This window comes from Marixanthomonas ophiurae (genome assembly GCF_003413745.1).
Classification (GTDB): domain Bacteria; phylum Bacteroidota; class Bacteroidia; order Flavobacteriales; family Flavobacteriaceae; genus Marixanthomonas; species Marixanthomonas ophiurae.
On record NZ_QVID01000002.1, the window covers coordinates 692,058 to 807,400 of the forward strand.

The 115,343-nt window shown below is 35.0% G+C and carries 110 protein-coding genes, 3 tRNA genes and 1 other RNA gene (1 of these 114 only partly in view); 53 read left to right on the forward strand and 61 right to left on the reverse strand.

What is annotated here, in order from left to right; translation table 11 throughout:
• Positions 1-1,941 carry the 5' portion of an aconitate hydratase gene (locus tag DZ858_RS13390; protein ID WP_117160168.1) on the reverse strand. Its footprint begins 24 nt before the window's first position, so 1,941 of the gene's 1,965 nt are visible here — the first part of the coding sequence; it begins with the start codon at positions 1,939-1,941; its stop codon lies beyond the left edge, outside the window.
• 181 nt (positions 1,942-2,122) lie between these two features.
• Here DZ858_RS13390 and DZ858_RS13395 point away from each other — a divergent pair, with 181 nt between their 5' ends.
• The 3 genes from DZ858_RS13395 to DZ858_RS13405 all read left to right on the forward strand — a co-directional run bounded on the left by DZ858_RS13395 (position 2,123) and on the right by DZ858_RS13405 (position 3,918).
• A complete protein-coding gene (locus DZ858_RS13395) occupies positions 2,123-3,079 on the forward strand; it encodes a TerC family protein (RefSeq protein WP_117160169.1) in 957 nt (318 codons plus the stop codon).
• A 75-nt stretch (positions 3,080-3,154) separates the two neighbouring features.
• Positions 3,155-3,457 (forward strand): ribosome hibernation-promoting factor, HPF/YfiA family, encoded by a 303-nt coding sequence (hpf, locus tag DZ858_RS13400; protein ID WP_117160170.1) that lies wholly within the window; start codon positions 3,155-3,157, stop codon positions 3,455-3,457.
• Positions 3,458-3,459: 2 nt separating this feature from the next.
• Complete coding sequence (locus DZ858_RS13405) at positions 3,460-3,918, forward strand: arsenate reductase family protein (protein WP_117160171.1); 459 nt, start codon at positions 3,460-3,462, stop codon at positions 3,916-3,918.
• Positions 3,919-3,992: 74 nt separating this feature from the next.
• On the opposite strand, the gene DZ858_RS13410 is transcribed toward DZ858_RS13405, so the two are convergent.
• Positions 3,993-4,355, reverse strand: coding sequence for a hypothetical protein (locus DZ858_RS13410; protein WP_117160172.1), 363 nt, complete (start codon positions 4,353-4,355; stop codon positions 3,993-3,995).
• A 150-nt stretch (positions 4,356-4,505) separates the two neighbouring features.
• On the opposite strand from DZ858_RS13410, the gene DZ858_RS13415 reads away from it, so the two are divergent.
• Positions 4,506-5,090 (forward strand): pseudouridine synthase, encoded by a 585-nt coding sequence (locus DZ858_RS13415; RefSeq protein ID WP_117160173.1) that lies wholly within the window; start codon positions 4,506-4,508, stop codon positions 5,088-5,090.
• Positions 5,091-5,142: 52 nt separating this feature from the next.
• Here DZ858_RS13415 and DZ858_RS13420 read toward each other — a convergent pair whose 3' ends face one another.
• On the reverse strand, positions 5,143-7,044 hold the full coding sequence (locus tag DZ858_RS13420; RefSeq protein WP_117160174.1) for a CocE/NonD family hydrolase: 1,902 nt from the start codon (positions 7,042-7,044) through the stop codon (positions 5,143-5,145).
• 219 nt (positions 7,045-7,263) lie between these two features.
• Here DZ858_RS13420 and DZ858_RS13425 point away from each other — a divergent pair, with 219 nt between their 5' ends.
• Positions 7,264-7,569, forward strand: coding sequence for a hypothetical protein (locus DZ858_RS13425; protein WP_117160175.1), 306 nt, complete (start codon positions 7,264-7,266; stop codon positions 7,567-7,569).
• Positions 7,570-7,695: 126 nt separating this feature from the next.
• Here DZ858_RS13425 and DZ858_RS13430 read toward each other — a convergent pair whose 3' ends face one another.
• From DZ858_RS13430 to DZ858_RS13450, 5 genes are read right to left on the reverse strand one after another with little or no spacing between them, the layout of a single operon-like run.
• Positions 7,696-8,487: a (Fe-S)-binding protein gene (locus tag DZ858_RS13430; RefSeq protein WP_117160176.1), complete on the reverse strand. Its 792-nt coding sequence runs from the start codon at positions 8,485-8,487 to the stop codon at positions 7,696-7,698.
• 13 nt (positions 8,488-8,500) lie between these two features.
• A complete protein-coding gene (locus tag DZ858_RS13435; RefSeq protein ID WP_117160177.1) occupies positions 8,501-8,935 on the reverse strand; it encodes an LNS2 domain-containing protein in 435 nt (144 codons plus the stop codon).
• 9 nt (positions 8,936-8,944) lie between these two features.
• Positions 8,945-10,273, reverse strand: coding sequence for a (Fe-S)-binding protein (locus tag DZ858_RS13440; RefSeq protein ID WP_117160444.1), 1,329 nt, complete (start codon positions 10,271-10,273; stop codon positions 8,945-8,947).
• A gap of 2 nt (positions 10,274-10,275) precedes the next feature.
• Positions 10,276-11,226, reverse strand: coding sequence for an MlaD family protein (locus tag DZ858_RS13445; RefSeq protein WP_117160178.1), 951 nt, complete (start codon positions 11,224-11,226; stop codon positions 10,276-10,278).
• A gap of 54 nt (positions 11,227-11,280) precedes the next feature.
• Entirely contained in the window at positions 11,281-12,402 is a 1,122-nt protein-coding gene (locus DZ858_RS13450) for an N-acetylmuramoyl-L-alanine amidase family protein (RefSeq protein ID WP_117160445.1), read from the reverse strand.
• 187 nt (positions 12,403-12,589) lie between these two features.
• On the opposite strand from DZ858_RS13450, the gene DZ858_RS13455 reads away from it, so the two are divergent.
• A complete protein-coding gene (locus DZ858_RS13455; RefSeq protein WP_239990788.1) occupies positions 12,590-15,238 on the forward strand; it encodes a putative LPS assembly protein LptD in 2,649 nt (882 codons plus the stop codon).
• Between the two features lie 12 nt (positions 15,239-15,250).
• Positions 15,251-15,631, forward strand: a complete 381-nt coding sequence (locus tag DZ858_RS13460; RefSeq protein WP_117160180.1) for a Rid family detoxifying hydrolase — start codon at positions 15,251-15,253, stop codon at positions 15,629-15,631.
• Positions 15,632-15,647: 16 nt separating this feature from the next.
• Here DZ858_RS13460 and DZ858_RS13465 read toward each other — a convergent pair whose 3' ends face one another.
• Positions 15,648-20,030, reverse strand: coding sequence for a translocation/assembly module TamB domain-containing protein (locus DZ858_RS13465; RefSeq protein ID WP_239990800.1), 4,383 nt, complete (start codon positions 20,028-20,030; stop codon positions 15,648-15,650).
• 92 nt (positions 20,031-20,122) lie between these two features.
• Here DZ858_RS13465 and tsaD point away from each other — a divergent pair, with 92 nt between their 5' ends.
• From tsaD to DZ858_RS13485, 4 genes are read left to right on the forward strand one after another with little or no spacing between them, the layout of a single operon-like run.
• Positions 20,123-21,154, forward strand: coding sequence for a tRNA (adenosine(37)-N6)-threonylcarbamoyltransferase complex transferase subunit TsaD (gene tsaD / locus DZ858_RS13470; protein ID WP_394340450.1), 1,032 nt, complete (start codon positions 20,123-20,125; stop codon positions 21,152-21,154).
• A gap of 3 nt (positions 21,155-21,157) precedes the next feature.
• The gene (locus tag DZ858_RS13475; RefSeq protein WP_117160182.1) at positions 21,158-21,865 is read left to right on the forward strand and encodes a 16S rRNA (uracil(1498)-N(3))-methyltransferase; all 708 of its coding nucleotides are present in this window, start codon (positions 21,158-21,160) and stop codon (positions 21,863-21,865) included.
• Positions 21,866-21,898: 33 nt separating this feature from the next.
• Complete coding sequence (locus tag DZ858_RS13480) at positions 21,899-22,147, forward strand: PLD nuclease N-terminal domain-containing protein (RefSeq protein ID WP_117160183.1); 249 nt, start codon at positions 21,899-21,901, stop codon at positions 22,145-22,147.
• Positions 22,140-22,631, forward strand: coding sequence for a hypothetical protein (locus tag DZ858_RS13485; RefSeq protein ID WP_117160184.1), 492 nt, complete (start codon positions 22,140-22,142; stop codon positions 22,629-22,631). Before DZ858_RS13480 ends, DZ858_RS13485 begins: the two co-directional genes overlap by 8 nt.
• A 9-nt stretch (positions 22,632-22,640) precedes the next feature.
• Here DZ858_RS13485 and DZ858_RS13490 read toward each other — a convergent pair whose 3' ends face one another.
• Complete coding sequence (locus tag DZ858_RS13490; RefSeq protein ID WP_117160185.1) at positions 22,641-23,414, reverse strand: DUF1223 domain-containing protein; 774 nt, start codon at positions 23,412-23,414, stop codon at positions 22,641-22,643.
• Positions 23,415-23,495: 81 nt separating this feature from the next.
• Between DZ858_RS13490 and DZ858_RS13495 the strand changes: the two genes are divergently transcribed.
• From DZ858_RS13495 to DZ858_RS13525, 7 genes are all read left to right on the forward strand, one after another.
• Positions 23,496-24,140 (forward strand): DUF4159 domain-containing protein, encoded by a 645-nt coding sequence (locus tag DZ858_RS13495; RefSeq protein WP_117160186.1) that lies wholly within the window; start codon positions 23,496-23,498, stop codon positions 24,138-24,140.
• Positions 24,140-24,646 carry a TrmH family RNA methyltransferase gene (locus tag DZ858_RS13500; RefSeq protein WP_117160187.1) on the forward strand — a complete coding sequence of 169 codons (507 nt, stop codon included), beginning with the start codon at positions 24,140-24,142 and terminating at the stop codon, positions 24,644-24,646. Before DZ858_RS13495 ends, DZ858_RS13500 begins: the two co-directional genes overlap by 1 nt.
• A gap of 31 nt (positions 24,647-24,677) precedes the next feature.
• Positions 24,678-25,772 carry an AI-2E family transporter gene (locus DZ858_RS13505; protein WP_117160188.1) on the forward strand — a complete coding sequence of 365 codons (1,095 nt, stop codon included), beginning with the start codon at positions 24,678-24,680 and terminating at the stop codon, positions 25,770-25,772.
• A gap of 277 nt (positions 25,773-26,049) precedes the next feature.
• A complete protein-coding gene (locus DZ858_RS13510) occupies positions 26,050-26,955 on the forward strand; it encodes a THUMP-like domain-containing protein (protein ID WP_317124723.1) in 906 nt (301 codons plus the stop codon).
• Positions 26,956-27,086: 131 nt separating this feature from the next.
• Positions 27,087-27,173, forward strand: a tRNA-Ser gene (locus DZ858_RS13515).
• Between the two features lie 86 nt (positions 27,174-27,259).
• Positions 27,260-27,334 (forward strand) — tRNA-Pro (locus DZ858_RS13520).
• 59 nt (positions 27,335-27,393) lie between these two features.
• Positions 27,394-27,467: transfer RNA gene (locus tag DZ858_RS13525), tRNA-Arg, on the forward strand.
• A 68-nt stretch (positions 27,468-27,535) separates the two neighbouring features.
• Here the strand turns inward: DZ858_RS13525 and DZ858_RS13530 are convergent.
• A complete protein-coding gene (locus DZ858_RS13530) occupies positions 27,536-29,581 on the reverse strand; it encodes an HD family phosphohydrolase (RefSeq protein WP_117160190.1) in 2,046 nt (681 codons plus the stop codon).
• Between the two features lie 163 nt (positions 29,582-29,744).
• On the opposite strand from DZ858_RS13530, the gene DZ858_RS13535 reads away from it, so the two are divergent.
• Positions 29,745-30,923, forward strand: coding sequence for an acetyl-CoA C-acyltransferase (locus DZ858_RS13535; protein ID WP_117160191.1), 1,179 nt, complete (start codon positions 29,745-29,747; stop codon positions 30,921-30,923).
• Positions 30,924-30,957: 34 nt separating this feature from the next.
• Positions 30,958-31,707 carry a C40 family peptidase gene (locus DZ858_RS13540; protein WP_117160192.1) on the forward strand — a complete coding sequence of 250 codons (750 nt, stop codon included), beginning with the start codon at positions 30,958-30,960 and terminating at the stop codon, positions 31,705-31,707.
• Positions 31,708-31,755: 48 nt separating this feature from the next.
• Here the strand turns inward: DZ858_RS13540 and DZ858_RS13545 are convergent, their stop codons facing one another.
• Entirely contained in the window at positions 31,756-33,021 is a 1,266-nt protein-coding gene (locus tag DZ858_RS13545) for a tetratricopeptide repeat protein (protein WP_117160193.1), read from the reverse strand.
• A 12-nt stretch (positions 33,022-33,033) separates the two neighbouring features.
• On the reverse strand, positions 33,034-35,580 hold the full coding sequence (gyrA, locus tag DZ858_RS13550) for a DNA gyrase subunit A (protein ID WP_117160194.1): 2,547 nt from the start codon (positions 35,578-35,580) through the stop codon (positions 33,034-33,036).
• A 259-nt stretch (positions 35,581-35,839) separates the two neighbouring features.
• Between gyrA and DZ858_RS13555 the strand changes: the two genes are divergently transcribed.
• Positions 35,840-38,392 carry an ATP-dependent Clp protease ATP-binding subunit gene (locus DZ858_RS13555; protein ID WP_117160195.1) on the forward strand — a complete coding sequence of 851 codons (2,553 nt, stop codon included), beginning with the start codon at positions 35,840-35,842 and terminating at the stop codon, positions 38,390-38,392.
• A gap of 82 nt (positions 38,393-38,474) precedes the next feature.
• Entirely contained in the window at positions 38,475-38,852 is a 378-nt protein-coding gene (locus DZ858_RS13560) for a hypothetical protein (protein WP_117160196.1), read from the forward strand.
• A 1-nt stretch (position 38,853) separates the two neighbouring features.
• Here DZ858_RS13560 and hutH read toward each other — a convergent pair whose 3' ends face one another.
• Both hutH and DZ858_RS13570 read right to left on the reverse strand, forming a co-directional pair.
• Positions 38,854-40,365 (reverse strand): histidine ammonia-lyase, encoded by a 1,512-nt coding sequence (hutH, locus tag DZ858_RS13565; RefSeq protein ID WP_117160197.1) that lies wholly within the window; start codon positions 40,363-40,365, stop codon positions 38,854-38,856.
• Between the two features lie 34 nt (positions 40,366-40,399).
• Entirely contained in the window at positions 40,400-41,950 is a 1,551-nt protein-coding gene (locus DZ858_RS13570) for an NAD(P)H-hydrate dehydratase (protein ID WP_117160198.1), read from the reverse strand.
• 165 nt (positions 41,951-42,115) lie between these two features.
• Between DZ858_RS13570 and gcvT the strand changes: the two genes are divergently transcribed.
• From gcvT to DZ858_RS13595, 5 genes are all read left to right on the forward strand, one after another.
• Positions 42,116-43,198 carry a glycine cleavage system aminomethyltransferase GcvT gene (gcvT, locus tag DZ858_RS13575; protein ID WP_117160199.1) on the forward strand — a complete coding sequence of 361 codons (1,083 nt, stop codon included), beginning with the start codon at positions 42,116-42,118 and terminating at the stop codon, positions 43,196-43,198.
• 1 nt (position 43,199) lies between these two features.
• Positions 43,200-44,114, forward strand: a complete 915-nt coding sequence (locus tag DZ858_RS13580; RefSeq protein WP_117160200.1) for a glutaminase — start codon at positions 43,200-43,202, stop codon at positions 44,112-44,114.
• 12 nt (positions 44,115-44,126) lie between these two features.
• Positions 44,127-44,987, forward strand: a complete 861-nt coding sequence (locus tag DZ858_RS13585) for a Rossmann-fold NAD(P)-binding domain-containing protein (RefSeq protein ID WP_117160201.1) — start codon at positions 44,127-44,129, stop codon at positions 44,985-44,987.
• 5 nt (positions 44,988-44,992) lie between these two features.
• Entirely contained in the window at positions 44,993-45,274 is a 282-nt protein-coding gene (locus DZ858_RS13590; RefSeq protein ID WP_117160202.1) for a 4a-hydroxytetrahydrobiopterin dehydratase, read from the forward strand.
• Positions 45,275-45,356: 82 nt separating this feature from the next.
• The gene (locus DZ858_RS13595; RefSeq protein WP_117160203.1) at positions 45,357-46,082 is read left to right on the forward strand and encodes a YebC/PmpR family DNA-binding transcriptional regulator; all 726 of its coding nucleotides are present in this window, start codon (positions 45,357-45,359) and stop codon (positions 46,080-46,082) included.
• A gap of 71 nt (positions 46,083-46,153) precedes the next feature.
• Here the strand turns inward: DZ858_RS13595 and DZ858_RS13600 are convergent, their stop codons facing one another.
• The 5 genes from DZ858_RS13600 to DZ858_RS13620 form a co-directional block, all read right to left on the reverse strand.
• Positions 46,154-47,182 carry a hypothetical protein gene (locus DZ858_RS13600; protein ID WP_117160204.1) on the reverse strand — a complete coding sequence of 343 codons (1,029 nt, stop codon included), beginning with the start codon at positions 47,180-47,182 and terminating at the stop codon, positions 46,154-46,156.
• Between the two features lie 188 nt (positions 47,183-47,370).
• Positions 47,371-47,907 (reverse strand): 1-acyl-sn-glycerol-3-phosphate acyltransferase, encoded by a 537-nt coding sequence (locus DZ858_RS13605; RefSeq protein ID WP_117160205.1) that lies wholly within the window; start codon positions 47,905-47,907, stop codon positions 47,371-47,373.
• Positions 47,908-47,914: 7 nt separating this feature from the next.
• Positions 47,915-49,729 (reverse strand): 3-deoxy-manno-octulosonate cytidylyltransferase, encoded by a 1,815-nt coding sequence (kdsB, locus tag DZ858_RS15400; protein WP_117160206.1) that lies wholly within the window; start codon positions 49,727-49,729, stop codon positions 47,915-47,917.
• A 51-nt stretch (positions 49,730-49,780) separates the two neighbouring features.
• Positions 49,781-50,359: a DUF4126 domain-containing protein gene (locus DZ858_RS13615; RefSeq protein WP_117160207.1), complete on the reverse strand. Its 579-nt coding sequence runs from the start codon at positions 50,357-50,359 to the stop codon at positions 49,781-49,783.
• 55 nt (positions 50,360-50,414) lie between these two features.
• A complete protein-coding gene (locus DZ858_RS13620) occupies positions 50,415-51,839 on the reverse strand; it encodes an ATP-dependent DNA helicase (protein ID WP_117160208.1) in 1,425 nt (474 codons plus the stop codon).
• Positions 51,840-51,970: 131 nt separating this feature from the next.
• On the opposite strand from DZ858_RS13620, the gene DZ858_RS13625 reads away from it, so the two are divergent.
• From DZ858_RS13625 to DZ858_RS13640, 4 genes are read left to right on the forward strand one after another with little or no spacing between them, the layout of a single operon-like run.
• Positions 51,971-52,630 carry a hypothetical protein gene (locus tag DZ858_RS13625; protein ID WP_117160209.1) on the forward strand — a complete coding sequence of 220 codons (660 nt, stop codon included), beginning with the start codon at positions 51,971-51,973 and terminating at the stop codon, positions 52,628-52,630.
• The gene (locus DZ858_RS13630; protein ID WP_158548376.1) at positions 52,608-53,432 is read left to right on the forward strand and encodes a DUF3822 family protein; all 825 of its coding nucleotides are present in this window, start codon (positions 52,608-52,610) and stop codon (positions 53,430-53,432) included. Before DZ858_RS13625 ends, DZ858_RS13630 begins: the two co-directional genes overlap by 23 nt.
• Positions 53,432-53,968 carry an RsmD family RNA methyltransferase gene (locus DZ858_RS13635; RefSeq protein ID WP_117160211.1) on the forward strand — a complete coding sequence of 179 codons (537 nt, stop codon included), beginning with the start codon at positions 53,432-53,434 and terminating at the stop codon, positions 53,966-53,968. Before DZ858_RS13630 ends, DZ858_RS13635 begins: the two co-directional genes overlap by 1 nt.
• Positions 53,969-53,973: 5 nt before the next feature.
• Positions 53,974-54,363 carry a hypothetical protein gene (locus DZ858_RS13640; protein WP_117160212.1) on the forward strand — a complete coding sequence of 130 codons (390 nt, stop codon included), beginning with the start codon at positions 53,974-53,976 and terminating at the stop codon, positions 54,361-54,363.
• A 506-nt stretch (positions 54,364-54,869) separates the two neighbouring features.
• Here DZ858_RS13640 and rnpB read toward each other — a convergent pair.
• An RNA gene (rnpB, locus tag DZ858_RS13645) (RNase P RNA component class A) lies at positions 54,870-55,183 on the reverse strand.
• 91 nt (positions 55,184-55,274) lie between these two features.
• On the opposite strand from rnpB, the gene DZ858_RS13650 reads away from it, so the two are divergent.
• The 4 genes from DZ858_RS13650 to DZ858_RS13665 all read left to right on the forward strand — a co-directional run bounded on the left by DZ858_RS13650 (position 55,275) and on the right by DZ858_RS13665 (position 59,344).
• Positions 55,275-57,149: a DNA polymerase III subunit gamma/tau gene (locus DZ858_RS13650; RefSeq protein ID WP_117160213.1), complete on the forward strand. Its 1,875-nt coding sequence runs from the start codon at positions 55,275-55,277 to the stop codon at positions 57,147-57,149.
• A 22-nt stretch (positions 57,150-57,171) separates the two neighbouring features.
• The gene (locus tag DZ858_RS13655; RefSeq protein WP_117160214.1) at positions 57,172-57,690 is read left to right on the forward strand and encodes a hypothetical protein; all 519 of its coding nucleotides are present in this window, start codon (positions 57,172-57,174) and stop codon (positions 57,688-57,690) included.
• A gap of 179 nt (positions 57,691-57,869) precedes the next feature.
• Positions 57,870-58,451 carry a tRNA-(ms[2]io[6]A)-hydroxylase gene (gene miaE, locus DZ858_RS13660; protein ID WP_117160215.1) on the forward strand — a complete coding sequence of 194 codons (582 nt, stop codon included), beginning with the start codon at positions 57,870-57,872 and terminating at the stop codon, positions 58,449-58,451.
• Positions 58,452-58,579: 128 nt separating this feature from the next.
• On the forward strand, positions 58,580-59,344 hold the full coding sequence (locus DZ858_RS13665; RefSeq protein WP_117160216.1) for an RluA family pseudouridine synthase: 765 nt from the start codon (positions 58,580-58,582) through the stop codon (positions 59,342-59,344).
• On the opposite strand, the gene DZ858_RS13670 is transcribed toward DZ858_RS13665, so the two are convergent.
• From DZ858_RS13670 to pyrR, 8 genes are all read right to left on the reverse strand, one after another.
• On the reverse strand, positions 59,341-60,255 hold the full coding sequence (locus DZ858_RS13670) for a Ppx/GppA phosphatase family protein (RefSeq protein WP_117160217.1): 915 nt from the start codon (positions 60,253-60,255) through the stop codon (positions 59,341-59,343). The genes DZ858_RS13665 and DZ858_RS13670 overlap by 4 nt on opposite strands.
• 1 nt (position 60,256) lies before the next feature.
• Entirely contained in the window at positions 60,257-62,350 is a 2,094-nt protein-coding gene (ppk1, locus tag DZ858_RS13675; RefSeq protein WP_117160218.1) for a polyphosphate kinase 1, read from the reverse strand.
• Positions 62,350-62,835, reverse strand: coding sequence for a SixA phosphatase family protein (locus tag DZ858_RS13680; RefSeq protein WP_117160219.1), 486 nt, complete (start codon positions 62,833-62,835; stop codon positions 62,350-62,352). Before DZ858_RS13680 ends, ppk1 begins: the two co-directional genes overlap by 1 nt.
• A gap of 27 nt (positions 62,836-62,862) precedes the next feature.
• Complete coding sequence (gene pdxH, locus DZ858_RS13685) at positions 62,863-63,507, reverse strand: pyridoxamine 5'-phosphate oxidase (protein WP_117160447.1); 645 nt, start codon at positions 63,505-63,507, stop codon at positions 62,863-62,865.
• An 88-nt stretch (positions 63,508-63,595) separates the two neighbouring features.
• Positions 63,596-64,501, reverse strand: coding sequence for a ribonuclease Z (locus DZ858_RS13690; protein WP_117160220.1), 906 nt, complete (start codon positions 64,499-64,501; stop codon positions 63,596-63,598).
• A 38-nt stretch (positions 64,502-64,539) separates the two neighbouring features.
• On the reverse strand, positions 64,540-64,875 hold the full coding sequence (locus DZ858_RS13695) for a ribonuclease Z (protein ID WP_117160221.1): 336 nt from the start codon (positions 64,873-64,875) through the stop codon (positions 64,540-64,542).
• 108 nt (positions 64,876-64,983) lie between these two features.
• Entirely contained in the window at positions 64,984-65,910 is a 927-nt protein-coding gene (locus tag DZ858_RS13700; RefSeq protein ID WP_117160222.1) for an aspartate carbamoyltransferase catalytic subunit, read from the reverse strand.
• Between the two features lie 15 nt (positions 65,911-65,925).
• The gene (gene pyrR / locus DZ858_RS13705; RefSeq protein WP_117160223.1) at positions 65,926-66,465 is read right to left on the reverse strand and encodes a bifunctional pyr operon transcriptional regulator/uracil phosphoribosyltransferase PyrR; all 540 of its coding nucleotides are present in this window, start codon (positions 66,463-66,465) and stop codon (positions 65,926-65,928) included.
• 178 nt (positions 66,466-66,643) lie between these two features.
• Between pyrR and DZ858_RS13710 the strand changes: the two genes are divergently transcribed.
• The gene (locus DZ858_RS13710) at positions 66,644-67,075 is read left to right on the forward strand and encodes a hypothetical protein (protein WP_117160224.1); all 432 of its coding nucleotides are present in this window, start codon (positions 66,644-66,646) and stop codon (positions 67,073-67,075) included.
• A gap of 1 nt (position 67,076) precedes the next feature.
• On the opposite strand, the gene corA is transcribed toward DZ858_RS13710, so the two are convergent.
• A complete protein-coding gene (corA, locus tag DZ858_RS13715) occupies positions 67,077-68,165 on the reverse strand; it encodes a magnesium/cobalt transporter CorA (protein ID WP_117160225.1) in 1,089 nt (362 codons plus the stop codon).
• 86 nt (positions 68,166-68,251) lie between these two features.
• On the opposite strand from corA, the gene DZ858_RS13720 reads away from it, so the two are divergent.
• Both DZ858_RS13720 and DZ858_RS13725 read left to right on the forward strand, forming a co-directional pair.
• Positions 68,252-69,037, forward strand: coding sequence for a LytTR family DNA-binding domain-containing protein (locus DZ858_RS13720; protein WP_117160226.1), 786 nt, complete (start codon positions 68,252-68,254; stop codon positions 69,035-69,037).
• A gap of 179 nt (positions 69,038-69,216) precedes the next feature.
• Positions 69,217-70,167 (forward strand): DUF5694 domain-containing protein, encoded by a 951-nt coding sequence (locus DZ858_RS13725; protein ID WP_117160227.1) that lies wholly within the window; start codon positions 69,217-69,219, stop codon positions 70,165-70,167.
• Between the two features lie 85 nt (positions 70,168-70,252).
• Here DZ858_RS13725 and hisIE read toward each other — a convergent pair whose 3' ends face one another.
• From hisIE to hisG, 8 genes are read right to left on the reverse strand one after another with little or no spacing between them, the layout of a single operon-like run.
• Positions 70,253-70,855, reverse strand: a complete 603-nt coding sequence (gene hisIE, locus DZ858_RS13730) for a bifunctional phosphoribosyl-AMP cyclohydrolase/phosphoribosyl-ATP diphosphatase HisIE (protein WP_117160228.1) — start codon at positions 70,853-70,855, stop codon at positions 70,253-70,255.
• Positions 70,856-70,859: 4 nt separating this feature from the next.
• Positions 70,860-71,615: an imidazole glycerol phosphate synthase subunit HisF gene (gene hisF, locus DZ858_RS13735; RefSeq protein ID WP_117160229.1), complete on the reverse strand. Its 756-nt coding sequence runs from the start codon at positions 71,613-71,615 to the stop codon at positions 70,860-70,862.
• A complete protein-coding gene (gene hisA / locus DZ858_RS13740; protein ID WP_117160230.1) occupies positions 71,605-72,333 on the reverse strand; it encodes a 1-(5-phosphoribosyl)-5-[(5-phosphoribosylamino)methylideneamino]imidazole-4-carboxamide isomerase in 729 nt (242 codons plus the stop codon). The genes hisF and hisA overlap by 11 nt, the downstream gene beginning before the upstream one ends.
• A 2-nt stretch (positions 72,334-72,335) precedes the next feature.
• Positions 72,336-72,917 carry an imidazole glycerol phosphate synthase subunit HisH gene (hisH, locus tag DZ858_RS13745; RefSeq protein WP_117160231.1) on the reverse strand — a complete coding sequence of 194 codons (582 nt, stop codon included), beginning with the start codon at positions 72,915-72,917 and terminating at the stop codon, positions 72,336-72,338.
• Positions 72,917-74,053, reverse strand: a complete 1,137-nt coding sequence (hisB, locus tag DZ858_RS13750) for a bifunctional histidinol-phosphatase/imidazoleglycerol-phosphate dehydratase HisB (protein ID WP_117160232.1) — start codon at positions 74,051-74,053, stop codon at positions 72,917-72,919. Before hisB ends, hisH begins: the two co-directional genes overlap by 1 nt.
• Positions 74,050-75,102, reverse strand: a complete 1,053-nt coding sequence (gene hisC, locus DZ858_RS13755) for a histidinol-phosphate transaminase (RefSeq protein WP_117160233.1) — start codon at positions 75,100-75,102, stop codon at positions 74,050-74,052. Before hisC ends, hisB begins: the two co-directional genes overlap by 4 nt.
• Before the next feature lie 4 nt (positions 75,103-75,106).
• A complete protein-coding gene (hisD, locus tag DZ858_RS13760) occupies positions 75,107-76,390 on the reverse strand; it encodes a histidinol dehydrogenase (protein ID WP_117160234.1) in 1,284 nt (427 codons plus the stop codon).
• The gene (gene hisG / locus DZ858_RS13765; RefSeq protein ID WP_117160235.1) at positions 76,390-77,247 is read right to left on the reverse strand and encodes an ATP phosphoribosyltransferase; all 858 of its coding nucleotides are present in this window, start codon (positions 77,245-77,247) and stop codon (positions 76,390-76,392) included. Before hisG ends, hisD begins: the two co-directional genes overlap by 1 nt.
• A 300-nt stretch (positions 77,248-77,547) precedes the next feature.
• On the opposite strand from hisG, the gene DZ858_RS13770 reads away from it, so the two are divergent.
• The 3 genes from DZ858_RS13770 to DZ858_RS13780 are packed head-to-tail and all read left to right on the forward strand — an operon-like array spanning position 77,548 to position 80,804.
• Complete coding sequence (locus tag DZ858_RS13770) at positions 77,548-78,510, forward strand: OmpA family protein (RefSeq protein ID WP_117160236.1); 963 nt, start codon at positions 77,548-77,550, stop codon at positions 78,508-78,510.
• The gene (locus DZ858_RS13775; protein ID WP_117160237.1) at positions 78,503-79,066 is read left to right on the forward strand and encodes a hypothetical protein; all 564 of its coding nucleotides are present in this window, start codon (positions 78,503-78,505) and stop codon (positions 79,064-79,066) included. The genes DZ858_RS13770 and DZ858_RS13775 overlap by 8 nt, the downstream gene beginning before the upstream one ends.
• Before the next feature lie 10 nt (positions 79,067-79,076).
• Positions 79,077-80,804: a sodium:solute symporter family protein gene (locus DZ858_RS13780; protein WP_117160238.1), complete on the forward strand. Its 1,728-nt coding sequence runs from the start codon at positions 79,077-79,079 to the stop codon at positions 80,802-80,804.
• Between the two features lie 84 nt (positions 80,805-80,888).
• Here the strand turns inward: DZ858_RS13780 and DZ858_RS13785 are convergent, their stop codons facing one another.
• The 11 genes from DZ858_RS13785 to DZ858_RS13835 all read right to left on the reverse strand — a co-directional run bounded on the left by DZ858_RS13785 (position 80,889) and on the right by DZ858_RS13835 (position 92,265).
• Entirely contained in the window at positions 80,889-81,704 is an 816-nt protein-coding gene (locus DZ858_RS13785) for a prohibitin family protein (protein WP_117160239.1), read from the reverse strand.
• A 21-nt stretch (positions 81,705-81,725) separates the two neighbouring features.
• The gene (locus DZ858_RS13790; RefSeq protein WP_117160240.1) at positions 81,726-83,759 is read right to left on the reverse strand and encodes a VWA domain-containing protein; all 2,034 of its coding nucleotides are present in this window, start codon (positions 83,757-83,759) and stop codon (positions 81,726-81,728) included.
• 38 nt (positions 83,760-83,797) lie between these two features.
• A complete protein-coding gene (gene fabG, locus DZ858_RS13795; RefSeq protein ID WP_117160241.1) occupies positions 83,798-84,544 on the reverse strand; it encodes a 3-oxoacyl-[acyl-carrier-protein] reductase in 747 nt (248 codons plus the stop codon).
• Positions 84,545-84,678: 134 nt separating this feature from the next.
• Complete coding sequence (gene sucD / locus DZ858_RS13800; protein WP_117160242.1) at positions 84,679-85,551, reverse strand: succinate--CoA ligase subunit alpha; 873 nt, start codon at positions 85,549-85,551, stop codon at positions 84,679-84,681.
• A gap of 108 nt (positions 85,552-85,659) precedes the next feature.
• Positions 85,660-86,073 carry a nuclear transport factor 2 family protein gene (locus DZ858_RS13805; RefSeq protein ID WP_117160243.1) on the reverse strand — a complete coding sequence of 138 codons (414 nt, stop codon included), beginning with the start codon at positions 86,071-86,073 and terminating at the stop codon, positions 85,660-85,662.
• Positions 86,070-87,008 (reverse strand): UDP-3-O-(3-hydroxymyristoyl)glucosamine N-acyltransferase, encoded by a 939-nt coding sequence (locus DZ858_RS13810; RefSeq protein WP_117160244.1) that lies wholly within the window; start codon positions 87,006-87,008, stop codon positions 86,070-86,072. The genes DZ858_RS13805 and DZ858_RS13810 overlap by 4 nt, the downstream gene beginning before the upstream one ends.
• Positions 87,009-87,089: 81 nt before the next feature.
• A complete protein-coding gene (gene efp, locus DZ858_RS13815) occupies positions 87,090-87,656 on the reverse strand; it encodes an elongation factor P (protein WP_117160245.1) in 567 nt (188 codons plus the stop codon).
• Positions 87,657-87,718: 62 nt separating this feature from the next.
• Positions 87,719-88,504: an acyl-ACP--UDP-N-acetylglucosamine O-acyltransferase gene (lpxA, locus tag DZ858_RS13820; protein ID WP_117160246.1), complete on the reverse strand. Its 786-nt coding sequence runs from the start codon at positions 88,502-88,504 to the stop codon at positions 87,719-87,721.
• Positions 88,505-89,914 (reverse strand): bifunctional UDP-3-O-[3-hydroxymyristoyl] N-acetylglucosamine deacetylase/3-hydroxyacyl-ACP dehydratase, encoded by a 1,410-nt coding sequence (locus DZ858_RS13825; RefSeq protein WP_117160247.1) that lies wholly within the window; start codon positions 89,912-89,914, stop codon positions 88,505-88,507.
• Positions 89,907-90,932: a UDP-3-O-(3-hydroxymyristoyl)glucosamine N-acyltransferase gene (gene lpxD, locus DZ858_RS13830; RefSeq protein ID WP_117160248.1), complete on the reverse strand. Its 1,026-nt coding sequence runs from the start codon at positions 90,930-90,932 to the stop codon at positions 89,907-89,909. The genes DZ858_RS13825 and lpxD overlap by 8 nt, the downstream gene beginning before the upstream one ends.
• A gap of 103 nt (positions 90,933-91,035) precedes the next feature.
• Positions 91,036-92,265 (reverse strand): HD domain-containing protein, encoded by a 1,230-nt coding sequence (locus DZ858_RS13835; protein WP_117160249.1) that lies wholly within the window; start codon positions 92,263-92,265, stop codon positions 91,036-91,038.
• Between the two features lie 118 nt (positions 92,266-92,383).
• On the opposite strand from DZ858_RS13835, the gene porX reads away from it, so the two are divergent.
• From porX to DZ858_RS13860, 5 genes are all read left to right on the forward strand, one after another.
• The gene (porX, locus tag DZ858_RS13840; RefSeq protein WP_117160250.1) at positions 92,384-93,934 is read left to right on the forward strand and encodes a T9SS response regulator signal transducer PorX; all 1,551 of its coding nucleotides are present in this window, start codon (positions 92,384-92,386) and stop codon (positions 93,932-93,934) included.
• Between the two features lie 97 nt (positions 93,935-94,031).
• Positions 94,032-94,445, forward strand: coding sequence for a tRNA (adenosine(37)-N6)-threonylcarbamoyltransferase complex ATPase subunit type 1 TsaE (tsaE, locus tag DZ858_RS13845; RefSeq protein WP_117160251.1), 414 nt, complete (start codon positions 94,032-94,034; stop codon positions 94,443-94,445).
• 259 nt (positions 94,446-94,704) lie between these two features.
• Positions 94,705-95,238, forward strand: a complete 534-nt coding sequence (locus tag DZ858_RS13850) for a hypothetical protein (protein WP_239990789.1) — start codon at positions 94,705-94,707, stop codon at positions 95,236-95,238.
• A 66-nt stretch (positions 95,239-95,304) separates the two neighbouring features.
• Positions 95,305-96,504 carry an alanine dehydrogenase gene (locus DZ858_RS13855; RefSeq protein WP_117160252.1) on the forward strand — a complete coding sequence of 400 codons (1,200 nt, stop codon included), beginning with the start codon at positions 95,305-95,307 and terminating at the stop codon, positions 96,502-96,504.
• A 29-nt stretch (positions 96,505-96,533) separates the two neighbouring features.
• Positions 96,534-96,911, forward strand: a complete 378-nt coding sequence (locus DZ858_RS13860; RefSeq protein ID WP_117160253.1) for a DUF4258 domain-containing protein — start codon at positions 96,534-96,536, stop codon at positions 96,909-96,911.
• Positions 96,912-96,958: 47 nt separating this feature from the next.
• Here DZ858_RS13860 and DZ858_RS13865 read toward each other — a convergent pair whose 3' ends face one another.
• Positions 96,959-97,837 (reverse strand): bile acid:sodium symporter family protein, encoded by an 879-nt coding sequence (locus DZ858_RS13865; protein ID WP_117160254.1) that lies wholly within the window; start codon positions 97,835-97,837, stop codon positions 96,959-96,961.
• Positions 97,838-98,056: 219 nt separating this feature from the next.
• A complete protein-coding gene (locus tag DZ858_RS13870; RefSeq protein ID WP_117160255.1) occupies positions 98,057-99,232 on the reverse strand; it encodes a proline dehydrogenase family protein in 1,176 nt (391 codons plus the stop codon).
• A 161-nt stretch (positions 99,233-99,393) separates the two neighbouring features.
• Between DZ858_RS13870 and aroB the strand changes: the two genes are divergently transcribed.
• Entirely contained in the window at positions 99,394-100,476 is a 1,083-nt protein-coding gene (gene aroB, locus DZ858_RS13875; RefSeq protein WP_117160256.1) for a 3-dehydroquinate synthase, read from the forward strand.
• 74 nt (positions 100,477-100,550) lie between these two features.
• Positions 100,551-100,847, forward strand: a complete 297-nt coding sequence (locus DZ858_RS13880; RefSeq protein WP_117160257.1) for a hypothetical protein — start codon at positions 100,551-100,553, stop codon at positions 100,845-100,847.
• 57 nt (positions 100,848-100,904) lie between these two features.
• Here DZ858_RS13880 and DZ858_RS13885 read toward each other — a convergent pair whose 3' ends face one another.
• The 5 genes from DZ858_RS13885 to DZ858_RS13905 form a co-directional block, all read right to left on the reverse strand.
• The gene (locus DZ858_RS13885; protein ID WP_117160258.1) at positions 100,905-101,453 is read right to left on the reverse strand and encodes a type 1 glutamine amidotransferase domain-containing protein; all 549 of its coding nucleotides are present in this window, start codon (positions 101,451-101,453) and stop codon (positions 100,905-100,907) included.
• 106 nt (positions 101,454-101,559) lie between these two features.
• Positions 101,560-102,516, reverse strand: coding sequence for a YihY/virulence factor BrkB family protein (locus DZ858_RS13890; protein WP_168926325.1), 957 nt, complete (start codon positions 102,514-102,516; stop codon positions 101,560-101,562).
• On the reverse strand, positions 102,516-103,028 hold the full coding sequence (locus tag DZ858_RS13895) for a DinB family protein (RefSeq protein ID WP_117160260.1): 513 nt from the start codon (positions 103,026-103,028) through the stop codon (positions 102,516-102,518). Before DZ858_RS13895 ends, DZ858_RS13890 begins: the two co-directional genes overlap by 1 nt.
• An 85-nt stretch (positions 103,029-103,113) precedes the next feature.
• Complete coding sequence (locus DZ858_RS13900; protein ID WP_117160261.1) at positions 103,114-103,596, reverse strand: Lrp/AsnC family transcriptional regulator; 483 nt, start codon at positions 103,594-103,596, stop codon at positions 103,114-103,116.
• A gap of 58 nt (positions 103,597-103,654) precedes the next feature.
• On the reverse strand, positions 103,655-104,797 hold the full coding sequence (locus tag DZ858_RS13905) for a M14 family metallopeptidase (RefSeq protein WP_117160262.1): 1,143 nt from the start codon (positions 104,795-104,797) through the stop codon (positions 103,655-103,657).
• A gap of 291 nt (positions 104,798-105,088) precedes the next feature.
• Here DZ858_RS13905 and DZ858_RS13910 point away from each other — a divergent pair, with 291 nt between their 5' ends.
• Positions 105,089-105,475: a helix-turn-helix domain-containing protein gene (locus DZ858_RS13910; protein WP_117160263.1), complete on the forward strand. Its 387-nt coding sequence runs from the start codon at positions 105,089-105,091 to the stop codon at positions 105,473-105,475.
• Between the two features lie 97 nt (positions 105,476-105,572).
• On the forward strand, positions 105,573-105,956 hold the full coding sequence (locus tag DZ858_RS13915) for a DNA topoisomerase IV (protein WP_117160264.1): 384 nt from the start codon (positions 105,573-105,575) through the stop codon (positions 105,954-105,956).
• A gap of 75 nt (positions 105,957-106,031) precedes the next feature.
• On the opposite strand, the gene mscL is transcribed toward DZ858_RS13915, so the two are convergent.
• Genes mscL through DZ858_RS13935 form a run of 4 tightly spaced genes read right to left on the reverse strand, consistent with a single transcriptional unit; the run spans position 106,032 to position 111,471 of the window.
• Complete coding sequence (mscL, locus tag DZ858_RS13920) at positions 106,032-106,460, reverse strand: large-conductance mechanosensitive channel protein MscL (RefSeq protein ID WP_117160265.1); 429 nt, start codon at positions 106,458-106,460, stop codon at positions 106,032-106,034.
• 17 nt (positions 106,461-106,477) lie between these two features.
• Positions 106,478-109,120 (reverse strand): DNA gyrase/topoisomerase IV subunit A, encoded by a 2,643-nt coding sequence (locus tag DZ858_RS13925; RefSeq protein ID WP_117160266.1) that lies wholly within the window; start codon positions 109,118-109,120, stop codon positions 106,478-106,480.
• 40 nt (positions 109,121-109,160) lie between these two features.
• A complete protein-coding gene (locus DZ858_RS13930; protein WP_117160267.1) occupies positions 109,161-109,601 on the reverse strand; it encodes a hypothetical protein in 441 nt (146 codons plus the stop codon).
• A 13-nt stretch (positions 109,602-109,614) separates the two neighbouring features.
• Positions 109,615-111,471, reverse strand: a complete 1,857-nt coding sequence (locus DZ858_RS13935) for a DNA topoisomerase IV subunit B (protein WP_117160268.1) — start codon at positions 111,469-111,471, stop codon at positions 109,615-109,617.
• A 237-nt stretch (positions 111,472-111,708) separates the two neighbouring features.
• Here DZ858_RS13935 and DZ858_RS13940 point away from each other — a divergent pair, with 237 nt between their 5' ends.
• Complete coding sequence (locus tag DZ858_RS13940) at positions 111,709-112,623, forward strand: DnaJ C-terminal domain-containing protein (protein WP_117160269.1); 915 nt, start codon at positions 111,709-111,711, stop codon at positions 112,621-112,623.
• Between the two features lie 2 nt (positions 112,624-112,625).
• Positions 112,626-112,916, forward strand: a complete 291-nt coding sequence (locus DZ858_RS13945) for a chaperone modulator CbpM (RefSeq protein WP_117160270.1) — start codon at positions 112,626-112,628, stop codon at positions 112,914-112,916.
• 4 nt (positions 112,917-112,920) lie between these two features.
• On the opposite strand, the gene DZ858_RS13950 is transcribed toward DZ858_RS13945, so the two are convergent.
• On the reverse strand, positions 112,921-114,354 hold the full coding sequence (locus DZ858_RS13950) for a hypothetical protein (protein ID WP_117160271.1): 1,434 nt from the start codon (positions 114,352-114,354) through the stop codon (positions 112,921-112,923).
• 146 nt (positions 114,355-114,500) lie between these two features.
• Here DZ858_RS13950 and DZ858_RS13955 point away from each other — a divergent pair, with 146 nt between their 5' ends.
• Positions 114,501-115,322, forward strand: coding sequence for a phosphatase PAP2 family protein (locus tag DZ858_RS13955; RefSeq protein ID WP_239990790.1), 822 nt, complete (start codon positions 114,501-114,503; stop codon positions 115,320-115,322).
• Positions 115,323-115,343 lie beyond the last annotated feature (21 nt).

The following is a 115,343-nucleotide window of genomic DNA, read 5'->3' on the forward strand; positions in this document are numbered from 1 at the left end:
GTCATTAATAATACCACCTTTTAGCAATACCCGTATTTGTCTATCACTCATACTATGTTTTGTAGGGATTTCTATATTACCGCTTTCTTTTTTAATAGTAACAGTTATGGTATTTCGGTTTTCCACATCTTCCCGTAGGTTTTTAAACTGAATCATATCCCCTTGTTCAATTTTTTCGTAATCATCATTGTTTTCAAATTCCAATGGTAAGATTCCAAAGTTCACTAGGTTTTGCCAAGCAATACGAGCGTAACTTTTGGCGAGTACAGCTACTTGCCCTAAGTATTTAGGGGCTAAAGCAGCGTGCTCTCGGCTACTTCCCTGCGCATAATTACCACCAGCAACTACTATATGACCGCCATATTGATCTTTACTTTTCATTGCGCGGTCGTAAAAAGTGGGATCAATCACCGTGTAACTGTACTTACTTATTTCGGGTAAATTACTTCTAAACGGAAGCACTTCGGCTCCTGCCTTTAATATTTCATCAGTCGAAACATTATCACCCATTTTTAATTGCACAGGTACGCTATAGCTATCTTGAAGGTCTTGAATATGTGGTATTGAAGCAATATTCGGTCCTTTTTTCAATTCAATTTTTGAGGTGTCTTCTGGTGGAGCTACCAACATATCGGTATTTATTATATGCAGTTCTCTTGGAGTCCACTTAGGATATTTCATATCGTATAATTTCTCTAAATCTCGTGGGTCGGTTATTTTTCCGGTTAACGCCGAAGCTGCTGCCGTTTCTGGGCTACATAAGTGTACTTGATCGTCTTTGGTTCCACTTCTATCTGGGAAGTTTCGCGGCATGGTTCGTAAACTTATCGTGCCACTCGCGGGTGCTTGTCCCATTCCTATACAGCCCATACAACCACTTTGGTGAAACCGGGCACCAGCGGTAATTAAATTTCCGAAGGTTTTATTGTCTATCATATTCTGGATAATCTGGCGACTTGTTGGGTTGATATCAAAAGAGACATCTTCATCTGTAGCTTTCCCTTTTACAATGGCTCCTGCAATCCAAAAGTCACGCAATCCAGGGTTTGCCGAAGATCCAATAACCACCTGACTTATTTTTTTACCAGCCACTTCGCTCACGGGAACTACATTTCCTGGGCTAGTAGGTAAAGCAATTAAAGGAACTAGCTCATCTAACACAATTTCTTCATGTAAATCGTATTCGCAATCGTCATCGGCTATGATTTCTCGCCAATCATCTTCTCTTTCTTGGCTTTTTAAAAATCGTTTAGTTTCTATATCACTGGGAAAAACAGTAGTGGTTGCTCCCAATTCTGCTCCCATATTAGCAATCACGTGGCGGTCCATAGCACTTAAATGTTTGAGCCCTTCGCCATAATATTCAATTATTTTTCCTACTCCTCCTTTTACATCGTGACGGCGGAGCATTTCTAGAATAACATCTTTAGCGCTCACCCAATCTGGTAGCTTACCCGTTACTTTTACACCCATTATTTTAGGCATTTTAACAAAATAAGGTTGTCCAGCAATGGCTGCTGCAACATCCAATCCTCCAGTACCAATGGCCAACATGCCTAGCGAACCTGCAGCACAAGAGTGACTGTCACTACCCACTAAAGTTTTTCCAGGTTTTCCAAAACGTTCCATATGTACAGGGTGGCTCACTCCATTTCCTGGCCGACTAAACCATAATCCAAACCTTTGTGCAGCACTGTGTAGAAATACGTGGTCATCGGCATTCTTAAAGTCAGTTTGCAGTAAGTTATGGTCCACATATTGTACAGCTACTTCAGTTTTGGCTCGGTCTAGCTTCATAGCTTCCAATTCTAGTTGTACTAAGGTACCGGTTGCATCTTGTAAAAGGGCTTGGTCTATTTTTAGACCAATTTCTTTTCCAGGGGTCATCTCCCCTTCAATTAAATGTTCTTTTATCAGTTTTTGTGTTACGTTTAATCCCATTGTTCAAAGTTTTCCATTAAGTTATTAATAATCTATCTTTCTAGAATCGGTTTAACAATAAATTATATTTTCTGCTTAATTAATTCGGCTTTCTTTAATACAAGAAGCGACAAATTCTAACGATATTTGATGGATTTTAAATTTTAAAGTATTTGAAAACAACTAACAAGCCAACACTTATATGACCGTTTGGATTATTTTTATTGCCGTCATTATTATCTTTTTAGCTCTTGATCTAGGAGTATTTAATCGAAAAGCACACATTATAAAAACCAAAGAAGCTTCTATCTGGACATCCGTCTGGGTGAGTTTAGCTTTAGCTTTTTCGGGTGTTATTTATTGGCTTTTTAGTAACGGAATGGTTGAAAACCCTACCGGGCTTACCCCAAATACTGCTGTTATAAAATACATAACGGGATATTTAATCGAATTATCATTAAGTATTGATAATGTGTTTGTGATTGCCGTTATATTTTCTTCGTTTAAAATTCCTGAAAAATACCAGCACCGTGTATTGTTTTGGGGAATTTTAGGCGCAATTGTTTTTAGAGCTTTAATGATCTTTTTTGGGGTGGCTTTAATAAACAAGGTAGACTGGATTGTTTATGTGTTTGGTGGCTTTTTACTATACACTGCTTTTAAGATGCTAACTTCTAGTGAAGAAAATTTTAACCCCAAGCAATCACCGATGTATCGGTTTCTTAGAAAGTTGTTTCCAATTACCCATAAAATAGAAGGGGAACAGTTTTTTATAAAACGTATGGGGATTCGAGCCGCTACTCCTCTATTTATAGCATTAATGGTTATAGAATTAACCGACGTTCTCTTTGCACTAGATAGTATACCAGCAATTTTAGCGATTACTGCAGATCCTTTTATTGTCTTTAGTTCGAATATTTTGGCTATTCTTGGATTACGATCTATGTATTTTTTAATTTCAAGAATGCTTCAAAAGTTTCGGTATATTAATTATAGTTTAGTTGTTATACTCGCTTTTGTAGGTGTAAAAATGATTCTTTCTCACCACGTTGAAATACCAGAATGGGTATCGCTGGGTATTATTGTATTGGCCTTGGCAGCAGGAATTATCGCATCGATTTATATACCTTCAGAAAAAGAACCTATTCAAGAGAAATAATTCACAAAGTATTATTAAATTTTTGGGCTCTCTACCGTTGAATTGTATATTTAAACAACTTAAAACAGAAGAGCTATGAACATTAATTTTGAATATGACAACGTAACTGCAAGTGAACGATTAGAAGCCCTTGCTACAGATAAAATAAATAAATTAGTAAATAAGTATGACTTCATTGTACGAGCAGATGTTTTTTTTGAAGCAGAAAACACTTCAGATGCTGAAACGGGAAGAAAAACAAAAATTCAATTAAGCGCTCCTGGGCCAAGATTATTCGCTGAAGAAAGCAAGGAAAAGTTTGAGATTTCGTTAGCCGAAGTTATTAATCAATTAGACAGACAGCTTCAGAAGCGAAAAGCAAAAATGAAAACACATTAAACATGAAAGAAATGGGAGGAATCGCAAGAGACGATAGACAACTTACATTAATTTATAGCAGTAATACCCGTGTGGGTAAGCACACTCTAAGCTATTTACAAGGAATAGACGAAAAAATAGAGGCAGTAGATATTTCAAAAGTTAAGGTGACTGGTACCCAATGGGTGGAATTAGCTAAGGCGATGGGAAAAGAAGTTGGCGATCTCGTCGATAAACGAAAAATGGAAGACAAAGATACCAACACCTCTGAATTTGATACGGACGATTGGATAAAAATACTTCAAAACAACAATGAAGTACTTACACAACCTATAGCTATTAATGGAAAAAAAACCGAGCAAATTGAAAACCCACCAGACGTGATGAACTTCTTTGGGGTAGAATCTGCTGGGATTGAAAAAACAATGCATACCGATAAGCCCAATATAGAACCTAAAACCGAAGATGAAAACTTTAAATAATAGGTTTTACACAGCATAAAAAAACGCGGAATTATATAATTCCGCGTTTTTATTTTTAAATGTGTTTATGAAAATTAATTATCTACTTTTCCGAGTGGTTGAATTCTTTCTTTTAACTTGACATACAAATCAAATTGAGGTTTCGTTAGAATATTTCTCATTTCAGCAGATTCTTCCTCTCCTAAACTTAGTATTCTATTTAACTTTTCTCTTCCTTCGTGACTTTTACGTATATCATCATAGCGAGGCAAAAACTCTTCAATTTTCTTTTTAAAAAGCAATTCCTGTTTTGATGTTAATGCTAATTCAGCATTATATGTTTCAGTTAAGGCATCTGCTCTTATTTCGTAATTATCATAATCTTTCTGTAAGAAAGGATCTTGGGAAAAGGCTGTAAAGCCAATAAACAATGTAATAAGGACTAAAAACTTCTTCATCTTGTTAATTTTAATAATAAGGTATATAAAAAAAGACTCCTGCTAAAGAAAACAAACGGCTTTAACTATTTCATTAACAGTGCTTAACATTATTTTACATGAATTTGGTTGGTTTCTTGCTCTAAAGAGTAAAATCAGTAGTTTTGAAGGATGCACGAATTGGAAGACAAACACTATCTTTTATACAAACCGTATGGCTATTTAAGTCAGTTTGTAAATAACGGTCCTAAAAAAAATACCAAAAGATTATTAGGTGAATTATATGATTTTGCTGAAGGAACTATGGCGGTTGGGCGCTTAGATGAAGACTCTGAAGGATTATTATTATTAACAACAGACGGAAAAGTAAGTTATGAAATTTGTAGCGGAGCTATTGAAAAAGAATACTACGCTCAAGTAGATGGGATAGTTACTTTAGCAGCTATTGAAAAGCTACAACAGGGTGTTGAAATAGGAAATAGTGGAAGAAAATATAAAACCAAACCTTGTCATGCTTTTCGTTTAACAGAAGATCCTAATCTACCAAAACGAGCTAAAAAGATTCGTGATAGTCGCCACGGTCCTACTTCTTGGGTTTCGATAACCCTTACAGAAGGAAAATTTAGACAAGTTAAGAAAATGACGGCGGCAGTTGGGTTTCCAACACTTCGTTTAGCGAGGGTTCGAATAGGTAATTTAAAAATAGAGAATATGCAAGCCGGCGAGGTAATTCCTTCGGAAACTTTAATGGTATAAAAAAGGCCAAACGAATTTTCATTTGGCCTTTATCAATTAAGTTTGTATTAATTTATTCAGAAACAATAGGTAGCTTAATCATAGAAGGATACTCCTTAGAGTGATGGATTTTATTATGCGCTACTACTCCTTCTTTTTCATCATAATTGTTTCCACCGGTATTTAGGTTTCTTGCAAAACGAGGGAAGTTACTACTTGATACTTCAATACGAATGCTATGTCCTTTTTTAAAGAAGTTACTTGTGCTCATAGGTGTTAAATCTACTTTATACACGTTTCCTTTTTCCATAAATACTTCTTTGTCATATCCTTCACGATACCGAACCCGCTGTATGGTTTCATCAAGATTATAAGCTCTGCCATCTGGATACACATCGATAAGCTTAATAGTAATGTCGGTATCTTTTACGTCACTTGAAAGGTATAAAGTCGATTCAATAAAACCAGAAACTTCCATACCCTCTTTTAGGGGTTCACTTGTGTAAACCAAAATATCTTCCCGTGTTTCCATGGCTTGTTGATCAAATGCACCTCCTTCAACTGCATTTCCAGTACAGCAAACATTTCCACCGTGTGATTTTACTGGATCCATAGGATCGTATGTAAAAGAATCTGGAGTGTCTTTTTTACCTGGTTTTTTGTACATCAATACACCATCTCCGTTTAGGGTATTAGCCGCTCCGTCACTGTTAAGATACATGGTGGTCATTTTAGTATTTTTAGGAGGCCAAACTTCAGAAGCTTGCCACTCATTGCTACCCATGGTATAATACTGAACACGCGGCGTTTCTTTTTTAAAATCATTTTCTTCTCCTTTTAACCACATATCGAACCAACCGTAAATTTGTTCTTCGTAATTTAACGTGGCATCGCCAACAGGTCTTTCTCCCACAATAGTATTTTCGGTTGCTCGTGTGTACGCACAATGTAATGTTGGGGAGATAATTAAATATTGATTATCACGAATTTCTTTACTTTTACCGTTATTCCGTACATGATTAAATAATGCTAAGTTTGGACTGATGGAAACATCATACCAAGATGTAAACCAAAAACTAGGCACACCAATTTCCATATCGTCATGATATAAACCGCCTTCATACCAAGCCGGATCATTGGGCTTGCGACGTACCATTTTATCGAATATTTCTTTTTTTCCGTGCATATTTTGTAGCATATCTTGAATTGGTAAATGTGCCAATGCCTTAGACATATCGATTTCCGGATTCTCGGGTGCTAAATCATAGAAACGAGAAATACGGATTAAATCTTCTTGCGTAGCTCCTTCCGGAATTCTAGGTTTAAACTTATCTTGTTCTACACCGTACAACCAAGCGAAGAATAATAGTTGCTCTGCTCCTCCTCTATACCAATTTCCTTGTTCATGGTATTCACCAACTGTACCTACTCCTGCACCATATCCCATGGGAATCATAGCAGCATGAGAAGGATGATCTAAAGCTGCAACAGCCATCTGCCATTCTGCTGTAGAAGAACAACCTAAGGTTCCTATTTTACCATTGGACCAATCTTGCTCTTTCATCCAGGTAAATGCATCATACCCATCGGTTAAAGGAACACCGAGAATATCCCACTCTCCTTCTGAGAAAAACCTACCGCGTTCGTTTTGTACCACATAGGCATATCCATGCTGAATTGCTTGTAAAGCTGCCTTAGCAGTGCGTTCGCTTTTTTCTCCATCTCGCCACGTATTAAAGTTATAGGGTGTTCTTGAGAATATAATAGGTACTTTTTCATCCGTTTTTGGTCGGTAAATATCAGTAGCCAATCGAACGCCATCTCGCATAGGCATCATGATTTTTTGATCAACTACTGCAAGTTTTTCTAATTGCTTAAATACACCTTCTTCTGTTTCTTCTTGTGCTTTTACAGACGTATAGCTAATCGTTGCTATAAAAAGGAATAAAAAGAGTTTTAATGGTTGTTTTTTCATAGAATGGGTAATTTGTTTAAATAAGTATCTAAAATTATAGGAAAATTAGTCTTAGTAGTTGAAAAAAGACAACTTTAACATGATTTCAGCAAATATGTTTTCACTATAGTTTTTATGGAGGAAAGGAAATCTTTAAAAGATTGTTATAGTTTGTTTATAAGGCGTTAAATACAACCTATTTTTTAAGAATTACTTGTACCTTAAAGGAAAACATAAATTATGGATGCTAAAGAGAAAAAAGAAAAAGGAGACAGTAAAGACACAACGTACAATTCTGATGTTACTAAACATGACTTAGAAGTGCTAGGACAAAACCATATACACGGTGATGGTGGTGATGATCAACAATTGAAAGAGCGTGCCCAAAAAATTGATTTTAGCGGAAAAAACTTAGATGTTCCAGGTAGAACAAAAGCTCAAAAAGGACAAGGTGCTACTAATTTGAATGATGAAGAAAACAAATTACATAGCCAAGGTGGCGATAGTAATGAAAACTTAGAGCGAGATGATGCTTCTAAAGGATAAAAATACAAGACCAAGAATCAAGACAGGAAAGGTTTTATAATTTATTTGAACGCCAATAAGATAGTATCTTGTCTTGTTTTTGGCTTTATAAAGTCCCGATATAGTTATCGGGACTTTATGTTTATATTATAAATCGTCTGCGCTAGCAATCATTTCAGCCACGTCCATAACAGCAACATCACCTTCTTGGTTTTTTCCTTTCACGCCGTCTGTCATCATGGTATTACAAAATGGACAAGCTGCGGCAATTACTTTTGGTTGTGTTTCTAATGCTTCTTCAGTACGTTCAATGTTTACATCTTTCTTTCCTTCTTCTGGCTCTTTAAACATTTGTGCCCCACCAGCTCCACAACAAAGTCCGCGAGACTTGCATCGTTTCATCTCTACCAATTCTACTTCTAATTTACGCAGTAAATCGCGAGGAGCCTCATATTCGCCATTAGCGCGTCCTAAATAACAAGGATCGTGAAAAGTGATTTTCTTTCCTTTAAATTTTCCTCCCTCTACTTTTAATCTTCCTTCGTTTAAAAGCGATTTCAAAAATTGGGTGTGGTGTACTACTTCGTAGTTACCCCCTAATTCAGGATATTCGTTTTTAATAGTATTAAAACAGTGTGGACAAGCAGTTACTATTTTTTTTACTTCATAACCATTTAGCACTTCGATGTTTGTCATTGCTTGCATTTGGAACAGAAATTCATTTCCAGCTCTTTTTGCAGGGTCTCCCGTGCAGCTTTCTTCGGTTCCCAATACCGCAAAATCTACCTTTGCGTTATGTAAGAGTTTTACGAAAGCTTTGGTTATTTTTTTTGCCCGATCATCAAAACTTCCGGCACAACCTACCCAAAACAATACTTCGGGTTTTTTGCCTTCAGCCATATATTCGGCCATTGTGGGTACTTTTATAGATTCACTCATGGTGTTCTTACTTTTATTCTTTGAAAACTTGAATGGTTACTTTTTTATCAATCAAGTCTGTAAATTTTCCTTTATATCGTGTAGCTTTTACTAAATGATTATCAATCCAATGGTAATTTCCGCCGCGTGGCTTTCCCATTAATAAGGAATGATACTTAAAGCCGTGTTTGTTTAGCCATGTTTCAGTTACTTCGCGATGATCTTCAGTTCTAGAAGTAAAAAAACAAATTATATGACCTTGATCGTACCAATTATTCAATGTTTTTAAAGCATCTGGAAATGGTTCACACGTTGCCATTCGTTCTGGCTCTTCATTTGGAACATCATCTGTAATGGTTCCATCAATATCAATCAAGTAGTTTTTTATGTCTTTTGGAAGTATAGGGCTTACGTGTTCCCCACTTTCAACTTTATCATGTAATAATTTTTCAACTTCTTCTTTCTTCATACTACATTTTTACGCTTCATCTTTCCAGTTTAAACGGTCCATTTGGTTATAAGGCCAAGGAGCGCCGTTGTTTTCAATGTTGGTCATCGCTACATTCAGTTCATTTGGCGCAGCAGATTGCTCCATCACCAAATATTGACGCATATCCATAATAATAGAAAGAGGATCGATGCTTACCGGGCAAGCTTCTACACAGGCATTACACGTGGTGCATGCCCATAGTTCTTCCCGTAAGATATGATCGTCTAATAGTTGCTTTCCGTCTGGTTTAAATTCGCCATTTTTGGTGATGTTCTTCCCTACTTCTTCAATTCGATCACGGGTATCCATCATAATTTTCCGTGGCGATAGTTTTTTACCTGTTTGATTAGCAGGGCATTCACTTGTGCAACGGCCACATTCCGTACAGGTATAGGCGTTTAATAACTGAATTCTACTTAAATCCATCACATCACTAGCACCAAATTTTTCAGGTTCGGCATCTGCTTCATCTTCTGAAGGAGCTGCAAAGGGATCGGCATTTGGGTCCATCATCAACTTTACTTCATTGGTAACCGACTCTAAATTTTTAAACTTTCCTTTAGGTACTACTTTTCCGAAGTATACATTAGGAAATGCCAATAAAATATGTAGGTGTTTTGAAAAGTATAGGTAGTTTAAGAATACTAAAATACCAATAATATGTAACCACCAAGCTCCACGTTCAATAAGTATTAAGGTGCTTTCTGATAGTCCATCAAATAACGGTGAAATTAGACTGCTAATGGGAAATGAACCGGCTTGAGTGTAATGGGCAGCTCCCATTTGTTGTAGTTGTAAATCGGTTGCATTCATGGTTAAGAATAAAACCATTAGTACCATTTCAAAATACAGAATATAATTGGCATCATCTTTTGGCCAGCCTTTCATTTCACGTGCCCAAAAGCGTTTTAACTTTTGAATATTACGGCGTATCCAGAAAACAATTACACCTACTAAAACTAATAGAGCTAATATTTCAAAAGAAAAAATAAGAGCATCATAAACAGGACCTAAAAAAGAAAGAACTCTGTGTGTGCCAAAAATACCGTCGATGATTATTTCAAGTACCTCAATATTAATAATGACAAACCCTACGTACACAAATATGTGCATGATTCCAGAGACGGGTCGTACAACCATTTTAGACTGTCCCAAAGCAATACGAACGACATTACTCCATCGTTGTTTTTTATGATCGGAAGCATCAACTTCGCGTCCTACTTTTACATTTCGGATTACTTTTCTAATGTTAAATGTAAAATAGCCGATACCAGCAGCTAAAACAAGAAAAAATATAATGTTAGGTAAATATTGCATCATTATTTATTAGGATCTTCAGGTTCGTTGTATTCTTTAGCTCTTTTTCCGAAAAGTGAAAAATGCACATACCGTTTCGGGTTAAGCTTCATATCTTGCAACAGTTGTTCTAATTGACGTGAAGCTCCTTCTAAGTTATTGTAAAGTTTATCATCTTTAAGTAATTTTCCAACACTACCCTCTCCATTTTCAACACGTGTAACAAGTGTATTAAGTTTTGAGGTTACAGTTTCTAAATCTCTCACCATTTGTCCAGTCTCTATTTGCGCTAAGGAATCTGATAGTTTGGCAAAATTTTCAGCCGTAACATCTAAGTTGTTAAATGTTTTATTTAGTTTTTCTTTGTTTTCGCCTAAAAGACCATCAACATTAGCTGTAATACCTTTAAAAGAGGCGGAAGCATCTTTTAAAGAAGCAATTGCCTGTTTTAGATTTTCTTGGGTGTCTTCATCAACTATTGCTGTAAAACTAAGCAGTAAGGTGTCTAAGGTTGAAAGTGTTCCATTCACTTTTTTCTCTAAAGGTCCAAGACGTTCTGTTACGGCATCGAGCATTCCTTTTTCCACTTCACCACTAAGGGTGTCACCAGACTTAGCTAGATTGTTTGGGTCGTACTCTGGGTAAATACCAAGTGACTTTCCTCCTATTAATCCACTGCTGTATATACGTACCAAACTGTTTCTTGAAAAATCAAAATCGTTTTCAACGGTAAATTCCACAATCAAACCTCCAGCTTGATTTTCAAACCCTATGTTTTGTATTTTACCAACCTTTAGACCGTTAATAGTCACGGGGGCAGATTTAGAAAGCCCTTCCACATTATCATACATAGCATAAAATGTACGGTGGTTCTCAAGTAAATTACTTCCTTTTAAATAGCTGTAACCAAATATGAATAATAGGATCGCGCCAATGGCAAGGATTCCGGTTTTAACTTCTCTTGATAATCTCAATGGATGATTTTTAGGGTTCAAACAAATTTAGAAAATAAATATAGAATAACCCTCCTATTTCTTTTGTGTTTTCAATACTTCGGAAACACGCATTTTCTTACCATCCTTAAATGCAACAATGTAACAGGAAGAGTATCCTTTTTCTTTAGCAAAGGTTTTCATTAATTCTATTTTGTTATAGTCTGAAGTTTCACCATAGTAATATTTATACAAGCCACCTTCTTTGTTCCGAGTAATATCTTTTAATCCCTTAAAGTTTTCTGGTTTGGTATTTAGCCTTTTACCACTTGCAGCCAATTGTACTTTAAAAGTATAACCGGGATATATTTTTTCTTCGGTAGTATCAATCGCTTTATCTATTTCTTCTTGGGTAATAACAGGGTTTTTTGCGTGGCTGGTGGCTAAATCCAGATTTTTTTGATAGGTTAAAACCCCTTCGGCAATAGCACCTGCCATATCTTTTTGACCTTTATTTGAATTTAAATAGGCACCTTCGCTGTTGTTGGTTAAAAAACCTGTTTCAACTAATACACTTGGCATATAGCTTTGATGTAAAACAATAAAGCCGGCTTGTTTCACACTTCGGTCCTTTCGCTTTAATTTGTTAGTGAAGTTATTCTGTATCAATCCTGCCAACATAATACTTTGGTCTAGGTATTCTTCTTGCATAAGTGTAAGACCAATGAACGATTCAGGTGAATTGGGATCATAACCTGCATAATTTTCTTCATAATTTTCTTCAAGAAAAATTACCTCGTTTTCTTTTTTTGCTACTTCTAAGTTACGTTGGTTAGCATGAAGTCCTAACACAAAGGTTTCGGTACCATAGGCTTGCGAGCTGTGTGCATTGCAGTGAATCGAAACAAATAAATCTGCATCTGCCCTATTGGCAATCGCTCCTCTTTCATGAAGGTCTATAAATTTATCCGTTTTTCGGGTATAGATAATTTTGATGTTTTCTTTCTTTTCAAGAATCTTTCCCACTTCCAAAACAATATTGAGAGCAATGTTTTTTTCCTTATAACCATTTCCAGTATTACCACTATCGTGACCTCCATGTCCTGCATCGAGTACCACCACAAAGGGTTTTGTGGTATCATTATTGGTGGTGGAAAAAGAAAAACTGATTACTGTACAAATTAAAAGTACGAAAAAGGGTATGTGTTTCGTTTTCATAACGGTAGAACGGACTATATTCATTGATATTTTAAATATTGTATTTTTAAAAAACAAAGCCAAAAAATATGCTTAATTTTGAAGTTTCAAAAACTAAGCCAAATCTACAAAAAATAGCATCGTAGCATTGCAAACACATCGGCAAATTTTTTCAACTGTACTTATTCTACTCTTGTGTAGCATAACGATGCACTCACAGGATATCCCTCCCAAAAATGAAGTGGATATTCCTATTGAAACCGAACAAGACACCCTTAACCCAAGTATAGTAAGTGTTACCAAAGAAGTAAACGAAGTATTAAACGATACGGTAAAAACAGACTCAGTAAAACCTAAAAAAGAACTGCTGACCGATGTAGTTGATTATTATGGTGAAGATTACGTGTATATAGACCGGAAACAAAATAAGGTGTATATGTACAACAAAGCTTATATTGTTTATGGCGATATGCGCATTGATGCCGGGTATATTATATTAGACTATAATAAAAATGAAGTATATGCCAAAGGAATTGACAGCGCTGGTGTTTATAGCCAAAAACCAGTTTTTGTACAGGCTCAAAACGAAGTAAAACCAGATTCCATTCGGTTTAACTTTGACAGTGAAAAAGCATTGGTTTACAATTCACGTACCGAGCAAAATGGTTTTAATGTTATTGCTGAAGTAACAAAAAAAGTAAATGATTCCGTTGTCTTTCTTCGGAATGTAAAGTTTACCACTTCAAAAAATATAGATGATCCAGAATATTATTTTTATACTCGAAAAGCCAAGTTTGTCCCTAAAAAGAAAATTGTAACGGGATTGACCAACATGTACATTGCCGATGTTCCCACCCCAGTTGGATTACCCTTTGCCTTTTTTCCATTAACCGAAGATCGAGCATCAGGATTTATCATTCCAAGTTTTGGTGAACAAAGCCGACGCGGTTTTTTCCTGCAGAACGGAGGGTATTATTTTGCTGTTAATGATTATGTTGATCTTACTTTTTTAGGAGATTACTATACAAATGGTAGTTATGGACTTAGGGGTGAATCATCCTATGCTCTGCGATATAAATTTAGAGGAAATGTAAGCATACGCTATGAAAACCTGATCAATGGAGAACGTGGCTTCCCAGATTTCAGTCAAAGTTCAGTTTATAATATCCGGTGGAATCATACACAAGACCAAAAAGCCAGTCCCAGTTCTCGATTTTCAGCATCGGTAAACTTGGGTAGTAGCCGGTATTTTCAACAATCGATTAACCAAACCAACAATGCCAGCGCTCTTGTTAATACATTAAGCTCTTCTGTTTCGTACACCAAAACTTTTGAAGGTGAGCCGCAGGTTAACTTCTCAGTAGCTGGTACACATTCTCAAAACACCAATACACAAACCATTAACATGTCGTTGCCTAATGTTACGGCGAGTGTATCCCGTATATTTCCGTTTGCACCAAAAGTGGGAACGAAAAAAGGGATAATAGATAATATTAACCTTCAATATGATGTTGCAGCGGAAAACAGGATACAAACAACAGATTCTTTGTTTTTTAAACCTGAAATGTTTGATAATGCTTTAGTTGGTGCTCAACATAGTATACCCATAAGTACAAATTTTAAAATATTGAACTATCTAAGTGCTTCAGCTAGTACACGATTACAAGAAACTTGGACATTAAAGACTTTTGATCAACGCTATGACGATACGGCAAATGATGGAAATGGCGGTGTAGTTACAGATACCATTCCAGGCTTTGATAGATATCTGACGTATAATTTTTCTACTAGTTTAGGTACAACGGTTTATGGTACATTTAACTTCGGAAAAGATAAAAAAATACAGGCGTTACGTCACGTGATGCGACCATCTATTAGTTATGGAATTAATCCAGCTTTTGATCAATACTATGATGATTACGTGATCCCTAGTGCAGATCCCGAAGTAAATGACGAAGTGGTGGAATATTCACGTTTTCAGAACACATTATATGGCGCTCCAGGTAAAACTTTTTCGAGCAGTATCGGGTTATCCCTTAGTAATACTCTTGAAGCCAAAGTACGAGACAAAGACACCACTGCTACAGAACCCAAAAAGGTTAAACTGCTTAATAACCTTAATTTTTCTACAGCTTATAATGTTGCCGGTGATTCCTTACAATGGAGTCCGGTAAATTTTAGTGGAAGCATTCCAATAGTTGAAAAATTAGATTTTAACTTCAATGGAAGCTTGGATCCTTATGCATTAAACAACAGCAATCAACGTATTGATAAATTCAACATTGATAACGGTGGAAGTTTATTTAGGCTTACCAATGCCAACATTAGTATCAATTATTCTTTTTCGAGTAAGGATTTGGAAGTAGATTCAGAAAACAAAGACCGTCTTGATAATGAGACCTTCAGAAATGGCGGTAGGCCTGATGACTTGTTTGGCGATGTACGCGATATAGATGATAACAGGCTCTATAAAGATGATGAAGAAAACGAAGATAAAACCGATAAAGCTTGGTATAATTATGACATTCCGTGGGATTTTAGGTTGGCTTACACCATGACCTACTCCAACAGGGCACGAGAAAGTGAAATATCCTCGCAATCGTTAATGTTCAGTTCCAATTTAGAACTATCACCAAGATGGACGGTTGGCGTTTCTTCAGGGTATGATTTTAAAAACAAAGGAATTACCTTAACGCAGTTTAGGTTTCAACGAGATTTAGAAAGCTGGCAAATGAGTTTTAATTGGACACCTATTGGAAGTATCAACACATCTTGGTATTTCTTCATCGGAATAAAATCTTCCGTATTAAGTGATATTAAATACGATAAGCGACGAGAGCCAGATCAACAATTATAAATTTTTAATATTATGAAAAAAATAATCCAAACCAACAACGCCCCTGCTCCTATTGGGCCATACAATCAAGCTGTATTGAAGAGTGGAATGTTATATACTTCTGGGCAAATTGCTATTGACCCTAAAACAGGTGATTTGGTTATAGATGATATTAAAGCAGAAACCAAAATGGTAATGGAAAATATGAAAGCTGTTTTAGCCGAAGCTGGAATGACGTTTGAAAACGTGCTGAAATCATCCATCTTTATTAGCGATATGAACAATTTTTCAGCGATTAACGAAGTTTATGCCACTTATTTTGATGAAGCCACTGCCCCAGCCCGCGAAACAGTTGAAGTTGCTAATTTACCAAAGTTTGTGAATGTAGAAATTTCAATGATTGCTTCGCTTTAAAGCAGCAACATAGTACTTACTCTTCTTTAGTAGCTTCTGTATTAAAGTTTACAGGCACATCATTTTCACCTGGAACGGCTGGTACTTTTTCCTCTTCTTCAGATTCTAACGTCAGATTTTTGTTAAATAGCTTGTTTACCAACTCACGGAAGGTGTCAAAATCTACGGAATAGGATATTCCTGCACCTTGTTCAAATATCTGATCTTCCCCGATAAACTGTAGATCTGCCTGACGATTAAAGAACTTCATCCGTAGGCTTCCGTCTTCATTTACCAACCATTGCACTTCAATATCTCCTGCAACGGCAGTTTCATTTACACCGCCAACAGGAACTCCTACTTTTCCATTTATTAAAATTCGTTCGTTAATTTGTGTAGAAAGCGTAATACCAAACCGATCTGCAGTTTCTTGATCTGGCAACCTACTACCTTGAGAGTAATCTAAACCAACGCTGAACTTACTATCCTGATCTGCAAACAATTCATTTACCAAGCCTGAAACACGCTCTACCAATGCACCTGTACCCAAATTGGCACCGCCGTAATTATCGTTTACAAAATTCCCTGAAGCAATTAAAAACAGAGCTTGTTTCTCCATCAATTCTTCGTTTTGAAGCTTGTAATCCAACTCGCTCTTAACAACAGAACTTACCCGCGGGAAATCAATTCTAAAATTGATATCTGGTTGTATTAATTCGCCCGTAAGATCAACTAAAACATTTACTGGTATTTTACGGTTTACCGTTGGATTGTCTAATAGAATCGATGGGTTTGCATCGGTTTCATATTTAGCAGTAAGGTCTAGTTGAGCACGTTCTGGATCACCATTCCAGTTGATACTTCCTCCCGAAACAACCTCAATATTTTTTTGAATGATTCCGCCATATCTAAAGTCGAAATCTCCATCAATGACCAAGAAATCTCCCCACATATTGAATTTGCCCAAAGTGTTGAGCTCAATCAATAAGATTCCCGCTCCCCGTCCTTTTAGGGTTGAGTTGTTGGTTTTATCGACCACTACTTCTACTTCTGCCTTTTCGTTAATATCTAATTCAAAGTTAATAGAGAGCCCTTTGGGGTCTTCAGTAACTAAAGTTTCGCCACTAACACGCGCTTCTTTTTCTGCTGGTGAAAGAAATTTTATAAAAGAATCGTCACCAATAGATGCCACATCACTTAATGGAATTTTAAAGCTGGTATTCTCTTCGGTAGTGGCCACTACATCTATCACCAATTCATCTACAGGGCCGGCAATGGAGGCTGTTCCGTCAATAAATGCTGTTCCGTAGTATAACGCATCTTCATCTGGAGGGGTGTCTAAAACCAGTAGGTTGTTAGAGCTTATATCCATATCAAGTTTCCAATCACCAAAGCCTTTATGGCTTGCACTACCTATAAACGTACCTTTTGTATTGTATTTAGTATCTGTTATGGTAGTGGCATCTAACGCAATTTTATTTTTGGTCATCACTACTTTTGCATCATTTTCTAAATCAAAATCAATATTTAGATAAGGAACTTTTAAACCGCTGTTTTCCAGGTTAAACAGCCCATCAATTTCGGGAGACTTGTAACTACCAGTTACTTTGGCATTTCCAGTAATCAATCCTCGGATATCGGTTATAACATCGGCACCAAAAGGACTAAATGCTTGCATGTTAAACTCGTTTAAGGCTACGTTTAGGTCTATGGTTGGATTGTTGGGGGAAACATCTATTGAGCCCACCGCATTGATGGACTTCACATCGTTATTTACTAAGGTTGTGTTGATATTATATTTTGACAGGTCTTCGTTCCCTTCAATATCTAAACTTAAATCGCCAAAGGGAATTTCATTTATTTCAACTCCATCAATACTTACAGATGAATTAGGGTAATATGCTCCATTTCTTTGAAGAAAATCGAGCTTTCCGTTTACATTTCCTTTTAAACGAAGGCTGTCAACTTCTGGAGTAATATTACCAATATTCACATCCTTAAACCGTAATTTCAAGTTCTTATAGGTGGAATCCCGTAATTGGCCTGCCAATTGAATAATTTCATTATTATGGTTTAATACCAACGAGTCGATACGTATGTCCTTAAAGTTGTCATCAAAAACTACTTTGTTAAGGCTGTTATTATCTTCGTTCAAATACCAAACGTTGTCTTTAAACGTAATATCAGATTTTTTTACTCCAACGACCGAATTTCCTTCTGGGTTTATGGTATGGTACAAAGAGAGATTAAAGAGATCTTCTTTTTTTTCACCCCCTTTAAATTCAGAACGTACATATAGGGTGTCATTTATAGTTTTATTGATGATGTCTACATCTACTACATTATAAAACCCTGTGTAAACTGAATCTACCGATATATAGGTGTTATACAAAGGGTTGTCATTGTCTACTTGAATGTTTACTTTACCTAGGTAATTATCGTAGAGTAATAATTCAGGAGAACGAAAATCAAGTTTAAACTTAGATTGGTCTGACGATACCGATCCTTTAACTTTAGTGTTGTCCCCTAGCTTTAATTGAGGAACAAAAAGATCGACAATTTTGTTATAAACTTCGAACTCATAGTCTATATATTGGTTTATAGTCACTTCTCCTGGAATATAATTAGCATAAATACTTCCAATACCATTTCTGAAAAGATCGGGGATGTCTTCAATTAAATACTTTCCTTTAATTCTTCCAGTTATAATGTCGGGCGAATTGATAGCGATAATTCGTTCATCTCTTTCAAAAGAAGAAGTGATTTCAAAATCATCAAAAAAGTAATCATCTGTAGCTGTTTGATAGAAGGTTTCTTTAAATGAAATTGTTCCCACAGCATCATTTACAGTTGTCCCGTCCATATCCATCACGATATTACCCACAAATACCGACACGCTATCCCGTTTTATAAGGTTTAGTTTGTTTAGCTCGGCGAACTCTACGTTGGCTTCAAAGTCATACTGATTAAAGTCCTCTGAAACATCTACTAACCCTTTAAAATTCATTTTTAAATTAGGGTCGTTTATAGCAAGATTTCCATTAAAAACTGGATCTTTTAAAGTTCCTGTTACTTCAATGTTTTTATATTCATACCCTTCAAAATTAAAGGAAGAAATTGTTCCTTCTACTAAAGTACTTACGGTTTCTTGCGTAAATCCTCTTCCTTCAATATTTACATTTGCAGTAACTTTTCCTAAAGAAGTAGTACCTGCAAGTTTCCCTAAATTTAATCCATTCAATTCTACTTTTCCATTGTAATAAGCATTGTCAAAATCTGTTATATTACCTAACTCAATATCGGTTCTAGCACTTCCAACTCCAGTATTTATAGCGCTATTGGTTATTAATTGGGAAGCTGTAAGTGTAGTTTTTCCTTTAAAAGTAACAGCACCAATATCTTTTAATTGATTTGGTAACACATCGCCTAGAACGCGTGGCATAAAACGACGTAAATCGTAATAATTAGTCTGAATAATATGGTTTCTAGAGAAAATTGAAAATGCATCGGTGCCTTTCAATAAGTTTGAAAATGTATAATCCCCTTGTATTACCGTACTTGAAGTAGCTATGCGAGTATTGGTCGTATTAAATTGATTCAGTGTTCCATCAAAATCAGTATTAAGAATAATTATTTGATCTTTCCCGAACTCATCATAAAAAACATTTAAATCGTTTGTTGAGACTTCAGAATCCTCAAAAGTAGCATCAATTTTCACATCATTTTCGAAGTCTGCTAGTCCTTTTTCAGCATAATCCAGAAGTATTTCCCCTTTAATTAAAGAATGTTCGGTTTGGAGTGTTAAGTCTTTCAATTCCATCTTTTCCATGGTATACGAAAAATCCGTCTCTAAATTTTTAACAGAAAAACCACGCTGAGCATTTAAAGAAAGTTTTTTTATGTTCGCATCGATATCAGGGCCGGTGATTTTAAAATCGTCCGCTAATAGGTTTACGTTGGTAAAGTCGAACACCTCGGGTGTGTTCAGGTTATAATTGGTGATTTTTATATGACTATTGGTCAATTCAACATCATTACTAAACAGTGTAAATGGATTATCACTAGGTGGTTCTCCGGTGTTGAATTTTTCAGCAAAGATGGAAAGATTGTCCGTTTCTTCATCTTTATAGGTGGTAACATAAAGTTTTGAATTTGTGAGATGGATGTTGCCAAAACCGAGATCACCTTGTATTAAGTTTTGAAAACTTACAATATTGGTTTGCAACTCTTTTGCGTAAATAAGCGTGTCTTTATGATGGTCTGCAATATAGACTTCACGAATATCAACTTCCCCTTTCCAGTTGAGGCCTAGGCGCTTAATGTTAATATCAGTACCATAGGTTTCGTTAAGGTTATCAGTAACTCTGTTGGCAATATACGTTTGTACCGAAGGAATCGATAAAATAATGATAAGGAGCACAAGCAAGAGGACGATAGCTATGAAGGTGCGAACTATTATTTTACGAAGTTTTTTGATACGCTTTTATTGTTTTAATTTTGATTTCAATAAATATGCCTAATTTGACTGATAAAAATTGTTACATACTCGGTATTGAATCTTCCTGTGATGACACGGCCGCTGCTGTTATTAACAACGGAGTTGTACTCTCTAATGTTGTGGCTACACAACAAATACACGAAGAATACGGAGGCGTTGTACCCGAACTTGCTTCACGCGCTCACCAACAAAATATTGTGCCAGTGGTGCACCAAGCTTTACGCAAAGCAAATATCGATAAAAAACAACTAAGTGCCATAGCTTTTACAAGGGGTCCAGGACTTATGGGTTCCTTACTAGTAGGTACCTCATTTTCAAAGTCTTTAGCGATGGGATTAGGTGTTCCGTTGATTGATGTAAACCATATGCAAGCCCATATTTTAGCACATTTTATTAAAGCTGAAGGACAAAACACGCCAAACTTCCCATTTTTAGCATTAACAATTAGTGGTGGTCATACGCAAATAGTAAAAGTGACCAATTATTTTGAAATGGAAGTGATTGGACAGACCATTGATGATGCTGTAGGCGAAGCGTTTGATAAATCGGCCAAACTTTTAGGTCTGCCCTATCCTGGTGGTCCTTTAATTGATAAATATGCTCAAAAAGGAAATCCGAACACTTTTAAGTTTACGAAACCGAAAGTACAGCCTATGGATTTTAGTTTTAGTGGTTTAAAAACTGCAGTATTATATTTTATTGAAAAACAAGTAGATAAGAATCCAGATTTCATTTCTGAAAACATTGAAGATGTCTGTGCTAGCTTACAGTTTACTATTGTAGATTATTTAATGGATAAGCTTAAAAATGCTGTAAAACATACCGGAATTACCGAAATCGCCATTGGTGGTGGTGTCTCGGCTAATAGTGGAATTCGGACAGCTTTAAAAGAAACCGAAACTAAATACGGCTGGACTACCCACATTCCTAAATTTGAATATTGTACCGATAACGCAGCTATGATAGCCATCGTAGGAGAATTAAAATATAAGCAACACGTTTTTGCTAAAAATGATGTTATGGCTCAAGCCCGAATGAAACTGTAACTTATGCAATTATTTTATCATCCTAACAGTTCACAAGCTTCAAAAGAAATTGCTTTTGACAAAGAAGAAAGTCGCCATATTGGTAAGGTGCTTCGGAAACAAGAAGGTGATGTGTTAGATATCACCAATGGAAAAGGCTTTTTTTTTAAAGCCGAACTCACTTTAGTAACTCCTAAAAAATGTATAGCACGCATTGTAGAAACTAAAAAAGAAGCACCACTGCCCTATCACTTACATATTGCTGCCGCGCCAACAAAATCGAACGACCGATTTGAAACCTTTTTAGAAAAAGCTACAGAAATAGGTATTACCGAAATTACACCAATTATTTGCGACCACAGCGAACGGAAAACCATTAAGCCAGAGCGGTACGAAAAAATCATTCAAAGTGCGATGAAGCAATCACTGAAAGCATATTTACCAAAATTAAATAAAGTGATTTCATTAAAGGAACTTTTAAGTCAAGCTCACGAAGAAAACTTAAAGTGTATTGCGCACTGTGAAGAAACTGATAAAAAATCATTTAAATTAGAAGTAAAAAAACAACAATCGGTTTTGATATTAATTGGTCCAGAAGGTGATTTTTCTACAGAAGAAATCGATTTAGCTAAAAAAGCAGGTTTTATTCCAGTAACGTTAGGCGAAAGCCGGTTACGCACCGAAACTGCTGCTGTGGTTGCCTGCCATAGTGTGGCTTTTGTTAATGAATAGATTTTTATATCTTTAAGTAAAATTTAACTATCCATGGACAAAATATTGAATGACTTTTCAATTGGTCTTTTCTTTTGGCAGTTTTTAATATTATTACTTTTTTCCTTTTTAATCTTTTGCATCATTGATATTTCAAAAGCAAAATTTGAGGGCAACAATAAAATATATTGGATGCTTTTGGTTTTTCTTTTACCCTTTCCTGGGGTTTTTATTTATTTCTTTATCGGTAGAAAAGAAGAATTTCTGTTGAATAAATATTTTCTAAAAATAAAAAATGAGTAAAGAAAACATACTATTAATACTTTGGATAATCTTTGGATTTACCTTTGTTGCGGCAATCGATTCTATACTATATTTTTTTATTCATTTAGTGTATTTTGCATTGTCTGAATTTGGATTATCACTTACTTTTCTCACGTATTTTATACCTACAATAACATTACTTTCTTATTTTTTCACAATACTATTTCTTTTCAAAAAGATTAAGACAAATTCTAATTCAGAAGGAATTTATTTAATAAGCTTCCCTAAAAAAACATTTATATTATTTGTAATACTAGCGCTACTCCTAAAACCTATTGCAAGTAAATTATCAGGTCTATATGCAGAGTATTATATTCCTATTCAAGAAGTAGCTGCGAGTGATTATCTTGGTTTTTATGGTTTAATGCATGCAACTTTTGCAGTCTCAAGATGGGGAGCAATAATTATAGTAGCTTTTATTTATCTAAAGAAATATCAATCTTTAAAATTAAAATCTAAGTAAAATAATAATTTAAACCTTCATTTTCGTCGCTCCAGTAATCACCAAATCATCCTGCTGTACAAATCCAATTAAACTTAGCTCATCTGTTTCTTTTACAATATCAGGTATATTAATTTCTAACGAACCTAATGTTTCAGAAGCTGAGACAGCTACTTCTTGCACCACAATATTAGTGTTCAGTAAGGTTTTTCCGCCGTTTTCTCCTCTTCCAATGGGCGTCTCACGGCTACCGATAACCAAAGCAAGTTTCAATTTTTTATCAGTACTTCCTCCAGTAAGTTTATAGTTAAAAGAAACCGTATTTACATTTTTAGAAACCTCAGAAATAACAACGGTATTTTCAGCTGTGTTTTTTAAGAATTTAGAGAGGTTTCCCTTCATTTTAGCCTCATTAGAGCCTACAAAATGCAGACTTCCGTTAATCACAGCTTGTGGTGTGTACACACGACCATCACCAAACTTACTTCCGTAGGCATATTGCAAATCCGTGTATTTCTTTTTACTAAATGGATCTTTCCAACCCAATCGGTTCCAGTAATCCACGTGGTACGAAAGTACAGCTACATTATCATAGTCTTCTTTCACTTTATCTAATAATCGATCTGCAGGCGGGCAACTGCTACAACCTTGAGAAGTGAATAATTGTACTAAGGCAAAAGGATTTGCGTTGGTGGTTTCGGCATAAGCAAGCTCTTTATTTATATTTTCTTTGGAATCTTTCGGTTTGCAAAACGTCGTTAGCAATAATAGTGGAATAGTAATTAATGCAATTAGGTATTTCATAGTATTAAAATTCTTTTTTTTACAACCATTAAGTCGAAACAAGCTGTAATTCCTTGCAGTTTAATTTGTATTTTTGAACTCATGCGAATCACTCTACTTACTTTTTTTCTCCTTTCTTTCTTGACAAACGTACACGCTCAAGAAATTGCCGTTTTAAAATATGGTGGCGGTGGCGATTGGTATAGTAACCCCACTTCGTTGCCTAATTTGGCTTCTTTTTGCAACCAACAAATCAATACAACTATTTCAGAAAAAACTGAAACTGTAACTCCAGAAAGTATTGACTTGTTTAATTATCCATTTGTACATATGACGGGTCACGGAAACGTGTTTTTCACCCCTGAAGAAGCTGAAAACCTCCGTAACTATCTACTAAGTGGCGGTTTTTTACATATTGACGATAATTATGGAATAGACGAATACCTTCGGAAAGAATTGGTGAAAATCTTCCCAAATAACGAATTGAAAGAATTACCAGCCAACCACCCTATTTTTAGTGCGCAATATAATTTCCCTGAAGGCTTGCCAAAAATCCATGAACACGATGGAAAACGACCACAAGCGTTTGGTATTGAACACGAAGGCAGATTGGTTTTACTTTATACCCTTGAGAGTGATTTGGGTGACGGCTGGGAAAACCCAGAAATACATAACGACCCACAAGAAGTTAGGTTGAAAGCCTTGCGAATGGGCGCCAATATTATTAAATATGTTTTTGAAAATTAATGCCCAATCAACTTACCCATACTTCAACAGATTTTCCAACTAAAAAGTTTCCAATAAAAGTAATTTGCGATGGTGTGCAGAGCCCGGCTAATGTTGGTGCATTGTTTCGGGTATGTGAAGCCTTTGGAGTTTCTGAAATTATCTTTTGCAATACAGCTGTCAATTTTTCTTCTTCCCGCTTACTAAAAACAGCACGAAACACAAACAAAACAGTTTTATATCGTGTTTCAGAAGATCTTTCTTCAGAAATAAAAAAATTAAAGAAAGAACAGTATAAGTTACTTGCTTTAGAACTAACTGACGAGAGCATTCCTTTAGAAAAATTACAACTAGTAGAAGGAAATAAAGTCGCCTTGTTTGTTGGTAATGAGAAACATGGAGTTTCGGAAACAGTTTTAAACACAATTTCGCAAAGTGTCCATATAACAATGTTTGGAGAAAACAGCAGTTTAAATGTTACGCAGGCCACAGGAATTGCACTTTTCACCTTAACAAAACTTTTATAATAGAGTTATTCTAATATGCTATATTTACGCTGTGAAAGAAAAAGCTAAATCCATTTCTTCAGGTATTTTACGAGCACTGGCAGTACTTGCCGGAATCTTGATATTATTGTGGTTTATCTTTCAAATCCAAGCACTGTTACTCTATATTGGTGTTGCTGCCGTCATTGCCTTGATAAGCCGTCCGGTTCTCGTCTTTTTTAGAGATCGCCTTAAAATGGGAAACATATTAGCTTCTATTTTAACGCTTTTGCTAATACTTTCAATAATAGCGGTGATGTTACGAATTTTTATTCCCATAATCGTTGAGCAAAGTAAAAGTATATCAAATATTGATTTTGAGCTGGTAAAAAGCGATTTGAACGAGCTAAGCATTCAAGCCGCCGATTATTTGGGTGTAAAGCAAATAGATATTCTTGAAGGCATAAAACGCACGAATTATGTGCAAAACTTCGATATGGAAATCATACCAAGCTTTATAGACCTCTTTTTCGGGAATATAGGCAACTTTTTAGTCGGCTTGTTTGCTATATTGTTTATATCCTTCTTCTTTTTAAGGGATCAAAATTTGATACCCAATATGGTTACTGCTTTTGTAAAAAAAGGCCGTGAAAAGCGAATTTTATCAGTGTTAAATAAAACAAAGTCACTTCTGTCCCGCTATTTCTTAGGGCTGCTATTGCAAATAATGATACTAACACTTTTTTATTCGGTACTGTTGCTATTTTTGGATGTTAACAATGCCATAGCCATTGCCTTGATTTGTGCATTTTTGAACATTGTACCCTATCTAGGACCCATAATCGCAGGAGCTTTAATGATGCTTGTTGTACTATCAAACAACTTGGGCGCCGATTTTTCTTCGGAATTATTACCGTTATTACTCTATACATTTGGGGGATATTCATTGGCACAGCTTTTCGATAATTTGATTACGCAACCTGTAATTTTCGGAAAAAGTGTTCGCTCCCACCCTTTGGAAATTTTCATCGTTATTTTAATTGGTGGCTATCTTTTTGGTATTCCCGGAATGATATTAGCAGTACCAATTTACACGGCTCTAAAGGTGGTTTCGAAAGAGTTTCTTTCTGAATATAAAATTGTAAAACGACTGACTAAAAACTTATAGTATCACTTTCAATAAAAATATATTAAATAGTAAGGTTCAGGAATTTATAAAAAATTTTAATAAATCTATCTCTACACTTGCTTTTTCTGGAAGCCCTTTTGAAAAAGTAACCGTCCAAGAACTTATTCAACAAATAGAAAGCCGAAGAAAAGCTGAGAAAAAACTAGCTACTTGGTTTGAAACTGAAGGGATTTATTATCCAAAGAAACTCAATCTAGAGCAGACTTCTTCTGAAGTTACCGCACAATATAAAGCATCTCTGATTGAAGGAAAAACATTGGCTGACCTTACCGGTGGCTTTGGTGTAGATAGTTATTATTTTTCAAAACAGATGAAAAGTGTAACCCATTTTGAAATCAATGAATCCTTGTCTGAAATAGCGGAGCATAATTTTAAGCAATTAGAAGCAACCAATATACGATGCGCAAACAAAGACGGACTCAAAGGGATTCAGGAGAATAGGTATGACACTTTATATGTTGATCCTTCCCGCAGGCATGAAACTAAGGGAAAGGTGTTCTTTTTAGCTGATTGCGAACCCAATATCCCAAAGCATCTTTCTGAGCTACTAAACGTATGTAATTTATTGATGGTAAAAACAGCACCGATGCTAGATATTTCAGCAGGAATGGAAGAGTTAAGCCATGTATTTCAAATCCATATCGTCGCGGTAAACAATGAGGTGAAAGAACTGTTATGGCTATTGAAAAAGGATTATGAAGGCAAAACAGAAATAATAACCAAGAATTGTAAGAAACACAGCACTGAAACCTATAGCTTTAATTATGAAGAAATAGCAGAACCTTTTTATGACGACCCCAAACGTTTCATATATGAACCTAATGCAGCCATTCTAAAAAGCGGAGCATTTAATTCGCTATCCGAAGACTTTAAACTTAAAAAACTTCATAAAAACACTCATTTATACACTAGTGAGGCACTAAGAGACTTTCCTGGACGCCGATTTATGACTGAAAAGATACTGCCCTATTCAAAAAAAGAATTAAAAAAGGAGGAAATTAAAAAAGCAAATATTACCACACGGAATTTTCAAGAAAGTGTTTCTGCGATTCGAAAAAAATTTAATATTAAAGATGGTGGGGACGTTTATTTGTTTTTCACTACTATAAACCCTTCAAAAAAGGTGGTTTTGATTTGTTCTAAGATAAAAGACTCAATTTAATCTGCTTGTAAAATAGTAGTCTACAATATTTTAAAAACTAATTGTAAAAAAGGTTAGTTTTTGTTTGTGAAAAACGGAATGTTATCCTACATTTGCATCCGCAATTAGGAAATAAACGTTCTTAACATATTGGAGAGGTGCCAGAGTGGTCGATCGGGGCTCCCTGCTAAGGAGTTGTGCCCTCACGGGTACCGGGGGTTCGAATCCCTTCCTCTCCGCAATACTAATTCAGTATTTTGCAAACTAACATTATTTTGTTAGTTTAGATTTCATAAATAATTACAGTTTTATTTAAACTGTTTTTCGGGGTGTAGCGTAGCCCGGTTATCGCGCCTGCTTTGGGAGCAGGAGGTCGCAGGTTCGAATCCTGCCACCCCGACAAAAAAACCGGACATATTTAGTTTATGTTCGGTTTTTTTATTTTTAATGTAATGCTACGGGCTCGTAGCTCAGCTGGATAGAGCACCTCCCTTCTAAGGAGGCGGTCATAGGTTCGAATCCTATCGGGCTCACAAGGAATCCTCACTTAAAGTGAGGATTTTTTGTTATAGAAAAGTAAGTAAATTAAAGGAAGGTAAAATTACTCCGGATACTCTACTCTTAGATGGTAGATATTATTCAACTTTTTCTTTAAGACCTTTTTTATGGTCTGTATTTCTTTAAATGTAATATTTGCATTTAGAAACTGTCCTTGCGCCATTTGCCCATCAACTATCTTTTCAACAAAAGTATCTATTTTTGATGATGTGGGTTCTTTTAAGCTTTTACTGGCTGCTTCTACACTATCAGACATCATTAAGATAGCGGTTTCTTTAGAAAATGGAATAGGGCCTGGATATCGGTAGTCTTCTTCACTAGCATCTTCGTTCTGTTCTTTTTCTTTCATATAGAAATAATACACCAAACTTGTACCGTGGTGGGTTCGTATAAAATCAATTACACGGTCGGGCAAGTTATTTTTACGGGCAATTTCAATACCGTTGATAACATGATCTATAATAATGTTAGCACTTTCTTTAGGATCTAGATCTTGATGCGCATTGACCGAGTTAACCTGATTTTCGGTAAAATAAGTTGGATTTTTCATTTTACCAATATCGTGGTATAAGGCTCCTACCCTAACTAACATGGCATTGGCACCGATTTCGTTAGCTGCTGCTTCGGCTAAATTGGCTACGTTAAGCGAATGGTGAAAGGTTCCCGGAGCTTTATTAGAAAGTTCTTTTAGTAGCTTGGTATTAGTATCACTAAGTTCTAACAAGGAAACATCGGAAACTAAGCCGAATATCTTTTCGTATAAATATATTAATGGGTGTGCAAACAAGGTCGCTAGCCCACAAAGAATGAAATAACCGAAATTTTCCCAGATGATGAGCTGTACATTTCCTTCCTGAAGAATAAAAAAAGCAAAATACCCAATAATATACACTAAGGTTATCTGTCCAACTGAGATAAATAGATTGGCGCGACGGTATAGTTCTGAAACCGTTAAAATAGTAACAATACCGGCGATTAACTGAAGGAATAAATACTCAAAACTATTGGGCACGACAAACCCCAAAAGCATCAACGTTAAGGTATGAACAAAAAGCCCTAGCCTAGGATCGAAAAAAGCCTTTAATATCAACGGCAAAATACAGAGAGGTACTACATAAACGTATTTGGCATCTAATTTTACCACAATGGTGGTCAAAAAGACCATTAATATAACGTTGAAAAATATAAAGGTAACTTTAGTATTGTCATTAAAAATATCAAACCGGTATTTTTTCAGAAATAAGAATAGCATAGAAAATACGAGGGAGACAATAATAATGTACCCTACTATTAGCCATGAATGGTTTGATTTACTCCAAACTTGTGATTGATACTCGGCTTTCAAAGAATTTAAAATCTGATACGTATCACCTTCTACAACCTCTCCTTTAGCTATAATTCTTCCTCCTTTTTCCACAACACCCTTATTTGGGTTTATTGCATTTAGCTCAGATGTAACCGAAGCTTCAGTTAATTTTGTATCCAAAGAAACATTAGGAGTAACAGCCCGTTCTAGAAGTTTTTGCAGTAACGCCTTTACATCTTCTGTAGATGTTTCAGAAACTAACTTTGCTAATTTACTTTTTATAACTTTTTTTCTGTTAAGTTGTGAATATGCCAACTGCTCTACTTCGTTTCCCCGTTTTAAGTAAATGAGTTTATCTTTTTCATACGGGTACACATCATCAATTATTCCGTTGGTATAAATCTCTTTAAAAACATCAAGGCCTTCCTCTTTAGCTACGTTTTTTGAGGTTGTATAAAGGCTGTCGACAAAAGCGTCATTAAAAAGTTGAATAAATTCCTCCCTACTCCTTTCTACTATTTCAGCATCATAATCAAAATAAGGTGTTGCATTCTCTTTAATTGTTTCCTCTTCTCTTTGAAGGGTTTTTGCATCTTTTTTAATAGTAAAACTAAACGGTGCATATAGGTTTTCATATTGCCAAGGCTTTCCTTTTTGAAAGTTATACTTAAACTGTCCTCCTTTTGGTAATAAATAGATCACCAAGACTATAGAAAGTATAAATAGAAATCCCTTGTAAATAAGGGATTGGTTTTTTGAAAATAGAGCAAAAATATTATTCATAGAATTTTTTCGATAAGTAAAGGTATAAATAACCGTTGACTAATCCCAAAAGCGAGTAGCTTAAAGATTGATATTTCAGGATAAAATCCGTAAATTCGCAGTCCTTTGCTGCTGTATAGGAAAAATAGCGGTACTTATAAATTTAATAAAAAAGTGTTATATAATGAGTAAAGAAGTTGTAATTGTAGCTGCGGCCAGAACGCCAATAGGAAGTTTTATGGGAAGTCTTTCTTCAATAACGGCAACCCAATTGGGAGCTACTGCCATTAAAGGAGCATTAAATAAAATTAAGCTAGATCCTTCAAACGTTCAAGAAGTCTTTATGGGTAATGTAGTGCAGGCTGGTGTAGGTCAAGCACCTGCTCGGCAAGCTGCTTTAAGCGCTGGTATTCCAGATACGGTGCCTTGTACAACTGTAAATAAAGTATGTGCCTCTGGAATGAAAGCTGTTATGCAAGCTGCTCAGGCTATCGCCCTTGGTGATGCAGATATTATTGTTGCTGGTGGTATGGAAAGTATGAGCAATATTCCTCATTACGTACATATGCGAAATGGGAAAAAATTTGGTCCCGCAACTCTTGTTGATGGTATGCAAAAAGATGGGTTAGTTGATGCCTATGATCAAAATGCTATGGGTGTTTGTGCAGACTTGTGTGCAAAGGAGCATAATTTTTCTAGAGAAGATCAAGATAATTTTGCTATAGAATCGTACAATCGTTCTGCTAAAGCATGGGAAGAAGGAAAGTTTGATGACGAAGTAGTACCAGTTGAAGTTCCACAACGTCGTGGAGAGCCAATTATGGTAAATCAAGACGAAGAGTATAAAAACGTGAAGATGGATAAGGTTAAATCATTACGCGCAGCTTTTAGTAAAGATGGTACTGTAACGGCAGCTAATGCCTCTACCATAAACGATGGAGCTGGTGCAATGGTCTTAATGAGTGCCGATAAAGCTAAAGAAATGGGCTTAACTCCTCTTGCTACTATTAAAAGTTATGCAGATGCGGCTCAAGAACCAAAATGGTTTACAACTGCTCCTTCCAAAGCATTACCAAAAGCACTAGATAAAGCGGGTGTTTCTCAAGATGACGTTGATTATTTTGAATTTAACGAAGCTTTTGCCGTTGTAGGATTGGCCAATATGAAAATATTAGGGCTTGACTCTTCAAATGTAAATGTGAATGGTGGTGCCGTTTCTTTAGGTCATCCACTTGGTTGTAGCGGTGTTCGAATATTAATCACCTTATTAAATGTATTAAAACAGAACGATGCTAAATTAGGTGCTGCAGCTATTTGTAATGGTGGCGGTGGAGCATCTGCTATGGTAATCGAAAGAAAATAAATATCCACAACGAGCTTTCGATTTTATAAAAAGTATGAAATACGGCTTATGTAACTTAAGTGTTGTTCCGTTGCGAATTGAAGCATCAGATGCTAGTGAACTTGTTTCACAAGTATTGTATGGTGAGCTTTTTAATGTTTTAGAGCAACGTAAAAAATGGAGCCGAATCCGATTGCATTTTGACGGATATGAAGGTTGGATTGATAATAAACAGTTTCTTTTAATTTCTGAAGAAGAATATAATACTTTAAGAAAAAACAAGCCTGTTTATGCAACTGATTTGGTTGATATAGTCACTACTGAAGAAAACCAATTACTATCCATTTTTATTGGTTGCCAGATTAACAACTGTGAATTTCTGAAACATATATTTGAAGGAAAATCTATCTCAGAAAAACTTCCTAAACAGAATTTAACCAGTACTGCATTAACATATTTAAACAGTCCCTATATGTGGGGTGGAAAAACCCCTTTTGGTATTGACTGTAGTGGTTTTACTCAAATGGTATATAAATTAAATGGCCACAAGTTACTGCGCGACGCTAGTCAGCAAGCTACACAAGGGGAAGCTTTAAGTTTCATAGAGGAAAGTGAACCTGGAGATTTAGCCTTTTTTGATAATGCAGAAGGATTAATAACTCATGTGGGGATTATCATGGAAGATAATCATATTATTCACGCGCACGGAAAAGTAAGAATAGATCGATTAGACCACACAGGGATTTTTAATTATGAAGTTCGTGGACATACACACAAACTAAGAGTTATAAAACGTATTGTATAAAAAAGGCACTTTTAAAAGTGCCTTTTTTATCTTGTATTTCAGTAAATTTTAATTGCCTTCCAATTCAGCTAACCTACTTTTCAATTCTTTAAACTTAGCATCTTTACCAAGTTGACTATAGATATTCATAAGGGTTCTGATGATTTCAGGATCATCTGGACGTAATTCTTTGGCCTTTTCCAAAGTGGGAACTACGTCTGCATACATTTGTTGTCTCTTTTCCTTTAACTTTTCATATTTAGCATTATCAGCACTTGAAGTTCCTAAGTTGTTCATTTCACTTACAATACTTTCTTCTTCTGAAAGTTTTAAAACAGCGAGGTTTATCAGCGCAGATGCATAGTCAGGCTTCAACTCAATGGCTCTATTATAATATTCTATAGCCTTTTCAGTTTCTCCTATCTCAGCATTACTAACTGCTAAATTGTAAAAAACCTCTGGATTATCAGGATCTGATTCAGCAATATTCTGCATTAATTCACTATAAAGTTGTTTGTCACCCATTTTGTAGGCCATATTGGCTTCGGCACGCATTAATGAAGTATCGTCTGGGTTTTCTTTCCTTGCATTTGACATAAGCTTTGAAGCTTTTTCGTCTTCCCCATTATCAATATAAATTAAGGTCATATTACGAAGAACTTCCCCTTTTTTAGATTGTGTCATTCTTTCTACCGGTTTGATAAAATCACCAGCCTTAATCATAAGATCACGCTCAGATTTTGAAGAAAAAGTTTTCTCTTCTCCAGTTTCTTTATTAGTTGCAACAAACTCTTTTGAAGCACCATCGTACCCCATATCCAGTAAGTTTTGGTAATACTTTAATGCTTTATCAAACTTTTTTGCATTAACAGCATTACTTGCAGCATAGTAAAGATCTGAAGTGTCTTTCTTACTTACCATATAGCTGTTGTACAACTTATCTGAGGCCATCTCAAAGTTTTGTGAATTTTGATCTTTAATAGCGCTGTTTACTAAAGCTGCACGAAGGTTCTGCTGTAAAGCACTCATTCTTCTTTCTTCTTCGGTCCTAGCGCCTAACTCAACTGCTTTTTGATAAGCTTCAGAAGCTGTTTTCATTTTAGCGATATCATCACCAGCACTTGCTGTATAAACTTCAGATTTCACCAAATAGTACTGCGCCTTTTCTTCTTCATCAGCATTAGCTAAGGAAGCTTCGGCTTGTTTTAATTCTGCAATTGCTTCAGTGTAATTTTTGTCTTCAAAAGCCCGTTCTGCTTTTCTTATTTCTCTTTTTTGTCCAAATGCTATAACAGATATGGTTAATGCACCTGCTACTAAAATTTGCTTTTTCATTGTTTTTAATTTTTATTCGTTGTTTTCGGTTTGTTCATCATTAGTATCAAGAGTGGTGCCAGAATCATCAGCTTCGTTTTCAGCGCCCTCTGTAGTGACATCGTCATCGTCCATATCTTCATCCTCATTCTTAACTTTAGCAACCGCCGCGATAGCATCTTCATCCCGCACTTTTATTAGGCGAACTCCTTGAGTTGCACGACCCATAACTCGTAAATCTTCAACTGCCATACGAATGGCAATACCTGATTTATTGATAATCATAAGCCCGTCACTATCTGTTACGTTCTTGATTGCTACTAATTTACCGGTTTTTTCGGTAATATTTATGGTTTTCACCCCTTTTCCTCCTCTATTGGTTATTCTATAATCGTCTAGGCCTGATCGTTTGCCGTACCCTTTTTCTGAAACTACTAAAATATTAGATTCGTCATCATTAATGGTAACCATTCCTACTACTTCGTCATCATCACTTCCAAGTCGAATTCCTCGCACACCAGAAGCATTACGGCCCATCGGTCTGGTTTTTTCTTCTTCAAAACGGATTGCTTTACCAGACTTAACAGCAAGCATTACGTGACTGTCACCTCTGGTTAATTTTGCTTCTATCAATTCGTCACCTTCTTTAATGGTAATAGCATTAATACCGTTAGAACGTGGTCTTGAATATTGCTCTAAAGAAGTCTTTTTAACCTGACCTTTTTTAGTTGCCATAATGACATAACGGCTATTGATGTACTCCTCATCTTTAAGATCTTCTGTACAAATAAAAGCTTTTAGTTTATCGTCTGGCTCGATATTAATCAAGTTTTGAATGGCTCGCCCTTTAGATTGTCTACTTCCTTCAGGGATTTCAAAAACACGCATCCAATAACATTTTCCTTTTTGAGTAAAGAACAACATGTATTGGTGATTGGTACCTACAAAAAGATCTTCTAAGAAATCTTCGTTACGTGTAGTAGATGCTTTAGAGCCTACTCCTCCTCTATTTTGACGCTTATATTCAGTTAAAGAGGTTCGTTTAATATAGCCTGCATGAGAAACTGTAATAACAACTTGCTCATCAGGAATCAAGTCAGTAATGCTTACATCACCACCTGCATATTCGATTACCGAACGACGCTCATCACCATACTTTTCACGTATTTCTTCTAATTCTTCTTTAATGATTTCCATTCTGCGTTCTTCACTGGCAAGAATTTCTCTGTAGCCCTCAATGGTTTTCATTAACTCGTCGTATTCAGAACGAAGTTTATCTTGCTCCAGTCCTGTTAACTGACGTAAGCGCATTTCAACAATGGCCTTGGCTTGAATTTCGGTTAATTCAAATCTATCAATTAATTTTTGGCGGGCTTCTTCCGTATTTGAAGAGGCTCTAATTAATGCTATTACTTCGTCTATATTATCTGAAGCAATGATTAGACCTTCAAGTATATGTGCTCGTTCTTCGGCTTTACGAAGTAAATATTCGGTACGGCGAACGACCACTTCATGACGGTGTTCTACAAAATATTGTATTAATTGTTTTAAGTTTAATAATTCTGGTCGCCCTTTTACAAGTGCAATGTTGTTTACACTAAAACTAGACTGAAGGGCTGTATACTTATATAGCATATTTAATACTATATTAGGAATAGCATCACGCTTTAATATATATACGATACGCATTCCATTACGGTCAGATTCGTCTCGAATATTTGAAATACCTTCAATTTTCTTTTCGTTTACCAAGTCGGCAGTTTTCTTGATCATATTTGCCTTGTTCACTTGGTATGGAATCTCATTAACAATAATGCATTCCCGGCCATTCACTTCTTCAAAAGAAGCTTTTGCACGCATAACCACACGACCACGGCCTGTGTGAAAAGCTTCCTTAACTCCTTCATACCCATAAATAACTCCACCAGTTGGAAAGTCAGGAGCCTTTACATGCTGCATGAGCCCATCGATATCGATATCATTGTCTTCGATGTAAGCGATAGTTCCGTCAACAACTTCTGTTAAGTTATGAGGCGGCATATTAGTTGCCATACCCACAGCAATACCAGAAGCTCCATTAATTAATAATCCTGGAACACGCGTAGGTAAAACGGTTGGTTCTTCTAAGGTATCATCAAAGTTTAATTGATGATCTACGGTTTCTTTATCAATGTCGGCAAGCATATCTTCGGAAATCTTCCGCATCCGTGCTTCTGTATAACGCATTGCTGCTGGGCTATCACCATCGATAGACCCAAAGTTACCTTGACCATCAACAAGCATATACCGCAAACTCCATTCTTGAGCCATACGCACCATAGCATCGTATACTGATGTATCGCCGTGTGGGTGATACTTACCAAGCACTTCACCGACAATTCTGGCGGATTTTTTATGAGACCCAGTAGCGCGAACTCCTAATTCGTGCATACCAAATAGAACCCTTCTGTGTACAGGCTTCATCCCATCACGAACATCAGGTAATGCACGTGACACAATGACCGACATTGAATAATCAATGTAGGCCGATTTCATTTCATCTTCAATGTTTATGGGAATTAATTTTTCACCTTCAGCCATAAAATATATAGTTTAATTTTACTTTTAATCTTAACGAGCAATATACACTATTTTCAAGCTTTTTAGAAGTGTTTTGGAGGCTATTATTCACTATTTTATTAACATATTCTGTAGTTAAAATAGTTAATAACTAAACTCACTTACTCTTTGATATTAGTAAGTTTTTTTGTCCTTTTACTACTATACTCTTAAATAAGGTATAATATTTGTCGTACTAAGGGTAATTTAGTATTTTTAGAAGTATAAGGAATTTAGATATATGGATGATAATTTTTCACCGAGAGTAAAAGATGTAATTGCTTACAGTAAAGAAGAAGCATTACGATTGGGTCACGATTTTATAGGCACCGAACATTTAATGTTGGGCTTATTACGCGATGGCAATGGTAAAGCTGTTTCTATTTTGAGCGCGCTGGATATAGATTTAAACCATTTAAGAAGAAAGGTTGAAATATTAAGCCCGGCAAACCCCAATACAGAAAGCAATACCAATGATAAAAAAAACCTACATTTAACGCGTCAAGCAGAACGAGCTTTAAAAACCACTTTTTTAGAAGCAAAACTCTTTCAAAGCTCTTCCATCAATACAGCACATTTGTTGTTGTGCATTCTCCGCAATGAGAACGACCCCACAACCAAACTATTGATAAAGATGAAAGTGGATTATGATGGCGTTAAAGATCAATTTAAAGTAATGATGGCAAACGATGAAGATTTTATAGACAGCCCAAGTGCTGAATCATTCCCTAGCGATGATGATGCATCTGCAGCTGGCGGAAATAAGGAGAACCTCTTTGCAGGTGCTGGCGCAAAAGGAAATAAAAAATCTAAAACCCCAGTTTTAGATAACTTTGGCAGGGATTTAACGGCTATGGCCGAAGACGACAAGCTAGATCCGGTTGTAGGCCGTGAAAACGAAATACAACGCGTATCACAAATATTAAGCAGAAGAAAAAAGAACAACCCGCTTTTAATTGGAGAGCCTGGTGTTGGTAAAAGTGCTATAGCTGAAGGGTTAGCACTTCGAATTATCCAACGGAAAGTTTCCCGAATTTTATATGATAAACGAGTTGTTACTTTAGATTTAGCAAGCTTGGTGGCGGGTACAAAATATCGTGGACAGTTTGAAGAGCGCATGAAAGCCGTAATGAACGAGCTAGAAAAGAATGAAGATATTATTCTCTTTATTGATGAAATCCACACTATTGTAGGTGCAGGAGGTGCTACTGGTTCATTAGATGCTTCTAATATGTTTAAACCGGCGTTAGCACGTGGGGAAATTCAATGTATAGGTGCGACTACTCTAGATGAGTATCGCCAACATATTGAAAAAGATGGTGCTTTAGAGCGACGATTCCAGAAAGTAATTGTTGAGCCTACAAGTATTGACGAAACATTAGAGATTCTTAAAAACATTAAAGACAAGTATGAGTCACATCACAATGTGAGCTATACCGATGATGCTTTAGAGGCTTGTGTGAAGTTAACAAATAGGTATATGACCGAACGTTTTCTTCCTGATAAAGCAATCGATGCTCTAGATGAAGCAGGATCTCGCGTACATATTACTAATATAAATGTTCCTGAAAAAATACTGAAAATTGAGGCTAAGCTGGAAGAAGTTAGAGAGCTTAAAAATTCAGTAGTTAAAAAGCAGAAATACGAAGAAGCCGCTAAATTACGTGATGACGAAAAAAACTTAGAGAAAGATTTGGCTACCGAACAAGAAATTTGGGAAAACGAATCTAAACTGCATAAAGAAACCGTAGATGAAGAAAGCGTAGCAGAAGTGGTTTCTATGATGACTGGTATTCCTGTAAGTCGTATTGCGCAAACTGAAAGTAATAAATTGGCTGCCCTACCCGACCGTATTAAAGGAAGGGTTATTGGTCAAGACGAAGCAGTTAGCAAAGTAGTAAAAGCTATACAACGTAATCGCGCTGGTTTAAAAGACCCTAACAAGCCTATTGGTTCCTTTATTTTCTTAGGACAAACTGGAGTTGGTAAAACCCAATTGGCAAAGGTTTTAGCAAGCGAATTGTTTGATTCTGAAAATGCTTTGGTACGTATTGATATGAGTGAGTATATGGAAAAATTTTCTGTATCTCGTCTTATTGGAGCGCCTCCAGGCTATGTTGGATATGAAGAAGGAGGACAATTAACTGAAAAAATACGCCGCAAACCTTATGCTGTTGTTTTATTGGATGAAATTGAAAAAGCACACCCTGATGTATTCAATATGTTATTACAAGTATTGGATGATGGTTATTTGACCGATAGTTTAGGTCGTAAGATCGATTTCAGAAATACGATAATAATTATGACCTCTAATATTGGTGCCCGTAAGTTGAAAGACTTCGGTCAAGGTGTTGGTTTTGGTACTGCAGCAAGAGAAAATCAAGCCGATGCAAATGCAAAGAGTATTATTCAAAATGCTTTAAAAAAGACGTTTGCTCCAGAGTTTTTAAACCGTGTTGATGATGTTATGGTCTTTAATACACTTGATAAAGGAGATATTCATAAAATAATCGATATTGAATTAGAGAAGCTTTTTGTACGTATTACAGATATAGGCTATAACTTAACGCTAACGAAAAAAGCGAAAGATTATATAGCAGACAAAGGATTTGACAAAGAGTATGGAGCAAGACCCCTTAAAAGAGCCATACAAAAGTATATTGAAGATGCTTTAGCTGAAGAGATTATAAACTCAAACCTTAAAGAAGGAGATCGCATTACTATGGATTTTGATGAAAAAAAAGAAGAACTAACTATTAAGATTAAAAAGCAAAAGAAAGCTACAGAGTCTTAATTTAATAACATATTAAATACCGTGCTTACCTTAATTAAGTAAGCACGGTATTTTTTTTGTATCTTTATGTAACTTCATTTCTATGATAACTAAACTTACATATCATTTTGGAATAGCAGAAATTCACGAAAATTATGTGATTTTTGAAATGAATGAAGGTATAACCGTAAAACCAGAATACAATGATTTTTTATTGAATATTGCAACAAAATATTATATCAATAAAAACTTCGGATATATAACTAAAAGGGTAAACTCTTACTCGGTAGATCCCAGGGTTTATTTTGAAACTTCAAAAATTGAAAACTTGGTTGCTTTTGCTGTAGTTTCTTCAGAAGACATTAAAGCCGCTACGACCGAGGTAGAGAAAATTTTCTTAAAAAAACCATTCGAACATTTTAAAACTATGAACGAAGCTACAAGTTGGATAGATTCAATTGTTGAAAAATCAACAGTATAAATTAGCTAAATAATAAATCCTCGTCAATTGTAAAACTTTGTAAAAAGGCTACAGAAGCGTGAATATCATTGGCCAACACCCTATCCTCTTCAACAAATGGAGCCGTTTTTCTGAATGATTCCAATAACGACTCTAATAACGGTGACGTTTTTTTCGGTCTTCTAAATTCAATAGCTTGCGAAGCATTAAGAAGCTCAATGGCAAGGATTGTTTCAATATTATCAATAACTCGCAACGCTTTGGTAGCAGCGTTCGCTCCCATACTCACGTGATCTTCTTGTCCGTTAGAAGAAACAATAGAATCTACTGATGCTGGAGTTGCCAATTGTTTGTTTTGGCTCACAATACTTGCTGCCGTGTATTGCGGAATCATAAACCCACTATTCAATCCTGGATTATTCACTAAAAAGTCTGGAAGTCCACGCAAGCCAGAAACCAATTGATAGGTGCGGCGTTCACTAATGTTCCCTAATTCAGCAAAAGCGATACTCAGGTAATCTAAAGCTAAGGCTAATGGTTGCCCGTGAAAATTTCCACCAGAAATTATTTTATCGTCACTTATAAAAATATTAGGGTTATCGGTTACTGAGTTTATTTCGGTTTTAAAGGTTTTATGCACAAACTTCAAGGTGTCTTTTGTGGCACCATGAACTTGTGGAATACATCTAAAGGAGTACGGATCTTGCACATTCTTCTTTTCACTCTTTCCTAATTCACTTTCTTCCAAAAATTCTCGTACTCTTTCTGCCGTTTTTATTTGACCAGTGTGAGGTCTTACCAAATGTACCAAAGGATCAAATGGACTCATATTGCAATCAAACGCATCAACTGAAAGCGATCCAATCATGTCGGCCAAATATGAAAGCTTATAGCTCTTTAGCAAAAGATAAACTCCATAAGCGCTCATAAACTGAGTTCCGTTTAATAATGCTAACCCTTCTTTTGCTTCTAAGGTTATAGGCTGTAGATCTAATTGTTTAAGGATTTTTTCCGAAGAAAGGCGCTCCCCATTATAATACACCTCTCCTTTGCCCAAAAGTGGTAAAGCCAAATGCGCTAATGGTGCTAAATCGCCAGAAGCGCCTAAACTACCTTGGTTATAAATTACGGGCAGAATACCTTCATTATAAAAATAAATAAGTCGTTCGACAGTTTGCAGTTGTACACCGCTATACCCGTAGCTTAATGATTGTATTTTTAATAAAAGCATCAACTTAATAATGGGTTTCGGTACATATTCACCTGTACCACAAGCGTGTGACATTACTAAGTTTTCTTGTAATTTTGAAAGGTTTTCCGAAGAAATTTCCACATTACATAACGATCCAAAGCCAGTATTTATACCGTAAATAGGGGTTGTTGTTTTCGCTATTTTTGAAGTAAGATATTCTTTAGATTTTTTAATATTCAGCAATGCTTCGTCTGAAAGTTCAAGCTTCTTATTGGTGGTTATAATTTCTTGAATAGTTGTTAAATCTAACAGCTCACTGCTTATATAATGTGTTTCTTGCATAATAAAGGTAGGTTGTAAAGCGCAAAAGTAATGATTATTTACTCTTTTTCTCTTTTTCTGATGTATCCTTTTCGGGCTGCTCAAATAAACTCATATATGCGCTTCCTAAAGTATCGATAATAGTACTGGCCATGACTGCTTCGTAGCCTTGGGTTTGTGAAGCAATACTTCCGGCAGTTCCGTGCAAATACACCCCAAAAACTGCTGCCAATAAGGGATCGTAGCCTTGCGATAACAAACCAGTAATTATGCCGCTTAAAGCATCACCGCTTCCAGCTGTTGCCATTCCTGGGTTTCCAGTGGTATTTATATAGAGGTTGTCGTTAAAAACCACATTGGTGTGTGCCCCTTTAATTAATAGTACAACTTCGTATTTTTTTGAAAAGGTCTTCGCTTTTTTTAGTTTGTCATAATCATCAGTCCACTCCCCTATCAATCTTTTTAGTTCGCCGGGATGGGGCGTTAAAACAGCGTTCTTAGGAAGTGTTTTAAGTAAATTTTTATTTTCTGAAATACAATTTAACGCATCGGCATCGATTACCATTGGAGCCTTCGCGGTTTTAAACAATTGTTCTAAAGCTGAAACCGTTTCAGGCTTAGTACCAATACCCATTCCAACACCAATGGATGAAGGTTCAAAATTATACGTTATATCAGTAATTAAATCGTCTTCTTTATCGGTAATTGTCATTGCTTCTGGCAATGCAGTCTGTACAATATTGTACCCACATTCGGGTATAAAAACGGTAACCATACCTGCGCCTATTCTGAAAGCGGCTTTTGCACTTAGTATTGCAGCGCCTATTTTACCATAACTTCCAGCAACAATCAAGGAATGACCGTACGTACCTTTATGGTCAAAAGCTTGGCGCGGTTTATAAAACTGTTGGGCTTGTTGTTTTCCTATTAATTGTGCCAACGGTTCAGTTTTATGCAGGTGTTCTGCATCTAGACCAATATCAATAATATCGAAAAAAGGGGCAAACTTTCCAGTTTCTGGTAAAAAGAAAGATAGCTTAGGTGCTTGAAAAGTTAATGTATGATTAGCTTTTATTACAGACTCTGCATCTTCCAGAGCCTGGTTAGCGTATAGTCCGCTAGGGATATCAATTGCCAAGGTAAATGCCTTGCTAGCATTTATGTGTTGTATTAGTGGTTTCAGCCAACCTTCCGGCGGACGATTTAGCCCAATGCCAAATAAGGCATCTATAATAATGTCTTGATCGTTTAATTCAGGGAAATCTTTTTCCGAAGTCATTAACAGCGGCCAGTCCTTTGTAGTGTCTTTAATACGATCATAATTAATTAAAAAACACTTAGAGCGTTTATCGGTAAAATTGGCTATATATATATGAACATTGTAGCCTTTTTCAATAAGTAACCTACCAACAACAAGACCATCGCCGCCGTTGTTCCCAATGCCACAAAAAATATGGATAGGAACGGTAGCACCTTGTAAACGTTGATGTAACCAGTTGAACACTTGTGTTCCGGCGTGTTCCATTAAATCTAATGAAGAAATATCGTGTTTTTCGGTAGTTACTTTATCGGCTTCGCTTAGTTGTTTGGCTGAAAATATTTTCACGTAATTTATTTATTTTGAAGTTCTTCTTTTTAGTAAAGGTACTCATTGTGTCAATAACAGCAAGAGATTCCGAATCGATTTAAAGATTAAAATGTTGAAAACATACAACTAAACTCTTCGTTACCTTTATAGATTGTAATACATTTGCGAAAAGAACTTTTTACAATGAAAAACACTGCACTTTCACACATACACGAGCAATTAGGGGCTAAAATGGTTCCTTTTGCAGGTTACAATATGCCAGTTTCATACGAAGGCGTTACCATTGAACACGAAAACGTACGTAATAATCTAGGGGTTTTTGATGTTTCGCATATGGGTGAGTTTTTAGTTACTGGACCAAATGCGTTAGAACTTATTCAAAAAATTGGGTCTAACGATGCTTCAAAAGTAGTTGATGGCCAAGCTCAATACACCTGTATGCCTAATGCTACTGGTGGTATTGTTGACGATTTGATTATTTATCGTTTTAATGCTGAAAAGTGGCTATTGGTGGTAAACGCTTCAAACATTCAAAAGGATTGGGATTGGATTTCTTCACATAATACGATGAATGCTGAAATACGGGATATTTCAGAAGACTATTCTTTGCTCGCTATTCAAGGACCAAAAGCTGTGGAAGCTATGCAGTCAATCACTTCGGAAGATTTAACTGCTATCAAGTTTTACAATTTTAAAGTTTCAGATTTCGGAGGTATTGAGCACGTAATTATCAGTGCAACTGGTTATACAGGGAGCGGTGGTTTTGAAATTTACTGCAAAAACACGGAGGTAGAACAAATTTGGGAGAAAGTGATGGAAGCTGGCGCCGATTTTGGCATTAAACCTACAGGCTTAGCTGCTAGAGATACGCTTCGGTTAGAAATGGGCTTTTGTCTTTACGGAAATGATATAGATGATACTACTTCTCCAATTGAAGCAGGGCTTGGCTGGATTACCAAATTCAACCACGATTTTATAAACTCAGAAGCGTTACAAAAACAAAAAGAAGAAGGCATTACCCGAAAACTCATTGGTTTTGAACTTACCGAACCCGGTATTCCTCGTCAAGGCTATGATATTGTAGATGCTGAAGGTTTAAAAATAGGAAAAGTAACTAGTGGAACTATGTCACCTTCCTTAAATAAAGGGATTGGTTTAGGCTACGTTGGTAAAGAGCATAGTAAATTAGGGACCGAAATTTTTATTCAAATACGCAAAAAAGCTGTTTCTGCAACAATCGTAAAGCCTCCATTTTACAAAAAATAATATGATAGATTATCAAGCCATTTTAGATACCATCACCAACAGCTTAAAACATTCTGCGGTAAAGGGTGAAGTGGCTTCATATATCCCAGAATTAGGTAAGGTAAAAGATACTAACTTTGGTATGTTTTTAAACCTAGTTGATGGTGAAAAATACGGGTCGGGTGATTGGGATAAACCCTTTTCCATACAGAGTATTTCAAAAGTATTGACACTTTCAAGAGCGGTTCCTTTAGTTGGTAACAAAATATTTGATCGAGTTGATGTAGAACCCTCCGGAAACCCATTTAATCACATGGCTTTATTAGAATTGGAAAAAGGAATTCCGAGAAATCCTTTAATAAATTCAGGGTCGATTGTAATTGCAGATATGCTGCTTTCACATTTAGAAAACCCGAAAGAAGATTTTCTACAATATGTCCGTGATTTAACCAATGACCAATCCATCTCTTATAATGAAAAAGTAGCAGCTAGTGAATCTGAAACTGGCTTTAATAATTATGCAGCTGCAAATTTGCTTAAATCATTCGATAATCTTGAAAATGAAGTAGAAGAGGTGTTGGATTTTTATTTTCATCAATGCTCCATTGAAATGACCTGTGAGCAACTTTCCAACGCTTTTTATATGTTTGCCAATCGAGGAAAATGTATGCGAAACACGGCACATCTTACCTTAAATCAAGTAAAACGTATTAATGCGATTATGCTAACTTGTGGTTTTTACGATGAAGCTGGCGAATTTGCTTTTGAAGTAGGCTTACCTGGTAAAAGTGGTGTTGGTGGTGGTATTGCGGCCTTATTACCTAACGAGTTTACAATAACATGTTGGGCACCGGGATTAAATGAAAAAGGAAATTCTTACCTTGGTATGCAAGCATTGGAGCTGTTTACCACACAAACAAAACGCTCCATTTTTTAAATAAAATTCTTTTTGAATACCGAAACCGTACATAACAGAATCCTAATTTTAGGGGCCAGCGGCTTTATAGGCAACGCAATTTATAAAGACCTTACCTCCTATTTTGATGTATTTGGCACCTATTGCACAAAACATTATGAGTATAAAGACAATCAGGTTTTTTACCGGTATTGCGTAGAAGAAGATAGCATCACTCCTATTCTCGATAAAGTGAAACCTCGCTTTATTATTGTTTCAATAGCTGGAAATTATATTGACAGAATGAATATGCTTCGTGAAATTTGTTTGTTTGCGGAGCGATTCCCAGAAAGTAAAATACTTTATTTTTCTTCTTCTGAAATTTTTGATGGAGAACGTAATTATCCAGGATACGAATATGATAAACCAATTGCTGAAAGCAGGTTTGGGAGATTTAATATTTATGCAGAAAAAATATTGCAAGAACAGTTGCCACTTCAAACCGCTGTACTACGATTACCATTAGTTTTAGGAGTAAACTCGCCAACTTTAATACAGTTACGACAAAGTATGAAGCATAACGCTGCTTTTGAGGTGTTTCCAAAACATATTGTTAGTGTTATTACTGAAGATAAAATAGCGCAACAAATACATTATATTATAAATAAAAATCTAACTGGTATATTTCATTTAGCGAGCATAGATGTAATTCATCACGATGACCTTTTTACTGAAATCGCGGCTAAAATTGGACGCAAAATGCTTATATTTAAGTCAGTTTACAGTAGTAATGAAGATTTGTATAAAGCAATATTACCGAGAGATAATAAACTCCCTGAAGCATTACAAATTACTGTTTCAGAAGTAATAGATGCTTGTACATTAAAAGAAGAAATTGTCACATTTAAAAACTAAAAAATATGAAAGCTTACACTGAAAAAGAAATTAATGAAAAGCTAGATAAATTTGAAGGTTGGGAGTTTGAGGAAAACGCCATACATACCGCATTTGAATTTGAAAATTTTAAAGAAGCCTTCTCTGCAATGACACGAATTGCCTTTGAAGCTGAAAAAATGCAACACCATCCTGACTGGCATAATGTTTATAACACATTAAATATCACACTCTCTACACATGATGCTGATGGCGTTACAGATAAAGATTTTGAACTTGCTAAAGTAATTGATGAACTTTTAGGATAAAATCTGTTAAACCTGACGGTTCAGAAAAAAAAGTTTTTCTATTCAGTCAATTTTCTATTTTTGTAATCCAAATTGAAAAACTATGGGAAGAGCGTTCGAGTTTAGAAAAGCTAGAAAAATGAAACGTTGGGCAGCAATGTCTAAAGCCTTTACTCGTATTGGTAAAGATATTGTTATGGCCGTTAAAGAAGGCGGTCCCGATCCCGATACCAATTCTAGATTACGTGCAGTAATACAAAATGCCAAGGCAGTTAATATGCCTAAGGATAATATTGAGCGTGCTATTAAACGTGCGAGCGATAAAAGTCAAGGCGACTATAAGGAAGTTTTATTTGAAGGCTACGCTCCGCACGGGATCGCTATATTAATTGAAACCGCTACCGATAATAATACCCGTACGGTTGCCAATGTCCGTTCCTATTTCAACAAATGTGATGGTAGTTTAGGTACTTCAGGCTCTGTCGTCTTTATGTTCGACCATACTTGTAATTTCCGTATCAATGGAGAAGGATTAGATATTGAAGAACTAGAATTAGAATTAATAGACCACGGTATTGAAGAAATTTTTGAAGATGAAGACGGAATCATGATCTATGCTCCATTTGAGAGTTTTGGCGCTATTCAGTCTTTTTTAGAAGAAAATAATATCGAAATATTATCTTCAGGTTTTGAACGTATTCCGCAAGTAACCAAATCACTTTCAGAAGAAGATGCAGCCGATGTAGAAAAGCTTTTAGAAAAAATAGAAGAAGATGATGATGTCCAGAATGTGTATCATACTATGGAAGAAACCTCTTCAGAAGAATAACTTAATAAGTTACTTTATAAAAAATGCCGCTAATAGTTTAGCGGCATTTTCATTTTCAAAAATTATATTAATTATTCAGAATAGTAATATACTGAAGAAGCACCAGATAGTTCATTATTGATATCAGGAGAAATATTCCCTCCTTCTGAAGCATCTACAAAGGCTAACACACGTCCACCTCCATTTGCTCTTTCAGCAATAAATACAGTATCTGAATCTGCATCATAATCTGCAGAAACTGGATTACCTAAGAAAGTAGAACCACCAGAAACTCTAATTTGATTATCAGCAACCACTAAAGTTTCCCCATCTGCTACACCATTAAATTTACTTTGGAAATTTGAAATGATATGGAAACCACCATCTGAATCTACAGCAGCATCTCCAATATCAGTTAAAATCATCGTTCCATCATCAAAACCAATTCCGTGGGTTCTTACTATTCCCTCAACAGTAATTTGTTTTGTAGGAGCCACAGTTGTATTGGTTGTCACATTTGAGAAGTCACTAAATTGAGCAATATCTGAAGTTTTGTCTACTACAGCGAATAAGTCGTTACCAACAAATTCAATACCCCATACTGCAAAACCAATTTCTACAGTGTTTCTAAGTGTAAATCCAGATGCAGTTTTAGTGTATACAAAAAACCGTCCGTCATCTGTATTAGGATCACCATCTACATCAGCATTATCTGAAACCACAAAAATATCACCATTTACGGCTATATCACGCGGACTTTCCAAATCGGCACTGCTTTCAAGCACTAAATCTAGATTTATTCCATCTTCAGTAACTGAAATATCTCCATACGTGTTAAGCTTCAGCATACTTCTCGAAGCCTGTGTTAATTGGTCTTCATCCTCGTCGTAATAAATACCTTCCGCATCTGTTGAAAGCGTTAAAAAGGTTTTCGTTTCAATGTTGCTTTGATCGCTTAAATCATACATTGTAGGGTTTCCATTTGTATTACTAGATGCATACAGTTCTGCTCTTGAATCTTCTGAAGGTCCATCATCGTCGCTTACAGAATCGTCATCACTACAAGAGTAAATAAATAGGGATGAACAGAGAATAATTGTTAAAATTTTAATCGTTTTCATAGTTTTGTTTTTAATTGTTATCTATAGATACAACTGAAAATGATTACTATGAAGTTTTATTATATTAGTTAACTAAAATTTAACTTCATTTATTGATTATCAGATACTTATAAAATAAAATAAATTATTTAGTTAACAAATATTTCAACTAATTAAATGTTAATGATATTCAATATAAAACCTTAAAATTAAGAGTATTCTGGTTTTTTTCCAACTACGTTGTTATAGTGCTTTTGCAACTCTTTGGTATCAACAACAATATCATCAGTTAAATAGTGGGGTTTTCCAATTAAAACAGATTTTGTTTTATAATCGAAAGCTACAGGAATAACCGGAACATTAGCTGTTCTGGCGATGTAATAAAAGCCTGTTTTCCAATTTTCAACTTTTTTACGGGTGCCTTCAGGTGATAATGCTAATCTAAATTCATCTTTTTCTGAAAATATTTTTGCAATCGCTTGTACTTTATTTTGTCCAGGAGCTCGATCTAAAGGTGCGCCACCCATCCATTTAAAATACCATCCAAAAGGTGGTGTAAAGAGTTCTTTTTTGGCGATAAAGTTAATTTGGACTTTTAAAATCCGCCTTGTGAACACACCAATATAAAAGTCGTGCCAGCTAGTATGGGGAACAACGATTATTACCGCTTTTTTAATATTGGAATCAAAGTTACCTTTGATTTTCCAACCCATAAGATTACAAAAAATAAACCGGGTTAGTCCCATTGTTAGTCTACATCTTTAAGTAAAGTTCTTTTAATTTTCCTTTAGTCATTATAGTTTGCCAATTGTCACCTAATGCGTTTTCCCACAATGGAACAAGACTTAATGCAATATCAATCATCTTATCCATTTGACGGTCAGATAAGTTGGCACAGAGTCCTTTTGGGATTTCTATATCATGAGTTTCAACCATTTCTTTAAACAGAACAACATCTTTAGGATAAAATTCTTCTAAATGGTTAAAAACAATACAGTTACCAATACCATGCTTGGTGCCTAATACATAAGAAAGACCGTAACTCATGGCATGTGCAACACCAACTTGTGAATAAGCAATACTCATCCCACCGTGCCAAGAAGCCATCATTAATTTAGCGCGGGCTTCTTCTTCTGAAATTGATTGTGTTACAAATATTTCTTTACAAAGATCATAGGCTTTTTCACCATAACTTTGGCTAAAGGCATTTAAAAATGTACCGTTTAATGATTCTACACAATGAATAAAACAATCCATTCCTGTATAAAACCATTGGTTTTTGGGAACACCTAGGGTTAACTGTGGGTCTAATATTACTTGGTCAAATGGTGTGAAATCACTGTTAATACCTAGTTTTCTAATAGGTCCTGATAGAACTGTAGTTCTTGAAACTTCTGCTCCAGTTCCCGAAATGGTAGGAACTCCTACGTGGTAAACTGCTTTGTTTTTAACTAAATCCCAACCTTGGTAATCAGCAGCACTTCCTTCATTTGTAAGCATTATGGAAACTGCTTTTGCGATGTCCATGATTGTTCCACCACCAACGCCAATAATCCCAGAAGGTTTTTTCTTAAACTCTGAAGTAATTTCTTTTACTATTTGATCAATTTGAGCAGTTGCTGGCTCTTCATCTGCTGAAATAAAAATCAGTTTATCATTAAACCGAAGTCTTATTCTATCAGTCAATGCTTTATTGTTTTCAAATACATCATCAACCAAAAAGACAAACGGAGCATTTTCTTGTCGTTGCGGTGCTAATATTTCAAGTAATTGATCAAAAGATCCACTACCGAATACCACTTTTGGTACCATCGGGAAGTTTCGGAACTTATTATTTACCGATTTTTTATCTTCCTTTTTTAATAACTTATTTGCTTCAACTAAGTCTTCAGGAGTATCTATTTCGACTCCTTGAGTGTTTGTTACAGCCATTTTTATTCTTTTTCCGTATTCTAAATATCGTATACATTCAATTTTTTCAACCGCTTCTAAGGATCGCATAGGTAAATGATAAAAATCCATCAATGCTTCTTTTCTAAAAGCATATATTCCTTTGTGTTTATAATACTTTACGTCGGCATTTTTATCCCTCGGGTATGGTATGGGAGATCTAGAAAAATACAAAGCAAAATCATCTTTATCGGTAATTACCTTTACGCAGTTGGGATCGCTTATTTCTTTCCAATCATCTATTTCAGTCATTAATGAAGCCAAATCTATCGAATCGGCATCTTCACCTTTAAAAACCTCTAATACTTGTTGCAGTCCTTTTTTACTGGTAAAAGGTTCATCACCTTGTACATTTACAACAATGTCTACATCCATGTTTTCAACTGCTTCGGCAATCCGATCACTCCCACTTTCGTGCGTTTTTTTACTCATAATGGCTTTACCGCCGTTAGTTTCAATCTCTTTATAAATAACATCGCTATCGGTCACTACATATACTTCATCGAAAAGATTGGTGTTTTTTGCAGCTTCATAGGTACGTATAATTACAGTTTTTCCACCTAGGTCTTGCATCAATTTTCCAGGAAATCGAGAGGCGCCGTAACGGGCAGGAATCATGGCTATTATTTTCAAGGGAATCGTTTTAAAGTGAATTCAAAAATAAGAAGATTAAGTTTTGGACAAGCGCTTTTTTCGAAGCTTTTTATAAAACCTAAAAATTATAAAAAATAGAACAAGGACTAAAACAAAGGCAATAATAGGTACAAAGATGGAAAGAATGGACATTAACGTTGAAATACCCGTTTCTACTGTTGTTAATATGGGGTTTGCAAATCCAGCTGTAGTTGTACTAGAAGTAAGTCTCGCTGCAGAAGCATTTCCTTTTATAGCAGCTGCAGTACCACCACCGGCTATAATTGCTAAGGCCCAAGTTATAACGGGATCTAAGTTGGTAATTGTAGCAACCATAACAACAGTACCAGCTAAGGTGGCCAATGGTAATGCAATGGTATCAAGAATATTATCAAACCACGGGATATAATATCCAAAAATTTCAATTAAAGTGGCAACTCCCAAAGTTATAAAAGCAGTAAAGCTACCAATCCATTGCCAGCTTTCATTTAACGGAATTACATCATAATAACCCGCCAAACTCAAAATTAGTAAAGGTAAAAAAACCCGAAATCCAACGGCCGAAGCAAGACCTATGCCTAAAAAAATACTTATTAAAACCTCAAATGTATCCATGCTTTAGTTGGTTCAAAAACTCACAGAATAATAAAAACCTTGCGGTAAACTACTACTAATCTACAAAAAATTCATCCTTAAAGCCTATTAAGTATAATTTTTCTGTTGCTCGTGTTATAGCAGTATATAACCACCTTAAGTAGTCTTTATCAATACCATTTGGTAAATAGGGTTGTTCTACAAAAACCGTGTTCCACTGTCCCCCTTGCGATTTGTGACAAGTAATTGCATAAGAGAACTTTACCTGTAAGGCATTAAAGTACTTGTTATTTTTTACAGCTAAAAATTTTTTATACTTAGATTTTTCTGAAGCATAGTCCTTCATTACTTCTTGGTATAATTTGTTGGAGTCTTCATAAGACAGAGATGGTGTTTCTGAAGTAAGTGTGTCTAATAATAAAACGGTTTCTAGCGGTTTCATTTTGGGATAATCTACCATGTTTACCAGTACTTCAGCAAAACGGAAGCCGTATAAATCTTTAAACCCAAAAATCTCCAATACTTCAACAATATCACCATTAGCAATAAAACCTGCTTCGCTTTCCGGTTTTACCCAATGATAATTATTTTTTACTACCATTAAATAATCGCCAGCGGCTAATTCAGATTCTTGAAAAAGAATGCGGTTCCTAATATTTTGATTGTACAGGTTAGCTCGTTTATTAGAACGTACTATGATTACCGTATCTTCATTGCCCAATGAACTGTAACTATCGCTTATAGCATCCATTAACTCCTGTCCATCCATTGGCCTTATTACTTCAGGATATGGAGTTTCAGTAAATTTAAAGTCTTTAAAAAAGCCGTCATCCAATCGTTCACGAAGTGTTGTGGCATTCATTAAAATACCACTGTCTTTTTGCTGACGAACTACTTCATTCAATTCTAATTCAACAACTTCCTTATTGTATTGATTTTGCAAGGTATGTTTGTCTAAAGCAGGACTCAAGGTTAGTTTTACTGGCGGTAACTGTGCTGTATCTCCTATTAAAAGAAGTTTACAGTTATGGCCACTATATACATATTGCATTAAATCGTCTAATAAAGAGCCATTTTCAAATAACTTTGAATCTTGGTTAATATCAGGAATCATAGAAGCTTCATCTACAATAAAAATAACATTACGACTTTTATTGGGTTGTAACCTAAAGGATACCCCTCCACCTTTTTCAGATTTTGGAAAGTATATTTTTTTATGAATAGTAAACGCCTCTTTCTGTGAGTAATTACTAATCACTTTTGCAGCACGTCCTGTTGGAGCTAATAAAACAGAGGATTTTTTTAGTTTCCATAGGTTTTTAACCAATGTTCCTACAATTGTAGTTTTTCCGGTACCTGCATACCCTTTTAGTAAAAAAACCTCATTTTCATTTGTTTCTACTGAAAATTTAGCCAATAATTGTAATGCAATATCTTGGTTTGTAGTAGTTTTATGAGGGAAATCGTGCTTTAAAAGCGAATAAAATCTTGATGTATCCATATAGTATTGCAAACATAATGGTTTTGCACTTAGTGATGATTTTTTTAGATTATAGTTTTACGAACAAAAAAAAATTGTAGATTTGCGAGAGACCTATACATAATTTTAAACGTTAACAAAACTATCGTACAATGAGACTTGTAATACAGATAATTCTTTGGATTGTTATTATCTTTCTAGGATACCAGCTTTATAGCTCCATCAATGGGCCATATGAATTTAATAAAGAAAAAGAAGTTCGCTATCAAAAAGTTATTAATAACTTAAAAGATATAAGAGATGCAGAATTAGCTCACCAAGAAATTGCAGGTAATTTTACAGGAAGTTTTGATAGTTTAGTTCGTTTTATAGATACTGCGCAATTTGCAATTACACAAAGACGTGATTCAGTTTATGCAGATGTTGAGAAAAATAAAGCATATGGCATTGATGAAGGATACTTTATTACAGAATCACTAATAGATACACTTAGCTTTACCCCTGTAAAAGATTCTTTATTCGGTTCAGATCGTTATAAGACAATGATGAATGTTCCTGTTAAAGGAGTTGATGCAAAGTTTAAACTTGAAGCGGGAAGTATTATGAAAAATGGAAGTAAGTATTCTGTTTTTGAAGCGAGCATACCAAAAGATGTAGTATTACAAGGAATGGATGAAGAGTTGGTTTATCAAGAAAAGCAAGCAAATACTGTAGAAGGAGTTCGAGGTGATAAAGTACAAGTTGGATCTATGGAAGAAATAACAACTAATGGTAACTGGGGAAAATCATATGACTCAGCCGATAACCAATAAAAATACCTTACATATCAATAAAAGTCTGTCCGTTCAAATTTCTTTGACCGGACTTTCTTTTTTAGTCACAACGAGTGACAATAAGGAGGTATTATATTTTCTAGAAGAAAAATTTGAGAGTTCCACTCCTCCAGAAGAATTACTTACTACGATTGAGACTATCATAAATAGCAATGAAGAACTACAACATAGTTTTAATCAAGTAACCTTACTCTACGCTACAAACTTATATGCTCTTGTACCGTATTCTCTTTTTGATGAAACGAAAGCTAGCGAATATTTAAAATTTAATTCAAAAATACTAGCCAACGATTTTATTTCACACGATAGGTTGAAGAATCAAGATATTGTTATTGTTTATGTTCCGTATATTAATATAAACAATTACTTTTTTGAAAAATATGGGTCCTTTCAATATTATCATGCTACTTCAATATTGATACCAACCATACTTAAAGCAGAGAAATTTATAAAAGAACCGAAAGTATATATAAGTGTTCAATCTGAAAGTTTTGACTGTATCATTGTTAAAGATGGTGGTTTAAAACTTTGTAATACCTTTTCATACAGAACAGCAGAAGATTTTATATATTATTTATTATTCTGTATGGAGCAACTTAAACTCAATCCAGAACGTACTGAAGTTGTATTAATGGGGAACATTGAAAAAGAAAGCGATGTTTTTGAAATACTCTATACATATGTAAGAAATGTATCTTTCGCTTCAGAAAACTTTTCTGATTTATCTTTTTCTGAAAAAATGAATAAGCATCAACATTTCGTGTTAAAAAACAGTTTATAATGCGCATAATTTCTGGAACACATAAAGGAAGACGATTAATTGCTCCAAAAACACTTCCTGTTAGACCTACTACTGATTTTGCCAAGGAAGCACTCTTCAATATTTTGGGAAATTCACTTTATTTTAATGAAATTAGCTTGTTAGATTTATTTGCCGGTACCGGAAATATTAGTTACGAATTTGCTTCACGCGGGACCGAAAAAATTACAGCAGTAGATGTTCATCACGGCTGTGTAAAATACATAAAGAAAACAGCTGAGGAATTAGAGTTTCCTATTGAAACTATAAAATCTGATGTAATAAAATACCTCTCGGCTGTATCATCTAAGTTCGATGTTGTTTTCGCCGACCCACCGTATAAGTTTGAAGTTCAACAGTTCGAGGAAATTATAGGAAAAATCTTTCAAAACGACTTGATAAATACAAACGGATTAGTTATCATTGAACACTCAAAAGACACCGATCTTTCACACTTGTCTCAATTTAAAGAGTTTCGCAGGTACGGTGGGTCTGTCTTTAGTTTTTTTCAGTTATAAAGCATATGTTATCCCCAGAACCTATTTTAGTAGAATTAGAATTCGGTACTCTTGAAATACACGAAAATTGCGTTATTTCAACCATTAATGAAGGTATTCTTTTTGATAAAGAAGAACGTAAAAAAATGTATGAAGTTTTTGAGAAGTATTTTGAAGGGAAACCCTTTATTTATATTTCAAATCGAAAAAACGATTACACTGTTAACCCAACAAGCTACTTACAGGAAGACCATTTTAGCAACCATTTAGTAGGAATGGCCGTGTTGTGCTACTCTCAATCTTCTTATGATAATGCACTATTTGAAAAACAGTTCTACAAACGTGCCTTCAATGTTTTTTATACCGTTGAGGCGTGTAAACTTTGGGCAAAAGAAATTTTACATAACAAAAACTAGTTGTTTTATTAAATTATCAAATAGTTTGTTAAATAAATAAAAAAATCTTATACTACCTTAAGTAATTTTCCTCCCCATTCAATAAAGAGATACGGATGACGTATACTCGATTAATAACTCGTTATGAGTTTACAACCTTTTAAAACAATTGACCTTAGTTACATGTCACTTGAATTGTATGAAAACTATGTGGTTTCAACAATTAAAGAAGGAACTTCGTTTGATTTTCCGCATTTGGCAGAATTTTTTGAAATACTTGAAAATTATTATAATGGAAAAGCTATTGTTTCTATAGCACAAAGAATACACGATTACACCGTTAACCCGACCTGTTATATGGTCGCTTCTAAAAAACTAAATCTAATTGGAATTGCCATAGTATGCTCATCAAAATCTGCTTATGAAACTGCATTATTCGAAAAGAGGTTCTATAAAGATACTTATGAACCTTTTCATTCATTAGAAGAAGCTATCGAATGGTCAAACGAACTTATTGAAAAGTATAATAAAAATGCAGGCCTATAAGCCGGATTCTGTATTCCGAAGTATTTCGAAATCCTCATCATTTATCTGGACATATTGTTGCCAATATGCTCTATCTGCCTACCCTCCTGCATCGGGCGGGAACCCTTGAGCACAGGTTTACGTGGCATTTCACCGCATAGAGTTTACCTGGTTTCACTACAGCATTACCTGTACATTCTTTCTGTTGCACTTGTCCGCCTCCAAAAAATGGAGTGACGGCTGTTAGCCGCTATGCTTCCCTATGGTGTCCGGACTTTCCTTCCTAATAAATTAGAACGATAAGGCGGCCTGCGCTGCAAAAGTAACCCAATGTTAATAAATACAGTAAAAATGAAACACCTTATTTTTTAAAATGATACCAGACATAGTTATATTTGTTAGCAACTATGGAACACTTTATTGTATCTGCCCGAAAATACCGCCCCACACAATTTAAAGATGTGGTTGGGCAACAAGCTATTACCAATACATTAAACAATGCCATAGAGAATGATCATTTAGCACAAGCGCTTCTATTTACAGGACCTCGAGGCGTGGGAAAAACTACGTGTGCTCGTATTTTAGCAAAAAAAATAAATCAAGACGGCACACAACAAGAAGACGAAGATTTTGCTTTTAATATATTTGAATTAGATGCGGCTTCCAATAACTCGGTAGATGATATTCGTAACTTGATAGATCAAGTACGAATACCACCGCAAGTTGGTAGTTACAAAGTCTATATTATTGACGAGGTACATATGCTTTCTTCAGCAGCTTTTAATGCTTTTTTAAAAACGCTTGAAGAGCCACCAAAACACGCTATTTTTATATTAGCAACTACTGAAAAACATAAAATAATCCCTACCATCCTCTCTCGTTGTCAAATTTTTGACTTCAGAAGAATAACCGTAAGTGATATCAAAGGGCATTTAGCCGATGTAGCCAAACAAGAAGGAATCGATGCTGAAGACGATGCTTTGCATGTAATCGCTCAAAAAGCAGATGGCGCATTACGAGATGCACTATCTATTTTTGATAGAGTAGTTAGCTTTTCAGGGAAAGAATTAACACGTCAAGCCGTTACCGAAAATTTAAACGTTCTTGATTACACCTACTACTTTCAAATTACAGATTTATTGCTGGATAACAATATACCAGAGGTTTTACTCGCTTATAACAACATACTAGCAAAAGGCTTTGATGGCCACCATTTTATTATGGGGCTTGCCTCCCACTTCCGTGATTTATTGGTTTGTAAAAGTCAAGAAACTATCGAACTTCTTGAAGTTGGTGAGCAAGTAAAAGCTATGTATTTTGAGCAATCACAAAAAACAACGCATACTTTTTTAATTGAAGCCATTGAGATAGCGAATGGTTGTGATTTACAATACAAAACGAGTCGTAACCAACGTCTTTTAATTGAGTTATGTTTAATGCAACTAGCGTCTCTTACCGCTAGCGGTGAAAAAAAAAAGCATAGCAGCAACGGAAACGCCTCAAAAAAGCGATACGTAATCCCGCCTTCTCACTTTAAAGCTACTGAAAAAGAGAAAACTACACCTTCTTCTTCGGAAACAGTACCTCCAAAACCTAAAGTTGAATCAACAATAGAAAAGGCGTCCTCAGAAGAGCCAGTATATTCTTCAAATGAAGATGTGAAACCGGAAAAAGAAGAAGCAGAACCAACTTCAACAATAGCTGAACCTAAACCAGAACCGGAAGTTGAAAAAGAGCAAAATTCTGAAGTTGAAACTAAGAATGATGATTCAGGAAGTAAGATTGCAGATAAACGCTCTCAAATTATAACTGAGTACGGTAACAAGAAAGTTTCTGCCTTATCGCTGAAGAGCATCCGTAAAAAGCAAGAACTTAAAAAAGAGCAATTAGCTAATCAGCCTGACGAAGAAAACCTACCAACAGACCCTTTCTCGGAAGACGAAATGCGCACTGCTTGGACGCAATATGCAAAAAAAGTAGAAACCGATGGTAAGTATAATTTGCTTTCACATCTTACAATGGGCATCCCAAAATTAGATGGTAATATTATTCACTTAGAATTTCCAAATGACACGATAAAGGTTGAAGTAGAACGCGCTAAATATGACTTATTAGGGTTTTTAAGAGAGAAACTTCAAAACTATAATATTGATCTTGACATTCTAGTGAATGAAACGGTACAAAAGAAATATGCCTATACCACCCGGGAAAAATTTGATAAACTCACTCAAAAGAATCCTGCACTTGAGAAATTGCGACGTGAGTTTGATTTGGATATTTAACTATGTTAGCAAACATTTAAAAATGAATAAGAGTAAAATAATTTCATCATCATACTTTTATATTGGCATACTGATAATAATTCTTGTCGGACTTGAACTCTTTGCTGCGGATTTAGCTTATGAAAATTATGGATGGGCAGAATCTGCAATACTATTTATTATGATTCTTTTGAATGCTATTCCTATCATTTTATTATATTTTAAAAAAAGGTTGATTTCATTGATCATTTTACTCGGGCTTGGTATTATTATTATTCCAAATCAATTAATTGTAGCTAAAAAGTTAATTTTACTAAAAGAAGAAGCAGCGAACATTGTCAACTTTGCATATCTTAAAAAGTTAAAAACAGGTAATTTTCCTGATACTATATCTGATTACAAGTTTGTCAACCCCAAATTGAAAGAACATTTTGATTATAGTAGATTCATTGATAATTCTAACGAAGATAATTTTCAAGTGACATATTATGTCGGAACAACTCATACATCTCATTTTTATACGCACAATAACGGTCCAAATTGGTATTATTACGATGATTAAAAAGTTTGGCCTACAACACTCATTTATAAAATATATTTAAAATAAGCTTTAAGAAAGATTTGTAATTTCTTATAAAGCCCTCCAAACTCTTAAATTTGGCTTTTAAGAATGATAAAGCAAAGAAGTTCGTTCTATACTTAATTTGTATTTTTACATTCCAGAATTAATACTTTAAAACTATGCTAGGCTTACAACTTCCAACCGATCCCAGATGGGTAAATATTGTAGAAAAAAATGTAGAAGAGATTTTGACTGATCACGCTTTTTGTGAACAGAAAGCGGCTTCTACAGCAATCTCTTTTATCGTTACCTACCCTGAATATACGGAGTTAGTACAAGAGATGACCGCTTTGGTTAAGGAGGAGATCAGTCATTTTAAAATGGTACACGACCGGATTATAGAACGTGGTTGGACCTTAGGTCGTGACCGAAAAGATCTCTACGTAAATAAATTGATGCAGTTTTTCCCAAAAGGAGGAAGCCGAATCACTAATCTAGTACATCGATTACTTTATGCGGCGTTGATTGAAGCCAGAAGTTGTGAAAGATTCCGTTTACTAAGTGAAGAATTGGAAGACAAAGAATTAGCATTATTTTATAAAAATTTAATGGTAAGCGAAGCCAACCATTATACTATGTTTTTAGGTTTTGCTCGTAAATACGGAGATCGTAAAGAAGTTGACAAAAAATGGAACGCATTATTGGCGCACGAAGCAGAAATAATGAAAGATTTAAGTAAAAGCGAAACCATGCACGGATAACATTTTATCTGCTTTTAATAACTTAATTTATCGAAAAAGAATCTCATATAGTTCCTTTACTGGAAACCCCTACTCGACTATCAGATTATGTAGGTGGCGTTTTTAAAACCATTCCTTCACGAAAGGGAATGAAAAAGGCTATTGATAAAGGCTTGGTTTCAGTCAATGGAACTGTCGCCACAACAGGAAAGTTTTTAAGCGGTGGGGAAAAAATCATTCTTTCTTCTGAAAAATATAAAAGCGATAATCCAATTTTAAAACTACCATTAAAAGTTTGTTTTGAAAACAATCATCTGGCCATTATTTACAAACCTCCTGGGATTTTAGTTAGTGGCAATAAAAAGAAAACTATTGCCAATGCATTGGTGTATAACTTAACTAAAAGTAGCGCTACAGATGCACTTACAACACCGAAACCTGTGCATCGACTTGATTTTCCAACAAGTGGTTTATTATTAATTGCTAAAACGCATACTTCTGTAATCACGCTGAATAATCTTTTTAAAGAACGGAACATAAAAAAAACATATCACGCTGTTACGTATGGTGAAATGCCTCTAAAGGGAGTTATTACAACTAATGTAGATGAAAAAAATGCTTTTACGGAATATAAAGTGTTGCAATCTGAGCCTTCAGAGCGATTCAATTGTTTAAATCTAGTTGAATTGTTTCCAAAAACTGGACGGAAACATCAATTGCGAGTTCACCTGTCAAGTATAGGGACACCTATTTTAGGTGATAAAAACTATCATAAAGAGGGATTGTTGTTAAAAGGAAAAGGATTGTTTCTGCATGCTTCATCGCTAGAATTCACAGACCCAATTACAAACGAAATTATTGCAATAACGAAAGATCTTCCGAAGAAATTCAGAAAAATATTTCCTAAAAATTAGTTGTTTACTTCTAGTTCAGCAGCCAATTTTTCGTTGTGAAGACTTTTTATAATCCCATCGGAGAGTCCAATTTTAGGGACATAGACATTTTTAGCACCGCTCCATTTCATAGCAGATAAATAAATTCGAGTTGCAGGCACAACCACATCGGCTCTATCTGGATTCATATTTAATTCGGTAATACGCTCATCGTAGCTAAGCGATTTGATCATATCGTAATACGAACCTAAGTAAAAATAACTAAGGGGTTTGCCTATCTTTTTCCCACTATTTTTATAAATGTGGTTAATATTTCCACCGGAACCAATTAAAGATACTTTTTTATAGGGTTTGGTGACAGCTTTTATCCATTCTTCTACATCTTGCCAAATGTTTTCCCTTATCATGTTATTGATAATTCGTACCGTCCCTAGCTTGAAGGACTTAGAGTCAATTGTGTGTCCGTCACTAAATAGCGTAAATTCAGTGCTTCCGCCACCTACATCCACATATAAAAATGTTTTTTCAGTTTGTATTAATTCCTTTAAATCAGTTGTAGCAATGATTGCAGCTTCATCATTACCATCGATTATATTTATGTTAATACCTGTTTCTTTTTTTAGTCTTTTAGCGACTTCGCTACCATTTTTAGCCTCACGCATTGCCGAAGTAGCACACGCTCTAAAGCGAGTAACCTCGTGGTTTTTCATTAGTAAATCAAATGCTTTCATGGCATCAAGCATTCGTAATTGATTTTTTTCTGAAATTTCACCTTCCAAGAAAACATCGGCGCCTAAACGAATAGGAACGCGAACCAAAGAACGTTTTTTGAAAATAGGGTCTTTTCCCTTTTGTTCAATAACCAAGGCGATTAATAATCTAATTGCATTAGAACCGATGTCTATTGCAGCATATTTTTTTATTGTAAGCAAATTAAGTGTTTAATTTTTGTTGGTAATATTCGTATAATTTAAATTGTGAGCGAAAAGGTTCTTCATCATTTTTGCGGTACTTATTTAAGGCCTTTCCTGATATAATTCGAGCTTTCACATTATCTTTCCAGGAAATTTCAAACGTATCGATCAATTCTTGTTTAATGTCTTTATCATAAATTGGACACGAAATTTCAACTCGGTTGTCTAAGTTACGTCCCATAAAATCTGCAGATGAAATATAAATTTTGGTTTCACCTCCATTTTCAAAAATAAATAAACGAGGATGTTCTAAAAACTTATCTACAATACTAATTACTTCAATATTTTCGCTCATTCCTTTTACACCAGGCATTAAGCAACAAATTCCTCTAATTATTAGTTTTATTTTTACTCCTGCCCTGCTCGCTTGATATAATTTGTCAATCATTTTAAAATCTGACAAACTATTCATTTTTAAACGAATACCACTTGGTTTTCCGTTCTTTTTATTTTGTATTTCTGTATCGATTAAATGATACATTGCATTCCGGGTGTAATGCGGCGAAACAATAAGGTGGTTGTATTTTTTAATTTTATAGTTTACTTCAAAAAAATCGAATACTTTATTGATTTCTTTACCAATCTTCTGGTTGGAAGTAAATAAAGTGTAATCTGTATAAATTCGTGCTGTAGACTCATTAAAATTACCCGTACTTATAAAAGCATAGCGCTTGATCTTTTCATTTTCCAATCTTTCGATTACACAAGCTTTGCAATGCACTTTTAAACCAGAAACACCAAAAATAAGCCGTACACCCTCACTTTGCATCTGCTCTGCATATTCAATATTTGCTTCTTCATCAAAGCGCGCTTGAAGCTCAATCTGTACTGTTACTTTTTTGCCATTTTTTACAGCATTTATCAAAGAACTAGCAATATGTGAAATCTGTGCAAGGCGATAGATAGTAATGCGAATTGATTTCACTTTAGGGTCTAATGCTGCTTCACGTAAAAATTTTACCACATATGAGAAGCTTTGGTAAGGAGCATACAACAAATAGTCTTTATCAGCGATTTTGTCGAACAAGCTTCCTTGCATACTTAACCCTTTTATGGGTAACGGTTCTATTTTTTTGTATAATAAATCGTTTCTACCCAAACTAGGAAACTTCATGTAATCTCGGCGATTGTGGTACCTTCCCCCTGGAATAATACTATCGGTAGTATCAATGCCCATTTTTTGCAATAAAAACTGAAGCGTTTCAGCATCAATACTTTTATCATACACAAACCGAACTGGATCGCCACTACTTCGGTTTTTTACACTTTTTGAAATCTTTTCAATAAAACTTCGGCTTAAATCACTGTCGATATCCAATTCAGCATCGCGAGTTATTTTAATCATGTGTGCCGAAATGCTTTCGTATTTAAAAATACTGAAGATGTTATTTAAACAATACCGTATTAAATCGTCAAGAATTATAATGTACTGTTTGTCTCCTTTTGAAGGCAAAACAATAAACCTGTCTATTACCTTAGGAATTTCTATTAATGCAAAATTACTTCGCGACTGGAACGTTTCATCATCCTTTTTCATCACCATTCGTACAGCCAAATAAGCAGCACTATCTTTTAAAGAAGGGAATTCTTCTAATTCGCCAATCATAATAGTTACTAAGGCCGGACTTACTTTTCGAATAAAATAATCTAGAATAAACTCACTTTGGGCTTTAGTTACTTCGGTTTCATTTATAATATATATGTTTTCTTTATGAAGCTCTTTTCTTATTTTTTGAAGTATACGTAAGCTTTGAGATTGTTGCTCGATTACAATTTGTGTAATTTCTTCTAATAAATCTGATGCTGAAATTCCACCTAAAAAACTTCTTCCACCTTTACCGGCTTCAACAATACGACGAACGGTAGCGTAACGAACCTTGAAAAATTCATCTAAATTATTTGAAAAAATTCCTAAAAAACGAAGTCGTTCAATTAAAGGCACCGAATGGTCTTCTGCTTCTTGTAAAACACGAGCATTGAACTGTAACCAGCTTAGTTCGCGGTTTCGGTATTCGTTTTTGGTAGTATTTAAATTCTCTATTTTCTCGGTCATTATTTTAAATGTCTAGGAAAAACCATTTTTTTGGTAGTGCCTGTAGAAACGTCCTTCCAGTTATCTTCATCAAACTCAATCATCACAAAACCACTGGTGGGTAAATTTTCAATTTTCTCACTACCCATCATATTTACAGTTGAAGTAAATGCATGGTTATGACCAACAATCATTACCTTATCTAACGCATTGTCTAGGCTTTTAATTACTTGCATCACTTGTTGACCGCTAAAATCATATAAATCGTGTGTCAATTCGTAATTATCATCACTAATATCTAAAGCGTTTTTAAAATATTCCGCCGTAGTTCGTGCCCGATTAGCATCGCTTGTCACTATTTTTTGAGGCGACTCTATTTCGCCTTTAATTTTTTCTGAAACTAATGTTGCATCATTATGACCGCGTTTTTTTAAAGGACGCATATGATCGTCTACTTCATATTTCCAAGAAGATTTTGCGTGTCTTACCAAATAGAGTGTTTTCATTATTTTGAAATTTTAAATGGTTTTAAATTACGGTTGTAAACGTTTTATTTTCCAATTTACTCCTTCTAAAGTATATTGAATACGGTCGTGAAGCCTATTGGGCCTTCCTTGCCAAAATTCAATTTCTATGGGTTTTACTAAGTAACCGCCCCAATCTTTTGGTTTTGGTACTTCTTTACCTTTATACTTTTTTTCAAACTCGTCTAGTTTCTTTTCTAAGGCCTCCCTACTTTCTATTTCGCTACTTTGATTAGAAACCAAAGCTCCTAACTGACTTCCATGTGGTCTGGAATGAAAATAGTTTGTTGAGTCTTCTTCTGAAGTTTTCTCGGCAATGCCTTTAATAATCACTTGACGCTCCATATTAGGCCAAAAAAATGAAAGGCAAACTTTTTTATGATGAGTAATTGATTTTCCTTTCTCACTATTGTAGTTTGTATAGAAATAGAAACCGTTTTCATTATACTTTTTAAGTAATACTACGCGACCTCTTGGAAAGTCATCTTCGCCAAATGTAGAAAGTGTCATCGCATTCACTTCATCAACTCCACCAGATTCTTTTACTTCAAAAAACCACTTTTGAAACTGTTGTATAGGGTTTTCATCAACGTTCTGCTTAATTAGTTCAGCTTTTTCATAAGATTTTCTGTAGGCATGTAGGTTTGTTCCCATAAGTACTTCTTTACTGCAAGTTACGGGTTTTAACAGTGTATTTAAAATAGAAAGTTTTAAATGTGTATTAAATTTAATCCTAAAATACTTAAATGTCAAATTGTTTGCCATCTTCGGCCAACTCAACAGTAAAGAAAATCTCTTCTGCTTCTTTTTTAAATAAGGAAAGGTTGCCATACCGGCCAGAATAATGACCTAAAATTAACGTCTCAACATCAGCCTTTTTTGCAATAACAGCAGCTTCTTTAGCTGTGCTGTGTTTCGTTTTCTCGCATAAATGATGATGAGACTCTAAGAATGTTGATTCGTGATACAATGCTGTTGCATTTTTTATCTGTGGAACTATTTCAGGGTAAAATGCTGTGTCACTACAATAGGCATACGATTTTGAAGGTTCTGGTTCTAAAGTGACTGTTTTATTTTCGATCAACTCCCCTTTTTCGTTTTCTATGTCAAACCCCTGTTTCAGTTTCTGAAAATAGGTATGATGAATACTCGCTTTTTGAGCGGCATTAAAATCTAATTTTCTTTCTTTAATCTTTTCCTGAAAGAGAAAACCATTGGTGTAAACCCTGTGGTTTAAAGGAATTGTAGTAACTGTTACTTTTTCATCTTCAAAAAGTAAGGTAGGTTCTTTACTATCCAATTCGTGAAAGAATAAGGAATAATTGGTCCAAGATTTTCCTAATTTTAATTGAAGAAGAATGGCTTCTTTAATTCCTTTTGGGCCATATACATGTAAATCTGCTTCTCGTCCCAATAGCAAAAAAGTAGAAATTAATCCTATTAAGCCATAAAAATGATCACCGTGTAAATGCGAAATGAAAATATGCTTAATACGTGAAAACTTCACCTTATATCGACGTAGTTGTACTTGAGTGCCTTCTCCACAATCTATTAAAAATAAATGTCCTTGAACTTCTAACACCTGCGCAGTAGGATGTGCATTTATATGTGGTGTTGCAGAATGACAGCCAAGGATAGTTAATTTCATAAAATGGAATTTAGTAAATTGTTTTCAGAAAAAGGGGGTTAAAATCCCAAATCACGTTCTATTTCTTCCATATCAATAATATCTGAAGCTTCTTGAACAGTAGGTACTACAATCATTTCCATAGGAATTACATCTGGACTAATAGCATTGTTTACTAATACAAACGAATGTTTTGTTTTACGATGTAAATTTGAAACTTTCAAAAATTGAAGTAGTTCTTCCAATTCAAGAGTGTCATATTTTAGTAAATCGATAACTACATTCTGACCTTTAAACTTCTTCGGAATTTGATATTCCAAAAAAGAAGCAAAGTCTAAAATATCATCTTGTTCATCTGCTAAGATCACATAATTATCGTGATTGGTAATTTTCATCTGTATAAAATATTTGATAAGAAGTAAGAAGCCCATCTGCCGTTTGGGCAGAGAGTGTCCTGAAATGCACCTTTAGTTTCTTTACAATTTCTAATAGGGCATTTCATATTATTGAATTTTTGAAGCTAATAAATATAGTACAGCCATACGTACAGCAACTCCATTTTGTACTTGATTTAATATAATTGCCTGTTTGCTATCGGCTACATCACTAGTGATTTCCACACCTCGGTTTATGGGTCCTGGGTGCATTACTACAATCTCTTTATTAAGCGAATCTAAAAGTTTTTTGTTAACCCCAAACTGCTGTGTATATTCTCTAGTAGTTGGAAAATAACTAATATCCATCCGTTCATTTTGAACTCGAAGCATATTGGCCACATCGCACCACTCCAACGCTTTGCGAAGGTTGGTATCTACTTCTACTCCTAATTGCTCTATAAATTTAGGAATAAGCGTTTTAGGGCCACATACTTTAACGGTTGCTCCAAGCTTTTGAAGTGCAAAAATATTACTCAAAGCTACTCTAGAATGTAAAATATCACCTACAATAACCACTTTTTTACCAGCAACATCACCTAATTTTTCACGTATTGAATAACAATCTAACAATGCTTGTGTAGGATGTTCGTGAGCGCCATCACCTGCATTTACAATACTGGCTTTTATATTTTTTGAAAGAAAAATACCTGCACCAGGATTTGGATGCCGCATCACCACCATATCTACTTTCATTGATAAGATGTTGTTTACAGTATCAATTAACGTTTCTCCTTTTTTTACAGAAGAGGAAGCAGCAGAAAAGTTAATTACATCTGCTGACAGTCGTTTCTCTGCTAATTCAAAAGAAAGGCGTGTTCTGGTGCTGTTTTCAAAAAAGAGGTTTGCTATTGTAATATCACGCAGTGAAGGAACTTTTTTAATGGGTCGGTTAATCACTTCTTTAAAATGATCTGCCGTTTCAAAGATAAGGTTAATGTCATCTTCGGTTATGTATTTTATTCCCAGTAAGTGGTTTACACTTAGTTCGCTCATAATTTTTCTGAAACTTTAATTACTTACTAAATAAACTACATCTTCGCCTTCATTTTCTTTCCAACACACCTTAACTTTTTCATTATTAATAGCATCTACTTGCCTACCTCTATAATCGGGCTGAATGGGTAAATGTCTGCTAAAACGTCTATCGATAAGGGTTAAGAGCTCTATTTCTAATGGGCGACCAAAGGATTGCATGGCCGTTAATGCCGAACGAATGCTTCTACCGGTGTATAAAACGTCATCGATAAAGACAACCTTTTTATTTTCAACCACAAAATTAATATTGGTTTTATTAGCTTCTAGTGGTTTTCCGCTTCGTCTAAAATCATCTCGATAAAAAGTGATATCTAAATATCCTAGTTGAATATTTTTGATTTTATATTCGTCTTCCAATAATGTTTTCAACCGTTCTGCCAAAAATACACCACGCGGTTGTATTCCTATTAAAACAGTATCAGAAAAAGTATCGTGATTTTCAATTAATTGGCAAGCCAAGCGATGAAGCGCAATGTTGATTTCGGTTGCGTTTAGTAACACTTTTTGGCTCATAGAGTAGTCTAGCTAAGATTCAAAGTACAAAAGTACTATTTTTTTGATGAATTAATAGGGTTCCCTATCATTCAGTTTTAATGGTTTTCCTTTTTTACAATTTTCAGAGGGATATATCTTTAGTTCAAACTAAAAACTATTTTGTACTTTTAACAGAACCAACCAAAAACTAAAATTTATGACAACTACCACCAAACCCAATACAGCTTTTTGGATCATTGCCGTTTTAGCACTTTTATGGAACGTGATGGGCGTTATTCAATTTGTTATTTCCACCTTTATGTTAGAAATGGTAACAGAAGGAGCTTCTTCAGAAGAAATGGAATTATACACAAGTATGCCTGCATGGTATACTGCAGCTTTTGGCATAGCAACTATTGCAGGTTTATTAGCTTGTATAATGATGCTTATGCGTAAGAAAATCACTATTAGCTTATTTGGACTTTCTTTAATAACTGTCTTAATAGCGCAAATTTATTGGATCTTCGCTACAAATGTTATGGATATTATAGGGCCAACAGCGATTATCATGCCTTTAATAGTCATTACCATTTCTATTTTTCTATATTTTTATAATAAAGGAGCGAAACAACGCGGTTGGCTCAATTAGTTTAAAGCCACTTTTTTCTTTTAAAATACCATAATAAGCCAAAAAAGACAAGGATCATAGCGCCCCATAGGTAGTAATATCCGTAGCGTAAATGAAGTTCGGGCATATGCTCGAAGTTCATTCCGTAGATACCAGCCATAAATGTCAATGGAATAAAAATAGATGCCATAATCGTCAGTACTTTCATGACTTCGTTCATCTTATTACTGATGGTTGTCATGTACATATCCATTAAGCCCCAAATCATTTCACGATAAATATCGACACTTTCTGAAACTTGAATAATATGATCGTATAAATCACGAATATAGTTTTGAGTCCGTGCTTCAATTAATGCGGTATCGGTTTTTTCAAGTCTATTTATTACTTCTCGCAAGGGTATTACTGCCCTTCTAATTCGTAATATTTCTTTCTTTAAAACTTGAATATCTTGAGTAATATCGTCTTCAACTTTATCTTCAAATAATTGATCTTCTATTAATTCAATTTTTGCGCTTAATGTTTCAATTACACTAAAGTAATTATCAACTACCGCATCTAATAAAGCGAACATTAGATAATCTGCACCTTTATTTCGAACACGACCCTTCGAATTTTCAATTCGGTCTCGTAATCCATCAAACACATCGCCATCTGCTTCCTGAAAGGTGGTGACATAATTATGGCCAACCACTAAACTTACATGTTCGTTTACAAAATCGCCATCGTCCGTATAATGCAACATTTTAAAAACAATAAATAAGTAATCTTCGTATTCATCCATCTTTGGACGTTGATTGGTGGTCACAATATCCTCTTGAATCAGCGGATGCAAACTGTAATAATCACCAAGGCGCTCTATTTCTTTAGTGTTATTAAGACCGTTGACATTAATCCAAGTAACATGCTCTGACGTCTCAAATTCAAATGCATCTTCAATATTTTCAGTGTCTATTCGTTTGTAATGATCTTTTGAATAGTCAATGATTTCCAACTTAGTAACCGTAGATTCTTTTTTACCCGTATACGTTACTTGCCCAGGGACTTCATTCCTGTTTTTATGAGGTTTTACTTTCGGAAGTTTTATACGGCGTTTTTTTCTTGCAGTCATTTTTATAAATTGTTTTTTTAAAGATAGAAAAACTAAATCTTTTAATTATTTTAGACTTGTAACTAATATTAAATAAGCTTAGAAAATTGTTAAACACCACGTATCCATTTGATCCTTTCATGAAGCATCATTTGCTCGTTGCTTTAGGTCTTGTAATATGGATTTTTACGTTTTTATATTTAACCGAACCCCTTGATGTTAATGAGCTTACTAATATAGAGCAACTTATTTATTTACCTATTTACGGCCTAGTGGGTGGGATTGCGTACTTTTTTATGATGCCTTTTCAAAATTGGCTATGTAAAAATACAACTTGGACTATTGGCAAAGAACTGTTATTCATACTTTGCTTTAGTATGTTAGCATTCATAATTGCAAGAGGTGTCTATTTATATATTATTGTTTCAGGCGAACCCAACCCGTATGGAGTGTGGTATTTCTTTTCTTCAATTTATCTGCCTGTGATTGCTGTTATCTTGCCTATCGTTATAGGAGGTCGTTTAGCTTTAGGAAAATACAGAGAAAAGAGTTTAGAGGATCAAAAAATAAAAATAGATGGTGAAGGAACCTATGAAGGGTTGCATGTGCAGTTAAATGATATCATATCCATAAAAGCTGATGACAACTATATTGAAGTGGTTTTTTTAGATTTCGGAAATGTAAAGAGACAACTAATACGAAATAAGCTTTCGTATATCGAAACACTTGACACATCTTTAATCCGAAGTCATCGTTCTCATATATTTAATCCTTTTCATTTTAAGCAGTGGAAAAACAAAAAAGGAAAACTAGCACTTCTTTTAAGTAACGATATTGAAATTCCCGTTTCAAAAACATATGTTGAACATGTAAAGTCTGTTTTAGAATCTTAATTTTTTCTCAATTAATCAAATAGGTAAAATAAACCTATCTTCAATATAAATTATACCACAAATAAGTATTATTTCACCCCAAACGCCCTAAATTAAGGACATTTGATACTCTTCTACTTGTATGTTTGTTTCAGAAATAATTTATTTCCAAAACTCAAAGGGATCTATAAACAAACAACATGAAAAATCTAATCTTCTTTTTAACTACCGTAATTTTAACAACAAACTTACTGTCACAAACACAAACCAAAAAAGAAGTATTTATAATTGGTACCATGCACGAAGTACCTAAAATTGTTAAAAACAGTTACAAACCACTTTTAAAATTAGCAGTAAAATACAACCCTGAAGCTATTTATGTTGAAAGTCCGAGGCCAAATGACTCAATAAGCTGGGAATATTTAAAAAACGGTTGGTCAAAACATTATAAAGAATTTTACTATTTATCAGATTCGCTAAAAAATAGTTTCAGTTTTAATCAGCAAGCCTTGGATTCGTTACTAAAAAAAGATTTTGAAAATCTTACAGAAGACAATTTAAAACTAATAACTACTTCGTTTGCTTACCTTAGGGACAATGCTAATTATGAATTTTACAAATACATTCAAAAACACGGCGTTGAGGGTTCAAAGAAGCCAACACGTGCTGAAGACGGAGATTTAACAGCAAAGCTAGCTTTGGAGTTGAACATCAAAAAATTACATTCCATGGACGATCAACAAACGAATAAACAATATCATGAAGCTTGGCAGGGTTGTGCAAATCAAGGGCAAACCAATGGGGATAAGAAAATTAATAGAGAATTGAATAAAAAAGACTACAACAGAGCTATACTACCTGCACTTTTAGGAAGGTTAGGTAAACACGTAAATAAACGTAAATCTTTATTAAGGTTACACAAATTATCCTCATTTACATATGTGAAAAATGAAACTGAAAGCTGTACGTTAGGGACAAAATTTTGGAACGAACGCAATAGCAGAATGGTAACAAACATTGCTAGTCAAGTACTAAGTAATGAGTATACTAAAAACATTGTCATTGTCGGGGCTGCCCATGTTATTGGATTAGAACGAGAGTTAAAGAAAAATTATCCAGATATCAGCATTAAATTAGTTGATAAAAACTAATTACGTATGCTCATAAAATAAATGACTCATTTTCATTTCTTCAAACGCAAAAAAATGTGATCTGTTATATAAAAGTGTTGCAAATTTATTGGCTATGCCGCATTTGTAACACTTTTTCAATAGCTGAAAGTGTAAATCCTTTTGCCTGCAACAAGATTAGATAATGAAACAACAAATCGCTGCTTTCATTTAAAAATAGAGTGTCATCGTTATCCTTTGCTTCAATAACTACTTCAACTGCCTCCTCTCCTACCTTTTGAGCTATCTTGTTCATTCCTTCTCTAAAAAGAGATGAAACATATGAGTTTTCGTTTTCCGAGTTATCCTTTCGGTCTTTAATCACTTCCTCTAGTTTTGAAAGAAACCCGAAGTTTGAACTATTCTCTTCATTCCAACACGTGTCGGAACCTTTGTGACAAGTTGGTCCTTCTGGATTTACTTGAATAAGCAGCGTATCGTTGTCGCAATCAACTTTTATAGAAACTAGGTTTAAAAAATTACCACTCTCCTCTCCTTTCGTCCATAGCCTGTTTTTGCTACGGCTAAAAAAAGTGACTTTCTTCGTTTCATTTGTTTTCAGAAAAGCTTCTTCATTCATATACCCCAACATCAGCACATTTTTTGTGATGGCATCTTGTATAACAGCTGGTACTAAACCGTTTTCATATTTTGTATAATCAATTTGCATAATTTTATAATCTAACAGGGATTCCCTGGGTTTGTAAATCTTTTTTTAATTCTGAAATTTCTATTTCTTTAAAGTGAAATACGCTAGCAGCTAAAGCTGCGTCTGCTTTCCCCAATTTAAATGCATCACTAAAATGGTTGATGGTCCCAGCGCCACCTGAAGCGATAATTGGAATATTAAGTGTTTCTGAAAGTTTTTTTAGAGCTTCATTAGCAAAACCGTCTTTGGTACCGTCATTATCCATTGATGTAAAAAGAATCTCTCCGGCTCCTCTTTTTTCAACTTCTAGTGCCCAATCAAATAAGTTAAGCGTTGTTGGTTCTTTTCCGCCAACCAAATGCACAATCCACTCATCGTTAATTTGCTTTGCATCAATCGCCACTACAATACATTGCGAACCAAATTTAGCAGCTAAATCGTTTATTAACTGCGGATTTTTAACTGCTGAAGAATTTACCGAAATTTTATCGGCTCCATTTTTTAATAAAACGGCAACATCTTCCACACTCGAAATTCCGCCGCCAACCGTAAAAGGGATATTTATGGCTTCGGCAACTTTCAAAACAAGATTAGCAAGCGTTTTACGGCGTTCTTCAGTAGCTGAAATGTCTAAAAACACCAATTCATCGGCTCCAGTTTCATAATAAATTTTAGCCAACTCCACTGGATCTCCCGCGTCACGTAGGTTTACAAAGTTTACACCTTTTACGGTGCGTCCGTTTTTTATATCCAAACAAGGGATAATTCGTTTAGTTAGCATCTAATATAAATTTTTCAAGTTGTTTCATCGAAATTCTGTTTTCATAAATAGCCTTCCCAATAATAGCGCCTTCACAGCCTATTTCAGCGAGCTTTGGTAGATCATCAAAAGTAGCGACACCTCCTGAAGCGATTAGTTTTAAATTCTGGGTTTCAGACAAGATCTGTTTGTATAAGTCAAACGAAGGCCCTTCTAACATTCCATCTTTACTAATGTCTGTGCAAATAACATACGATACTCCTTCATCTTGGTATTTTTGAATAAAAGGAATGACAAACTCATCACTCTCTTCTAACCAACCTCCAACTGCTACCTTTTCATCTTTTGCATCTGCACCTAAGATAATTTTATCACTTCCATATTGTTGTAACCAGTTTTTAAAAACATCCGGTTTTTTAACGGCAATACTTCCGCCTGTTATTTGATTGGCACCACTGTTAAAAGCTATTTCTAAGTCTGTATTACTCTTTAAACCGCCTCCAAAATCTATTTGTAAGTTGGTTTTAGAAGCTATTTCTTCTAAAATTTTATAATTAACAATATGGCTGCTTTTTGCACCGTCTAAGTCAACTAAATGCAGGTATTGTATGCCATGAGCTTCAAATTGTTTTGCTACTTCAAGTGGGTTTTCGTTATATATTTTCTTTGTGCTGTAATCACCTTTTGAAAGGCGTACGCACTTACCTTCAATGATATCTATAGCAGGTATAATTCTCATAATTAGATTGTTAAAAAATTTTTCAATATTATTTCTCCGGCAGTACTACTTTTTTCAGGGTGAAATTGCACTCCGTAGAAATTATTTTTTTGTAATGCTGAAGAGTAATCCCCGCCATAATCTGTAGTTGCAATGGTTTCATTGCACGGTGGAACATAATAACTGTGCACCAAATACATAAATTCATGTTCTGAAATATTTTTAAATAAATCAGATTCTAAATTTGAAATGGTGTTCCAACCCATTTGTGGGACTTTTAATGTGTTTGAAAATCGTTTTACGTCAACATTAAAAACACCCAACCCCTTTGTATTTCCTTCTTCCGAAGAAGTGCAAAGTAATTGCATCCCCAAACAAATCCCAAAAACAGGTTGTTTTAAGGTCGGTATGAGTTTGTCCAACCCTGTTTCTTTTAGCATTTTCATCGCACTGTCTGCGTGACCTACACCAGGAAAAATTACTTTATCAGCATTTTTAATTTCTTCTTCATTATTACTTAAAACAGCTGTAAAACCTAGGCGTTCAATAGCAAATTGAAGACTTTTTATATTCCCGGCACCATAATCTATAATTACTATGTTCATTACAATACGCCTTTTGTAGATGGTAAAATCATCTTGTCTGTATCTCGTTTTACTGCTACTTTTATCGCTTTAGCAAAGGCTTTAAAAATTGCTTCAATTTTGTGGTGTTCGTTGGTTCCTTCGGCTTTGATGTTAAGATTTGCTTTCGCGCCATCGGTAAAACTTTTGAAAAAATGATAAAACATTTCAGTAGGCATTTTGCCAATCATCTCACGTTTAAAATCAGCTTCCCAAACCAGCCAATTTCTACCGCCAAAATCAATCGCTACTTGCGCTAAGCAATCGTCCATGGGTAAACAAAACCCGTAGCGTTCTATTCCTAGTTTATTTCCCAATGCTTTTGAAAAGACTTCCCCTAAAGCAATAGCCGTATCCTCGATTGTGTGGTGTTCATCAACTTCCAGATCACCTTTTACCTTCACCGAAAGATCCATTTGACCGTGTCTCGCTATTTGATCTAACATATGATCGAAAAAAGCAATTCCGGTGTCTATATCACTTTTCCCAGTTCCATCAAGGTTTAGTTTTATAGATATATCTGTTTCATTTGTTTTTCTAGTTATTTCAGCGGTTCTTGCATCTAATTTTAAAAACTCATAAATAGCATTCCAGTCATTGGTCTCTAATGCTATAACAGCGTTTAATTCTTCTTTTTGAACTGTGATTTCGTTGGTTCCTAACTGGGTGTCATCATTGATGAAAATAGCTTTTGAGCCTAGGTTTTTAGCCAACTCCACATCGGTTAAACGATCACCGATTACAAACGAGTTTTCCAAATCGTATTCATCTGAAAAATACTTTTGCAACAAGGCTGTACCTGGTTTGCGGGTGGGAGCATTTTCATGCGGGAAAGTTCTATCTAAAAAAACTTCATTAAACACCACTCCTTCATGTTCAAATGCCTTCATAATAAAGTTATGAACTGGCCAGAACGTTTCTTCCGGAAACGAGTCGGTGCCTAAACCGTCTTGATTGGTAATCATAACAAGCTCAAAATCCAATTCCTTGGCTATTTTTGCCATATAAGTGAACACCTTAGGGTAAAAAACCATCTTGTCAAAGGCATCGATTTGTTCATCAACGGTTTCTTTAATGAGGGTTCCGTCTCTATCTATAAATAATACATTCTTTTTCATGATTTGAGTTGTTTTAGTGTGGCGATTAAAAGCTTATTTTCTTTAGGAGTTCCTACGGTAAAGCGCAATGTATTTTCACAAAGCGGTTGATTGCTTCGATTGCGAACTACAACACCTTTTTCTACTAATTGGTTGTAGCGTTTGCTAGCATCATCGACTCTACAAAGTATAAAATTTGCTTCTGAAGGGACTATTTTATCAATAAAACTTATTTCAAGTAAAGCTTTATATAATTTGATCTTTTCATCTATTAATGAGCCTATTTCTTTTTTTACCGATGATATATTCTGCAATCGATGTATAGCCTTTTCTTGTGTTAAGGAGTTGATGTTGTAAGGCGGTTTAATTTTATTTAAAATTGTTATTATTTCTTCGGAAGCAAAACAAATACCCAATCGAATTCCTGCCATTCCGTATGCTTTTGATAAGGTTTGTGTGATAACCAAATTAGGAAACTGTTTCAATTTTTTCGACCAACTTTCGGTTTCAGAAAAATCGATATAGGCTTCATCAATAACTACTAATCCTTTGAAGTTGTTCAATAACTGTTCAATATTAGCTTCAGAAAGAGCGGTTCCTGTCGGGTTGTTGGGCGAACAAAGAAAAATCATTTTTGTTTGTTTATCAACTGCCTCTAAAATAGCCGGAACGTTTGGTTGAAATGCTTCGGTTAACAGCACTTCCCTATTCTCGATATTATTAATTCCAGCGAGTACCTTGTACATTCCGTAAGTTGGCGGAAGTGTGATTATAGTGTCTTTTCCAGGCTCGCAGAAGGCTCTAAATAGCAAATCCAGTACTTCGTCACTACCATTGCCTAACAGCATATTCTTTTCTGAAATATCTTTAATCAGCCCTATTTCTTTCTTTAAAAGCCGTTGTTGCGGATCCGGATAACGGTTTACTCCGTTTTCAAACGGATTTTCATTGGCGTCTAAAAAAACCATAGCTGCTCCGCTTTCCGTAAACTCGTCACGTGCCGAACTATACGGCTCTAACGCTGCAACATTGGGACGGATTAATTTTTCTAAGTTACATGTGTTTGTCATACTATTATTTTAAACTTTTTAAACGAAGTGACACTGCATTTTTATGAGCTTGCAAACCCTCTGCTTCTGCCATGATTTCAATTGCAGAACCAATATTTTTAATTCCAGTCTCTGTTATTTTCTGAAAGGTCATACTCCTTAAAAAGCTGTCTAAATTAACTCCGCTATATTGTTTTGCATATCCGTTGGTTGGTAAAGTATGATTGGTGCCTGAAGCATAATCGCCAGCGCTTTCGGGTGTGTAATTCCCTATAAATACAGATCCTGCATTTTGAATATTCGTCACGAAATAGTCTTCATTTTCTGAAATAACAATAAAGTGTTCCGGTGCATATTCATTGATCATTTCTAGCGCTTCTTTTTCAGAATTGATTAAAATGAGTTTTGAGTTTTCAATTGCCTGAGTTGCAATTTCTTTTCTTGGTAATTGTTCCAACTGTTTTACCACTTCCTTTTCGGTTTCAGCAATCATCTTTTCAGAAGTTGAAACCAAAATAACTTGGCTATCAGGACCGTGTTCTGCTTGACTTAACAAATCTGACGCTACAAAGGCAGGATTAGCAGTATCATCTGCATAAACTAATAATTCTGAAGGTCCAGCAGGCATATCGATGGCTACATTATATTTAGTCGCCAGTTGTTTCGCTACCGTAACGTATTGATTTCCGGGACCAAAAATTTTATATACAGAAGGAACGGTTTCGGTACCAAATGTCATCGCGGCAATGGCTTGAATACCGCCTATTTTATAGATTTTAGCGATGCCACAAAGTTTTGCCGTGTATAATATGGCTGGATTGATTTCTCCGTTTTTATCAGGTGGCGTACAAAGCATAATTTCTTTGCAACCAGCAATTGTTGCAGGGACAGCAAGCATTAAAATGGTAGAAAATAGCGGAGCAGACCCTCCAGGAATATACAATCCCACTTTTTGAATGGGTCGTTTTTCCTGCCAACACGTAACTCCGTTGGTTGTTTCTACCGATACTTGTTCGGTTTTTTGTGCAGCATGAAATGTAGTAATATTCGCTTTCGCTAGGTCTATCGCTTCTTTTAATTCCGAAGAAACAGACTTTACAGCTTGATTGATTTCTTCTCCGGAAACTAATATCGTATCAGGCGTTATTCCATCGAAAAGCTGTGTGTATTTTAACACTGCGCTATCTCCTTTTGTTTTTACTTCTGAAAATATCTCATTGACAATTTTCTCAATATCAGCTACAGTTTGCGTAGGCCTTTTAAGTAAGGTTTCCCAAGTGCTTTTATCTGGATTTAGTACTTTTTCCATTATGCGATCATTTTTTCAATAGGACACACTAAAATTCCTTCAGCTCCTACTGCTTTTAATTCTTCAATAACTTCCCAAAACTCTTCTTGATTAACTACTGAATGCATACTACTCCAGCCTTCTTTGAGAAGCGGTAAAATGGTTGGGCTTTTCATACCTGGTAATAATTTCGTGATAGCTTCGATTTTATCATTTGGAGTATTCAGCAAAACATAGCGATTGTCACGTCCTTTTAATACAGATTGAATTCGAAAAATTAATTTATCCAACAGTTGATTTACTTGGTCACTAATTAAAGGAGATGCTGCCAATACAGCTTCACTTTTAAAAATAACTTCAACTTCTTTTAAATTGTTTTTAAAAAGTGTACTTCCGCTACTTACAATATCGCAAATACCATCTGCTAAACCAATATTAGGGGCAATTTCAACACTTCCATTGATAATGTGCAAATCTGCATTAATTCCTTTTTCGGTAAGATACTTTTGTGTGGTATTAGGATATGAAGTGGCTATTCTTTTTCCGTCAAGGTCTTTTATACTATCGTATTCAAAAAACTTTGATACTGCTAATGAGACGCGACATTTAGAAAAGCCTAACTTTTCTTTTACTTTAATATCATTTCCGTTTTCAACTAAAAGATTTTCTCCTATTATCGCACAATCTACTACACCATCTTTTAAATATTGAGGAATATCGCCATTACGTAAATAATAGATTTCCAACGGAAAATTTTTAGCAGGAGCTTTTAATTGGTCTCTGCCATTATCTATGGAAATGCCACAATCTTTTAAAATTTTTAAAGACTCTTGGTTTAGCCTACCTGACTTTTGTACTGCAATTTTTAATACTTTCATTTTTTTAATTTTAATGCATGAAAAAACCCGTTTGAGAATGCTCAAACGGGTTTCGATATAGTTTTATAAGTTTTAATTACAACATACCAAGATCACCTCGCAAGAGCGTGGAAATTAATATGGTGATGATGTAATGCTATCTGTTTCATAAGATGTGTACAAAGTTAGATAAAAATGTTTATATAATTATTAATAAACATATTATTATTAAGTAAAAATAAATACAATATTTTATTAGATTTGTTTTTTATAGAATTATAAGAAATAACTTACGTTCTATAAATCAATTTTTTACACGCTTTGAAAAGTTTTTTAATAGCTTTTATCATTTTTCTCATTTGGGCTTTTTTTGGGCTTTGGCTCTATTCATGGCTTCAGACAGACAAAGAATCTACTGCTGTTCTAACCGAAAACACGTCCATAAATAAAGATACACTTACCCCTAGTGCAATTGATAGTATTAATAAAATGGAGAGTAATTTACCTAATATAGACTCTATTCCTATTGAAAGTAATACTCCAATGGTTGTAAAAAATGATCAAGATGACATTTTATTTTTGTTTGAAGAAGGAATAATATCGCACAAAAACAGCACAGAAATTATTGTTCCTGAATCCACTATTGATTTTAAATACAAAATCAATACCTATTTAATTGAACACCCAAATAAAGAAGTACAAATTACTTCGATTTACAGTCCTGATGAAAATACGGAAACACCAAATATAGGAGTTCAAAGGGGTAATAAAGTAAAACAAATTTTAATTACGACTGGAATTGCTTCAAAAAAAATTGTGGTAAAACCTGTAATTAAAGACATTAATTTTGATGAAAATGAAGAATTTAGCGACGGTTTTTCCTTTTCCTTTAAACCTTGGGATAAAGACCGTGTGGAAGATATTGAAATAAACATTCCTGAATCGGTAACGGTATATCCTAAATTTTCTGAAACCGGAATTATCGTAAACAATAATTTACGTAATTTGTTTGAAGAGGTTAAAACCGCCCTTACAAACAACCCAGAGATGACTATTGCAGTAATTGGCCATACAGACAATGTAGGAAATGCAAACGATAATTACAGTATGGGGCTACAATATGCAAGACAAGTACGATGGTATTTAATTTCAAAAGGAGGTTTTGAGAAATCACTAATTAAAGCAATTTCTAAAGGCGAAACAGAGCCAATTGATACTAATAACTCTAAACGTGGAAGAAACGCCAATAGGAGGATTGAAATAGTTTACAATTATAATGGATAGTGTTTTTGAATACATAAACCAGTTTCCCAATTTGATCGGTATTTTCATTTTAATGCTGAGCTCCTTCGTTATTGGTTATTTTTCAGGATGGTGGTTGCAAAAAGGAAAAAGTAGAACCTTTATAAAAAAACTAAAAGGTGAAGTAAACGCCGCCAAACATCAACAAAAAGTAAACGATATTGAAACAATTTTTACTGAAATAAAGCCTAAAATTGTTGAAGTTGTAAAACAAACACAAAAGGAGATTATTAATCCTGAAGAAGTTTTGAAAAAGGCACGGACTAGTTTTGTTACCTACACAAAAGACAAACCTAAATTAGATTATGAAACTATTGGTTTTGCTCATAGCTTTGAAAGGGATGACCTTACTAAGATTGAAGGTATTGGTCCTTATATTGAAGAAAAACTCAATGAAATTGACATTTACACCTTTGAGCAAATAAGTAAGCTTACCTCTTCTGATATACGTGCGCTTACCGATATTATCGACTTTTTCCCCGGTAGAATTGAACGTGATAACTGGGTAGGACAAGCAAAATCTTTTATCGCTTACTAAAAAAAATTATATGCACTTAGCCACGTTAGACTGGGTATTAATCCTTTCTTTTTTTGCTGTCTTTTTAATAATTGGTTTAGTTGTAGCCAAAAAATCAGGTAAGAACACTCAAGAGTTTTTCCTCTCTGGGCGTAATATGCCTTGGTGGTTGTTGGGTATTTCTATGGTCGCAACAACATTTGCAGCCGACACACCAGGTTTAGTAACCGAACTGGTTAGAAAAAACGGAGTTTCTGGAAACTGGGTTTGGTGGGCCATGCTACTTACTGGAATGCTCACTGTATTTTTCTACGCTAAGTTATGGCGAAAATCTGGTGTTCTAACAGATTTAGAGTTTTATGAATTGCGTTACTCTGGCAAAGCTGCAAAGTTTTTAAGAGGGTTTAGAGCCTTATATTTAGGTGTTGTGTTTAACATTATAACTATGGCAGGCGTATGTTTAGCTGGTGCCAAGATTGCAAATATCTTATTAGGCATTTCGCAAGAAGAAGCCCTACTCTACTCTTCAATTATTGTCGTTATCTATTCTTCATTAGGTGGTTTAAAAGGTGTATTGATTACAGATTTAATACAGTTTGTAATCGCAATGGTTGGTTCTATTTGGGCAACAGTATACATACTGAACCTACCTGAAATTGGAGGGCTCTCCAACTTGCTTGAAAACCAACAGGTAGCTACAAAACTGAATATACTTCCAGACTTTTCAAATACTGAAATGTTAATCACCCTTTTCATTATTCCTTTAGCAGTACAATGGTGGAGTACTTGGTATCCAGGAGCAGAGCCTGGTGGTGGTGGATACATTGCACAACGTATGCTAGCGGCAAAAAACGAAAAACACGCCACTTGGGCCACTTTGTTTTTTAACTTTGCCCATTATGCCGTACGACCTTGGCCTTGGATATTGGTAGGACTGGCTTCAATTGTTATGTTCCCGAACTTAGAAAGTATTGCCACAGCTTTCCCTAATCTGAATGCCGAAATGCAAGGTCATGATGTTGCATATGTAGCTATGATGACGTATTTACCAGCAGGTTTAATAGGGTTGGTACTTGTTTCTCTTATAGCTGCATTTATGAGTACTATTTCAACACAATTAAACTGGGGAAGCTCATATATAGTAAACGATTTTTACGGCAGATTTGTTAATCCTTCAGCTTCAGAAAAACAAAAAGTATTGGTTGGAAGGATTTCTACAGTTGTATTAATGGCTTGTGCAGCTTTTTTCTCCTTTTATCTACAATCTGCAAAAGATGTATTTGACCTATTGCTGCAAATTGGTGCAGGAACGGGTTTATTGTTTATTCTAAGATGGTTTTGGAGCCGGGTAAACCCGTATAGTGAAATTGCAGCTATGTCCATTTCGTTTATAATAGCCCTTTTCTTCTTTGTAAATGAAAAAATGGATACGCCACTTTTTGAATTGGCCAGTCATTGGCAATTAACCATTGGAGTTATCATTACAACAATAGGATGGGTTTTAGTTACCTTAGTGACAAAACCAACTGACAAAGGAACCTTAGAGAGCTTTGAATCTTTGGTGTTTGGTGAAAAAAGTAAGTTTTACAACTTCAATTATAAAATATTGGCTTTCCTCTTAGGAATAATCGGTACGTATAGTGTATTGTTTGCTACGGGATACTTTATCTATTCCAAATTTGTAACGGCAACTTTGCTGTCCATTTTAGCAGCTATTTGTTGTTTTGTGTTAGTGAAGATCTGGAAACGGATTAATTAAAAATTAAAAAGCCCTTCATAAAAATGAAAGGCTTTTTAAGATTATATATTTCTGTTCAATGTTCTGAACATTGTCAACTATCTACTACTGATTTCCTAAGATAATAGGCATTCCACTATCGCCAGAGCCAATAACAATTACTTTACTATTGTTAGATTCAGATAGCTTTACAGTAGCTTGAATTCCTTTTTCCTGTAATATTTTATCTGTTAATGAAGCACTTAAAATACTGTTAGCTGCAGCTTTACCTTCTGCATCAATACGTTGTCTTTCAGCTTCTTTTGAGGCTTTCTCTAAACGGAATTCATACTCTAAAGACTCCTGTTCTTGTTTCAATTTGCGCTCAATCGCCACTTTAATGGTTTCTGGTAACGAGATATCACGTACCAAAATTCGGTTTACTTGTACAAATTGCTTTTCTAATAGATTTTTTGTCTCTTCCAGCATTTCACTCTGTATGGATTCTCGCTTACTAGCATACAATTGTTCTGGTGTATAGCGACCTACTACAGCACGTGTAGCAGAGCGCACTGCTGGTTTTATAAGCCTTGTGATATAATCTTCTCCTTTTTCTTGGTGCAATTTTCCTAAGTTGATATCTTCAGGTTGAAACCAAACAGAAGCTTCTAACCGAATATCCAAACCGTTTGAGGATAATACTTTCATAGATTCATCTAACGATTGCTGACGTACTTCATATATAAATACATCATTCCAAGGTGCTACTACGTGAAATCCTTCACTTAAAGCCGGTTCTTCAGTTACAACCCCACCGCCAAAACGTTTGTAAAGCACTCCAGCTTCTCCAGATTCTATGGTCACTGCAGATTTTGCTATAACAATTATTATGATGATAATACCAATAATTAAGGGTATTCCTATTTTGGGTAATCTTTCCATTATACTTTATGTTTTTTTGGTTTATATAAGTCCGTTGTATTTTCTAATAAACCACTCAGCACTAAGGGTTAAAACTATAAGCGCGAGTAGGTATTTCCAATCAATCAAAGGTACGGTTTTTAGTTCGCTTTTTTGAACGGATTGGTAAGAATCGTCAGCAATTAAACCCTCAATCATGCGGTCTACTTCTGAAGGAAAATAGGCGGTTCCGTTAGTGTTTTGAGCTACCCTAATTAATTTGGAAAAATCAGCATTTAAAAACTGCTGTTCTACGTTAAAATCGAGAATAGTAAAATTTCCGCTTCGCGAAATTGATTCATCAGCAACTGAAACTGTATATTTGTATTCTCCAGCTGGTAAACTGTTTAAATCTACTTCATAGAAGTTATTCCTTAACAACATTGGAAAAACTGTTTGCGTTTCAGTTTCCACATTACGCACTGAAATATTTAGAGCAGCACGAGAATCAAAGACAAAGTTTTTATCAAAGTATTGTGCTAAAATTTTAATTGAGTTGTTATTATAGTAAAATGTCTCGTTACTTACTTCTAAACGACTACGGCGTTTATTGGAAGCTAAATACTGTACCAATTTTCCCATAAAAACGTCAAACTCTTGAAAGGTATCAGACTGTAAATACAACTGTGCGCGCCATTTCCAAAATCCTTCCCCGTCCCAAACTGCATCGCGCTTTCCGTTCAGCTCAAGAGTGGCTAACATCGGTGCGCCTGTTTCAAAACCATTAATGGATTGCCCCAACAATATTTCGTGCGGAACTAGTACGCTTAAGTCGCCAAATGTTGTTTTTAGTGGCGGAAAATCATTAAAACCGATATGCTCGACTGCAAAAGTACCGTAGTTGTTGTTTAATGTTGCTGAAACCTCTTCGGTTTGTAAGCTGGTCTCTTTTTTAAATTCCTGTTGTATTGAATTCAAGAAGTTCCAATCAGTATTGGTACCGGTAATCGTCAGGGTATTTTTTTTAAGGTTTTTAATTTCTGAATAGACTTGTGTAAAACTACGATCAGGCTGAAAAAGAACAACCAATTGATATTCATTTAAAATCGAAGTAGCTTCCGAAGGTTTTTTAATAGTTAGCGTACGTTGCTCATTTGCTGTTATCGACTTTTTTAAAGCTCCTAAGTCTGGATGGATAATATCACTCACCACAAGTACATTGGTTGCTTGGTCAATTACTTCAACCGCAAACTGTTTATTATTGTTGGTTTTATTTTTCTCATCTTCTAACGGAACAATTTGAGCAGTATATTTTTGCAATCCTACGTTCGATGCTGGAAGCGTAAAGTTTAGTGTTTTACTATTAGTATTTTCTGAAAAAGATATGGTTTCCCTAAACACAGTTGCACCGCCGTGAGATATTATAAACTGTGAAGTAACCGAACCTGTACCGTTATAGACCAAAATTACTTCCACCGGGAATTTATTCTTTAAAAAAGCATAACGATTACTATTTAAACGCTCAATTTTAAGATCGGTATATGTTGTAGAGTCGCCTAAAATAAACGGATAAATAGCATTTTTATAAGTCGCTGAAGTAAACTCGTAATCGCTCCCCAGTGTCTGATTACCGTCGGTCACTAAAATAGTGGGGGCATTTTCATTTTTAAAGAGGTTATCAGTGGCTTCAAGTGCTTTTGTAAGGTTACTATTTTTTTTTGAAAAAGAAAGTGAGTCTAACTCCTCGAAATCACTTCCGAAGGAAAAGAAAGAAAGATCAAACTTTTCATTCAAGTTTTCGTTATTCTTCAGCTTTTCAAGTAAAACTGAAACTTGATCAGTTTGATTTAGTTCTGCTATTGAAACTGAGTTATCAACAAGTACAGGCAGTTTTGGTTTTTCAATGGAATACGTTTCACTTTTAAATTTTGGGTTTATTAGTAAAAGTAAAAGCGAAAACAACGTAATAAAACGTAATATCCCAAATATCCAGCTTAGCGATTTAGAATATTTTGTTTTATAACCATACATGAACAACGCCAGCGCAAAGGAAATTACGCCGGCGATGATGATATATACTATGGTTTCAGTTGTCAATTATGTACGTTAAAATTTAGGTGTTTCAAAAATACTGATTATGTTAGCATACCGCCGTCAACATTCAATACTTGTCCTGTTATATATCCAGAAAGGTCACTTGCTAAAAATACACAGGCATTTGCGATATCTTCCGGAGAACCACCTCGCTTTAAAGGAATAGCCTCTCTCCAACTTTGTACCGTTTCTTCATTTAACTTACCAGTCATTTCGGTTTCGATAAAGCCTGGTGCAATTGCGTTGCAACGAATATCTCGAGAACCTAATTCTAAAGCTACTGATTTTGTAAAACCAATAATTCCGGCTTTTGAGGCTGCATAATTAGTTTGTCCAGCATTACCCTTCACTCCTACTACCGAGCTCATATTAATAATAGAACCTTTACGCTGTTTTAACATAGCACGCTGTACTGCTTTCGTCATATTAAAAACAGACTTCAAATTCACTTCGATTACTTTATCGAAATCTTCTTCTGATATACGCATTAATAGGTTGTCTTTTGTAATACCTGCATTATTTATCAAAATATCGATGCTACCAAATTCTTTTAAAACTTCAGCGGCTAATTCTTGAGAATCTTCAAAGTTGGCTGCGTTACTTTGATACGCTTTTACTTTTACTCCTTCCTTGGAAAGATCTGAAGCAATCGCATCGGCAGATTCTTTAGATGAATTATATGTAAATGCTACGTTGGCTCCGTGTTTTACAAACGTTTCTACAATACCTTTTCCTATTCCACGGCTACCACCGGTTATTATTGCTGTTTTGCCTTCTAATAATTTCATAGCTATTTGTTCTATTAATTTTGGTTGGTTCTTTTTTCAGAATAACGTAAGATACCAATTATCTTACTTAGATATCAAATATAAAAAAAGCCCTGTTAAAAAAACAGGACTTTTGTACTTATATAGTTTGTCGTTTACCCTAGAACTTCGGCAACTTTTTTGCCTATTTCTGCAGGTGAATCTACTACGTGAATTCCACATTCACTTAATATTTTCTTTTTAGCTTGAGCCGTATCATCGCTTCCGCCTACAATGGCTCCTGCGTGTCCCATAGTACGCCCAGCAGGTGCTGTTTCACCAGCAATAAAACCAATAATTGGCTTTTTACTTCCGCTTTCTTTATACCATTGTGCAGCATCGGCTTCCAATTGACCACCAATTTCACCTATCATAACAACAGCTTCTGTTTCGTCATCATTAATTAAAAGCTCTACAGCTTCCTTTGTGGTAGTTCCAATAATTGGGTCACCACCAATACCAATTGCGGTTGTGATTCCTAATCCTTGTTTTACTACTTGATCAGCAGCTTCATACGTTAATGTTCCAGATTTTGAAACAACGCCTATTTTTCCTTTTTTGAATACAAAACCAGGCATGATTCCTACTTTTGCTTCTCCTGGGGTAATAACTCCAGGACAGTTAGGGCCTACCAAGCGGCAGTCTCTATCTTTAATATAATCGGCAACTTTAATCATATCGCCAACCGGAATTCCTTCAGTAATAGTAATAATTACTTTAATCCCAGCGTTTGCAGCTTCCATAATCGCATCTGCTGCGAATGCAGGAGGAACAAATATAATAGTTACGTCTGCCCCTGTTTCTTTGACTGCATCTGCTACAGTATTAAAAACCGGTTTGTCTAGGTGTTTTTGTCCACCTTTTCCCGGTGTTACGCCACCAACTACATTTGTACCATATTCAATCATTTGACCTGCGTGAAAAGTACCCTCACTTCCGGTAAAACCTTGTACGATGATTTTTGAATCTTTATTTACTAAAACGCTCATTCTCTTTCAGAATTTTTTATTGTTTTATATTGAAATCTATGTTACCCTATTTTTAAACTTAATAAAGCAATGCAAAGGTACTATTTTGAAATAGCTTTTTAAAAGAATTTATACTTTAACCTTATGATACGATCCATCAGTATCATCATTATCGGTTACTGGTTGGCTTACTTGATGCCCACGAAATATTTTTCCGTCTTTTATTTGCCAAATAGCCATAAAATGAGCGATACCTAATTCTTCATCTGGATTTTCAATGGTTTTTATATAATACTTGTATCTAACAGTCACATATTCACCATCTTCAAGTATATGACTTACTTCTACTCTGAGGTCATCATACGTTCGACGCATTTCAGCGAAGTAATTCACCAAATCTCCGTGGTTCATAATGGTCAGCCCATTTGTACTGTTCCAAAGTAATTCTAAATCGGGATGAAAGTACTTATCCAATACCGATTTATCATTTAATACATCTGAAAGGTAAAACCTTCTCACTACTTCCTTTGCACTTTTACTCATTTTATTCTATCTAATTTATCAATTATATCTGGAATTAAGCGAATAGACGCCAATTCCTTATATTTTTTTCTGAATTCATCTGCTGGTGTTCCAAAATACGATTTATGGCCGGGAAGCGACTTACTTACACCGCTTTGCGCCGAAATTACGGCTTTTTCACCAATGGTAATTCCGCTGGTAATTCCAACTTGCCCCCAAATAGTCACAAAATCTTCAATAAACACACAACCAGCAATCCCTACTTGCGAAGCTATTAAACAACGACTGCCAATTACGGTATCGTGGCCTACGTGAACTTGATTGTCCAATTTAGTTCCTTCCCCAATTGTTGTAGATGCTGTAACGCCACTATCAATGGTGCATTGTGCGCCAATATCAACATTGTCTTTAATAACTACGTTTCCACCACTTAAAAGTTTGTCAAATTTTTCAGGACGGTTTTTATAATAAAAAGCATCCCCCCCTAGAACTGTACCGGAATGTATGATTACATTATTTCCAATTTTGGTATTATCGTAAATGGAAACATTTGGATGAATAACACAATTCGCTCCTATTTCCACATTGTTTCCAATAAACACATTGGGCTGAATAATCGTGTGATTTCCAATTGTTGCAGAATCTGCTATAACTGCAGATGCCGCGACAAACGGATTAAAATGGTTAATTAGCTTATTAAAGTCCCGAAAGGGATCATCACTGATCAACAGTGCTTTTCCAGATGGACAATCTACTTCTTTATTAATCAACACAATAGTAGCAAGTGATTGCAACGCCTTGTCATAATACTTGGGATGGTCCACAAATACAATGTCACCGGGCTGTACTACGTGAATTTCGTTCAATCCTAATACTGGAAAGTTTGCATCACCCACATAATTGCAGTCAATAATACCTGCAATCGCTTTCAATGTTTGGGGATTTGAAAATTTCATTTGTATGAATTAGAAACCAAATATAAAAAATCCCATCACAATAGCATCATGACGGGATTTAAAATTTTGATAGTTATCTATCTATTCCTTAATACGTTCTTGGTATTGTCCTTTTTCGGTGTCAACACGTATTTTATCGCCTTCGTTTATAAAAAGTGGAACATTGACTTCTGCGCCGGTTTCAACGATTGCCGGTTTGGTAGCGTTGGTAGCTGTGTTTCCTTTTACACCTGGTTCGGTCGAGGTTATTTCCAAAATTACATGTGGAGGCATTTCAACGGAAAGCGGTGAATTATCTTCTGTGTTAATGATTACCGTTACTATTTCGCCTTCTTTCATTAATTCTGGGGTATCCAAAGCTTCTTTTAGCAAGCGGATTTGCGTATAGTCTTCGGTGTTCATAAAGTGGTAAAACTCTCCTTCATTATATAAAAACTGAAATTTATGCGTCTCTACGCGTACGTCATCAATTTTATGCCCTGCGGAAAACGTATTGTCAATTACTTTGCCAGAGGTGATACTTTTTAATTTAGTTCGCACAAAAGCAGGTCCTTTCCCCGGTTTTACGTGTAAAAACTCAATAACCTTAAAAATGTCGTGGTTATAATGAATGCATAATCCTTTTCTTATATCTGAAGTTGTTGCCATATTACTTCCCGAGTAACGGGTATATTTTAAATTAAACTTATATTCTGCTATTTCAAAAAAAATTAATTATTACTGAAATATCCTTTCATAATTCCTCTTTTCGAGTTTTTTATAAACTGAAGGATTTCATCTCTTTCTGGAGTAGCTTCCATTTCAGCCTCTATAATTTCTGAAGCCTGCGTAGTATTATAATTATTTTGATATAGTATCCTGTAAATACTTTGAATCTCGCTTATTTTTTCGGTGCTATATCCCCTTCTTCTTAATCCAATAGAGTTAATACCTACATACGAAAGCGGTTCGCGCGCTCCTTTTACATACGGTGGAACGTCTTTACGAACTAAAGATCCACCAGTAACAAAAGCGTGACTGCCAATCATACAAAACTGATGTACTGCTGTCATTCCTGCAAGTATTACATAGTCGCCAATAGTAATATGCCCTGCTAATGTACTTGAATTAGAAAAAATACAGTTATTACCTACAATACAATCATGAGCAATATGACAATAGGCCATAATAAGGCAATTTTTCCCAATTACGGTCTTACCACGATCTATGGTACCTCTATTTACGGTTACATATTCTCTTATGGTCGTATTATCCCCAATTTCAGCAGTTGTTTCTTCGTCTTTAAACTTTAAGTCTTGTGGAACAGCAGAAATTACAGCACCTGGAAAAATATTACAGTTTTTTCCTATTCGCGCTCCTTCCATTATTGTTACGTTGGATCCTATCCAAGTTCCTTCGCCAATTATTACATTGTTATGAATTGTTGTAAACGGCTCAATAACAACATTTTTGGCAATTTTCGCGCCCGGATGGACATATGCTAACGGTTGATTCATTTAGTCTTTTTTAGTTTTTACAATCTGTGCCATTAATTCTGCTTCGGTAACTAATTTATCATTAACATAAGCATCTCCTTTCATATGGACAATTCCTCTTCTAATGGGTGAAATTAATTCTAAATTAAAAATTAACGTATCCCCGGGGTTTACCTGACGCTTAAACTTTACATTATTTATTTTCATAAAGAATGTCAAATAGTTTTCAGGATCTGGAACCGTGCTCAACGCTAAAATACCTCCAGTTTGTGCCATCGCTTCCACGATTAAAACACCTGGCATGACAGGGGCTCCAGGGAAATGACCTACGAAAAACGGCTCGTTCATCGTCACGTTTTTTAGGCCTACAACGCCAGTGTCAGTCAATTCCAATATTTTATCAACTAGTAAAAATGGTGGCCGATGTGGTAACATAGCCATAATTGCATTGACATCTTTTACCGGTTCTTTAGAAATATCGAATTGCGGAACTCGATTCCGTTTTTCAATTTTTATAAGTTTTGATAATTTTTTAGCAAATTGAGTATTTACAGAGTGCCCCGGTTTATTAGCAATTACTTTTCCGCGAATGCGTGTACCAATTAACGCTAAATCACCTATGACATCTAATAATTTATGACGCGCTGCCTCATTGGCGTGGTGCAAGGTTAGATTATCTAAAATCCCGTTAGGTTTTACTGAAATCTCATCCTTTCCGAAGGCACCACGAAGTTTTTCCATTGTTTCAGGAGACAACTCCTTGTCAACATAAACAATTGCATTATTTAAATCTCCTCCTTTAATTAATCCGTGATCTAGAAGTGTTTCAATTTCATGAAGAAAACTAAACGTACGAGCATTAGATATTTCATCTTTAAAGTCTGAGATACGTTGTAATGAAGCATTTTGAGTACCCAAAACTTTTGTTCCAAAATCGACCATCGTGGTAATTTGGTATGAATCTGATGGGATTACAGTTATTTCACTGCCTGTTTCTTCATCTGCAAAGGTTATTACCTCTTTTACAACATATTCTTCTCGTTGGGCTTCTTGTTTAACAATTCCAGCTGCTTCAATTGCTTCTACAAAAAACTTTGAAGACCCATCCATAATAGGAGGTTCAGAAGCATTTAACTCAATTATACAGTTGTCAACTTCCATCCCAACCAAAGCGGCTAGCACATGTTCAGAGGTTTGTATCTTTACCCCCATTTTTTCTAAGTTAGTACCTCGTTCTGTATTGGTAACATAATTTGCATCTGCCTCTATAACAGGGCTTCCCTCAAGGTCAATACGAATAAATTTATATCCATAGTCTTCAGGTGCAGGTTTAAAAGTAATGGTTACTTCTTTTCCAGTATGCAAACCAACTCCTTTAAGAGAAGTTTCTTTGCCAATTGTTTGCTGATTTGTGGTGTTACACTCAATCATTGTCAATTTTTTTTTCAAAGGTATTAAATCGCTTGATTATTTCAGGTAGGTTTTTAAAATGAACATAGCTTTTATTAAACCCGCCATAGCTTAATGCCGGTGAACCTTGTAGTGCTTCATTATCTTTTACATTTCGTCCAATACCGCTTTGCGCTTGTATTCTCACATTATTACCGATAGTTATATGGCCAACAATACCTACTTGACCACCTATAACACAGTTTTTACCAATTTTTGTAGAACCTGCAACGCCAGATTGGGCTGCTATAACGGTATGTTCGCCAATTTCAACATTATGAGCTATTTGTATTTGGTTGTCTAGTTTTACACCTTTCCTTATTATAGTGGCTCCTAAAGTAGCTCGGTCTATGGTTGTGCCAGCACCCAAATCTACATTATCTTCAATAATTACATTTCCGGTTTGTGGTACTTTTGAATATTCTCCATTTTCATCTGGCGTAAAGCCAAAGCCATCTGCACCAACAATTACACCGCTATTAATAACACAATTATTACCAATAACAGTTTCAGAATAAATTTTAGCACCGGCGAAAATAATTACATTATCCCCTATTTCAACATTATTTCCAATATAAACATTCGGATAAATGGTTGCATTAGCCCCAACTTTAACATTATCGCCTAAATAAGAAAAAGCGCCTAAGTATAGATTTTCTCCATACGTAGCGCTATCTGAGACAAAAACAGGTTCTTCTATCCCTGTTTTATTCATCTTTACTTGGTTATAATATTCTAACAACTTGGAAAATGCTTTGTAGGCATCCTCCACACGAATTAAAGTGGTATCAATTTTGTTTTCAGCAACAAAATCTTTGTTAACAATTGCTATGGTAGCCTGAGTTGAGTATATATATGAAGTGTATTTTGGGTTAGCCAAAAAAGTAAGGCTCCCTTCGGTTCCTTCTTCAATTTTAGCAAGTTTTGACACTTCTGCATCAGCATTTCCTTCAATTTCACCTTCTAAAAGTCCTGCTATTTGTGTTGCTGTAAATTTCATTTAGTAGCATTGTGGTTATAGATAATTGCCAAAAAAACAGATTAACCTGTTTTAAAAATTATATAGATTTGACAATAATCTCTGCAAAAATAGAAAAAAAGGATTAGTTATCGCTTTTTGGATAGCATAGATAGTATTTTACTACTTTTTCTGAAAGGGCTTTTAGGTTTACTTGGTCACTAGCTTTTGCCACATCTTTAATTTTACCATTTTTGGTCAATAAGTTAATCGTGTCTTTATCCATGCGGTATGCCTGATTTTGAATAGTACCCGTAAACACAAAATAAGCAGCTTCTTTTTCAGTTAAATTATGCTGAAGCATTACTTTATTCGTTTTCTTTTTTAATTTTTCTGAAGAAACCGGTTTCTTTTTCATTTTTATTTTCAGTAAGTCTCTATCGAGTAGCATTTGCGCAAGTGTTTTAAGGATAAAATCTTCTGAATTAACCCACGACTTCATAGCTGAGACAATATCATAATCATCAAGTTTAGCAAAAGTATTCAATACTTCTTTTGTAAACGTTTCTTTCGTTATGGCATGCTGTAGAAAAAAAGATAATGCGTTACTCGCAGGAAGATCAACTCCGTTATCAGTTAATTCTTTAGCTCGTTTTAATAATCGTAATAACAATTGCTCTGCTACAATTCCGGTTTTATGCAAATACACTTGCCAATACATCAAACGGCGAGCGATGATAAATTTTTCTACTGAATAAATCCCCTTCTCCTCTACTACCAGTTTATCTTTGTGCACATTCAACATGGTGATAAGCCGTTCTGAATTTACAGCGCCTTCTGAAACTCCTGTGTAAAAGCTATCCCGTCGTAAATAATCCAACCGATCCATATCCAGTTGACTTGAAATAAGTTGATGCAAGAATTTTCGGTCATATTCATCCTTGAAAATAGTGATGGCAAGCGTTAATCTGTTGTTAAAGTTTTGGTTTAACGCTTCCATAAATAACAACGAAATCTGTTCATGATTCACGCTTTCAACAATACTATTTTCCATCGCATGTGAGAATGGACCGTGACCAATATCGTGCAATAAAATGGCGATATAAATAGCCTCTTCCTCTTCTTCTGAAATGTCAATCCCCTTAAAACGAAGCACCTGCACTGCTTTTCGCATTAAAAACATAGCACCCAAAGCATGGTGAAAACGGGTATGATGTGCTCCCGGATACACCAAGTATGACATCCCCATTTGCGAAATTCTGCGCAGCCGTTGAAAGTATGGATGCTCTATTAAATCGAAAATGACAGTATTGGGAATGGTAATAAAACCGTAGATAGGGTCGTTAACTATTTTGAGTTTGTTACGTGATTTCAAACTTTAACTTTTAATTATATTGGCATTTTTCTTAGTGAAAAATATCAAGATTAGATTTGTTGCAAGATGACACTTCAGTAAAAAGTGATTTCAATAAATAAAAAAACAAATATACAATATGAGCGACATAAAAGTACTATGGGTAGATGATGAAATAGATTTGTTAAAACCGCACATTATTTTCCTTGAGAAAAAAAACTATAAAGTTACTACAGCACAAAGTGGAACCGAAGCTTTAGAGGAAATTAAAAAGGAAAATTTTGACATTGTTTTTTTAGATGAAAATATGCCTGGCTTAACAGGCTTAGAAACCTTATCTGAAATTAAAGAACATCAAGCATCCCTTCCAGTGGTGATGATTACTAAAAGTGAAGAGGAGTATATTATGGAAGAGGCAATCGGCTCTAAAATTGCTGATTACCTTATAAAACCGGTAAATCCTCACCAAATTTTATTGAGCTTGAAGAAAAACTTGGATCATTCGAGATTGGTTTCAGAAAAAACCACGTCCAGTTATCAGCAGGAATTCCGGAAAATTGCTATGGATATGTCCATGATTAATTCTTGGGAAGGCTGGGTAGATTTGTATCAAAAATTGGTTTACTGGGAATTAGAGCTGGAAGATATTGAAGATACCGGGATGTTTGAAATTCTTGAATCTCAAAAAACAGAGGCCAATACGCAGTTTTGCAAGTTCATTGATAAAAATTATCCTGAATGGTTTAAAGACCAAGAAGAGGCACCTGTTATGTCTCATACTCTATTTAGAGATAAAGTAATGCCACAATTAGAGGATAAAAAACCTACGTTATTGGTGGTAGTTGATAACCTTAGGTATGACCAATGGAAAGCCTTCGAGCCCTTTATTGCCAATGCCTATAAAAAAACAAGCGAAGAGATGTTTTGCAGCATTCTTCCTACTGCTACACAATATGCTAGAAATGCCATTTTTTCTGGCTTAATGCCAAGTGAAATGGAGAAACTACATCCGGATTTTTGGTTAAACGATACCGATGAAGGTGGAAAGAATATGTATGAAGACAAATTTTTAGAAGCCCAGCTAAAACGGTTTGGTTTAGACCTGAATTGGAGCTACCATAAGATTTCGAGTTTAAAACAAGGAAAACGCCTTGCCGAAAACTTTAAAAGTCATAAAGACGAAGATCTAACCGTATTGGTCTATAATTTTGTAGATATACTTTCCCACTCTAAAACTGAAATGGAAGTTATAAAAGAATTAGCTTCAACAGATAAATCGTACCGATCTTTAACGCAAAGCTGGTTTAAAAACTCTCCGTTGATGGATATTATTCAACAAGCATCTCAACTAGGCTTTAAGTTGATTATTACCACCGACCACGGAACCATTAACGTGAAAAACCCTTCAAAAGTTATTGGTGATAAAAACACTAGTTTAAATTTACGTTATAAAACGGGTAAAAGCTTAACCTATCAAGACAAAGATGTTTTGGCAGCCACTAACCCTAAGAACATCAATCTTCCTACTATAAATATGAGTAGTTCGTTTATTTTTGCAAAAGGAGACTTGTTTTTTGCCTATCCCAATAACTACAACCACTATGTTAGTTATTATCGCAACACCTATCAACATGGTGGTGTTTCTTTAGAAGAAATGGTGATTCCTTTTTCAGTGTTAGAGCCTAAGTAAATTAAATTTGTAAGAATTTTCCTTGTATTGTGTATTTCATCGAATAAATTAGTTATTTATCGGTTTTGCATGCTATATTTGATCGCAACCCAAAATTATGGAAATAACCTACACATTAGATAGTTTACAGCAACTAGCTGATACCATACTATCACAAGCCCAGAACAAACATTTGTTGTTCTATGGTGACATGGGTGTAGGTAAAACAACCGTTATCACAGCTTTAGCAAAACAATTAGGTGTTACTGACAACATCTCAAGTCCCACTTTTTCTTTAGTAAATGAGTACGAATCAAACGATGGGGCAATCTATCACTTTGATTTTTATAGAATAGAAGATGAAACTGAAGCTTTAGATATGGGGATTGAAGAATATTTTTATTCTGATAATTGGGTCTTTATTGAGTGGCCAGATAAAATAAAAACATTATTGCCAACAGATAGTACTAATTTAATATTAGAAAAAAACAAAAACGGAAGTAGAACTTTAACAATGACGCCAGTGAAATAAATTGTTACGATTACATATAACTTAATAGTTTCTTTTAAAATAGCCCCAAATCGCATTATTTTTAGAGCAGGATAATTATTGCCTAAAAAAACCTATAAAGATACGGGGAACTTAGTTGAAATACATGTTGAATTTTGTGATAGGTTTGTACTATTAACCTCACAAAAACTAAACATTATGAAATTATCAAAGTACTACTTAATCGTTGCAATTTTCGGAGCTGGTCTATTTTTCTCATGTACTCCAGAAAGTATTGAAGATGGACAAACAGAACAACAAGTTAGAAGAGACCAAATCAGAACTCCGCAAAACGGATAAAAAACCAAGGATTTTCGGGGGGGTTATTGTGCTTTTAATTGCAATAACCCCTTTCTTATTTTATTCTTACAAAAGTTTCCCAAACGATACCCAAGTTTTGGAAACTTCTTTTTTTACTATTAAAACCGCTTTTTTCTCTGTTAATACATATTTCTGGTTCGTCGTAGGGAAAATTATTCCACTTTACTTGCTTTTGTTATGGTTTTTTACCTGTAAACATTGGTGGCACTGGATACTCTTAATTCCTATTGCCATGTATGCTTTTCAATTATGGGGCATAGTAAATGAAAGTCAAGGTTTGGACGAATTAGAAATCTATTATATTTTACCTCTTATGATGATTTTAGTTCCGGCAGTTTATTTAATTAGAGCTAAATTATTTAACAAAGTACGAGGCGATGATTTGCAAGAGTTTGAAGAAGATCTACTAACCAAAAAAAGCATATGGCAACAGGTGAAAGACTTATTTCGGTAACCGTTATTTTTCTTTTTTCAGTATCACATTTAATATGTAACTTAGGGCTGCTAACCAATTTTTGCCATGACAGAGTCTAAGTCCCCATTTACCAAAGCCCAATTAATACCTCAAGAGGAAACCCTTGAAGTTACCCGCCAAAAGGGAGCCTTGTTTATAGGTATTCCCAAAGAAACCTATTTTCAGGAAAAACGTATCTGTTTAACTCCCGATGCCGTTGCTGCTGTTGTGGCCAATGGTCATAAAGTGTTAATTGAAAGTGGCGCCGGAAAAGAAGCTGGTTTTTCCGATAAAGACTATAGTGAAGCCGGAGCACAACTTACCAAGGACACAAAAAAAGTATTTGGCTGTCCATTTATATTAAAAGTAGAACCCCCTACCCTCGAAGAATTGGAACTCATCAATCCAAAAACAGTATTGATTTCTGCGCTTCAGCTTAAAACAAGACAGAAAAAGTATTTTGATGTGTTGTCCAAGAAAAAAATAACAGCTCTTGCTTTTGAATTTATTAAAGAGCAGGACCATACCTATCCAGCTGTAAAAGCTTTAAGTGAAATTGCCGGAACAGCTTCTGTATTGATTGCTTCAGAAATAATGGTGAATGCTAAAAAAGGAAACGGTTTGTTATTCGGAAACATTAGCGGAGTACCACCTGTGGAAGTTGTCGTTATTGGTGCTGGAACCGTTGGTCAGTTTGCTGTACGCTCTGCCATTGGGCTAGGTGCTAGCGTAAAAGTATTTGATAGTTCTATTACCAAATTACGCACGTTGCAGACTGCTATTGGGCAAACGTTCTACACCTCGACCATACAACCCAAAAATTTAATGAAAGCTTTACGCCGTTGCGATGTAGCTATTGGGGCGGTTCGAGGAAAAAATAGATCGCCAGTTATTGTAAGTGAAGCGATGGTGAAAAAAATGAAAAAAGGAGCGGTCATTATTGATGTGAGTATCGATATGGGCGGTTGCTTTGAAACTTCCGATATGACTAGCCACGATGCTCCTACTCAAATTAAACACAATGTGGTTCATTATGGCGTGCCTAATATTCCGGCACGATACCCAAAAACAGCCTCAATATCAATTAGTAATATTTTTACACCTTATTTATTGGAAATTGCTGAATGTGGCGGTCTAGAACAAGCGATCCGTTTTGATGGTGGATTAAAAAATGGTTTGTATTTTTACCGCGGCATTTTAACCAATAAAGCGGTTGCAAATTGGTTTGATATGTCCTACAGCGATATTAACTTGCTGTTCTTTTAATAATTTACCTATAAAATGTACTTTTTTAAATGAAATTAATTCACAGAATTGCCTATTACTTAGGGGGCTTTGGCATTGGCCTGATTATACTTTTCTTTTTTTTAAGCGGAAAAAAAACCTCTTGTGACTATAGTCCTAATGCTCGTACATTAAAAGATATAAGAAACAAAGAGCGCGCTTTTTCTGAAGAGACAATTCAGTTTTTAAAGCAAGAAAAGTTAGATACCGCAACAATTTCAAGAATGCTTATTAATGGCGATGTATTGTTTTCAGAAAGTAACACAGATTTAGATTCTTGTAAAATTTATAAAATTGAAGCTGATGTTTTAGATAAAAACTTAAAAATAACCGTTGAAAACTGTGAAGAAAAAGCAACCGTTCAAAAAATGGAAGCGGTTTTTGAATAGCTGAAAAATAATACTTTTTATAGTGTATAATGTTGGACTTAAATTTTCTATTTAGAATTTATTTCAGATCTTTTTCCAAATTGCCACATTAAAATTCCTCCAGTTAAAAACATCCATATGGCATAAGCTCCTATTGGAATACCCATTTCTACATTATTTAATATAGAAGTTGCAATTACAAGTGCTAAAGTTCCATTTTGTATGCCGCTCTCTATAGTAATTGAAATAGTGCTTTTTAAATTTAAATTAAATAATCTAGCTGTAAAATACCCTAACCCCATAGTCGCAATATTGAGCACTAAAGTAACAATTCCAGCTGCTTTCATTCCATCTACTAGTTTATCAGCATTGGCAGCTAATACTGCAATAAATACTATTATGAAGATTACTGTTGAGGCAATACGCATTGGTTTTTCCTTTCGTTTTGCAAAATTGATGTTGTAGTTGCGAATGAGCATTCCTATCGAAATAGGGATTACCGTAATTACCATTATTTGTAGTATCGTATCAATTATCGGTAACTTAATTATGACATCTGTATTAGTACCAAAGTACTCTAATGCATAAGATAGTATAAACGGTATTGTTAAGATACTTACCATACTAGCAATAGCAGTTAAAGTAACCGATAATGCAATATTCCCCCTACATACTTGTGTTATCAAATTACTAGTTGGACCGCCAGGACAGCTAGCTAAAATCATTAATCCGACTGCCATTACGGGATTTAGATTAAAAGCTATAGCGAGTGAAAATCCAATAATAGGCAAAAATATAAGTTGGTTAGTTAAACCAATTAAAATTGCTTTAGGATACTTTATAATTCTTGTAAAATTAGCAGGAATTAAAGTCATCCCCATGCCTAACATTATAATAGCAAGAGATAAGGGTAAAAACACTTTACTTATTAGTTCGGCGACATCCATAGCTTATTATTTTTATGCTTTTTTTGTACAGTAAACATATTGCTTACATTCACCATAGTCGCTTCCAAGTTACTTAAAACCTTCGTATTATTCCTTTCAGTTGGTATTTAGTATGTATATTATTAATGCCTATCAATTAATATTTAAATGAAAATGTCCAAATTATTCTAAAATTAATAGAATAATTTGGACATTTATTAATGTGAAAAAGTTTTTCGTTTAAAAAATTCCGCGTCGTTTACGTTCGTTTTTCAGTAGAATAAGTTCTCTACTCGTTTGCCCAGCTACCGAAGTGTTTTCTTCGGCGCGGCGTATTAAATAAGGCATGACCTCTTTAACCGGACCAAAAGGCATGTATTTGGAAACATTAAATCCCTCACTTGCTAAGTTGTAGCTTATATTATCACTCATACCGTATAATTGCCCAAACCATACACGTTCATCATTTTTTTCTAGCTCTTTTGTTTTCATGATTTCCATGGCCAAATAACAGCTCACTTCGTTGTGGGTACCTATATACAGCGTAATATCTTCTAAGTTATCTAGTATATATCGAGTTACTTGATTAAAATTATCATCAGTAGCTTGTTTACTTTCACAAATAGGTGTTGGGTATTGTTTTTCTTCAGCCCGCTCGTTTTCTTTCTCCATGTATGCCCCACGAACTACTTTAAAGCCTAACCTAAAACCTTTTTCTTTTGATTTTTTATGAAGCTTATGTAAATACTCTTCTCTATCCCACCGATAGCACTGCAGGGTGTTAAAGATTACAACCCGTTTTGTATTGTACTTTTCCATCATTTGCTCGCACAGTTCATCTGCAGCATCTTGCATCCAAGATTCTTCAGCATCAACTAAAAGAGAAACACCACATTCATCAGCCGCCTTACAAACAGTTTCATAGCGCTTTACAATTCGGTCCCACTCGGCTTCTTCTTCTTTCGTAAGCGTTTCGTTTTCAGTTTTTTTACGCCAAATTTCAAAACGACCTAATCCAGTTGGCTTAAATACAGAAAAAGGCATCGCTTCTTTGTTTTGGGCAAAACTAGTAAGTTCAACAATCTTATTCATTGTTTTATCAAACTGTGCTTCATCTTCTTGTCCTTCTACCGAATAATCTAATACTGAATACACATTTGCTTTGAATAAAGCATCAACTGTATTCATACAGTCTTCTTCACTTACACCACCGCAAAAATGATCAAATACAGTAGAACGAATCAAACCCTCAACAGGAAGATTAATATTCAAGGCAAATTTGGTAACTGCTGTACCTATTCGCACTAGAGGTTCGTTTGCAATCATCTTAAACAAGAAGTATGCGCGCTCCACTTCAGCATCAGACTTTAGCTTGAACGCGATTTCCGTATTATTGAAAAGTAAATTCGTTTCCATATAAAAATAATGTGCGCAAATATAGTTAGATTTGACACTATAAAAACAGCTGAAAATCACTTTTTACCACATAAAACATTATAATTTAGTTGTAACAGAACACGATTAACAACAACCTTCTGAAACAAAGGAAAGTACAGTGGTTAGCTAACTTTTTAAATATGAAAGAAATTAAGAAAAATGAAGGATCTGTTTATGGTGATGAAAATGCTTGGAATGCTTTTATAAACCAAATCAACGATCTAAACCCCACAAAAACATTTGTTTTAACCGATGAAAACACAAAACAACACTGTCTCCCTTATTTTTTAAGTAAAACTCAATTTGATAAACAACCCGAAGTGCTTACCATTTCGGCAGGAGAAGTCCATAAAAATATAGCAACCTGTGTTACGCTGTGGAACAAACTTTCTGAAAGAGGAGCCGACCGCAATAGCCTACTAATTAATTTAGGCGGTGGTGTGGTTACAGATCTTGGTGGTTTTGTGGCTTGTACCTTTAAACGAGGCATCCCATTTATTAACATCCCTACTTCCCTATTGGCGATGGTCGATGCTTCGGTAGGGGGTAAAAATGGAGTTGATCTTGGGAGTTTAAAAAACCAAGTTGGAGTTATAAAAAACCCAATACAAGTAATTCTTGACACTGAATTTTTAAAAACACTCCCAAAACCACATATAGCCTCTGGTTTGGCAGAGATGCTCAAACACGGTTTAATTTATTCAGAAGAATACTGGAACAGCATACAACATTTTGATGTAACTGATAAAATTAAAGCAAAAGACCTAATTTGGGAGTCTGTGTTAATTAAAAACAAAGTGGTAACGGAAGATCCTTTTGAAAAAAGTAGAAGAAAAACCTTAAACTACGGTCATACGCTTGGCCACGCCATTGAATCATATTTTATGGATGTTTCAGCCAAGGATTCTTCTAAAAAAGAATTGCTACATGGAGAAGCTATTGCTATTGGGATGATACTAGCAAACTATATTTCGCATAGGCTCTGCTCCTTTCCGAAGGAAAAATTAGATGAAATATCCACTGTAATATTAGCTAAGTTTGAAAAAGTAGTTTTTAGCGATGAAGCTATCGAAGAAATAATAAACTTATTAATTTTTGATAAAAAAAACAGCGGAGGAGTTATTTATTTTGTATTACTAAATGATATAGGCAATTACAAAATAAATTGTACGGTACCTAATGACGTAATTCGTGACGCCTTTAATTATTATGAAAAAATTTAAAAATTAGTTTTTAAATACCAATAACTCTTTTATTTTTGAAACTATAAATACACAACCCAACAACAGTAAACGCAATGAAACGAGTTATTGTAGATTTTAAAAAATTGACCCCAGAAATACTATCGTTATTAGTTGAAAAATATCCTGATGGGTATGATGACGACCACGTAATACGATTTAAAAATGCAAAAAATGAAACGGTAGATGCTGTTGAAGTACGTACTGAAGACTCTATTTATTTGGTAAAAGTAAGTTCAAGACTTGAAGATACTATGGCTAAATTTGAAGAGGATGATTACGATGTTGAAGATTACACCGAACCAATAAGCGAAATCCCTGAGAAGTCAATACCTGGTGACGAAGAAGAATAGACAATAAAAAAAAGAGGCGGAAATTCCGCCTCTTTTTTTTATTATTTCAATTTGTTATTAAGCGTGTTGTAACTCATGCTTACCTTCTTTAATCTCTTCTATTAATTTTGAATTAAACGCTGGTAAGTCATCTGGATTTCTACTAGTAACGAATCCTTCATCTACAACTACTTCTTCGTCTACCCAATTAGCTCCTGCATTGATTAAATCGTCTTTGATAGAATTGAAAGAAGTCATTTTTCTTCCCTTCACTACATTTGCAGAAATCAATATTTGAGGGCCGTGGCAAATTGCTGCTACAGGTTTCTTTTGTGCGAAAAAGTCTTTGACAAAGTTTAATGCGTTTTCATTTCTACGAAGTTTGTCAGGGTTTATAACTCCACCTGGCACAACTAAAGCATTATATTGATTCGCATTTACACTATCAAGTGTTTTATCTACATTATAATCATTGCTCCAATTTCCGTTATCCCACGCTTTAATGCTTCCGGTATTTTCGCTAACGATATCAACGGTAAAACCTTCTTTTTCCATCGCTTCTTTCGGTGATTTCAATTCAGATTCTTCAAATCCGTCTGTTGCAATAATTGCTATTCTCTTGTCCATAATTTTTTTGTTTTTATTAATTTTTCTTTTACACTAAGATACTAGTATAGACAAGGGTTCACAAATGATTGGTATTAATGTTCTATTAAAGCATCGTTAAAGTTCGTTAGAGATCTATATTATTCTTTAGGGATTTTGCTTTATTATGGTCTTCCTTTAATTTACTCTTATACGCTCTAAGCTCTTCAAGTTCTTTTTCATATGACAATGTAGCGTGTTTAGTGGGAGATATTTTAATATTTTTATACAGCGCCCAGTTTACAGTCAATTCGGCTCCAAAAAAAAGAATAAGACAGGTGTAGTAAACCCACAGTAAAATAAGAACTACACTTCCAGCAGCTCCATATACCGACGCTGGGTTAGATTGTGAAAAGTAAAATCCGATTAAATATTTTCCTACTAAAAACAACAACGATGTTAGAAAAGCACCTAAAATAGTTGTTTTCCATTTAATCTTCACATCGGGTAAAATAGTGAATATAGAAGCAAATAAAGCCGTAATGAATACCTGTGATATTAAGAAATTTAGAATGCTTACCATAACTGATGAAACTTCAGAATAATAAGCACTTACATAATTACTCAAGGCTGAAATCGCAGCTGAAATAAATAAGGTTATTAAAAGTAACAGTCCAATAGCTAAGACCACTCCAAAGGATGTAGCCCTTCTTTTAAGCATATTCATAAATCCTTCTTCCTTAGCGCGGACGCTCCAAATATTGTTTAACGCTTTCTGAAGTTGAAAAAAAACACCTGTTGCTGCAAAAATTAACATCCCAATTCCAAGAATAACTGTAATTAACGAACTATCTTCAAGAGCTGCATTGGAAATCATAGTTTCGATTGCTTCAGCACTACCCTGCCCTATTAAACCTCCTATTTCGCTAGTTATTCTTCCTTGTACAGCCTCACGACCGTAAAATATACCGGCAAAATGAACCGTTATCATTAATAAAGAGGGTAATGAAAACAAAGCATAGTATGCAATTACAGCACTTTTTGCCCATGGATCATTTTTATCCCAGCTTACATACGTTTTCTTCAAAAATTTAAAGAACTTCATTATATATATCGTTCTTTAATAATATTTATGTGGTGTAAATCATGACCACAAATAATATATCCTGATGCTATGACTGATAGTGGCTTCCCATCTGCTGTTCCAATTTTATTCAGTATATCTTCAGAAAAACTTTCAAAAAGTGCTATCGTAGCTGCGCGCACACTCACATACTCGCTTATTAAACTTTTAATAGAACGATTATTTGCATTAGAGTTCTTTGCAAAAAGATTTTCATCATAACCTTTTAATTTTACCTGGTTAGATCGAGCTATTTGTAAAGCACGGTAACTAAATACCCGTTCGGTATCTATTACATGTAATAAGACTTCCTTTGGTGTCCATTTTCCTTCTGCATATTGATAAGCCCAAATATCTTCGGGTAGTGATTCATAAAACCCTTTTGATTTTGAGATCCCAGATTTTAAAGCTTTTTTTAATGGATGCTCAACAACTAAATCTATATACCTTTTAAAATAAGAGTGGTAATGCGATGTTGGTATTGTCGTTTCCATAAAAATCTTGTTTTAAATATTAAAGATAAAAAAACCCTTTGCATTAAAACAAAGGGTTAACTAAATTATAGTATTGATATTGTTTTTATTTTATATCCATAAAAATAGAATGCATTAATCGTTTTTTGTCATTAATACTTTCTTCTAATGAAATCATTGTTTCTGTACGTGTAACACCTTCAATATCATCTATTTGATAAATAATATTTTTAGCGTGACTAGTATCTTTTGCTCTAATTTTACAGAAAATATTAAACTTGCCCGTAGTAACGTGAGCAACAGTTACAAAAGGGATTTCGTTAATACGCTCTAACACAAATTGTGTTTGCGAGGTTTTTTGAAGAAACACCCCAACATATGCTATAAAGGAATATCCTAATTTTTTATAATCCAATTTAAGCGAAGATCCTGTGATAAATCCTGCATCTTCCATTTTTTTAACACGTACGTGTACTGTTCCTGCAGAAATTCCTAATTTTTTTGCGATGTCAGTAAAAGCTGTTCGTGTATTCTCGATAAGCATATCAAGAATTTTGTGATCTGTTTCGTCTAATTTAAATTTTGCCATAGCTCTTTATTTTTTTGGAGTGCAAAAATAGTAAGTTTTTCATAAAAAAAGAACACATTTATTGAAAAATAATTTCTTTCCCATTATTTTTATAATGAATTGTTAAAACTTCTTCGTCAATAACAACTTTTTGTTGAGAATTTATTAATATTTCTTCATTACAAAGATCGATTTCTTTATGTCCATTATAATTCATTAAACCGCTAACTTCTTTTATAATAGGGATTAACTGAATTTTTTCATTAATAAGTTCTTCTTTATATTGAATTGCAATCGATACTGATTCTTTTTCTTGTTCTACTTGTGCATTTCTTAAAATAATATCACAAAAATTCTTTTTGTTTTCAGGAATATTAAAATAGCTATTATAATCTATAACCTTATTTCCTTCTAAAGTAATAGTAAATAGCTCCAACAGAGAATAAAAAATATACTCCCGTGTTTTTTCCCGATGATAATCGTTTTGATAATGTCCTGCTTCAAACAAAATGGTCGGTATTCCAGCTGCGGTAAAGCTATCCCCTACACAATTAATATTAAAAGAGTCATCATAACGCCCTATTTGACCGGGAATATATTTTTGTAGCACACTATTCATCTTTACAATAAGCCTCATCGCCGTTTGACGTGTTTTTGTAATAGTACGATCGGTATCAGCAGAAGGTGCTAAAAACGATATTGTTGCCGGTTTATCATTCTCCAAGCCATATATGGTACGTTGATCATGAAGGTTTAGGCATAAATCAGGCTTTATTTCGTTGAAAAGGTCGTATAAAAGTTGGCTTTCTTTTTGAGTTAGGTTTTTTGCATCCCGGTTTAGATCAACTTCATTAGCATTTTCTCGAGTATAAGCCTCAGCACCATCTGGATTTAATATAGGAACTAGGTAAAGCGTATAAGTATCTAGAAATTGTTTTTTTTCTTTCTGAAACAATTCTTTTTGATCTATAAACTTTAAAAAGTCTAAAACAGCTTTTGTAGTCGTCGATTCATTTCCATGCATTTGTGACCAAGCTAAAATTTTTGTAGCTCCATTTCCAATTTTTAAAACAGGAATTTCTTTTCCTTTTTCTGAAACCCCCATTTTATAAATTACAATTTCTGAGTTGTTATTTATAAGCGGCATTACATTTTTTAAGGTAATATAACGCCCTTTAACAGGAGCTAAAAAATTGGAATGATATGCTTCTTGTATTGTCATAACTTTAATTCTGTTGACAAAGTTAAACAACCGTTTGTTTACAATAGTAAACAGTGAGTTTATTTAATTATGAGGACACTTGTAAACAAATAATTACATAAAACCGCTAAAACCCAAGTTAATTTAACACTGATTAAATAACTTAACTATAAATATTACTTTTTCAGATAATTACATATCATCATATAATTTAAAACTTTAATTAAAACAGGTCTTTATAATGTTTAATTTGGTGTTGTTCTTGTAATATTTTACATTTGTAAACGTTATAATGTTTTGAATTATGTTACAATGGTAAACAGCGAAGATTTTACTAAAAGGCTTGAAAAAATCATGGATTTTTATGGGTTGTCTGCTACTGCTTTTTCTGAAGCAATAGATTTTAACCGTTCCACTATTTCACATTTACTTTCAGGTAGAAATAAACCCAGTCTTGAATTTGTTATGCAAGTTGTCCAGAAATTTCCAGAAGTAGAATTGTATTGGTTGCTAAACGGAAAAGGCTCCTTCCCTACGCAAAAAGAAAACGAAGAACCAGTTGTTGATATAAAAAAAAGTTCAATAAGCAATATACCTAAAGAGGCTTTTCGTGAAGAGAGTATATCTGGTAAAGAAACTGAAATAGATAAAATCGTAATTTTCTATAAAGATGGAAGCTTTAAAGCCTACGAAAATTAAAAGCCACGAATTAATCCAGCAATTATCTATTAATAATTCCTAATAAAGCATTTCAAAATTGTTTTAAAATGCGGAAATTTGCATAGAAACTAATTTTATGCGTTTACTCTCCTCAATTTTCCTGTTATTTATATTAGTAGGCTGCTATCAGCCCGAAAGAAACTGCGAAAAATTTAAAAATGGAACTTTTGAGTTTAAGGCATTAGTGGGCACTGAGCTTCAGACAACCACTTTTATGCGTAACGACTCGATAGAAATAGACTACTATCAAGGAAAAGCAGATACATCAAGCGTACGATGGATTAATGATTGTGAATACATCGTGCAAAAAATTAATCCTAAAAATCGTTCTGAAGAAAAGGCCATTCACATGAAAATCCTAACGACTGATGGCGATGAATATACTTTTGAATACAATATTGTTGGACAAGAAAAAAAACAAAAAGGAACTGCAACTAAGGTAGAAAGCAGTGAAATTTAAAAACGTATCCAACCTGAGGCTCTACGTGATGTTTATGTAATTAGTACACATCTAATATCAAGCACCCTGCTTATCTTATTGTTTCTTTTTCAACATTGCATTCTGTTCTTCCATTAATTTTTCAATATTGGAAAGCAACTCAATGTTTTTAGGGGTTTCCACCGTTTTATTTTTAGGATCTTCCGATTTTTTCTTGAAGCGGTTAATAAACTTGATAACCACGAAAATGGTAAAAGCTATGATAACGAAATCTATCAATACCTCCATAAGCTCTCCATAACCAATGGCAACTTCATCAACGCCTTCAGCAGCTTGACGAAGGATGTATTTTTTATCACCCAGCCTAACATCATCGGTCAATAAGGAAAGCGGCGGCATCACCACTTTTTTCACTAAAGTACTAACCACATTATTAAAAGCGGTACCAATAATGATCCCGACCGCCATATCGATCATATTGCCTTTTATAGCAAAATTTTTAAACTCCTGATATAAACTTGCCATATATGTTCTAATTTTAATTACTCAAATAAAGAAGTTTGCCCTTCTCCATCATTACCCTCTCCTTCTGAGTCGTTTTCCCCTTCTGAAACAGATTCTTCATCAACTACGTCTATATCCTTTTCAGTAACCTCTTTTGGAGGGTCGTAAGGTAACGCGTCTAATGTGTTAATTTCAAGAACTTTTTCTTTAGTCAATTGATTTCCTAAAGCGGTTATGCCTTTAACAGCGATAAATTCTTCCAAGTTTAGTTCCAAATTATCTTCCCGTTCTTTCCCGCGTTGCTTCACAAAGACTACTTCGGCCATAGGACGATATTCTGTGAATATTTTTTCGAGATAAGACTTTGGATGGTCTGAAATAATCACTTCTTCTTTGTCTGGATTTTCTACTAAAAAGCGTTTTACATAAAAGAGTTCTTTTTCGCCGTCCCAATAAATAGCTGAGAGCGGTTTTTTTGGCTCCCATTTTTCGAGTACGATCATATCGTCATCGAAACGTAACGTAAGTTCAGGTACCGCCGTTTTAACCGTTCCATCTTGGTTTACAATTAGTAATCTGTCTTCACTTCTAAACTGCCCTAATAGTTCGCCTCTGTCATCCATATTAAGTCGTTTAACAGTTTCGTCAAACCAAATTTTTCTGGGTTTTAAAGTGGATAGTCCTTTCTCCTTCAATTCAACTCGTTTAACGGGATACTTTGTAACAATATTTCCTTTAGAGTTTCTTCCTTTTACATTTTGATCAGCAAAATCGAGATCAAATTTTAATTTTTTAATGTTGCCTTTTTGCCTTAATAGGATAGTGACCACTTCGGCTTCGCCATTAGGGTTTGCAGTAAAGTATAGCACTTTACTTCCTTTAGTGCCTTGTGTAAGGTCATAATCACGGTCGCGCGTCATCGAAGTGACTGAGAAACGTTTTACATACGTAGTTCCGTTTTTTCCGTCACGGTAAATCATATTGTAAATACGACGTTTGTCTTTCTTTTTATAGACCGCTACGTGAATAATGTTTTTCCCAATAAAAGTCTTTGTATCAACTTTTGTGACCATCATCTTCCCTTCTTCGGTAAATACAATAATATCATCTATATCACTACAATCAGTTACATATTCATCGCGACGAAGGCTCGTGCCAATGAAACCTTCCTCTCTATTTACATATAATTTTGTGTTTCTAATTACAACTTTTGTCGCTTCAATATCTTCAAAAACACGAATCTCCGTTTTACGCTCTTTTCCTTCACCGTAATCCTTTTTAAGGCGTTTAAAGTAATCTATTGCGTACTCAATCAGGTTTTTTAAGTGATGCTTTACTTCAGCGATATTATCTTCCAGTGCATCAATCTTTTGTTGCGCTTTATCGATGTCAAATTTTGAAATTCGCTTAATTCTAATTTCGGTTAACCGAACGATATCTTCTTCGGTAATGGCACGTTTTAAATGCGTAATGTGTGGTTTTAAACCTTCGTCAATCGCTTTAATTACACCTTCCCACGTTTCTTCTTCTTCTATATCACGATAGATTCTATTTTCAATAAAAATACGCTCTAAGGAAGCAAAATGCCATTGCTCTTCATATTCATCAAGTTTTATTTCCAGCTCGCTTTTAAGTAGTTCTACAGTTCTATCGGTAGAACGACGAAGCATTTCAGAAACCCCCACAAATAACGGTTTGTTGTCTTCAATGACACACCCTAAAGGTGATACGGAGTTTTCACAACTGGTAAAGGCGTATAACGCATCGATTGTCTTGTCTGGTGAAATCCCACTTGGAATGTGCACCAATATCTCTACTTCGGCAGCCGTGTTGTCTTCAATTTTTTTGACTTTTATCTTGCCTTTTTCATTGGCTTTTAAAATGGAGTCGATTAAAGAAGATGTTGTGGTGGCATATGGTATTTCGGTAATAACCAGTATGTTTTTATCGTATTGGCTAATTTTTGCACGGCTTCGTATTTTACCGCCGCGAACCCCGTCTTTATAGTCAGTTGCGTCCATGATTCCCCCAGTAGGAAAATCGGGAACTAACTGGAAGCGTTTTCCTTGTAGGTGTTTAATTGAAGCATCGATTAACTCGATAAAATTGTGTGGTAATACCTTTGTGGAAAGCCCTACTGCAATACCTTCGGCTCCTTGAGCTAACAATAACGGAAACATTACTGGCAAGTTGATTGGTTCTTTTTTACGACCATCATACGAAGCTTGCCAACCGGTTATTTTTGGATTATAGACTACATCGAGTGCGAATTTTGAAAGCCGAGCTTCAATATATCGGGAAGCCGCGGCACGATCACCTGTCAAAATGTTTCCCCAGTTACCTTGGGTATCGATTAATAAATCTTTTTGCCCAATTTGCACCATGGCATCGGCAATACTGGCATCACCGTGTGGGTGATACTGCATGGTGTGCCCTACAATATTGGCAACTTTATTATAACGACCATCATCCAAATCTTTCATAGAATGCATGATACGCCGTTGCACAGGTTTAAAACCATCTTCTATTGCTGGTACAGCACGCTCCAAAATCACATAACTGGCATAATCTAAAAACCAGTCACGGTACATACCCGTGACTTTCGTGATGGTCTCACTATTTTCGGTGGGTTCCTCCTGTGGGTTTAATTCTTCTTCGTTTGGGGTATTTTCTTCCGCCATGTATTAATATTGGGCTGCTCGCGCAGCATTGTTTTAATTTTTATTTCTGAATGATATAGGCTCCGTTTTCAGGTTGTATTTCTTCACCGTTCAATTTAAATTTTTCAATCGATAGTACATCAAAACATTTACCCGGATTTAACTTTAATGTTAAGTTTAGTATTTCAGACTCTTCATCATTTAGGTTTAAAGAGTAATCTTCTTCTGATTCGAATTGCTCAATAAAAAGAACAATAGCCATTTTATCATCACCTTCAGAAAAATCTAAAAAAAGTGTATCTGTACCTCTTGTCAATGTTATTTCAGAAGGTTTGAATACATTATCTTCACCTAAAAGAGAAACACCTTCACTATCTTCAATTGATATAAATGCTATTGGTTCTACCGGAGAAACAAGAGCACAATCACTATAGTTGTCTTTACTACAAGAAGCAAAAATAAATAGTAAAATACTTAATAATAAAGGTGTTACTTTCTTCATTTTCAACCTACTGTTATGATGCTGGTTCAACTTCGTCCAACTCTACTTTAAGATTTTCAATAATAAATTCTTGCCTGTCTGGAGTGTTTTTACCCATGTAAAACTTCAACAATTCATCAATACTCATCGCTTTGTCTAGCATAACAGGATCTAACCGAATGTTATCACCAATAAAATGCTGAAATTCATCTGGTGAAATTTCACCCAATCCTTTAAATCGGGTTGTTTCAGGTTTGGGTTTCAATTTTTCAAGGGCGTTTCTCTTTTCTTCTGGAGAATAACAATAAATGGTTTCTTTTTTATTACGAACCCTAAACAAAGGCGTTTGCAAAATATATAAATGACCTTGTTTGATTAATTCTGGGAAAAACTGAAGGAAAAACGTAATCAACAATAACCGAATATGCATCCCATCTACATCGGCATCGGTCGCAATCACAATGTTGTTGTAGCGAAGGTCTTCCATGGAATCTTCAATGTTTAAAGCAGCTTGCAACAAGTTGAACTCTTCGTTTTCATATACGATCCTTTTGCTCATATTGTAGCTGTTGAGCGGCTTTCCTCTCAAAGAAAACACAGCTTGAGTGTTTACATCCCGACTTTTGGTAATACTTCCACTTGCTGAGTCGCCCTCTGTAATAAACAAGGTGGTCTCTAAACGACGTTCTTTTTTCATATCGCCTAAGTGCACCCGGCAATCCCTTAATTTTTTATTGTGCAGACTTGCTTTTTTGGCTCGGTCACGTGCCAGTTTTCTAATCCCTTTTAAATCTTTCCGCTCACGTTCGGCCTGAATTATTTTTTTCTGAATGGCATCTGCCACTTCAGGGTTCTTATGCAAATAATTATCTAGGTATGTTTTTACAAAATCGTTTATGTAGGTACGTACCGTGGGTAACTTTCCGCCCATATCAGTCGAGCCCAATTTTGTTTTAGTCTGACTTTCAAAAACAGGTTCCATCACTTTGATGCTGATGGCCGAAACAATCGACTTTCGTATATCGCTGGATTCGTAATTTTTGCCGTAATATTCACGGACGGTTTTTACAATACTTTCCCTAAATGCGGCTTGATGAGTCCCTCCTTGTGTGGTGTTTTGTCCGTTTACAAAACTGTGGTATTCTTCGCTGTATTGAGTTCTACTGTGGGTTAAAGCAATCTCAATGTCTTCTCCCTTTAAATGAATAATGGGATACAACATATCTTCTTTGGACATTTTATCTTCAAGCAGATCTTTCAGCCCATTTTCAGATTTAAATTTTTCACCGTTAAAATCTATCGTAAGTCCTAAATTAAGATATACGTAGTTTTTCAGCATTTTTTCTACATACTCGTTTCGGTATTTAAAGTTTTTAAAGATGGCCTCATCAGGGATAAAGTCAATTCGGGTACCTTTTCGTTTTCCGGACTCTTCAATATCTGCATCATTTTTAAGTTCGCCTAAGCTAAACTCTGCAGATTTGTGTTGTCCATCACGTATGGATTCTACCTTAAAAAAGGAAGAAAGTGCATTTACGGCTTTAGTACCAACACCATTTAGACCAACAGATTTCTTAAAAGCACGGGTATCGTACTTACCACCGGTGTTCATTTTTGAAACCACATCGACCACTTTGCCCAACGGGATGCCCCTTCCATAATCACGTACCTTTACCTCTTGGTCCTTTATACGTACCTCGATAGTTTTACCAGCCCCCATCACAAACTCATCTATACAGTTATCCATCACCTCTTTAAGTAAGATGTAAATACCATCGTCTGGAGAAGAACCATCTCCTAATTTTCCAATATACATACCAGGACGCATACGGATATGTTCCTTCCAGTCTAACGACCTAATATTATCTTCAGTGTATTTTGTGTCTGCCATAAAAAACGTGAATATGCCCTAAATATAGGGTTTAAGCTTTAATTTTTAAACCAAAAAGGTCGAAAGTAATTAACAATAATTTATAGGGTATTGTTAGTAAGATTTGGAGATCATTTTTCTGAAATAGTACTACCATTTTCCTGATGTCGAAAATATTAAAATTATTACAAAAATACGACCTTGTTTTGATGACTTAAATTGTTTTTTATAACTTCAAAAGAATTTCGAAAATAAGCTATGGAATTTATTGACTACTACAAAGTTTTGGGACTTACCAAAAGTGCAACAGCTGCCGAAATAAAAAAGGCATACCGAAAATTAGCGCGTAAATACCATCCAGACATTAACCCAAACGACAAGGAAGCCCAGCAGAAGTTTCAACGTATAAATGAAGCCAATGCAGTTTTAAGCGATTCTGAAAAACGTAAAAAATACGACAAATACGGAAAAGACTGGGAACACGCTGATGCCTACGAAGAAGCCCAACGCCAACAACAAGCGTCCGGTGGTTCTGGCGGTGGTCAACAACGCACCTACACTTCGCGTGGTGGTAATTTTGATAACAGCCAGTTTTCAGACTTTTTTGAATCTATGTTTGGAGGAGGAGGATTTTCAGGTGGAAGTCAACGCACCCATACGCAGTTTAAAGGTCAGGATTTCAACGCTACGCTACGCTTGAACCTTACCGATGTATTGACTTCAAAAAAACAAACCATTAGCTTGGGCGAAAAGAAAATACGCTTGACCATACCAGCTGGAGTTGAAGATGGACAATCTATAAAAATAAAAGACTATGGTGGAGAAAGTCCTGGCGGTGGCCCAAAAGGTGATCTTTTTATCACTTTTGAAATTATAAATAATACAAAATTTAAACGTGTTGGCAAAAACCTCTACCAAACCCACGAAATTGATCTTTACTCGGCCTTATTAGGAGGTAAGGAAACAATCGACACATTAACCGGGAAAGTAAAGCTGACTGTAAAACCAGAAACACAGACTGGCACCAAGGTTAAATTAAAAGAAAAAGGAATGCCAGTGTATAAAAAAGAGGGACAATTTGGCGATCTTTTTATCACCTATCAAGTTGTCTTGCCCAAAAACCTTTCGAAAGAAGAAAAAGAACTGTTCACCAAACTTTCTAAATTACGTTAATTATGGCACATTCTAATTACATACAGGTAACTACCTATTGCAAACAGACGAATATAGACCGTGATTTTGTCCATGCTTTAGAGCAATATGGCCTAATTGAAGTTAAAATCACCCAAACGGAACCCGAAATAGCCGAAGATGACATAACCGAAATAGAACGTATGTTTCGCCTCCACAAAGAGCTTGGCATTAATCTAGAAGGGATTGATACCTTGAACAACCTATTAAAGCGAATGCGTAGGATGGAAACAGAACTGTTTCAATTAAAGCAACGTCTTAAATTGTATGAATAATATTTTATTGGTTTTTAAAAGATTTTGTTTTTGGGCTTTTGTATAAGGTTATAAAAACTCCGAGTCTTTCAAAGGTTTTTATTTCTTCCCAATTTTTACGTAATGTTATAATAGTTGCATCATCAGTATCATTTTCAATATTTGAAAAAATTACGTATTGGTTCGTGTCCAAATTTAATGAAGAAAAATTTTCGTGTATTGAATCCTTTTTAGAAAGCCTTGCCAATGCCCTTCCGTTAAAGGTTAAATTAGTACCCACATTAGAAGGGGCAATCTTTTTTTCTTCTAGGTAATTCAACATTTTTTCTTCTTTTTCAAAGTAACCAATATATGCCAAACTACTATCCCAAGCTTGTGAAATGGTTGCAGGATAAATCCAGAAGTGTCCCGAAATTAACCCTGCTGTGACTAATATCATGATGCTATTTCTTATTTTTTTCTTGATTGAAATAGTGAATAATAAGTTAATGAAAAGTATGGCAGCCAAAATATAGCAAATCATTAAATAACGTGGCCCCATAGGGTTGCTAAACGGTACAAAGCCCAAAAAGAAAACTACAGTAAAAACCAACAATGCAATCCCTATTTTTTGAGAGTTTACATCTAATGATCGTTTTTTGTTTTTGTAATATTTCAGAAGAAATAAAACCATGGGAATCCATAAAAACACGCGACCAAAATCTAAAATATTCTTCACAAATGCTGCAATGTTTTTTATAATACTAAAACCAGTCACCGCCTCTCTATGTTTAGAAAAATTTTCGTTTCTGGTTATCAACACCCAACCCAACTCAGTGTATTGAAAAATTAGAAACACTACAAAACATAGAGTTGCAGTGCAATACGAGCGGATCATTTTTTGGTTCCATACTAATAATCTTTTTCTGTTATAAATAACATGAATAAGAATTAAAGCAACAAAACAATAGATACCACGCAAATTAGTAAGTAATAGTCCTGTTAATGCAAATGCGTATAGCAACCATCTATTCTTCTGCAAGGCATTGAAGGACAACAGTGTGAAGAACAATAACATCATATCATTATTCAAACTGGTGGTTTGTGCGACAAGCGTGGGGTCTAAACAAACCAATAAAAAAAGAAAAATAGGAACCGTAGCAACAAAGTTTCGCTTGCAAACAATTAAAATCTGATAGAAAACACCCAAATTTATCAATAATAAAAGTAGTCTGGATGACCATAATACCTGACCGAAGAGTTTCCAAAAAATTGCTAGACTCGTAATCCATAATGGTGGATGGCCAGAGGAGTATTCGGTTGGAAGGATTAGACTTGAAAAGTTAGTGTTATATATCCAAGTAGCTCTTGAAGCTTTACTTATACCGTCCCAAAAAAAAGGTAAATCCTTAAAGATTATAAATTCAATTAATAGAAGTGCAGCTACGAATATATACAGTAAGATTTCTTTTCTATTCATCGTATTTTAAAAGTGCTACGAATATACTGTTAATATTAAATTTCCTATTAATTCTACTCTGCTTTTCAAAAATGTATTATAAAAAGTCTTTAAGAGAATGTTAAAACAAAACTAATTACTTTAAGATAATGATATATTTAATGATTATGAAAAAAACCACAACTACCCTACTGTTACTATTAATCAGTTTCACAACCTTTTCGCAAACAAAAGACTCACCCTATGAATGGGATTGGGTTCGAGACGGTATTTGGACTGGTGCTGCATTAGGAACCACTGTTACAGGATATTCATTAATTATTGGAAAAGATGATATAACAGAAGCTAAATTACAACAAGAGGTTGCCAATCAAGATAACATCAATTTTATTGATAAATGGGCGGTTGGATATGAATCTGAAGCTGCTATTGGGCAAAGTAATATACCTTTTGCAATGTCATTTGCTTCTCCATTTGTATTACTTTTTGATGATGAAGTAAATGAGCACACTGCACAAATACTTGGTCTGTATTTAGAAAGCCTTTCTACCACAGCGGGGTTATATACGGTTACCGCTGGTTTGGTAAACCGTAGTAGACCTTATGTATATAACGAAGATGTTTCGCTTGAAAGGCGATTAATCAATAATGGTCAACGTTCTTTTTATTCAGGACATGTAGCGGCGGCGGCAACTGCTACCTTTTTTGCAGCAAAAGTATATAGTGATTTTAACCCAGATAGTCCTGCAAAAGTATGGGTTTGGGCTGGAGCAGCCACCATACCTGCTGCTGTTGGATATTTTAGAATTAAAGCTGGACAACATTTTTTAACAGATGTCCTTTTAGGCTATGGTCTTGGAGCGGTTACTGGATATTTTGTGCCAGAATTACACAAAACAGATGACAGCGTTATTGAAGTAGTTCCAAGTGCTGGAATGTCTGCCACCGGAGATATCTATAGAGGTATTGGACTGCAAATGACGTTTTAGATAGAATATAGATCATTTGCT

What these genes read in the sequence shown, in the direction of transcription:
- DZ858_RS13395 (WP_117160169.1), top strand. Translation starts at nt 2,123, where the DNA reads ATGACCGTTTGGATTATTTTTATTGCCGTCATTATTATCTTTTTAGCT.
- hpf (WP_117160170.1), top strand. Translation starts at nt 3,155, where the DNA reads ATGAACATTAATTTTGAATATGACAACGTAACTGCAAGTGAACGATTA.
- DZ858_RS13405 (WP_117160171.1), top strand. Translation starts at nt 3,460, where the DNA reads ATGAAAGAAATGGGAGGAATCGCAAGAGACGATAGACAACTTACATTA.
- DZ858_RS13410 (WP_117160172.1), bottom strand. Translation starts at nt 4,355, where the DNA reads ATGAAGAAGTTTTTAGTCCTTATTACATTGTTTATTGGCTTTACAGCC.
- DZ858_RS13415 (WP_117160173.1), top strand. Translation starts at nt 4,506, where the DNA reads ATGCACGAATTGGAAGACAAACACTATCTTTTATACAAACCGTATGGC.
- DZ858_RS13420 (WP_117160174.1), bottom strand. Translation starts at nt 7,044, where the DNA reads ATGAAAAAACAACCATTAAAACTCTTTTTATTCCTTTTTATAGCAACG.
- DZ858_RS13425 (WP_117160175.1), top strand. Translation starts at nt 7,264, where the DNA reads ATGGATGCTAAAGAGAAAAAAGAAAAAGGAGACAGTAAAGACACAACG.
- DZ858_RS13430 (WP_117160176.1), bottom strand. Translation starts at nt 8,487, where the DNA reads ATGAGTGAATCTATAAAAGTACCCACAATGGCCGAATATATGGCTGAA.
- DZ858_RS13435 (WP_117160177.1), bottom strand. Translation starts at nt 8,935, where the DNA reads ATGAAGAAAGAAGAAGTTGAAAAATTATTACATGATAAAGTTGAAAGT.
- DZ858_RS13440 (WP_117160444.1), bottom strand. Translation starts at nt 10,273, where the DNA reads ATGCAATATTTACCTAACATTATATTTTTTCTTGTTTTAGCTGCTGGT.
- DZ858_RS13450 (WP_117160445.1), bottom strand. Translation starts at nt 12,402, where the DNA reads ATGAAAACGAAACACATACCCTTTTTCGTACTTTTAATTTGTACAGTA.
- DZ858_RS13455 (WP_239990788.1), top strand. Translation starts at nt 12,590, where the DNA reads ATGCACTCACAGGATATCCCTCCCAAAAATGAAGTGGATATTCCTATT.
- DZ858_RS13460 (WP_117160180.1), top strand. Translation starts at nt 15,251, where the DNA reads ATGAAAAAAATAATCCAAACCAACAACGCCCCTGCTCCTATTGGGCCA.
- tsaD (WP_394340450.1), top strand. Translation starts at nt 20,123, where the DNA reads ATGCCTAATTTGACTGATAAAAATTGTTACATACTCGGTATTGAATCT.
- DZ858_RS13475 (WP_117160182.1), top strand. Translation starts at nt 21,158, where the DNA reads ATGCAATTATTTTATCATCCTAACAGTTCACAAGCTTCAAAAGAAATT.
- DZ858_RS13480 (WP_117160183.1), top strand. Translation starts at nt 21,899, where the DNA reads ATGGACAAAATATTGAATGACTTTTCAATTGGTCTTTTCTTTTGGCAG.
- DZ858_RS13485 (WP_117160184.1), top strand. Translation starts at nt 22,140, where the DNA reads ATGAGTAAAGAAAACATACTATTAATACTTTGGATAATCTTTGGATTT.
- DZ858_RS13490 (WP_117160185.1), bottom strand. Translation starts at nt 23,414, where the DNA reads ATGAAATACCTAATTGCATTAATTACTATTCCACTATTATTGCTAACG.
- DZ858_RS13495 (WP_117160186.1), top strand. Translation starts at nt 23,496, where the DNA reads ATGCGAATCACTCTACTTACTTTTTTTCTCCTTTCTTTCTTGACAAAC.
- DZ858_RS13500 (WP_117160187.1), top strand. Translation starts at nt 24,140, where the DNA reads ATGCCCAATCAACTTACCCATACTTCAACAGATTTTCCAACTAAAAAG.
- DZ858_RS13530 (WP_117160190.1), bottom strand. Translation starts at nt 29,581, where the DNA reads ATGAATAATATTTTTGCTCTATTTTCAAAAAACCAATCCCTTATTTAC.
- DZ858_RS13535 (WP_117160191.1), top strand. Translation starts at nt 29,745, where the DNA reads ATGAGTAAAGAAGTTGTAATTGTAGCTGCGGCCAGAACGCCAATAGGA.
- DZ858_RS13540 (WP_117160192.1), top strand. Translation starts at nt 30,958, where the DNA reads ATGAAATACGGCTTATGTAACTTAAGTGTTGTTCCGTTGCGAATTGAA.
- DZ858_RS13545 (WP_117160193.1), bottom strand. Translation starts at nt 33,021, where the DNA reads ATGAAAAAGCAAATTTTAGTAGCAGGTGCATTAACCATATCTGTTATA.
- gyrA (WP_117160194.1), bottom strand. Translation starts at nt 35,580, where the DNA reads ATGGCTGAAGGTGAAAAATTAATTCCCATAAACATTGAAGATGAAATG.
- DZ858_RS13555 (WP_117160195.1), top strand. Translation starts at nt 35,840, where the DNA reads ATGGATGATAATTTTTCACCGAGAGTAAAAGATGTAATTGCTTACAGT.
- DZ858_RS13560 (WP_117160196.1), top strand. Translation starts at nt 38,475, where the DNA reads ATGATAACTAAACTTACATATCATTTTGGAATAGCAGAAATTCACGAA.
- hutH (WP_117160197.1), bottom strand. Translation starts at nt 40,365, where the DNA reads ATGCAAGAAACACATTATATAAGCAGTGAGCTGTTAGATTTAACAACT.
- gcvT (WP_117160199.1), top strand. Translation starts at nt 42,116, where the DNA reads ATGAAAAACACTGCACTTTCACACATACACGAGCAATTAGGGGCTAAA.
- DZ858_RS13580 (WP_117160200.1), top strand. Translation starts at nt 43,200, where the DNA reads ATGATAGATTATCAAGCCATTTTAGATACCATCACCAACAGCTTAAAA.
- DZ858_RS13590 (WP_117160202.1), top strand. Translation starts at nt 44,993, where the DNA reads ATGAAAGCTTACACTGAAAAAGAAATTAATGAAAAGCTAGATAAATTT.
- DZ858_RS13595 (WP_117160203.1), top strand. Translation starts at nt 45,357, where the DNA reads ATGGGAAGAGCGTTCGAGTTTAGAAAAGCTAGAAAAATGAAACGTTGG.
- DZ858_RS13600 (WP_117160204.1), bottom strand. Translation starts at nt 47,182, where the DNA reads ATGAAAACGATTAAAATTTTAACAATTATTCTCTGTTCATCCCTATTT.
- DZ858_RS13605 (WP_117160205.1), bottom strand. Translation starts at nt 47,907, where the DNA reads ATGGGACTAACCCGGTTTATTTTTTGTAATCTTATGGGTTGGAAAATC.
- kdsB (WP_117160206.1), bottom strand. Translation starts at nt 49,729, where the DNA reads ATGATTCCTGCCCGTTACGGCGCCTCTCGATTTCCTGGAAAATTGATG.
- DZ858_RS13615 (WP_117160207.1), bottom strand. Translation starts at nt 50,359, where the DNA reads ATGGATACATTTGAGGTTTTAATAAGTATTTTTTTAGGCATAGGTCTT.
- DZ858_RS13620 (WP_117160208.1), bottom strand. Translation starts at nt 51,839, where the DNA reads ATGGATACATCAAGATTTTATTCGCTTTTAAAGCACGATTTCCCTCAT.
- DZ858_RS13625 (WP_117160209.1), top strand. Translation starts at nt 51,971, where the DNA reads ATGAGACTTGTAATACAGATAATTCTTTGGATTGTTATTATCTTTCTA.
- DZ858_RS13630 (WP_158548376.1), top strand. Translation starts at nt 52,608, where the DNA reads ATGACTCAGCCGATAACCAATAAAAATACCTTACATATCAATAAAAGT.
- DZ858_RS13635 (WP_117160211.1), top strand. Translation starts at nt 53,432, where the DNA reads ATGCGCATAATTTCTGGAACACATAAAGGAAGACGATTAATTGCTCCA.
- DZ858_RS13640 (WP_117160212.1), top strand. Translation starts at nt 53,974, where the DNA reads ATGTTATCCCCAGAACCTATTTTAGTAGAATTAGAATTCGGTACTCTT.
- DZ858_RS13650 (WP_117160213.1), top strand. Translation starts at nt 55,275, where the DNA reads ATGGAACACTTTATTGTATCTGCCCGAAAATACCGCCCCACACAATTT.
- DZ858_RS13655 (WP_117160214.1), top strand. Translation starts at nt 57,172, where the DNA reads ATGAATAAGAGTAAAATAATTTCATCATCATACTTTTATATTGGCATA.
- miaE (WP_117160215.1), top strand. Translation starts at nt 57,870, where the DNA reads ATGCTAGGCTTACAACTTCCAACCGATCCCAGATGGGTAAATATTGTA.
- DZ858_RS13665 (WP_117160216.1), top strand. Translation starts at nt 58,580, where the DNA reads ATGAAAAAGGCTATTGATAAAGGCTTGGTTTCAGTCAATGGAACTGTC.
- ppk1 (WP_117160218.1), bottom strand. Translation starts at nt 62,350, where the DNA reads ATGACCGAGAAAATAGAGAATTTAAATACTACCAAAAACGAATACCGA.
- DZ858_RS13680 (WP_117160219.1), bottom strand. Translation starts at nt 62,835, where the DNA reads ATGAAAACACTCTATTTGGTAAGACACGCAAAATCTTCTTGGAAATAT.
- pdxH (WP_117160447.1), bottom strand. Translation starts at nt 63,507, where the DNA reads ATGGGAACAAACCTACATGCCTACAGAAAATCTTATGAAAAAGCTGAA.
- DZ858_RS13690 (WP_117160220.1), bottom strand. Translation starts at nt 64,501, where the DNA reads ATGAAATTAACTATCCTTGGCTGTCATTCTGCAACACCACATATAAAT.
- DZ858_RS13695 (WP_117160221.1), bottom strand. Translation starts at nt 64,875, where the DNA reads ATGAAAATTACCAATCACGATAATTATGTGATCTTAGCAGATGAACAA.
- DZ858_RS13700 (WP_117160222.1), bottom strand. Translation starts at nt 65,910, where the DNA reads ATGAGCGAACTAAGTGTAAACCACTTACTGGGAATAAAATACATAACC.
- pyrR (WP_117160223.1), bottom strand. Translation starts at nt 66,465, where the DNA reads ATGAGCCAAAAAGTGTTACTAAACGCAACCGAAATCAACATTGCGCTT.
- DZ858_RS13710 (WP_117160224.1), top strand. Translation starts at nt 66,644, where the DNA reads ATGACAACTACCACCAAACCCAATACAGCTTTTTGGATCATTGCCGTT.
- corA (WP_117160225.1), bottom strand. Translation starts at nt 68,165, where the DNA reads ATGACTGCAAGAAAAAAACGCCGTATAAAACTTCCGAAAGTAAAACCT.
- DZ858_RS13725 (WP_117160227.1), top strand. Translation starts at nt 69,217, where the DNA reads ATGAAAAATCTAATCTTCTTTTTAACTACCGTAATTTTAACAACAAAC.
- hisIE (WP_117160228.1), bottom strand. Translation starts at nt 70,855, where the DNA reads ATGCAAATTGATTATACAAAATATGAAAACGGTTTAGTACCAGCTGTT.
- hisF (WP_117160229.1), bottom strand. Translation starts at nt 71,615, where the DNA reads ATGCTAACTAAACGAATTATCCCTTGTTTGGATATAAAAAACGGACGC.
- hisA (WP_117160230.1), bottom strand. Translation starts at nt 72,333, where the DNA reads ATGAGAATTATACCTGCTATAGATATCATTGAAGGTAAGTGCGTACGC.
- hisH (WP_117160231.1), bottom strand. Translation starts at nt 72,917, where the DNA reads ATGAACATAGTAATTATAGATTATGGTGCCGGGAATATAAAAAGTCTT.
- hisB (WP_117160232.1), bottom strand. Translation starts at nt 74,053, where the DNA reads ATGAAAAAGAATGTATTATTTATAGATAGAGACGGAACCCTCATTAAA.
- hisC (WP_117160233.1), bottom strand. Translation starts at nt 75,102, where the DNA reads ATGACAAACACATGTAACTTAGAAAAATTAATCCGTCCCAATGTTGCA.
- hisD (WP_117160234.1), bottom strand. Translation starts at nt 76,390, where the DNA reads ATGGAAAAAGTACTAAATCCAGATAAAAGCACTTGGGAAACCTTACTT.
- hisG (WP_117160235.1), bottom strand. Translation starts at nt 77,247, where the DNA reads ATGAAAGTATTAAAAATTGCAGTACAAAAGTCAGGTAGGCTAAACCAA.
- DZ858_RS13775 (WP_117160237.1), top strand. Translation starts at nt 78,503, where the DNA reads ATGGATAGTGTTTTTGAATACATAAACCAGTTTCCCAATTTGATCGGT.
- DZ858_RS13780 (WP_117160238.1), top strand. Translation starts at nt 79,077, where the DNA reads ATGCACTTAGCCACGTTAGACTGGGTATTAATCCTTTCTTTTTTTGCT.
- DZ858_RS13785 (WP_117160239.1), bottom strand. Translation starts at nt 81,704, where the DNA reads ATGGAAAGATTACCCAAAATAGGAATACCCTTAATTATTGGTATTATC.
- fabG (WP_117160241.1), bottom strand. Translation starts at nt 84,544, where the DNA reads ATGAAATTATTAGAAGGCAAAACAGCAATAATAACCGGTGGTAGCCGT.
- sucD (WP_117160242.1), bottom strand. Translation starts at nt 85,551, where the DNA reads ATGAGCGTTTTAGTAAATAAAGATTCAAAAATCATCGTACAAGGTTTT.
- DZ858_RS13805 (WP_117160243.1), bottom strand. Translation starts at nt 86,073, where the DNA reads ATGAGTAAAAGTGCAAAGGAAGTAGTGAGAAGGTTTTACCTTTCAGAT.
- DZ858_RS13810 (WP_117160244.1), bottom strand. Translation starts at nt 87,008, where the DNA reads ATGAAATTTTCAAATCCCCAAACATTGAAAGCGATTGCAGGTATTATT.
- efp (WP_117160245.1), bottom strand. Translation starts at nt 87,656, where the DNA reads ATGGCAACAACTTCAGATATAAGAAAAGGATTATGCATTCATTATAAC.
- lpxA (WP_117160246.1), bottom strand. Translation starts at nt 88,504, where the DNA reads ATGAATCAACCGTTAGCATATGTCCATCCGGGCGCGAAAATTGCCAAA.
- DZ858_RS13825 (WP_117160247.1), bottom strand. Translation starts at nt 89,914, where the DNA reads ATGATTGAGTGTAACACCACAAATCAGCAAACAATTGGCAAAGAAACT.
- lpxD (WP_117160248.1), bottom strand. Translation starts at nt 90,932, where the DNA reads ATGAAATTTACAGCAACACAAATAGCAGGACTTTTAGAAGGTGAAATT.
- porX (WP_117160250.1), top strand. Translation starts at nt 92,384, where the DNA reads ATGAGCGACATAAAAGTACTATGGGTAGATGATGAAATAGATTTGTTA.
- tsaE (WP_117160251.1), top strand. Translation starts at nt 94,032, where the DNA reads ATGGAAATAACCTACACATTAGATAGTTTACAGCAACTAGCTGATACC.
- DZ858_RS13850 (WP_239990789.1), top strand. Translation starts at nt 94,705, where the DNA reads ATGGACAAACAGAACAACAAGTTAGAAGAGACCAAATCAGAACTCCGC.
- DZ858_RS13855 (WP_117160252.1), top strand. Translation starts at nt 95,305, where the DNA reads ATGACAGAGTCTAAGTCCCCATTTACCAAAGCCCAATTAATACCTCAA.
- DZ858_RS13860 (WP_117160253.1), top strand. Translation starts at nt 96,534, where the DNA reads ATGAAATTAATTCACAGAATTGCCTATTACTTAGGGGGCTTTGGCATT.
- DZ858_RS13865 (WP_117160254.1), bottom strand. Translation starts at nt 97,837, where the DNA reads ATGGATGTCGCCGAACTAATAAGTAAAGTGTTTTTACCCTTATCTCTT.
- DZ858_RS13870 (WP_117160255.1), bottom strand. Translation starts at nt 99,232, where the DNA reads ATGGAAACGAATTTACTTTTCAATAATACGGAAATCGCGTTCAAGCTA.
- aroB (WP_117160256.1), top strand. Translation starts at nt 99,394, where the DNA reads ATGAAAGAAATTAAGAAAAATGAAGGATCTGTTTATGGTGATGAAAAT.
- DZ858_RS13880 (WP_117160257.1), top strand. Translation starts at nt 100,551, where the DNA reads ATGAAACGAGTTATTGTAGATTTTAAAAAATTGACCCCAGAAATACTA.
- DZ858_RS13885 (WP_117160258.1), bottom strand. Translation starts at nt 101,453, where the DNA reads ATGGACAAGAGAATAGCAATTATTGCAACAGACGGATTTGAAGAATCT.
- DZ858_RS13890 (WP_168926325.1), bottom strand. Translation starts at nt 102,516, where the DNA reads ATGAAGTTCTTTAAATTTTTGAAGAAAACGTATGTAAGCTGGGATAAA.
- DZ858_RS13895 (WP_117160260.1), bottom strand. Translation starts at nt 103,028, where the DNA reads ATGGAAACGACAATACCAACATCGCATTACCACTCTTATTTTAAAAGG.
- DZ858_RS13900 (WP_117160261.1), bottom strand. Translation starts at nt 103,596, where the DNA reads ATGGCAAAATTTAAATTAGACGAAACAGATCACAAAATTCTTGATATG.
- DZ858_RS13905 (WP_117160262.1), bottom strand. Translation starts at nt 104,797, where the DNA reads ATGACAATACAAGAAGCATATCATTCCAATTTTTTAGCTCCTGTTAAA.
- DZ858_RS13910 (WP_117160263.1), top strand. Translation starts at nt 105,089, where the DNA reads ATGGTAAACAGCGAAGATTTTACTAAAAGGCTTGAAAAAATCATGGAT.
- DZ858_RS13915 (WP_117160264.1), top strand. Translation starts at nt 105,573, where the DNA reads ATGCGTTTACTCTCCTCAATTTTCCTGTTATTTATATTAGTAGGCTGC.
- mscL (WP_117160265.1), bottom strand. Translation starts at nt 106,460, where the DNA reads ATGGCAAGTTTATATCAGGAGTTTAAAAATTTTGCTATAAAAGGCAAT.
- DZ858_RS13925 (WP_117160266.1), bottom strand. Translation starts at nt 109,120, where the DNA reads ATGGCGGAAGAAAATACCCCAAACGAAGAAGAATTAAACCCACAGGAG.
- DZ858_RS13930 (WP_117160267.1), bottom strand. Translation starts at nt 109,601, where the DNA reads ATGAAGAAAGTAACACCTTTATTATTAAGTATTTTACTATTTATTTTT.
- DZ858_RS13935 (WP_117160268.1), bottom strand. Translation starts at nt 111,471, where the DNA reads ATGGCAGACACAAAATACACTGAAGATAATATTAGGTCGTTAGACTGG.
- DZ858_RS13940 (WP_117160269.1), top strand. Translation starts at nt 111,709, where the DNA reads ATGGAATTTATTGACTACTACAAAGTTTTGGGACTTACCAAAAGTGCA.
- DZ858_RS13945 (WP_117160270.1), top strand. Translation starts at nt 112,626, where the DNA reads ATGGCACATTCTAATTACATACAGGTAACTACCTATTGCAAACAGACG.
- DZ858_RS13950 (WP_117160271.1), bottom strand. Translation starts at nt 114,354, where the DNA reads ATGAATAGAAAAGAAATCTTACTGTATATATTCGTAGCTGCACTTCTA.
- DZ858_RS13955 (WP_239990790.1), top strand. Translation starts at nt 114,501, where the DNA reads ATGAAAAAAACCACAACTACCCTACTGTTACTATTAATCAGTTTCACA.